Consider the following 96,128-nt stretch of genomic DNA (forward strand, 5'->3'; position numbering starts at 1 on the left):
CCGCGTCCATCCGCATGTCGAGGTCAAGGCCATCGACGCCGAAGGCGCCACCGTCGCGGTCGGCGCGCCGGGCGAGCTCTGCACGCGCGGCTATTCGGTGATGAAGGGCTATTGGGACGACGAACAGAAGACCCGCGAGGCCATCGACGCAGAGGGCTGGATGCACACCGGCGACCTCGCCACCATCGACGCAGACGGCTATTGCAACATCGTCGGCCGGGTCAAGGACATGGTCATCCGCGGCGGCGAGAACGTCTATCCGCGCGAGGTCGAGGAATTCCTCTATCGCCACCCCAAGATCAAGGAGGTGCAGGTGTTCGGCATTCCCGACCCGAAATACGGCGAGGAGCTGTGCGCCTGGATCGTGCTGAAGCCCGGCCAGATCACCACGGAGCAGGAGATCAAGGCGTTCTGCGCCGGCCAGATCGCCCATTTCAAGATCCCGCGCTATATCCGCTTCCGCACCGAATTGCCGATGACGGTGACCGGCAAGCCGCAGAAATTCCTGATGCGCCAGGCGATGATCGATGAACTGGGATTGGTGACGCAGAAGACGGCTTGAGAAGGCTTGCGTCTACGCGTGACGGAGGCGTTGTTTGGGCAACATATTGAGGGGGTGTTCCATGCGGATTGGGTTCGTGCTTTTCCTGGCAACGCAGCTGGCAGCCACCGCGGCGCTGGCGCAAACGGCGGCCGAGCGTGAGGCCTGCCAGGCAGATTACCAGAGATTGTGCAAGGGCGTGCTGCCGGGCGGTGGCCGCGTCGTCAAATGCCTGGCCGGTCACATGAACGAGCTGACGCCCGAATGCAGGAAGGTCGTCAAGGCCAACACGCCCGGCTAGCGCGCGAGCTTCCCTGCGGGTGACATGATGTTTCGGACCAGGGGACAGGCGAGGTGTGCGGGGGCAGGAGGATTCTTGCGAAGAGGACCCCCACCCCTGACCCTCCCCACAAGGGGGAGGGGGACTTTCGGTGGCGCCGACCTTTGCAAAATTGCCTGCATTTCGTCGCCAAAAGGAAAGCAAGGGCGCGCGGCAGCGTTCCCTCCCCCTTGTGGGGAGGGTTAGGGTGGGGGTCCATTTTCGCAAGACTCCAAATGCGATTGCCTTTCCCCTTGAAGGGGTGGGGTACGCTGCGATGGGGCTCGTCATGACCTGTCATATGCGATTCCTCTGGATGGTCGCGGTGCGCAACAGTGGTTGCAAATCGCCCTTCCACGGGATTCGCGGGAAGGCAAAACGGTGACAATGAGTGGTTTCGCAAGATCGGCGATTTCCTACGGTATGCCGTTGGCCGCGCTGGCGATGGCTGTCGCGGTCAGGGCCAGCGGGGTGTCGGTGGACGAAGGGTCGCTGGGCACCAGGATATTTATCGGCGCGCTGTCGAGCGCGATCATGTTCATCACCATTTTCGTGGTGCTCGACCACGCCGAGGCGGTGGCCCGGCGGGTGGGCGAGCCGTACGGCACGTTGGTGCTGACCATCGCCGTGACGGCAATCGAAGTGTCGATCATCGTTTCCATCATGCTGCATGGAGCCAACAACCCGACGCTTGCACGCGAATCCGTGTTCTCGACAGTGATGATCACCTCCACCGGCGTCGTCGGCATGTGCCTGACGTTTGGCGGCTGGCGTCATCGCAAGCAGGCAATCGTGCGCCAAGGCACAAGCGCCTATCTGGCGGTTCTGGTCGCGCTGAGCGTCATGACGCTCATTCTGCCGACCTACACGCGAACCACCGATCCCGGCACGTTCTCGGCGGCTCAGCTTGGCTTCGTCAGCGTGCTTTCGGTGCTGCTGTATGCCGGTTTTCTGTTCGCGCAGACTGTCCGCCACCGGGACGATTTCATCGACGCACAAGCGCACGGCGTTTCGACGCGAACCGACACTCACGAAAGCCTCGCCGCCGGCGCTATTCTCCTGCTGATCGGGCTGATCGGCATTGTCATGCTGGCCGAGCAAGTCGCGGCAAGCGTCGAAGATGCGCTCATTGCCTATGAGGTGCCCCAGGCCGACGCCATTGTCGGCGCGATGATCGCCGGGCTCGTCTTGATGCCGGAGGCGATTTCAGCGGTCCGTGCCGCACTCAACAACGAGCTGCAGCGCGGCCTGAACGTCGCCATGGGTTCGGCCTGCGCGACGATCGGCCTGACAATACCGGGCATAGCCGCCGCCAGCCTGCTCACCGGAAGAGGGCTGACCCTGGGGCTGCCGGCGACCGACACGGTGCTTTTGGTCCTGGCGCTTTTCATCTGCAATGTGAGCTTTAGCACGGAGAGAACGACGTTCCTGACCGGCTTGGTGCACCTTGTGGTGTTTTGCACGTATGTGTTTTTGATATTTGTGCCGTGAGGGGTGTGAGTGGTGCGGCAGATGCAGACCAAGCCAGGAAACCACCATCGATCGGGTCTTGAACGGCGGTCACCCGTTCCGCACCGCGGTGCGAGGTCGGCAGCCGCAGAAGATTCCGAGGAGGCGATGGTCGAGAGTTGGGGGCGGAGACGGCAAAGACTGCTTGGGTGATGAGCGCTCCAGTTTGTCTCGTTTGCGCCATTGGCGGACGGTCAGTCTAGCATCAAATCCTTGAACGTCTCGATAGGGTTGACCGCGGACCGACAGCTTGTCGGGAGATTCTTGCGCTAATGCCGACGCTGTCTTTCTGAAGGCTGTGACTTACAGAGGTGGACTTCTTCAAACTAGCGGAAGGCTAGCGTTGGAAGGCTGACGGCACCGACGTTCATGGTCTGCTCTTAGGTGGGGTTTTGGCGGGCCGAAACGAACGATAAACCGCACCCCCAATAATTCCGACCGCAATGCCAACTAGAATGATTAGGCCCGCGCCACCGGTCGTATTCGGCGCGATGATTGTCATAGCGACAAGGCCGAGCACCAATCCCACCACTGCGGAAACACCGAACCCGGCGATGAAATCCAAGGGCATTATTTCACACCGACGATGGAGAAGATCAGCGAGCCATAGTGGTCCGCCCATTCACGAGCGGTAGCGATCAGGCTTCTGTCGAACGTGCCCGATTTCCAAAGCTCGGGCCTGTTCTCGATTTCAATCACCCACCTGTGCATGATGTCGCTGGCCATCTTGTATTCGGTGACTGTCGACAAGTCGGCTTTGAGCACTACAGCCCCAGGCCTACCCATTTGGGTCGGCGGTGCCCACGCTATCAAAAACGGGCCATCGCCATCGATCGCCACACCGCTGGCAATCGCATCGCGGATCGCTTTTTGCGAAATGGCGAGGCCATAATCATGAAGGGCTTCGTCGCATGTTTTCGTGATGTCAGCTTTGGTTGCGGCCTTCGCATGCTCAGCACTGTCCATAGGCCAGACAGTCACCATTTGGGTCGCTGTGGGAACGACTAGTGATGAGGAAGGCAGGACAGCATTCACGAAAGCCTCGCACAGCATCTTCTGCCGCTCTTGGTCGTAGGGTGTGGCCTTTGATCGGAACGCCAGAATCCCGTACGCCGCAAAATTTGTCGGCGGATATTCGTTTGGACCGGCAAATATTCTCGAAGCATGAATTTCGCGAGAGGAATCCGGTGTGCCCGGGGACAGCACCTTGTCGACTGCATAGACCAAGCCATTAGTCTGTTTGATATCGCTCATAACGAGGCTGGCAATATCGCCGAATTGATCAATAACAGAGATATCGTTTCCTGCAGCCCGAAATGTGAGAGGGCATCCACCGATGGTGTCGACGGAGTACGAACCTTCGTTGGCCGCTATTCTAGCTAGGATCGCTTCAGTGCTGAGGTCTCCGGGTATCACATGGCATTTCAGCAGTTTGGAGAGTCTGGTCTTAGCTGCCGGCGCCAGGAGCGTCTGAAAGGCACCTTGTGGCAATTTCGCAAATGCAGCGTCCGTCGGGGCAAGGACTGTGAATGGGCCTCTACCCTCAAGCGCTTTCTCCAATCCAGCTGCTTTCACCGCCGCAACAACGGCGGTGAAATCCTTGTGATTGAAGGCATTCTCGATAATGTTTCTATCGGAAGAGATCTGGGCGTCGCCCATAGTCTCCGTCGTCTGGGCGTTTCCGCTCCCGACGAGAACCATCAAGCTGCACGCTGCAACAACTAGTCGACGTTTCATGCCAATCTCCGCCCAGGGCGAATTTATCATAACAACTGGTTTTGATAAGTGACCTGCCTGAGTTTGGCCTTTTGGGAACAGCAAATGTGATCTCGACGACCGTTGTAAGCCGCAAGCTCGCCCGTTGCCTCGCGATGTCAGCTACGGAACCACCAGAATGACTGACATGGCGCATTGCTGCTCCGGCAGCTAATGGGGGCGAAAGCGGTCCGGCAGCTTTCGAGCCGAGACACCCGGGAAAGCCGGCGTTGCTTCTGCCTCACACCTTGGCCTCCTATTGCGTTCACTTTTGCAATATGAATTCCAGAGCCGCTGCTTTATTAGGCAGGCGAAGAAAAACTGAGGCCGTGGGCAAGATGCGCATCGAATACTTACAGATTTCAAATGTCCTCAGCTTCAAATATGTCCCTGACGTGAGCGAGGCAGAGAGGATCGCCTTTGATAGCGGCCTGAATATCATTATCGGCGAAAATGGCTCTGGCAAGTCAACTGCGCTGGAGGTAATCAACTTCCTATTCCGGCGCGTGCTCTATCGCCAATTCAGCTTCAATCGAGACCTTTTTGAGCGTCGGCGCACAATCGGCGCAGACGTAGCAAAGCAGGTGCTGCAGCCCGTGAATCAGGGCGATTTCGGCGGATTTCGGTTGGAACCAAATTGGGATGCGGAGGGCCAAGAACAGCGCATCCGTATCGCGTTGCGGCTCGATGAGATTGATCAGGATAATATACAAAACATCAGAACCCACTTCGCGGAGCTTACCAAGACAATTGCCGCCTTCTCGAATCATGCAGTAACGGATGACGGAAATAGCCGGGGAACATACGTCATCGACGTGATCCTAAATCGATCGTCGGGCGCTTTCTCTGTGCAGCAGTCAGCCGGAAATGACTTCGGTTTTTTATACCTCACGGACTACCACTTTTTCAAGGAAGCGATATTGCTGCACAACGCTCTGAATGCGGGCAGTACGATCCCTCCGCTGTTTGAATCCTTCACTCTCATTAGTAGTTACCGCAACTACCACGCATTCCAGCCGTCAATTTCGCTGAGCAGTGCACCCGCGTCGCAGCAGATCCAACAAATCCGGAGTCAGGATTACGATCGCAGTCTGAATGCGAGTGACAATAGCGAGCCGCCCATCTTTGCATTGGTTCGGCTCCAGGTCGCTGAGCGACACTTCGGGATGATGCCCGAGGCGAAGTCTCAGGACGAGTGCGAGCAAGAGGCAAACGACCTTCCTTTCATCAGTCGATCAACGAACGCCTTCGTGTTGTAAATCTGCATTGCCAGATCCGTCTGCTCGACATGCGAACCTGGCAATACAGCTTCCAGTTCTACGACACCCGCCGAAATCGACCCGTTGGCGACATCAACAGCTTAAGCGCAGGACAAAAAGCGATTATCCATCTCGTCCTGGAGGCATACGGGCGTGGCGAGCTAAAAGGTGGCGTGGTCATTATCGATGAGCCAGAAATCCACCTTCACTACCAATTTCAGCATGAGTACCTTCAGGTCCTTCGCGAACTGAACAAGACGCAGAATTGTCAGTACATCCTCGTTACGCACTCGGAGTCCTTAATCAATTCGAGTACGATAAACTCGGTTCGCCGGTTCGCGCTGGATACCAGTGGGCATACGGCGATATTCTCACCTACCCTTACCGCCGACCAAAAGAGCCTGATCAAGATCCTCGATAACTCTAGGTCGACCTATGCTTTCTTCGCGAAGAAAGTTATTTTGGTTGAGGGTGATACAGATCGATATTTTGTGCGAGCGATCATTCAGGATCGCTATCGACTTCTTGATCAGGAGATCGCCGTTCTCCACATCGGTGGAAAGGGTGAATTCGTCAAATGGCGCAATCTTTTCACGACCTTTGGGCTGAGCATGTTCGCAATTGCTGACTTCGATTACCTCGTTAACTTGCACTACCCTGCTGAGAAAGGCGTGTCGCTCAAAACCCCTCAAGCCATCGCGGATTTTAAGCAGCGAAACCCAGATTGGGAAACGCATATCAATGCCGAAGCCACGCAGGGCATTTTCATTTTGAAAGAAGGTGACCTGGAAGCGTACCTCGGCATCCGTAAGGATCTTAGCCAAGTTATTGCCTTCTGCAGTAGCGGCCTGAGGACCTTCTTGGCAGATGATAGTTCTTCCAAGAGCCTAGAGGTAAGGTCGATCTTAGAGCGAATCACCAATTAAATCGGCTACATAAGCTCATAAAGGCTGCGCCGCCCGCCAAGCGCAGGTGACCCCGTTACAACGCGCACCGGGTGGCAAATTCTCGATCGAGATTGGGCCCATAGGACTCTGGCTCTGAGCCGAAAATTGGCGATAGTCGGCGTGCAGCGCTGTCAATCAGGCTTGGTGCTATATTATTGCAGTGACCCTGCCCGACGCATCGAGGCGACAACTGACTTGCGCCTGCCGGACTTCGATGCCGCCTTCTCTTGCGTAGTCTATTCGCACCTCGATCGGCGCCGTGATTGCACCCCGACGCTGACGCAAGGCGCCTGCGCTTGCCGCGTGGACACGGACGGCGCCCAGCGGCGTTGCAGCGGCCATGATCGCCGCGCGGCAGGCTCGCACGACCGCAATCGGCGTACCGGGTTTCGCTGTCAGTGGCCCCAGAGATCCAAACGGATACCCCTTGGTGAAGTCACCCTCACCGGCTTTGGAAGGCCTGAGGACGGGTGGCAGCACGATGGATTGCCTGGCGGTCTTGGCAGAGGCAGGGGCCGTCGCTGCAGTCGAACTGTCGGGTGCGGTAGCCGCCTCGTTTTCGGCGGACGGATCGTCGCCCACACTGGCACTTGTGCTTGTGTCACCAACGTTGCTGCTGGCACCAACGCCTGCGTCGACTGACCCGTCATCTGCACCGACCGAAGCTCCAACATTTGCTCCGCCGACGCCGTCAACGCTCGTGCCCGCCCCGACAGATACGCCTTGCGAACCGGCGCTCACTCCAGCACCGACTCCGACACCGCCGGCGCTACCGCCCACGCCTGCTTCAAGTGCCGAGGCAGGCCCAATTGTAGTCTCGATCACCAATGCAGCTGCGACATACTTGTTCATAGTCGTCTCCCCTGCGGCTTTCGCTCACTAGTCTTCACTCGCGCGGCTCGAGCTTTTTGATGGCCGTGTTGGAAGCAATGCTGCGGGAAGAGGTATGGTTGCCAGCAGAGCAGTTTGCGGCGACTTTTGGACCTTCACTCTCTGTTTTTCCGGCAAGCCCGGTTTACGGGCTGGTTTGGCGCCCGAACGCGATAACCTACTTGCAAGTGCACTCGCGGGGGTACGTGTTTTCGGCGCGCGCTCCACAGCCGCAGTCCGACGCTTACCCTTGACAGTATCAATTGCCTCACGCGCCGCACTGAGGCTGCGGGCTAGGCCGATAGCCCTTTCACGCTCTTGGTCGAGCGCCGCACTCAATGCTACCGAATTCTGCTTTAAAGCATCGCGTTCCTGGCGAACAATATCGAGGTCACGTACAGCTGAATCTGCTCGTTCGCGTCCCAGTTCGAGCGTTTCTCGAACCTGCTTTAGAGCGGCCTCGGCCACCTGTCGGTCCCTTATGGCGTTGGCCTGCTCGACGGCTGCCAGATTTGCGCCTGTCTTCAGAGCATCGATAGTTTGGCGAGCCGTGGCAAGTTCTTGTTCCAGGAGCTCAACCTTGTGCCGCTCGTCATCAAGCGCTCGCTTCGCAGCAAGCTGGGAGGCTTCCATAGAGGGGTGCGCGCCAAGCGCGGCAGCCTTCTCGCTGTTCCAGAGACTGGCTTCAGCCCTGTAGCTTTCGATAACGCGCTGCGCCGTCTCCAGATCGAGCGCGAGCGCTTCGTCTGTTCGCTGCTGCTCTTTTAGGGCTTGTGCTTGCTGAGCCACCGTGTCTGCCAGCACGTGTGCCTGGGCGCTTAGCTCACGTATGCTGCGCTGCATGACGTCTAGCTCCGCTCGTGCTGCGGCCAATTCGCGGCGTAAAGCCTCCTCATGCTCGCCGAGCGGCGGTTGTGCGCCCTCCTTGAGTGCCTGTGTTTCGCTGAGCACCAGCTCTCTGGATATATGGGATCCGAGCGCGCCCGGTTGTGGCTTGCCCGGTTCTTTGTCGACCTTGGTATGTTCGGAAACCACGACCGACGAGCTGGCGTTAGCTATAGCAACCGCTGGCGCTTCGGGGGCCAACTGACCATTTGCCGGAGATGCCAACAGTAGAACGAGGCATAACGGAATGAGGGACGGCGCGCCGTTACACCTCCTGCCGCTTATCTGGTGAGGTAAAATCAAGGGCCGTCGTTTAATAAAGGTGAAGTCAGAGCGGAGACATTTTGACCTGGTACTCTGCACATGATTCATCACTGAACCTCACCGATCGCAGCCCTCACCGCTATTGTATTCTCCACTTACTGCACGTCGCGGCGCCGTGGATGCCGCACCAAAAAGATCAATGCCAGTGAAGCACCCTCGGCAACGCCAAAGCACGGAATTGCGCGCAAAGGCTGTTTCGTATTTCCTTAGTTGTCATCATTCGAACAAACGGAACTTTCGGCTTTCGGGATGACCATCTTCTCTCCCCAACGGCTGTGATGCGGCGCAAAGCAGCCATTCAGGCTGCGAAGGCCGACTTCGGGTCAACACCAAACCTTTCGCTGGATGGTACGGCGCGCCCGCCAGCACCGCCGCCTCCAACCCGCGGATGATCTTCGCCGGCTTGATACATTCGTCGTGCGGGACCTTGTCGCGGCACGACGCCCGCCATGACCGCCGCACCGTTCGCAGATCTCTGCCGCCAGCGGAACCGACCGGCATCCAACCGGTTAATCGGCATGAAGCTTCCACCAACCCCAAGGGCGCACCATGAGCATTCTGCAAACCACGAAGAAAGCCGTCGAGCAGGTCACTGGTATCGCCAGACCGGACAGGCGAGAGGTTGCCGACCTCCTGAGGCCGCGCAAACCAAACGCGTTTCGGTTCAGCGATGATGGCCTAGTGCCCAACCATCCGTTCTGGCCGCTTGTCGTCTATCGCGGCGCTGTGAAGCTGCTCGAAGACTTCGATCCGGCGGCCGTCATGGAGGCGCTTTTCGAAGCAAATGGCTGGGGCGATAGCTGGCGCAATGGCATCTACGGTCACGTCCACTACCATTCGCGGATACACGAGGTGCTGGGCGTTGCGCGCGGCACGGCCAAGGTCCGCTTTGGCGGCAGCAAGGGGCGAACGCTGTCGCTGAAGGCCGGCGACGTCGCGGTGCTTCCGGCCGGCACCGGGCACCAGCGTCTTTCCGCATCCGACGATTTTCTGGTCGTCGGCGCCTATCCTCCATCCGGCACCTACGACCTGTGCACGACCGCCGCCGACCATGCCAAGGCGGTCGTCACGATCCTCAGGGTCGGCCGGCCGCGCAAGGATCCTGTCTACGGAAGCAAAGGCCCGTTGCTCGCAGCCTGGCAAAAGGATTGAAGTCGTTTCACCCGAAGGGGCTGCGGGTTGGCTTCGGGCTAACCGGACCCAACATGCGCCGCTCTACACCGCCAGCACCGCCGCATCCAGCCCGCGGATGATCTTGGCCAGTTCGACGCATTCGTCGTGGCGCACCTTGTTGCGCCGCCAAGCGAGGCAGATCGTGCGCTGCGGCATCGGCTCCTGGAACGGCACGATCTTCAGGTCGCGCATGGCGCTCGCCGGCCCTGCCGCCATTTCCGGGATGAGCGTGACGCCGAGCCCGTGCGCCACCATCTGCAAGAGCGTCGTCAGGCTGGTCGCGCCGTAGCTTGCCATCGCCACCGGCCGCACGCTGCCGCAGACGGCGAGCGCCTGTTCGCGCAGGCAATGGCCTTCCTCCAGCAGCATCAGCCTTTCCAGCGCGGGGCTTTCCGGCGGCACCGGCGGTGAGGCAAAGGCGGGATCGCCGGCCGGCACGGCAAGGAAGAACCGGTCCGAGAAAAGTTCTTCGGTGACCAGGCCCGGGTAATCGAGGGGCAGTGCCGCGACGAAGGCGTCGAGCTTTCCGGAGCTGGTGTCGTCGACCAGCGACGCGGTAACCGCCTCGCGCAGTTCCAGCTGTAAGGCCGGGAAATGCCGTTTCAGCTCCGGCAGCACATGCGGCAGCAGATAGGGCGCCACCGTCGGGATGATGCCGAGCCGGAAGCGGCCTTCCAGCGCCGGGCGGCCGCGCCGGGCCGTCGCCTCGACGTCGCGGACGTCGGCAAGGATGCGCTCGATGCGCGGCAGCAAGCCCTGCGCCTCGTCCGTCATGCGCACCGCCTTGCCGCCGCGCTCGAACAGACGGCAATTGAGCCGCAGCTCCATCTCGGCGATCTGCGCGGACAGCGCCGGCTGGCTGACGCCGGCGAGCTTGGCGGCGCGGCCGAAATGCAGAGTCTGCGCCAGCGCCTCGAAATAATGCATCTGCCGGACGGTCAAACCGATCATAAGAAAAACCTATCAGAATAAACAGCAAAGGCAATTTGTCTTTATCGGCCGAGCAGGCTAGTCTGGAACCATTCCAGGATGGCGCGGCTCGCTGGCCCTGCCCGGAAAATCAACAAAATCCCGGACAATCAACAAATCGGAGGCAAAGATGGACGCGAAAACCGACGACAAAAGCGCCGGCAAATGCCCGGTCCCACATGGATCGGCCAGGAGGAGCAACCGCGACTGGTGGCCAAACCAGCTCGACCTTGGCGTCCTCCACCAGCAGTCCAGCCTCTCGGATCCGATGGACGAGGACTTCGACTACGCCAAGGAATTCAAGAGCCTCGATCTCGATGCGGTGATCAGGGACCTGCACCAGGTGATGACCGATTCGCAGGATTGGTGGCCGGCCGATTTCGGCCACTACGGCCCGCTCTTCATCCGCATGGCCTGGCACAGCGCCGGCACCTATCGCATCGGCGACGGCCGTGGCGGTGCCGGCGCCGGCCAGCAGCGTTTCGCGCCGCTCAACAGCTGGCCGGACAACGCCAATCTCGACAAGGCGCGCCGGCTGCTGTGGCCGGTCAAGCAGAAATACGGCAGGAAAATCTCCTGGGCCGACCTGTTGATCCTCACCGGCAACGTCGCGCTGGAATCGATGGGCTTCAAGACGTTCGGCTTTGCCGGCGGCCGCGCCGATGTCTGGGAGCCCGAGCAGGACGTGGACTGGGGATCGGAAACCAAGTGGCTCGCCGACGAGCGCTATTCCGGCGACCGCGAACTTCAGGGCCATCTCGGCGCCGTGCAGATGGGGCTGATCTACGTCAACCCGGAAGGGCCGAACGGCACGCCCGATCCATTGGCCGCGGCGCGCGACATCCGCGAAACCTTCGCTCGCATGGCCATGAACGATGAGGAAACCGTGGCGCTCATCGCCGGCGGTCACACCTTCGGCAAGACCCACGGCGCCGGTGATGCATCGCTGGTCGGCCCGGAGCCGGAAGGCGCCGGCATCGAGGCGCAGGGCCTCGGCTGGTCGAGCAAGCACGCCACCGGCATTGCCGGCGACGCCATCACCTCGGGCCTCGAGGTGACCTGGACCACGACGCCGACCAAATGGAGCAACAACTTCTTCGACAATCTGTTCAACTACGAATGGGAGCTGACCAAGAGCCCGGCCGGCGCCCATCAGTGGACGCCCAAGGGCGGCGCCGGTGCAGGCACCGTGCCGGACGCGCACGATCCGTCGAAGCGTCGCGCCCCGGCGATGCTGACCACCGACCTCGCTTTGCGCGTCGACCCGGCCTATGAGAAGATCTCGCGGCGCTTCCATCAGAATCCTGATCAGTTCGCCGATGCCTTCGCCCGCGCCTGGTTCAAGCTGACCCATCGCGACATGGGTCCGGCCGTCCGCTATCTCGGCCCGCTCGTGCCGAAGGAAGAGCTGATCTGGCAGGATCCGATACCGGCAGTCGACCACGAACTGGTCAGCGAGCAGGATATCGCCTCGCTGAAGGCGAAGATCCTGGCCTCCGGCCTGTCCGTCTCAGAACTGGTCTCGACCGCCTGGGCCTCGGCCTCGACTTTCCGCGGCTCCGACAAGCGTGGCGGCGCCAACGGCGCCCGCATCCGCCTGGCGCCGCAGAAGGATTGGGAGGTCAACCAGCCGGCGCAACTGGCCAAGGTGCTCGAAAAGCTCGAAGGCATCCAGAGCGAGTTCAACGCAGCGCAGTTCGGCGGCAAGAAGATCTCGCTTGCCGACCTCATCGTTCTCGGCGGCGTAGCCGCGGTCGAGAAGGCGGCGAAAGACGGCGGCCATGACGTGGGGGTGCCGTTCACGCCAGGCCGCATGGACGCCTCGCAGGAACAGACGGATGTCCAGTCCTTCGCCGCGCTCGAGCCGAAAGTCGATGGCTTCCGCAATTATGTCAGGGGCAAGCCGCCGATGTCGGTCGAAGCGATGCTGGTCGATCGGGCGCAGCTGCTGACCTTGACGGCGCCGGAGATGACGGTGCTCGTTGGCGGGTTGCGGGTGCTCGGCGCCAACACCGGTCAGTCGAAGCACGGGGTGTTCACCGACAGGCCGGGCACGTTGACCAACGATTTCTTCGTCAGCCTGCTCTCCATGAACACTGTCTGGGATCCGGCGGCCGGCTCCGATGAAGTCTACGAAGCGCGCGACCGCAAGACCAGGGCGGTCAAGTGGACCGGCACCCGCGCGGACCTGATCTTCGGCTCGCATGCGCAGCTGCGGGCGCTGGCCGAGGTCTACGGGTCGGCGGACGCCGGGCAGAAGTTCGTCAGGGATTTCGTTGCGGCGTGGACCAAGGTGATGAACGCCGACCGTTTTGACCTGGCGGCCTGATCCGGGCATACGAATTTCTCGACGCAAAAAAAAAAGGGGCGGGCCTCGACCCGCGCCTTTTTTCGTTGGGCTTCCGAAAAGTCAGTCCTTCTCGAAGATACCGGCCTTGGCAACCACGCCGGCAATGGCGCCGCCGATCAGCGGCGCGACGATGAACAGCCACAGCTGGCCGATCGCCGCAGTTCCCGAAAACAGCGCCGGTCCGATCGAACGGGCCGGGTTGAGCGATGTGCCGGTCACCGGGATGATAGCGAAGTGCAGGCCGGCCAGCGTTAGGCCGATTACGAGGCCGGCGAAGGCCGTGGTGTGCTTGGCGTTGGTGACGCCGAGGATCACCGTGACGAAGGTGAAAGTGCCGATCAGCTCCCACAGCAAGGCCGAGCTGACGCCCCATTTCGTCACATCCCAGCCATTGGCGCCGAAGCCGCCGGTGTGGCCGCCCACCTGTCCGGAGACGATGATCCACAGTGCCAGCGACGCGATGATGGCGCCGATGACCTGCGCGATCCAATAGGGAATGACATCCCTGGCCGGCATCCGCCCGGCGAGGAATACACCGAGCGTCACCGCCGGATTGAGGTGCGCGCCCGAAATCGGGCCGATCGCATAGGCCGCCGCGATCAGGCCGATGCCGAACGCCAGACCGATACCTTCCTGGCCAAGCGGCAGCGCGCCGCCGAAGCCGCCCGTCACCACCGAAGCCGTGCCGATGAACACCAATAGAAACGTGCCTAGAACTTCCGCCAGATAAGTCTTCATTGCCCTCTCCTCGTATCGACCCGCGGCTCCGCCTTTTCTGCGACGCGAATCACCGCGCAAAGAGTATTCGCAACCGGAAAACTTGGAAAGCAGAGCAGTTTCGCAAGCCGCTATGCTTGTGAGCGCCAGACATGCACATTAGAGACTTGTAATGTATTGATGAATTGTTTGGTTACGCATGCCGGCGCCCGCTTGGTGGCGGCGGCTCGCGATGCACCAACCCACACTCGTCACCCCTTGCATGGATTGTCTCGCCGTCGGGGAAACAGAACTGTTTCAATCAGGACACGAAAAGCTCTAAGAGCAGGGCCGGATTTTGTTTTGCTGAGTAATGGAAGACGACAATGAGACTGGGCGGGCGGCTGGCGGCAGCCATTGAAGTGCTTGACGACATTGGCCGGCGCCACCGGCCGGTGGCTGATGCGCTGAAGGACTGGGGCCTGTCGCACCGCTTCGCCGGTGGCGGCGACCGCGCCGCGATCGGCAACATCGTCTATGACGCGCTGCGCCGCAAGCGCTCGGCCGGCTGGCTGCTCGGCGAGGACACGCCGCGCGCCATCGGCTTCGGCGCGCTGCTGCTCGAATGGGGCCAGACGGCGCAGTCGCTGAACGAGGCGCTCGAGGGCGACAAGTTCGCGCCGCCGCTGCTTACCGCCGACGAACTGGCAACGCTTGGCGGTCGCCGGCTCGCCGATGCGCCGCCGGCTGTCAGGGCAGATATCCCCGACTGGTGCATGCCGCTGTTCGAGCGCGCGTTCGGCACGGCCTGGGTGGAAGAGGGTGCCGCGCTGGCGACACGCCCGCCGCTCGACCTCAGGGTCAATACCCTCAAGGCCGATCGCGGCAAGGTGCTGGCCGAGTTGGCGGAGACCGGCGCCAAGCCTGCGCGGATCGCGCCGCACGGCATCCGCATCCCGCCGATCGAAGGCGACGGCAGGCACCCGAACGTGCAGGCCGAGCCGGCCTTCCAGAAAGGCTGGTTCGAGGTTCAGGACGAGGGTTCGCAGATTGCGGCCGAACTGGCCGGCGCCGAACCTGGAATGCAGGTGCTCGATTTTTGCGCCGGCGCCGGCGGCAAGACGCTGGCGTTGTCCGCGGCGATGGACAATCGCGGCCAGATCTTCGCCCACGACGCCGAGAAGGCCAGGCTGGCGCCGATCTTCGACCGCATCCGCCGCTCGGAAAACCGCAATGTGCAGATCGTCACCAGGCCGGCCGAACTCGCGCCGCTCGGCAGGCATATGGACATCGTCCTGATCGATGCGCCCTGCACCGGCAGCGGCACGTGGCGGCGCCGGCCGGATGCCAAATGGCGGCTGACACAGAGGCAGCTCGACGCGCGCAAGGGCGAGCAGGAGACGATACTCGATGCCGCCAGCGACTTCGTCAAACCCGGCGGCCTGCTGGTCTACATCACCTGTTCGGTGTTCGACGAGGAAAATGGCGACCAGGTTTCGGCGTTCCGGGACCGCCATCCCGGTTTTGTCCCAGTCGATCCCCGCCAGCTTTGGGACAGCCGTTTTGCGGGCCACGAAGCGGCCATGCGGATAGGCGCTGCGGGCGGCATTTCGCTGTCACCGTTGCTGAGCGGCACCGACGGTTTCTATTTCTGCGCGCTGCGCCGCGCCGGCTGAACCTTTGCCATGGACACACAGCCGGGGCCGAATGCTGCAGTGCAGCATTTGCGATTGCCTGCCGCCCACCCCTCTGCGATAAATGCCTTTGCAATAGGATTTGCCGAGAAACGAAGGGCGACGGCCATGGCAGCAAAGATCGTTCCTGCTCCCGACTATGAGGACCGCGTCAGGACGTCCTTTGCGCGCCAGAACGCGATGATGACGATTGGCGCCGAGCTGACGCTGGTGACGCCCGGCATCATCGAGATCGAAATGCCCTATTCGGCGGCTCTGACGCAGCAGCATGGCTTTCTCCATGCTGGCGTCATTTCGACGGCTCTCGACTCGGCCTGCGGCTATGCGGCATTCTCGCTGATGCCGGAAAATTCCGGCGTGCTGACCATCGAGTTCAAGGTCAACCTGCTGGCGCCGGGCAGGGGCGAGCGCTTTCTGTTCCGCGGCTCGGTAACCAAGCCTGGCCGCACCATCATCGTCGCCGACGGACAAGCCTATGCGTTCGCCGTCGATGGCGAGGCCAAGCTGATCGCCACGATGACCGGAACGATGATGACAGTGCTCGGCCGCGACGGTATCGAAGGCTGAGGAGCGGGCAGGGGAGGATCGACGATCATGGCCGGCAAGGCACCTGGTGAGCTCACCCCGATCTCCGGCAAGTCCGTTCTCTTCGTCATGGCGGTCGAAGCCGAATACGGTCCACACCTGCAGCGGCTGTTCACGCCGCTGATGACCGGCGTCGGACCGGTCGAGGCCGGCGTCGGACTCAGCGCCGAACTGTCCCGGCTGCATGCCGGGATGGCGCTGCCCGATCTCGTCGTGTCGCTCGGGTCGGCGGGCAGCCGGACGCTGGAGCAGACGGAAATCTACCAGGCCGTTTCAGTCGCCTACCGCGACATGGACGCCTCGCCCCTGGGGTTCGAGAAGGGCGCTACGCCGTTCCTCGATCTGCCTGTCAGCGTGCCGCTGCCGTTCAGAATTCCTGGCATCAGGCAAGCGACGCTGTCGACCGGTGCGGCAATCGTCACCGGCGCCGCCTACGACGCGATCGCCGCCGACATGGTCGATATGGAGACCTTCGCCTGCCTGCGCGCCTGCCAACTGTTCGACGTGCCGCTTATCGGCCTGCGAGGCATTTCCGACGGGGCAGCCGATCTGAGGCATGTCGGCGACTGGACCGAATATCTGCACGTCATCGACGAGAAGCTGGCCGCGGCGGTGCAACTGCTGGAACAGGCGATCGCCTTCGGCGCGATCGAGTTTGATCTGTCGCGTGAAGATGCGGAATCGGAATGAGAGAGAGGCCTCGCAACCCATTGCGCCGACTCGTTTCTTTCTCTAAACGCTCGCCATGAAAACAGCCAATCATCCCGACACCGTCCTGATTGTCGATTTCGGCAGCCAGTTTACCCAGCTGATCGCCCGCCGCATCCGCGAGGCCGGTGTCTTTTCCGAGATCGTGCCCTTCCAGTCGGCCGAGGCGGCGTTCAAGCGCATCGATCCGAGGGCGGTGATCCTGTCCGGCGGCCCGGCCTCGACCGGCGACATCGGCAGTCCGCGCGCGCCGCAGATGGTCTTCGACGCCGGCGTGCCGGTGCTCGGCATCTGCTATGGCCAGATGGCGATGTGCGTGCAGATGGGCGGCGTCGCCGAAAGCTCCGATCATCGCGAATTCGGCCGCGCCTTCGTCGAGATCGCCAAGGACAGCCCGTTGTTCGAGGGCCTGTGGGCGCCCGGCCAGCGCCACCAGGTGTGGATGAGCCATGGCGACCGCGTCATCTCCCTGCCCAAAGGGTTCGAGGTGCTCGGAAAATCGGAGGGCTCGCCCTTCGCCATCTTCGGCAATGTCGAGCGCAAGATGTACGGCCTCATGTTCCACCCCGAAGTGGTGCATACGCCGGACGGCGCCAGACTGCTCCAAAACTTCGTCCACAACATCGCCGGTATTGAGGGCGATTGGACGATGCGCGCTTACCGCGAGCACGCGGTCGAGACGATCCGTAAGCAGGTCGGCAAGGGCAAGGTGATCTGCGCGCTTTCAGGCGGCGTCGATTCCTCTGTGGCAGCACTCCTGATCCACGAGGCGGTCGGCGACCAGCTTACCTGCATCCTCGTCGACCATGGGCTGATGCGCAAGGACGAGGCATCAGGCGTGGTGGAGATGTTTCGCCAGCACTACAATCTGCCGCTGATCCTGGTCGACGCTGCGGACCGTTTCATCGGCGCGCTCGAGGGCGAGTCGGACCCCGAGAAGAAGCGCAAGACCATCGGGCGGCTGTTCATCGAGGTGTTCGAGGAGGAGGCCGAGAAGCTCGGCGGCGCCGATTTTCTGGCGCAAGGCACCCTCTATCCCGACGTCATCGAAAGCGTCTCCTTCACCGGCGGCCCGTCGGTGACGATCAAGTCGCACCATAATGTCGGCGGCTTGCCCGAGCGCATGAACATGCAGCTGGTCGAGCCGCTGCGCGAATTGTTCAAGGACGAGGTGAGGGCGCTCGGCAAGGAACTCGGCCTGCCCGACAGCTTCATCGGCCGGCATCCGTTCCCCGGTCCCGGTCTCGCCATCCGCTGCCCGGGCGGCATCACCCGCGAAAAGCTGGAGATCCTGCGCGAGGCCGACGCCATCTATCTCGACGAGATCCGCAAGGCCGGCCTCTACGACGCCATCTGGCAGGCTTTCGCCGTGCTGCTGCCGGTGCAGACCGTCGGCGTGATGGGCGACGGCCGCACCTACGAGTTCGTCTGCGCGCTGCGCGCCGTCACCTCGGTCGACGGCATGACGGCGGATTTCTACCACTACGATATGGCCTTCCTCGGTGCCGCCGCTACGCGCATCATCAACGAAGTGCGCGGCATCAACCGCGTCGTCTACGACGTGACGAGCAAGCCCCCAGGTACAATCGAGTGGGAGTGAAGGAACGGCGATGATAGGCGGCTCTAGCGTAGAATTTCGCAGAAAATACAATGATTTGCGGGGAGGGCAGACTGCTAGCCAAGGCACATTATCAATGGAATTGACACACCTATCAAGTCATTGAAATCGTTAAGTTTATCGGAGGGGCCCTAGCGCGGCTCGCAGCTTGTAGCAGATCACTCTGACGGTACTTTTGACGGCGATTTTCGTATCCGACAGAGCATTCTAAAAAGTACCGTCATTCGTTTTTGGGATTCGACGGTACTTTTCTGTTGTCCCGACTGCTGCCGGATCTGCGATGGAGAGAAGCGTCGACCCCATCCAGGCGGGAGCTTGGACCGCGGTAGATGCGAGCGTCTTTTTATCGTTGGGAGAAAGATGAGGCGCCGCGATCTGTGCAAGCTCGGCCGCGCGCGCCGGCCCAATATGACGAAGCGCCTGGACGACGGTCCCGGCCAAGCTGCCCGGAGCAATTAAATGCTTATCCGCCCGCGTGGTCGTTGCCACCGTGCGCGGCGATGAACATGGCGACTGCCGACCGGCAATAGGATTCGATTTCGTTGTCGTCCTCTGCTCTCGCCTGATCGAAGCGTGCGATAATCAGGAGATCGGATCCTTTGAAAAGCGCGGCAAACAAGCGGGCGGACCGGAGAGGATCGGGCACGTTCAGAACCGCCTTCGCGTGCAACTGACGCAACAGGGCCTCGATTTGGGCGATGACATAGGCGGGGCCGGCTTCGTAATGGAGCCTGCTTAACGACTTTTGATTCGTCTTGTCGGCCATGATCATGGCTTCGACATTGCGGACGTCCGGGCTCAACAGCGTGCGAAGCAGGGATGTTCCCACCGCCATGAGCTGATGTTCTGCCGAACCGTCGAGACCTTCAATAAGAGCCTGTGGTGCAAACTGATGACAGTGGGCCGCGATGGCCGCGCTGAACAGCGCCTCCTTGTTCTCGAAGTGCCGATAGATGCTGAGCTTGGATATCCTCGCTCGCTGGGCGACCTTGTCCAATGTCGTCGCTTGAAAACCCAATTCCACAAAGAGTTCGCACGCGGCATCGACTATCGTTTGGCCAAGCGCCTCGTTGACGGGCCGGCCGCGCCGGCCCTGGCTGTTTACGGTCACGACAATTCCTGTACTTGACAGTATCCTAATTCTTGCATTACGATACCATGTAGTATCTGAAATGTGCAAGCCAATGGGTAAGTTTCAACCTGTCCTCCAAATCCAAGTTTCCCTGGGCCGCCCGGCGATATCGAATGCGGCATTGTCCGGCCGGTCAACACAGTGATGGACGACTTTCTCGTCGATGCCGAAGCCCTGCTCGCTGCCCGTCTCGAGCGCGTATCGCTGGACGATATTTCGCGCCAGGCCCAGGCCAACCCCCTCCATCCACAACACGGAGTTTATCACCATGGATGACGTGATCATCATCGGCGGCAGCTTTGCCGGTCTCGCCGGCGCCCTGCAGCTCGGCCGTGCCCGCCGCAAGGTCACCGTTCTCGATACCGGCCTGCCGCGCAATCGCTTCGCCGGCCACTCGCATGGCCTGCTCGGTCACGATCACAAGCCACCGCTGGACATCCTGGCCGAGGCGCGGCAGCAGCTGGCGCGTTATCCCACGATCAGGCTGGTCAGTGCCCGGGCCGACAGCGTCTCCGGCGCCATCGACGATTTCTCCGTCCTCACTGGCGATGGCGAAAGCCTTGGGGCGCGCCGCCTGATCCTGAGCTATGGCGTCGCCGACCAGATGCCTGATGTTCCGGGCTTTGCCGAAAGCTGGGGCACGTCCATCGTGCCCTGTCCCTATTGCGACGGCTTTGAAGTCGCCGGCCAGCATTGGGGCCTTGTCTGGTCCGGCCCGCAGTCGCACAATTATGTCAGGCTGTACCACGATTGGACCGACACGTTAACGCTCTTCGCCGATGGTCACGACATTCCACCCGATATCCGGGCCGATCTGGCGCGCCGCAACATACCTGTCGTCGATGGCCGGATCACCGAGATCGCCCATCGCGGGGGCCATATCGCCACCGTCAATCTCGATACCGGCCGCAATGTCGCGGTCGACATCCTGTTCGCCCATCCGCGCAACAAGCCGTCCGCAAGCCTGCATGAATCACTGGGCCTCGCCACGGTCGATACGCCCCTCGGCATCGCCCTCAAGGTCGACGAGCGCCGCGAAACCAGCATTCCCGGCATCTACGCTGCCGGCGACCTCGCCAACCCCCTCATGGCCTCGGTCACCACGGCATCATCGCACGGCGCGATGGCGGGTATCTTCGCCCAGCAGTCGATGCTGGTTTGAGAGCACAGATACCCTTCTCCGGTTGCCGCGGGCCTTCATATTATGAAGGTTGCGGGCCGGTGCCACGGAACACGGCCCCCCTCTCCCCTGAGGGGCGTCTTCGGCCGGTCAGCTGCGTCAGATCATCACGAAAGAGAATGCCGCTAACCTTCGACGCCTCATGGCTCTTCGAAATCCACTTTCGCACTATCGGAACATCAATGATCCGGTAAATCTATCGCGACGCGTCTTGGACTCGCAGCGCCCAGCAGAGCACCATCTGCTGAGCGATGCCAGCTTTGCAATCAGCATGGCGGTCAGGCTTCTGGCGCTACCACCGTTCCGACTGAGCGGCCGAACTATCCTCGACGAGGACATTTGATTGCGGCCCACCGCGCACGTCGGCCTCAGAATGCGTTTCCGAATGCGGTAGTGCTCCAGCGTAGAATGGCGCGCAAAAAGGTGGTTGAGGCGGACGCGCACGACGAGACCACCTCGGTTGGTCGTGTTGCCAATGAGGTTGATGATGGTCTCGTAGGTCCGCAGAGGGCGGCGACGACCTCGTCGGGGTTCTCTTCCGCGTAGTGAAGAGCCAAGCGGCCGACCGCGAGATCGACGACTTCATGACCGTCCCACGCGCGCGCCCAGGGTGATAAGAAGCTCGTCCAGTTGCTCGAACGTCTCGACCATTGCATCCGCCGCCCCGGTGCCGGCAGCCTCGAGAACTTCCTTCGAGGGATAGAGCTCGTGCAGGACCAGCAGCGTCTTGCCACCTTTTTCCTCGAAGGTCACCGTGGTCACGGGCCCACCCTCACCATCTTCCTCATTGGTCCAGACGAGGCGCGAGTGCGCTGTCACTTCGAGGTACGTGCCGAAGAACGCCATAGCATCGGGTTCGAACTCGAGACGGTACTTGCCCCCGACACGAACATCCATTTGGCAGGAACGCAGGAGCATGCCCATCGACTTCGGCACCCACCACTGCTGGAACAGCTCGGGCTTGGTCCACGCCTCGAACACGATGCGCGCCGGGGCGTCAAAGGTTCGCGTAACGACTAGCTCACGCTCGGACTTCCGTTCCACCGTCGTGCGGTTCTTCATGGGGGTAGGCTCACTCTCACTTCCTGCGTCCATCGACCTTCTCCTTCTGTTTCAGTTCCTCGATAACCTTATCCAACTCGTCGAAGCGTGCGTCCCAGAGCTGGTTGTACCTCTCGATCCATGCCGCCTCTTCCTCTAGTCGGCGCAGGCCGAGCTTGCAGGTCCGCACGCGTCCGACCTTCTCCGTGGTCACGAGCCCCGCCTGCTCCAAGACGCCGACATGCTTTTTCATGCCCGTGAGGGTCATGTGGAACTTTTCGGCAAGGTCCGTGATCGAAGCGTCTGCACGTCCGAGATGCTCCAGAACGCCGCGTCGGGTGGCGTCCGAGAGCGCGGCGAACGAGGCATCGAAGCGGATCCGAGCATACTGAACCATGTGGTTCAGTATGTAACACACGGATTAGCGGCATTCAAGGGGAGACCGAGCGCGCTCTGCGTTGGTTCTCCATTGAGTGTAGAAAAAATTGCGCCGTTAGAGCAGGGCGTTGCCATACTCAAGAACAATCGAGTGGGAGTGAGGGGCGTGCTGTGGAGTAAAGTAGGATAGGATATCGCGCTGTAGGCGATACCAGCACAGCAAAGTAGCCGACAGTTCTCAATTCGCGATGACTGGGATCAGCCGGCATTAGCGTCGGCTCCGATGATACAAACCCTCGACTGCAGAGGTCACGTTCCGAGGGTTTGTATCAAATCCGGCTGTGCCTGGTGTGGGGCGGTCGCGACCAGCATTCCTTGTCGAGCGCCTTCGACTATGGCTAGTTCCCTTCTTTGGTTCACGACCAAGTCCGGGACGCTTCGTGAGAGAGATCGCCGGCGAGCACAGCGCACCCGCGTCCGGCCAGAGTTTTTTGGAGCTGCCCTTGTCGCCGTGGGCGGGACTCCCGCCACGATCAATCAGAAGGCATATGCAATGACAGCAACATCTCACGATAGTCGTTATTCACGCGGTCTTGAAATCTTACGGCAGATTGGCGGAGAGAATTTCGACGCGCCGATTAATAGTCTTGCCGAGACATCCGTCGACCTTTCTCGTTTCACCGTAGAATACCCATACGGAGACATTCTATCGCGGCCAGGTCTCGACCTCCCATTGCGTCAGCTGTGCACTATTTCAATGCTGCTTGCCGACGGAAGCGCCCAGCCGCAGTTGGAGTTTCATATGGCGGGCTTCCTCAACGCTGGCGGCGAGCCGAAGGCGCTCATCGAACTCATGTTTATATCTGTAGCGCTCCTCGGCTTCGCGCCAACGGTAAATGCGATCGGGCTTATTCGTGCGGTGTTCGCTGAGCGCAAGCTCGCTTTTGAACCCATCGAGCCCTCCGCAGGCGATGGATCGACACGCCGACAGGCCGGGTTGGAGGCGCTCGACCGGCTCTCTGGAGGCGATGTGCAGGCATATTTCGATGGCTTTGCTGCCGGTTCGCCTGACCTCGCGCAACTCTCCATCGAGTTCGCCTTTGGTGAAATGCTGGCGCGCGACGGCCTCGAACAAAAAGCCAAACTGTTAGCAATCATCTCGATGCTTGCTGCCAGCGGCAATCGTGTGGCGGCGCTCCGTCTTCATCTCGCCGGCGCGCTTGCCCATGGCGTGACGCGAGAGGAAATCATCGAGGTGCTGATCCAGCTCAGCGTCTATCGGGGGTTTCCGGCAGCGCTCAACGCCTTCGCCGTCGCCAAGGATATCTTCGCTGCCGGGTCGCCAACGATTGCGGCAAACGTGCCCCCACCCGCCGTGGTCGAGAGCCGCGCAGACCGGTTGGAACGCGGGCGTGCTACGCTTGCAAAAACGTCCGGTTCATCGGGCGATGCCGTGGTCCGCAGTTTCGATGATGTCGCACCTGATCTCGGTCGAATGATCGTCGAGCATTCTTATGGTGAGGTGTTTTCGCGGAGCGGAATCGACATGAAGTCTCGGGAACTCAGCGCATGCGCTGCTCTGGCAGCCGTTGGTTCTGCCACGACAGAGATTCCGCTTCGCGTGCACATCAACGCCGCGTTGAACGTTGGCGCGACGCGGGAAGAAATCCTGGAAACGCTCATAAACCTCACTCCTTACAGCGGCTATCCCGCGACACAGCAGGCGGTTCGTATCGCAGCCGAGGAATTCTCTAAGCGCGGTTAGTCCCAAAAAGGGCAGATCACCTCAGGGGTTTTCAAAACGGCGGACGACGGCCGATAACCGCGGAGCGGACGTAGGAGAGGCCGTCGCGAAACGGTCTCTCTCGCCCATGCGCTTTACTGCTGACGGTCTTTTATCAGGCGCTATGCCGAATGTGCGTGTGCCTGCGAAGCGGAAAATCGACCAATTGATGTCGATAGTCACTCCTTCTTGAACAAATCCTGGAAGATGAGCTGGCCCCAAGTACGGCCGCGTGCGTGCACCAGCGCGCCACCCTCGTTGAGCTTTCCCAGCTTGACGGGTGCGAACCCGAGTTGTTTGGCCAAGGCCGCCACGGGAGCGGTCGCGTCCTCGTCGTCGCTCGACAGAAAGACGACCCGGTGGCCGCCGTCGACGACCGGATCCGCAGCCAGGGTGGCCGCAACCAGGTGATTGAAAGCTTTGACGAGCTTGGCGCCGATGAACGCCTTCGCGATGACGACGGAGGACGGGAGACCGTCCAGCTCTTCAGGGACTGGAAACACGTTCGTCGCGTCGATGACTGTCTTGCCTTCCCAGCTCGGCAGGGTCTTCGCAATCTCGCGGTGCTCCCAGAACGGGATTGCCAAGATGATCGTGTCGGCCTCGAGTGCTTCCCGCAGCGACTTGGCGACGACCGTGGGGCCGATCGCCCGAGCCTGCGGCGCCAACGCCTCGGGCGGCCGGCGGCTCGCGACGGTCACGTCGATGTTTTTACGGGCGAAGGCGTGGGCGAGGGCCTGGCCTATCTTACCGAATCCTACAATCGCGTAGCTCATAATACTTCTCCAATCCGTGTTGGTATTGATTCCCCCGGCCTTCAGATGGCCGAGAAGCCGCCATCAACAGACAACTCCACCCCATTCACGAAGCTCGAATCGTCGGAAGCAAGAAACAGCGCGGCCGTCGCAATTTCCTCAGGACGCCCCATCTTTCCCCGCGGGATCAGGGATTCGAACATCTGCTTCGCCTCCTCGGTGAGAACTTGGTCCTGCATCGGTGTGGCGATCGGCCCCGGGTGCAGCACGTTCACCCGGATATTCCTGCCCTTGAGTTCGTTGAGCCACCCGCGCGCGAATGCGTGCAGCGCCGCCTTGCTCCCCGCATACACACTGTAACCAGGAAAACCCTTTACCGAAGCAACTGACCCGGTCATGAAGATCGATCCGCCATCGTTGAACAGCGGCAACGCCTTCTGCACCGTAAACAGCGTGCCGCGCGTATTCAGGCCGAAGGCCGCATCGAAGTGCTGCTCGGTAATCTCGCCCAGTGGGACAGCTTCGCCCGTGCCGGCGCTCGCATACAGGACGTCGATCCTGCCCTTTTCCCGCTTGACTGTATCGAACAGGCGGTCGAGGTCGTCGAGATTGGCCGCGTCGCCGCGCACGCCGGTCACGTTTCGGCCGATCAGCTTGACGGCCTCGTCCAGCGCCTCCTGTCTCCGGCCCGTGATGAAAACATAGGCGCCTTCTTCAACGAACCGCTTGGCGCTCGCCAGCGCCATGCCGCTCGATCCGCCCGTGATGACTGCAACCTTACCCTCAAGCTTTCCCATGACTTCTCCTTTCGTGGTGTCGGGACAGCATCTGCCTCCGAGAACCTCGAAATGGGTCCGCCGGCGTCAGTTATTGAGTGCGGAAGCGCGCACATCGGTGGTGCGAAATCGATCCGGCTGGACGACTGGCGCTATGACCGGTGTCCGCCGTTCGGAATTGGGCCGCGCTCGCCGACATAGGCTATGATGACCGCGCGTATTGCTGTTCGGTGTGTTAGATACGGGCTTTGGAAGGCGCACCCCGCGGTGCGGGATTGCACCATGATCGACTGGGACGACGTTCGCTACTTTCTTGCCGTCGCGCGCGGAGGCTCGGTGCGGGCTGCCGCCGAGCGCCTCGGGGTCAACCACACCACAGTGCTGCGGCGCCTTGCCCAACTGGAGGAGCGGCTGGGGGCGCAGATGTTCGAGAAGCTGCCCTCGGGCTACCGCCTGACGGCTGCGGGCGAGGAGGTCCTCGAGTTCGCGGAGCAGATGGAGGCGTCGTCGAACCGGCTGGAGACGCGAATCTTCGGGCGCGACCAGGGCGTACGCGGACTCTTGCGGGTGACGCTGGCACCGCCCCTCGCGACACACCTGCTCATGCCGGACTTCGCCGATTTCGCGCGCCTGCATCCGGACATCGAGATGGAAATCTTGTCGTCCGGCGAGCTGGCAAATCTGACCAACCGAGAGGCCGATGTCGCGATCCGCGTCGTTTACGACCGCAAAACCCTGCCGCTCAATCTTCACGGCCTGAAGGGACCGGAGCTGTTCGGCGGCGTCTACATGTCTCGCGATCGACTAACCGCATGGCGTGCGGGTTCGTCTGATCCCATCCGGTGGATCGTCATAAGCATTCATGGCATCCCGGACTGGGCCCGCGAGGGTGAGGTTCGCACCACGGGGGTTCCATTCAGGACCACGGACGGCGAGGCGCAGATCGTTGCAGTACGGCAAGGGCTGGGGATGACGACACTGCCGTGCTTCGTCGGGGATGCCGACCCCCTCCTGGTGAGGGTGCCGGGCGCCGACCTGCACATGCATGGAACGCTCTGGCTTCTCACGCAGGGGGAGACACGCAAGACGAAGCGCGTGCGGCTCTTCACGGAGTTCGTATCCCGCAGGCTCGCCGCGTACGCGCCGCTTCTCGCGGGGCTGTCCATATCGCGCGACTGACGTCCGGCAGGTAGTCGATGGCGCGGTCTCAAGCGTACCGCAGCCCGATGTAAATCTCGCGACGGTCTTTTTGGGAACTGCCGGTACGGCTCGGCCGGCGGTCGTCAGAAAGAAATCGATTGATTGATACCGATAGTCGCTGAAACCGAGCAATCGCGGACCGTCGAAATGGTGTTTGAAATCAAGAGCGCAAATTTCTGACGGATCGGCAAGACGTTCTTCGTCGTGAAAGCGGCGCTGTGACCGGCAGGTGTCACAGCTTCCCTATTCCGTTGTGCTAGCTTTTTTTCTGCGCCGATTGGTATGCGACTGCGCGACGGCCATTTTCAACTCGGGTGTGAGCTCCAACGGCGCATTCTCCGCTCCATGTGGGTTCTGTAGCCCCTGGACCTGGACGGTCGGAAATGGGAGTTCGATGCCCTGCTCCTTGAAGACCTGGCGCAGGCGTACATAGAACTTGCGTTTCATACCGAACGCGCCTCCCGGTCTGGTTGTGGCCTTGACCCTCAACACGATGCCGTATTCGCCGAACTCCTGTACGCCCTGCATCTTGATCGGGTCGAGCACCCAGTGTTTGAACTCTGGATCTTCCGCCAGTTCGAGGCCGATCCGCTTGATCAGCTTGCGAGCGAAGTCGATATCGGTGTCATAACCAACGGTGATGTTGAATTTGTCGATAACCCAGTCACGGCTCTGGTTCTGGACTGCCCCGAGTTCACCGAAAGGTATCGTGAACAGCGGACCACGATGGTGGCGCAGCTTCACCGAGCGCAGCGAAAAGCTTTCCACAGTACCCTTGTAATTGCCCGATGAAATGTATTCGCCAACACGAAACGCATCATCGAGCAGAAAAAACACGCCTGAAATAACGTCCTTGACGATGGTTTGTGCGCCAAAGCCCACGGCGACGCCGACGACGCCGGCGCCGGCAATCAATGGGCCGATCTGGATTCCCAGCGAGGCGAGCATCATAAGCACCGCCATCACGATGATCGATGCGAGCAGAATGTTCTGGAGGATCGGCAAGAGCGTGTGCAGCCGCGCCTGTTGCGGATCGAGGACCGGAACGTCCTCGTCGCTGATCACAGGGTGCGGTGTTTCGATGCCGAGCTTTCGTTCAATCAAAGCTTTGATGATCGACCAGCCGAAGTCGGCGGCGAGGGCAATCACCACGACATTGATCAAGCCGCGCAATATGAACGTTGTCGTCGTATCGCTGTCCCGCATGGATTGCATGTCCAGACCCCAGACACGTGCGAGAAGGTAAGCCGCCGCCAGGATGAAAATCATTCGGATTCCGCGATCGATGACAGCGATCGTCACCGCCGGGATCGTGGGCCGGCCGACATCTTCCGAACCTGGCCGCAGAACGAAATTAACCCCGCGCTGCGTCACCACGATCGCCAAAGGCAGGAAGAATGCGGCGAAGGTGAACCAGAAGTATGTATTAAGGCCGGCGATACGTTGCAGGAACAGGACGACGAAATAAGCAGTCAATAGCCATGTCGCTTCCGTGTGACCGATGTGGCTCGCACCGTCTCGCTGCGTTCTTGGCCGACGCCAAATGGCAAGCAGCAGGAGCAACAGCAGCACGAAATCGGCGCCCAGTGACAGGACCATCATTCCGTCCTGATCGATGCCGAGACCTGGCAAGAGGATAAACGCGGCGCCGAAGAAGGCGAAGACGCCGACGATCCGGGGTAGCCAAAAGGACCAATGGTCAGCCGCTTCGTTGGTGATCGGCAAAGCACGAACCTCGACGGCGTTCTCGACGTTCATGAAGGAAGGAACGAGCATGGCCATGACGTACATGCGCACACCCCATGTAACGACTGCCGCCATCAGAAATGTCAGTACAATCTCGCGGATAAGCATCGGCCAGTCGAACAACATGAATGCGCCGGCGCTGCCCAGTGCGAATGAGACTATCAGCATGCTGGAATAAAGCAGGCGGCCACCAATCTTCTTGGCTCGCCCAACGGGCGTATCCTTGGGTTGCGCGATAATCCAGAGACGAAATGGGCGGGTGAGCTTGTACGTTGCCCAAGTGAGCGCCAGGCCGGCAGCGATGAACATTGCAATCAGCACAAATACGCCGGCAGGCCCCTTGCTGGACATATCCTCCATTGTCTCTGCCCGAACGCGCGCGAACTGGCTTGGCAGCAAGGGCAAAGTTCGCACGATTCTTTCGATATGATGCCTGATCCCATCGAGCGTCGAGGATGCCATCGTATTCATCGGGCCTGGTGCGGCCACGGCGCTGGACGATGCGTCGGTCGGCGAAGCCCCTGGCTCGGCAGGCGCTCCCGTTGACCCGGCGTCCTGATTTCGCTGTTCGGCCACCCAGGCCTTCACTGACGGATCGTCGAGAAGCTCGAACAGCTGTTTGACCCTTTCAGGCGGGACCGTCGCCGGCGCCTGCGCCTGTGCCTGACCAGCCAACAAAAGGGCGATCCCAAAGACGAGCGGCCTGGCAATCAAGGCAAACATCGCAGTCAGGTCTCCGAGACGCCGTGCTGGACGCGCCAGATCCCTGGCCCCCAATCGTCGAGTGATGCGTGGCATCGTGCTGTAACCTTCCGGTCAAATCGGCAAGCAACGACATCTATGTCGGTTGTTGCCCTACCTTGAAGAAACCGATGTTGCGGTGCAAGACGTCATCGTTCCGAGCCGGACCTTGCGCCGGGTACTTGGCGGTGTTTATTTGGCCGCGGGGACAGGGCATTCCTCGGCCCAGGCCTCCGGCCGTTCGATGAACCGGGCATCGACGTTAAACCTCAGGAACTGATTTCCTGAGCTGACCAGGACAGACCTTTGGCGGTCGCTCGGTGGTCAACTGCTTCGCGCACCGCTGCGGACATTGGAAACCATGTGTGGCTAGAGATGCAATGCGCTTCCGGGTCGGCGCTGCCATGCGGCAAATCAGGCCGGGAGCCGCCACATTCGCACACGACCTGTACCACGCAATTCCGTTTCCTCGAGTGGGTCGCAAGCAAAATTTGGTCCAAGCAGTTGATGAGTTGCATCCGAAATACGGATTTCATCGGGCTCCGCGGACGTTTGGATACGTGCGGCGAGATTAACGGTGTCGCCCCATAGGTCATAGGCAAACCGCCTTTTGCCTATGACGCCCGCCACGATTGGTCCCGAGTGAATTCCAATTCTGAGTCTTATCGGTTCTCCTGCGAAGCGTTCGCGCTTGACCTCGTTGCGCAGTTCAAGTGCATAGTGCGCAAGGGCTTCCGCATGATCGGATCGCGCGGCGGGCAGGCCAGCGACCACCATCACACAATCGCCGATTGTCTTGATCTTTTCGCAGCCGTATTGCTCCGAGAGCAGATCCGCCGCCTTGAAGAAGTAATTTAAAATAGCGAGCGTCGTTACGGCTCCGACGCTCCGCGCTCTTTCCGTAAAACCGACGATGTCGGCAAAAAGCACACTCACGTCAGCATGGTTGTCTGCAATTTGTTCGTCCGCTTTTAAGCGCTCCGCGATCGACGCCGGAAGAATGTTGAGGAGTAGGGCTTCGGCGCGTTGGTATTCACGCGACAATCCCTCTTGGCTCGCCCTCAACGCCTCGTTCATCGATTGTAATTTCTCGTTGAGTTGACGCTCCCTCTCTTGCAGAAGCGTCATTTCATAAGCCTTCTGTTGAAGCCGCTGCCTATTGTCGCGTTCGGCAGCGGCGTCAAGAAAGAGCAGCCACACGCAGGCATTGTCAGCAAAAAGATGGAGGTCCGCGACACGCCCGCCGGGCAGTTCGACCATGGCCATATCAAATGGAAGCTCCGGGCAGGGCAACAAACCTTCCATGAATTCAAGCTGCTCGGCAACAGGCTTACCTATGCGAACTGACGAGAGTCCGTAATGTCTAACGTTACCGCCCTTCGCAGCTACGCAAAGCTGGGCGTCGATTTTTAGATATGCGACCGAGCGCTCGTTGTAGAAGAAATCGTAAATCCAGCTTCTAACTTCTCTTGGCAAGACATGCATGGTTTATTTGCTGACCATCGAAGCAAGTTGACGAAACGCGTCATCAACATGTTCACCCGAAAGCGCACTTGTTAGATAGATTTGCCATCCAAGTTCCCTCAGTTCGTCAATTTCACTATCCGATATTGCCCACCGATCGGCCAGATCGGATTTGTTGAACAGCAATACAAACGGCATAGCGCCGAATTCAGCCTCGGCCCGCTCGCGCAACGTGAGCGCCACGGCAAGAGTAGCAGCGCGTGTTCCATCGACGACAAGCACGAGCCCACTCGCACCTCGCACATAGCTGACGCGGAATGAGCCGATATCGTCTTCGCCGGCCAAGTCCCACAAAATCAGATCCACGGTTTTGTCCGGGAATGCGACACTCTTCTTGTCGATTTTCACTCCCACCGTGGTCAAGTAGGTTTCTGAAAAGATGCTTTGCACAAACCTGCGAACCAGACTCGTCTTTCCGACAGCGAACCCGCCCAACATGCAGATCTTCTTTTGCAATATCCTGGGCTCCGCCTAGTGGAAGTTTACCGTAACCGAAACTCTGCGGTTCGCGGAGCTCCCGGTTCGGCTATTTTCAGTCTCCGCTGGCTCAAAGGTGCCCGCGCCGCGAACCAAGAGCAATTCCGGATCGACGCCGCGTTTCTTGAGAAGCGCACGAACTGTTTCCGCGCGCGCCGCGCTGATCGACAACTTGGCCGTTTCACGGCCCGTCTCGTCCGAATGGCCGGTCAACATGAATTGTGCTGTTACCCCTGCCTTGCGGGCGTCCGTGGCCAATTCCTTCAACTGACTCGCCAATTTGTCGAGAACCGGCAGTTGCTCTGGTCCCGGTACAGCCTTGCCAGAATCGAAGAAAATGCTGACCGTTTGAATAGCCTCCCTCAAATGAGTCAGTTCCGGAGGGGTCAACTCACGCAGCTCGGAGAGTTCTAGAGAGAGTCCGTCCGCGGACAGCTGTTGGGCGGCGACCCGCGCCCGATCTATCCAGGCGGCAGGAGCCTCACCCTGGGCAACGATGCGATCCTTGATGATCGAAAGCCGTACTGAATCCGGCGGAGTCAGCGACGCCATCAGCCGCTTCACCACGAACTTCGGATGAAGGCTTTGATAGAATTGCCATTGCGAATGAACGCGGGCAGGATCGACCCCTGTTCCGGACAGCAGAACCTGCGGGTCGGCGGCCTGCGGGTCTCTCAGGCCGGAAATATAGAAATGTCCGCCCCTCGCCGTTTGCTGGGCGACGATGATTCCCGCTTGGGCCTCCAGTCGTGACACATAGGCCTGCCAGTGCTCCGCCGCGCGTGCTTCGGGGCTCACATCACGAACTTTGGAGATGTCGAATTCCGGTCCGCCTGCCGAAAGCTGTCGGGCCGCTGCGCGCGCCCGATCTATCCAGGTGTCGGGAGCCTCACCCTCGGCAACGATGCGATCCTCGACGATCGAAAGCCGAACCGATTTCGGCGGGTTAAGCGACGCTGTCAGCCGCTTCAGCACGAACTCCGGCTCAAGGCTTTGATAGAATTGCCACTGCGAATGAACGCGGGCGGGATCGACCTGCGTACCGGCCAACAGCGACTGCGGGTCGGCGGCAAGAGGGTCTCTCAGGCCGGCAATATAGAATTGGCCATCGCGCACCTTTTGTTCGGCAACGATAATACCCGGCTGGGCCTCCAGTCGCGACACATAAGTCTGCCAGCGCTCCGCCGCGCGTGCTTCGGGGCTCACATCACGAACCCTGGAGATATCGAATTCCGGTCCACCTGCCGAAAGTTGCTGGGCTGCTGCGCGCGCCCGATCTATCCAGGTGTCGGGAGCCTCCCCCTCGGCAACGATGCGATCATTGACGATCGAAAGTCGTACTGAATCCGGCGGAACCAGCGACGCCGTCAGCCGCTTCAACACGAACTCCGGCTCAAGACTCTGATAGAATTGCCAGTGTGAATGAACGCGGGCGGGATCGACCTGCGTTCCGGCCAACAGCGACTGCGGGTCGGCGGCAAGAGGGTCTCTCAGGCCGGTAATATAGAATTGGCCATCGCGCACCTTTTGGTCGGCAACGATGATGCCCGGCTGGATCCCCAGTCGCGACACATACGCCTGCCAGCGCTGCACGGATTGCCAGGAAAGAAAGAACCAACCGCCTGCGGGAATCAAAACCAGCAGGACTGCAGCCAGGACCAGCCACGGAAATCCCTGGTTTGATTCCTCCTGCTTCAGATCAACGCAGGTCTGCAACTGCGTCTCGACGCCGGCCAACTGCGAACTGTCGCCGTCAAACTGCTCCAGGGCCTGTGAGCATTCATCATGGATGCGAAGCAATACATCGCGAATTATCTCATGTAATTCCTCCGGCGGATTTCCCCGGATCACCGCAACCAAGGTCGCAAACGGCCCAACTTCCGACCAGAGACGAAGCTCCCCGAAACGGATAGTGTCCAGGCCACTCTGCTCTTTCTCGTTAAATGAGTCTTTTACAAAATCCTGAATTGCACTAAGCATCGAGGAAATCAGTTGAGGATCTTCGCTGGTTGCGTTTTCGGCAGTTACATGCTTGATCAAAAGCCCGGAATTGCGGTGAATGAGAAAGACATGTTCTACACGATAGACAAGAGAATGCCTAAGAACAACTTCTGAGAAGCTTGCCCCCGTTCTCCAAGCTTCAAATCTCCACTTGAGCCCATGCCAAGTAAATATGTGTCTTAAGGTTTCATTCAGCGACTGAAAGGTTTGGTCGATCTTTTCGCCGATCGACTTGCGAATAGCCGGCAGAAACACCGGGTATAATATATCCGTCAGCGTGCGCGGGCTTTTCTGGATGGACCGTTGCACAGCCCTCTCGACAACTGGCGCAAGGGCCTCGCCGAGTTGCGCATGAGACGCGCGTGCGGCTGCACCGGGGAGGACGCCCCCCACTGCCGCCGCAAGCTGCTCAGGTTCGTCGAGCAGGTGGGTAACTCGTGAAAGCTCCGAAATTTCGCGGCCGACCAGCAACTGGCGAAGCGTTTCCATGCGAGGATCGGCGGTTGGGATTCCGTCGAGACGCGCACGATAGTCCGGATCAACGTTCCGGGCAATTTCGATCAAAAGGCGAGCCAGAGCCTCGCGATCAATCTCTGTATCGTTCGAAGCCGCTCTTTTAGGGAGGCTGATTGGGTCGACAGTCGACGTCAAGTTCCCATCAACTCACTTTCCAGGTACGCTCCGAGTTGTTCTTGCTGCCGACGGGATCCTGATTTAGACATTTTGCAACCTCGACAAACAGGCCAGCCAAAAGATTTCGGTCAGTCTTGACATTGCCAAGATCGGAAAACATTTTCTCCATCAGCATCTGAATGCTTTCATTCTTTTGCTTGATTTCCTCACGCAGCAAATGATCGTTTCGATTTATCCGGTCCGCAACTTCCCGCTCAAGCTCGCTCAACTGATCCGACAACGCGCGCACCTGCTTTTCGAGCGCCTGATTTTGCTCGCGAAGATTCCGATCAATCTCCTTATCGGCGTCGGCTCGCGCGTCTTTTTCGTTCCGCAATTGCGCCGCAAGCGAGTCGACCTGCTTCTTTGCATTTGACTCGTACATTTCAAGATTGCGCTTGGCCTCGGATTCGACATCCTTGAAGCGCTGCAAGACCCGTTCTTCAAGCTTGGAAAAGCGGCGGTCATAGTCCTGCATCTGGTTGCCGAACAGCAGATCACGTATCTTGTCGACACCTACAGCGTCGCCGGGAGGCCCGCTCTCGCGAGCCTGGCCCGCCATGAAGTTCAGCCCGCTTCCGTCTGCATTACTTGTCAGATTTGCGTCCGCTTTATTTGCCGAAGAAGCGGTACTCGAAGATTCCTTGGCCATCCCATGCCCCTTCTTTTGACATTGCCACAGCGCTAATTTAGAAACTGATAAACATGTCAGCAAAATAGCCGACCCGCAAGCCGGAATTTTCTCGGCTCAAGTCGGTTCGTGCGTCCCCTTTCGGATAGATTTCGACATGCGGCTCGATCCGGATCAGCTTGCGCTCGTGTCTTCGCCCGCGATCATCTTTTTGCAGATGAAATGCGAGAGCGGAGATGCCCTGGCGCATCGACCTCAGCTCCAAGCCGTCGGGCATGCGCGCTGCCATTCAGCCTGTGTTCAAGTCTTTTTTGCCCGCCTCTAATTCGCCCTTATCTTGACAGCGCAGTGCTGCCAGCCGATGCCATTATCTGGTTTTGACATTCGCCGACTCTTGCCGAAGAAAACGAAAGCTCGATGATCCAGGACAATGCTACCGCAAGGCGGTATGGTACCGATTTTCAATGCCGAGCAAACCGTCGGCACAACGCTTGCCGGCAGGCAGACCTACCAGATACTGAATATAGGGTGATGGACGATGGGTCGACGGACTGATCGGCGTGGATTGTGACGACCTACGCCAAGAAAGATCAACGCGTCTTGTTGTGCCTTCGAACCGGGCGCGGGTAAGACGGCGTGGCGCGTGATCCCTTGGTTTCAATCGTGGTTCCTGCGCACAACGCGGAGGTAACGCTCGCGCGCGCACTCGATTGCCTTCTCGATCAGGAAATAGTGGATTGGGAGGCGATCATCGTCGACGACGCCTCCATGGACCGCACCCCCTCGATCATCGCCGGTTATGTAGAGCACGATGCCCGATTTCGGACGTTGAGGTCTTGCGCGTATAGCGCCGCCGGCGCGCGCAATAGCGGGATTTCGACAGCGCGCGGCCGCTGGCTCATGTTTCTGGATGCCGACGATTGGGTGGATGCCAGCTTCCTCGCAAAAATGCTGGCCGCACTGAAATCCGTTCCCGATGCAGTGGCCGCCTATTGCGGTTCCCGGCGCGAGATGCCCGATGGCGAACTCACCCCGTCGAGCATCGCAACGGAGGTTGCGATTCAGCCCTTCGAGACATTCGCCCGCAGACGTGCCATCGCCATTCACGCGCTGCTGGTCGACCGGGAGACAATTGTCGAGTTGGGCGGTTTCGATGTGTCGCTGCGCACCTGCGAGGACTGGGACCTGTGGCAGCGCCTCGCACGTCTGGGCAAAAATTGGGTGATGGTCGATGAGCCGCTCGCTTTCTATCGGACCAGCCCCAACGCGCTCAGCCGCAGTTCGACGCAGATGCTGGCAGATGCTGAAATCGTGATCGCCCGCGGCTTTTCCGCCGATCCCAGGGTCAAACACCCGGCGTCGGCTCACGCCAATGGAGCGATCGAGGCGAACGGCGGCACCGCCTCCGAGGCACTCGCGTGGTTCGCGTTGTGGAACGCCGCGTCGGATTGCGGCAGCGGCTCGCGCTCGATCAACCCGCAGTCCCTGCGCGCCCTCCCGCCAGGACGCAAATGGGCGCGAGAGATCGCCAAGGTGATCTTCGATGGCCTAGCGGTCGGAAGCCTGTCGGTGCCAGCGCAATTGGCTGCCAGGTGGGACAGGTTCGGCGGCTCCCTCACCGAGTTGATCATCGAACTCGGCAAGGTCTGGAACAATCCCGACGCGGCTCGCCGCGTCCAGTACCATCTTGAGCAAATGCTGCTCGACGTCGACGATCTCGCCGCGCCGCGCAGGCTGGCGCGGACACTTGGAATTCGTGTCGACGCGCGAAATCCGACCACGGTCGAACTTCCGCAAGGAATCGATCAAATCTATGCCTACCTGATGATGGATGGCCAGATCGAGGCTGTCGTGCAATTCGGCGTACTTGGGACAGTGACAAGGGATTATTGGATCGAATTGATCCTGAATGTCGTGCCCCCTGAGCGGCTTGAAGGCCGGTCCGATCCGGACAGTCACTTCGGCAAACTCGCCCAATTCGCCGAGGAAGCGCGGGAGCTGGTTCGGTCGAGCGCCGAACCTGCGGAGCCTCCCCCGGCGCTGCGCCGCGCACGGGCCAGGCACGACAAGGATCGCACGTCGTTCTGGAATGGCTATTTCGCGACCGAGGATCCCTGGAATTACGGTTCGTCCTATGAGCAGGAGAAATATGAGCGGCAGCTCGAAATTCTGCCTGCCGGTCCCATTGGACGGGCGCTTGAGCTGGCCTGTGCGGAAGGCCACTTCACGCGGCAACTGGCGCCGCGCGTGAGCCATTTGACCGCAACTGACATCTCCGCCATAGCCATCGAGCGGGCGCGCGCGCGATGCGGCGATCAGCCGAATGTTGAGTTCGGCGTACTGGATTTCACGGCGGATACGCTGCCGGGTGAGATGGATCTGATCTTCTGTTCGGAAGTGCTCTACTACCTGGATGATCTCGCCGAGTTGCAACGCTTCGCCAAGAAAGTCGTTGAGGCATTGGCGCCTGGCGGCAGCTTCATCAGCGCACACGCATTCGTGCTACGTGACAATCCTGAGAGGACGGGCTTCGACTGGAACACATTCGGTGCACAAGCGATCTCGGAGACGCTGGCAGGGACCGCAGGTCTTGTCCTCGAGCAATCGATCCAGACCGAGCTCTATCGCATAGACCGCTTCCGCCGCCTGTCACCAGGTGACGTGGCGACGGAACCAGTCATTGATCATGTGCCAATCCGCGCGCGCATCGATATGGGGGTCGCGCGAAAAATCGTCTGGGGCGGGGCGCGGGCCTTGCGCCGCGACGTCGCACGTAGCGAGCGGCGGCAGCGTATCCCTGTCCTCATGTATCACAGCGTCTCCGATGAAGGTCCGGCCGCGCTCGCCCGTTTTCGGCTCACGCCCGCCGCATTCGCCAGCCAAATGACATGGCTGCGCGCCAATGGCTTTCACGCGATTAGCTCCGAGCAGCTGGAATGGTTCATTGCCAACCGTCAGCCTTTCGTTGGCCGCCCAGTGCTCATCACCTTCGATGACGGCTTCCAGAACTTTGCCGACCATGCCTGGCCGACCCTGCGCGCGAACGACCTGACCGCGGAAGTGTTCCTGGTGACGGACTTGGTGGGTAAAAGTGCACAGTGGGACGCCTACAGCGGCCCGCCGACGCCACTTATGGACGCCGGGACGGTGCGACGCCTCGCCGGCGAAGGCGCCTTCTTCGGAAGCCATCTGGCGACGCATCGCGCGATCGATGGTCTGTCGAGCTCTGACTTGGCCGCCGAGCTTCTGCGCTCTCGTATGTTCATCGAACGGTGGACCGGTCGGCCAACCGCGGCGTTCGCGGCACCCTTCTCAGTCACCGACCGACGGCTTGGCAGGCTGGCCAAGGAGTGCGGCTATCGAATCGGCTTCGGCGGCAGACACGGGCCGGCGGACCTCGATTGCGATCCCATCGACCTTCCGCGCATCGAGATTCGTGGGGATCGTTCGCTCGATGACTTTGTTGCGGTTGTCGAGGCCGTGCTCGCATGAACCGTGAACTTGTCAGTGTCTAGATTTGTAACAAGTTGGTTCCGCCTTTTGTTCAGCGTCCCGTTCCGCTTACCTCGTTCGCAAGTCTATTGGGCGACTTGGGACACGGCTGACATCAGCTCCTGCGGGCTTGGCGCCCCAAACATGTATCGCCCGCCCTCTGGAACCTCCGTGAAGCTCCAGCGGACGATCCCTTGCCGGTCCAGCAGGAACTGACCGATCAATTGTCCGTGTCCCGTTGCTATCATCTGCTCGTCGGCTTCGGTCAGTTCGTAATGGTCCTTCTTGTTGAGGATTTCGCTGGCCTCAAGAGGATCCATAGGACCGGGCAACTCGCCTGGTATGTCGACCCGCATATCCTTTGCCGCTGCCATCGAGACCTTGTACGGCCAGTTCGTCTCGTTTTGGGTGAATTCGAGATTGGGCAGTCCAAAAGCACGATGTGAAGCGCGTTCAGGGTCGGAGGCCGCAAGCAGATTCGGCATCGGATGGTAACGGAAATAGAGACGCGCCCGTTCGATCGGCGTGTTGACCACCGTCAGGCTCTCCACGCCCTTTTCGCGCAGCTCCGGATCAAGCCGCGCCTGGGCGGCGATATGGCGCCGGCAAAACGCACAATGCAGACCTCGAAACAGGCCGACCAGCACCGGTTTTTGTCCGCGAAAGTCGTCAAGCGCGATCTTGCCTTCCTGGGTAATGGCGTCGAGTACCACGTTCGGCGCACGGTCGCCCGGTTGAAGCGGCACCAAGTCACTACGCGCGGACATTTCCAACCTCCAACCCCGGCTAGTCGAGAAAAGGCAGCACCACGAGCGCTTCCGGGTCGAGCCCGTGCTGGGCGCAAATACCCTGCGCCAGGGAAAAGTAGCGTTCGGCCTCGGCCAGATTGTCGAGGTCGAGATTAAGCGTTGCAAGACCATCATAGCACGGAAACAGCAGTTGGGGTTCGCCCGTTTCGCGGGCTACGTCCAGTGCTTCGTGGAACAAACCAACGGCCAGGTCCGGACGGCCGTTGCACTGATGGATCTGCCCAAGCACGATCAACGGCACCGGCAGGTGCTCGCGCTGGTCGAGCGCCCGGTCGATCTCGATGGCCTTCTCGGCAGCAGGCACGCCCTCCGTTGGACAGCGATCCGTGAAAGTACAACAAGCGACCGCCAGATTGGCGAGGAGGCGCGCCTGGAAACCCAAATCACCAATACGGCGCGCCACTTCAAGACCGCGCCGACAGACCTCCATCGCCTGTGCCGGATCGATGGTCGTGTATAGCACGCCGAGATTGGTGTAGCCGCGGCAAGCCGCGCCCAGCAGACCGGCGGCTTCGGCCAATTCAATGCTACGCTCAATCTGACGCACGGCCTCACGGTTTCGCCCGAGGCGAGCCAGCGCGACAGCCTTGGTATTGAGTGCCTCGGCGGTCACAAGAGTGGCATCACACCCAACCTCGGAGACATGCTCCGTTGTCAGATTGCGTACGCAATCCAGCGCCGCGTCTGCCCATTTTGCCGCGAGAGCGTGATCTCCGCTACGGAACGCCTGTCGGCCACGTTCTTGCCACAGATGCGCCTGCTCGATCGGGGCATCCGCCCCATCGAGGAGCGCTGCCGCCTCAGCATAGCAGGGTTCTGCCTTGTCCCGCTTGCCGACGTCCCAGAGCAGCCGACCGATCTTACGCAAAACTCGCGCCGAGGCGACGCGATTGGCCGATTCGCGGTATGCCTGCAACACTGTCTCGTAGTGGTGGTGCGCGACCTCGCGGCGGCCTGCCGGGCCGCTCAAATCGGCAATGCGCTCTGCAATTGCCAGTTTGAGCGGTGTTTGCCCGATCGCTTCCAATGCTGTCAGTGCTCGCTCGTAGAAACGAAGGGCGTCGTCGTTGGCGTATATCATGCGAGCGCGATCGCCTGCCGCCTGCAGGTAATGCGCGCCCTTCTCCCGCTCGGCGCTCTGTGCGAAATGATGACCGAGCACGGTCAAATCCTCGAGCCGTTCCGGCTTGTCGCCGCACAGTTGCTCCAAGGCAGCACCGACCCGCCCGTGGATGTCGGTCCGGCGTTGCAGGAGCAGATTCTGGTAGATCACGTCCTGCAGCAATGTTTGCGTAAAGCGGTAGCTTTGCGACGAGACCGAGCCTGATCCGGCAACTTCCTCGATAATTTCCGCATCGCAAAGCAGTTCGCAGCCGGCTTCAAGCCGGCCGGGGTCGGCCGTCACGGATTTCAGAAGTGTGGCGTCGAAGCGCGGGCCGATTACCGCAGCCTCCTGGGCCAACCGGCGCACCTCTGGGGGCAGCCGGTCGACGCGGGCAAGCAACATCGCCTGGATAGTGGCGGGGATGCCGGTTGCGACTTCGCCGGCCACAGTCCGCCATCGCTGGCCCTCTCGCATCAGTACACCGCGATCGATAAGGCCGCGAACGATCTCCTCTACAAAAAGGGGGTTGCCGCCCGCGCGCTCGAGGATCTGATCGAGAAGCCCTCCTGCGGAGTTTACCCAGCTCTCGCCGAAAAGCGCCGCGAGCAGCCTGCGTCCGTCATCACTATTGAGCGGCGGAAGCCTGAGCGCTGTGTGACTGACCCGACTTGAGTCGAGCTGGTCGTTGTCCGGCGCCGGACGATGCGTTACCAGCAACATCAACCGCGTGCGTTCTAACCTGTCCATTACGAAACGTAGTGCCTCTAGCGACACGGCGTCGGCCCAGTGCAGGTCTTCGACGACAATCAACAGCGGCGACAACGCAAGCCGCCGTTCGATGATTGTGCGGACCGCGTAGAGAATTTGCCGCCGCAACTGCTCAGGCTCGACATGCTGCAAGGTGGCATCGGGGTCGCCAAGGCCGAGCACATGATAGAGCAAAGGCATCAGCCGCTTCGCCTCCTCGCCCTGCAGGCCGAGATCGGCAAGCAAGCCTGCGAGCTTCCCCCGCATTTCGTCCCCATTGTCGTTTTGCATCATCCCGGCAGCGCTGCGCACCACGGCGCCCAAGGCGCCAAAAGATTGTTCGCCCAGCGGTGAGCACGTGGCCTGCCGCACGACGACGTTGCGAAAACGCTCCTCGTCGCCGACGCGGGCGACGAACTCCTTCACCAGCCGCGATTTCCCGATGCCGGCTTCTCCGACGAGGCGGACAAGTTGGGCCGAGCCGCCGCACGCCTGGTCAAGGCTCGCCATCATTCTATTGAGCTCCGCACCACGACCTATTAGTGGCGCACTGAGGCCGAGCGCCTCTAGCCCGCGCGCTGCACGCGGCACCGCTAGCGGTGCGTCCAGTCGATGGACGAGCACGCTGCCAGCTTTGCCGCGAAACACGACATCACCGAGCGACTCGTAAGAGAAGGCATGCCGGGTCAGCCTGTGAGTGAGCTCGCCTACCAGCACCTCACCCGGTGCGGCCAGCGATTGCAGGCGTTGCGCCGTATTCACTGTGTCGCCGGTCACCGAATAGGATCTGGCGGTGCCGATGCCCAATCCGCCAGTAACGACCGGACCAGTGTTTATGCCGATGTGGAGTAACAGAGGCGAGCCGGAGTGGGGGGTGCTTTCGCCGAGCCGCGCCGTCCGGGCGATCATGTCGAGAGCGGCGCGAAGCGCACGTTCCGGATCGTCCTCATGCGCGACCGGCGCACCGAACAAAGCGAGCAGTGCATCGCCGATGAATTTGTCGACGAAACCACCAAAGTTTCGCACGGCCGCCGTCAATTCCTTGAACAGTTTATTCTGCAGCGCTTGCATGACCTCGGGGTCGAGCTGCTCGCTGAGTGTCGTGAAGCCGCAAAGGTCGGCGAACAGGACCGTTACCGTCCGGCGATCGGCGTCGGAGACGGGATGCAGCCCTTCTTCGCTTTCGATGTTCGGAAGCAGCGACGGAGTTCGAGAAGGCGGCACAATGGTCCGGCTTGGTGCCGGAGCAGGCCGTTCGACGGCTTTTGCGGGCGCACCGACGCTTGCCCCACATTTCGGACAGAACTCGAAATCAGGTGCGCAGGTGTAGCCGCAACTGGCGCATGGCACGGGCTGGCGCCTGCCACACCTCGGACAGAAGGCGTAACCGCCCTCAATCTCGAAACCGCAGCCCGAGCAGTCCATCGAACAAGACCTCACTAGTGGCCGTGACGGCGTGATCTCGCCCGCACTGCACGGCCAGGCTATTCACAAGGATGCACCGATAGCCGTCGACGAGCAAGCGGCAGCGCAAAATGGGCATCGAGCCATCCGTGTGGGTCCGGTGGCAGAGCGCTACGTATGACCTCTTGATGCAACGGTTGGCTCGCTGTCAGCTTGCGGTTGTGACTTAGGCTCAGGTCGGCTTGATCTCTGCCTGGCCGATCTTGCGCCATCTGGCGTTTTCGCGAACCAGTTTTAGATCGCCGGTCGTCTCGGCAAATGTCCGCAATCGGTATTGCCGGAGCAGGTCCGGGAAGAGCGCTCCTTCCGGCAGGCCGGCAAGCTGCTCGCGGACTGAGATCTTTTCATCGATGACCCGCATGCCCCAGGCATTTTCCCGAACCTGCAGCTCCGCAGCCAGATCGCGCTCTTCCGGCGCGTTTTCGTCTAGCGCGGCCAGAAGGATCGAGTGGAAAAGCGCTACATAGCCAATCTGTCTTAGGCCCCCCACGACCCGCGCGCGCGGCAATATGGCAAGGACGAGGAACGTCAGGAACAAGTTCGGCAGCAGCACGCCGTCCAGCAGCGCCTGCCTGAGATACGGCCGCTCGAACGGGATGGAAAGACCTTGCGGCCTGTCGGGCTCGATCAGGTGCCCGTTCTCGAGAACGAGTTTGCGCACGCGCTCCTCGCGAATGCCCCAGAAATAGTCCGTGGCATTGGGCAGGAATCTGCCAAATGGGCTCGATGCGGCCTCTTGCCAGGCACGTTCGAGACGCTGGCGTCTTGCGGGTTCAATGAGCAGTCTGGAAAGAAGGCCGCCGTCATATTCCAGATGCCGCGCCATGGCAGCCGCGGCGGCCCGATCATCGATGAAAACCGGCAGGGCCATGCCGGCACGATCCCAATTGGCGACCAGATCCTGGTTCAGGGCAGTCAGCGCATCGGCGGCGGTTTCAAACACCTTGTCCTGGCTGGCAAGCAGTGTGCCCAGCCAGCGGCTGGCATCCGTTTCATCGCCCACCGCTTCGAGCGCGCGCTTGTTGAGGGAGACGGGACCGGCCACGCAGGCGCTTTTGCGGCACAGTTTGTGGCGCCCCATCCCAAACAGGTTGACCTTGTCGTCGCCGACATCGAGCCATCCCGGCCCCTCCCGGCCAACTGTCTCCATGGTCATCGTCGCTCCCATGAAGCCGACGAAGGCCGCCAGCCCGTTTTCGACCGCGCCGAGCCAGGCAAGCAGGAGGGCATCGAAGGTGATCCGGTCCATCAGAAGCAGGCAGTGCAGGCCGGACTGAATCACCGGTCTGTGCTCGAACTCGTCGAGGGCTTTGCCGATCTCCTCAGGCCGCATAATCCTATCGAGTCGCTGATGCAGGACTTCGCGCAGGATCGAGCGGGCAGCGATCGCCGGGCCCGATGCAGGCCTTGCCACCGGCCGCCACAGATGGCGGGCGTAATCGGAAACCGGTGCATTCCAGTTCTGCTCGATGTCGCGCACGACCTCCGGGCAGAGCAGCGACAGCACAGCCAGAATTTCCGGCGGAGGGGTAGGGGTTGGATCAAAGACGGCGGTCATTGGTCCCGTCTAGCCGCTTGCGGTGTAAACGCCAAGCGAGAGCAGACTTGGTGGATGCAGCCCTGTTCGCTGACTCGGCACGAATTGTCAGATTGGCTAAACAGCTAAGGCAAACGGCGGATCTTAGAACCGCAGCCGGGCCATGCTCAGGAGATCGTGGTACTGCCCGTCGGTAAAGCCGGCCTTCACATGCCGGCCTTCGATCTCAAAGCCGTGGCTCTTGTAGAGACGGAGGGCCGGTTCGTTGTCGGCATAGACGGTCAATTCGACTCGCTTCAGGGCGCGCCAGTTGTCGGCCACGTCAAGCAGCGCGCCAAGTATGGCAGAGCCGATACCTTTGCCGACAAAGGCATCGTCAAGGCCGATATTGATCTCGCCGATGTGCGAACGGCGGGGTGAACCCTGCACGACCAGGCTGCCGTGGCCGACGACCTTGCCGTCCAGCTCGGCAACGATCCAGGTGGTTTCCGGGCCGGACTTGGCGATGCGCCGCGCCACCTGCTCCACCATCTCGAAAGGCATCCTGAGCGTGCCCTGGCGGAAGCCCGGCATGTTGAAAATAGCGCAAAGCGCCTCTGCATCGCTTGGCCGGACGGACCGGAGCAGCGGCTGGCTTTTCTCGGAGGGTGGCGACGTCGTGCTGGTCATGGCGTTCCCGGCGAAGGCAATCGGCCCGGTACGATGCACCGGACGCCACCTGAAAATCCAGCCGTCTCTCAACCTATGATGCCGATTGCGAGCTGAAATACCGGGAGGCGGCGTAGAGTTTGAAGACGCCGCTGATGCCGATCCAGCCGAAAAGCGTGAGCCAGCACAATGTCCCGATCGCCGTCCAGTCGATCCGGTGCACCGCAGCGTCGGTGATGACGACGCCGAGGATGGCAAGCAGGCCAACCAGAAACTGTGCCAACCCGAGCTCCTCGCGCGGCGCGCTTCTCCAGACGAGATATATACCGCCCGCACCGGCGAGGAAGATTGCGCTGTAGACCTGAGCGTGGAAGGCATCGATCGGCCATGGCCAGATGCCACTGAATGTCAGGGGAAACAGCAACAGGCCGATGCCATAGAGCCCAAGGATCGCGGATTCCACCGGCATGTAGCCGCGCCATGCGGGATTTAAGATCACGCCTTTCGCAGAAGGACGGGCTCTGGCCCGCCACAGGAACAGCCCGGATACCGCGACCGAAGCAAGATAGACCAAAAACCACAGCCAGGGCGCTTTGCGCTCGAAGTTGAAATAGCCGAGATTGATGAACGAAGCCACCGACACGATGACGGTGAAGATGAAGGCCATGACGAGCACGAGCCTGCCGGGCGACCAGCGATTCCAGACCAGCAGCGCCGCCATCACGACCATTTCGGCGGTGTAGAAGCCGCCGAGAAAGCGCGCATTGAACGGCGTGACGGCCCAAGGCCAGCCCGGTTTGACCAGAACAGGCACGAAAAACAGGCCGGCGCCTACGATCAGGACGATGATGACGACCGCAGAGAAAAGGCGCAGGGTCGCGGGAAATGGCGGATTGTCGGATGTCGGCATGGGAGAAAATCCCAAAGATGAAGGCTCCATGGACCATATAATGCTGCTTGCGGCCGGTTAAAATCGGCCTAAGTGAACGGTCACCAGGCTTATCCATTCGAATGGCCGCACGGTTCGTTTCGAAGTAAGATGGAGCATTCGGACCAAAGACCGGTCCGGTCAAAACGCCACGGGGTGCATTTTCCGGAGCCTGCACAATGAACGAAGCTCAGGATCTGTTCTCACTTCTGCGACAATCGGCCGATGTCGATCCACAGGCGATCGACGCGATCAAGCGAACCATCGCGGAGGGCGAGGACCGCGAACTTTGCCGCATCAATGCGCCAGCCTTCGCCAGCAAGCATGGCCTCGACGAGGAGCGCGCAATAAGCGCCTTTCTCCATGCCGCGCGGGTGGGCATCTTCGACATTTCCTGGAATGTTCTGTGCCCCGGCTGTGGCGGCGTCCTCGACACCAACGCCACGCTGAAAACCCTGCAAAAGGACGAATACACCTGCGCGCTGTGCTCCGAGGGCTATTCGCCGACCCTCGACGAGATGGTCGAGGTGACATTCACCGTCAGTCCCCGCGTGCGCAGGATTGCCGCCCACAATCCACACGAACTGCCGGTGGCGGAATATTTCCGCCAGATCTACTGGGCGTCCGGCGTCGATCTGCCGGAAGAGCATTTCGCGGAAAAGATGGAAACGTTCTCGCTGGAGGATATCGAGCTTGCGCCCGGTGAAAAGGCGGTTCTGCCCATACAGCTTCCGTCCGAATTCATCATCGTCTTCGAGCCGGTCACCCACTCGGCGCAGTTCATCGACGGGAAGGGCGAACCAACAAAGGAGCGCCGGAGCCTCTCTTTGGTTTTCGACCGCGACCATGTCCAGAACCAGACGCTGGAGATGCAACCCGGCCCGTTGCGCATTTCGCTGGAAAACCGGACCGACACCCGCGTGCTGCCGACGGTCTTCATCGCCAGCCAGGCATTGCATGATTTCCTGGGAAAACGCCGGCCCTTCCTGACCGCCAAGCGCCTGCTCACCAACCAGACGTTCCGCGATCTCTATCGCACGGATACACTCGACATCAACCAGCGCCTGAAGATCACCAGCCTGACGTTCCTGTTCACCGACCTGCGCGGATCGACCGAGCTTTACGAGCGGGTGGGCGACCTTTCAGCCTTCGATCTCGTACGCGAGCATTTCCAGGTTCTGCACGAGATCGTCACGGCGGAGGCAGGCGCGGTGGTGAAGACGATCGGTGATGCGGTGATGGCGACCTTCGCGACGCCCGATCGTGCGATCGCTGCAGCCCTCAGGATGCGCGATGCCATGCGTACGCTCAACGACAAGAGCGGGCGCGAGGATCTGCTGCTCAAGATCGGAGTCCATGCCGGCCCCTGCATCGCCGTGTCTATGAATGAGCGACAGGACTATTTCGGCCAGACGGTCAACATTGCTTCGCGGGTCCAGAACCTTGCCAACGCACAGGCGATCTTCGCCACTCGAGCGGTGGTCGACGACAATCTCACCGCTGATCTCTTGCACAGGAATGCGCTGACGCCCGTGCCCCACGAGGTCTCGCTGCGCGGCATTGACCGGGAGATAGCAGTATACACGATCCCCTGAAGGTTCGGCCCCTGAAGGCTTGGCCCTGAAGATTTGGCTCGTCCCGGCCCCTCACACACGCCTATAGATAAAATAACGATCGGCGGGAACCGAAGGTGGCGGCGGGAGGCGTTGCAACTGCGGGTGATCGAGCGGCGTGCCGCTGACCGCGATGCCGCCGACGCGAAGTAGGCGCGCGGTCAGATCGGGAAGCCAGGTAGAGATCACTGCATCGCGATCTTCATAGCCGGTGCCGATGTCGGCATGAACAAGGGCGGCGTCGATGCCAATGAACCTGCTCGCCGTCTCGCGTATTTCGCCGAGCACGAGGTTTTCAGCTTCGGGAATTGAGCTGGCGTGTGCGGCAAGTGCGCGGTCGAACGCTATGATCCGGCGTCCGGGCAGGCGCTCGCGCAAATGGTGGAACGTCCGGCCATTACCGAGGCCGAGCTCGAGCACGGGGCCCTCTATCTTCGCCACCTCGGCGCAGACATGATCGAGTATGTCGCGCTGTGCGGTCATCCTCCGGATGAAACTGTCGAGGCGACTCATGCGCGATTGTATCTCCTGAACAAGTCCACGAAATCAACTGCCCCCGACCAGAGCGTTTCGCGGCTGAAACCAGAGGCGACGTGTTAACCCCCGATCGAGTCTTGCCGCGTGTAGAGGCGAACGATGAACACTGCAACAAGCGAACAGGCTGCCGACAAGGATCATACCGGGTGGAGTCGGCGGCGCGGCGCGCGGCGGTATGGTGATGTCACTTGTAGGGGTCCGCGGCGTCCCGCAACCCATCGCCGAGGAAGTTGAACGCCAAGATGACGAGAACGACGGGGAGCATCGGTAAAAGCAGCCATGGATAGAACGCGATCACGCTGACGCTGCGCGCCTCGGTGAGCAGGATGCCCCAGCTGGTTATCGGCGCCCTCAGGCCGAGCCCGAGGAAGCTCAGCGCTGTCTCGCCCAGGATCATGCCGGGTATGGAGATCGTTGCCGTCGCGATCAGATGCGACATGAAGCCGGGGATGAGATGCCGCCGTATAATGCGGCTGCTTCTGGCACCCATCAATTGCGCAGCCAGAACGTAATCCTCCTCGCGCAAGGCTAGAAGCTTCGAACGCACGGCCCGCGCCAGTCCGGTCCAGTCGAGCAGCCCGAGGATGACGGTAATGCCGAAATAGATCAGGATCGGACTCCAGGTTATCGGCATGATCGCCGCCAGAGCCAGCCATAGCGGAATGCTGGGGATCGATTGCAGAACTTCGATTATCCGTTGAACGATCAGATCGAAGATACCGCCGTGATAGCCGGCCAGTCCGCCGATGACAATGCCGAGCAGGAAACTGAAACTGATGCCGACGAGGCCTATTGTCAGTGAAATGCGTGCGCCATAGATGATGCGCGAGAGCACATCGCGCCCCAGCCTGTCAGTGCCGGCCAGAAAGAGCTGGCCGTTTTCGGCGGGGCAGACAAAATGCCTGTCACCTTCGATCAGGCCCCAGAACCGGTACTTGTCGCCCTTGCAGAAGAAACGGATCCGCTGAACATCATCCTGTTGCTCGATGTAGTTCCGCTTGAGCGTGTCCATATCCAGCGTCATCTGGCGGCCATAGACGAACGGCCCGACGAACTGGCCGTTGTGGAACAGGTGCACCCGTTGCGGCGGCGAATAGATGTAGTCCATGTTGCGCGTGTGCAGATCGTAGGGCGCCAGGAACTCGCAGATCAGTATCCCGAAATAAAGCGTTGCCAGGAATATGCCGGATACAAGGGCAAGCCGGTGCCGGCGGAATTTCCACCACATCAGCCGCAGCTGCGACGCCTGAAAGACCTTCTCCTGCTCCGGCGTCATCGCCTCGACCGACTGCAGGTCAAAGGGCTCGATGGAAACGTAGTGTTGCAGTGGGGCACCCGGAGCGGGCAGCGGCGATTGCGTGTTCATTTGGTGCTGCCGCCTTGCAAACGAATTCGCGGATCAAGTAGCGCCAGCGCCAGGTCGGAAATCAGGACGCCGATGACCGTCAGGAAGGCGAGGAACATCAGGAACGACCCTGCGAGATACATGTCCTGGCTTTGCAGCGCCTTGATCAGCATCGGCCCGGTCGTTTCCAAAGACAGCACGATCGCCGTGATTTCGGCACCGGAGATGATGGCCGGCAGGATAGAGCCGATATCCGAAATGAAGAAATTGAGCGCCATGCGCAGCGGATATTTGACCAGCGCCCTGAAGGGATGAAGGCCTTTGGCGCGCGCGGTCACGACATATTGCTTATGCAGCTCATCGAGCAGATTGGCGCGCAGCCGCCGGATCATGCTTGCCGTGCCCCCGGTGCCGATGATCAAGACCGGGATCCAGAGATGGGCGAGGATCGACTTCGCCTTGGCCCAGCTCATCGGCTCGCCGAGATATTGCTGGTCCATGAGGTGGCCGATGGACGTGCCGAACCAGATGTTGGCGAAATACATCAGGATCAGCGCCAGCATGAAGTTCGGAATCGCAAGGCCGAGAAGGCCGAAGAAAGTCAGGCCGTAGTCGCCCCAGCTGTATTGATGCGTGGCGGAGTACATGCCGATCGGAAAGGCAATGAGCCAGGTGAAGATGATCGTGACGAAGGAAACCAGCACCGTCAGCCACATTCGGTCCCCGACGACGTCGCGAACCGGCAGCTCATATTCGAAGGAATAGCCGAAATCGCCGTGCAGCATCCCGCCGACCCAGTAGAAGTAGCGAATGACCGGTGGCTTATCGAAACCATATTCCTTGCGCATCATCTCGATGCGATCGGAATCCACCGCTTCGCCCTGAGCCCGAAGCTCGGCAACATAGCTGTCGAAATAGTCGCCTGGGGGAAGTTCGATGATCGTGAACACCAGTGCCGATATGACCAGCAGCGTTGGAACCATCACGGCGATGCGCCAGACCAAATATCGAAGCACGCTCAGGACTCTCCAAGCCAGAATGTATCCGGCATATAGACACCGAAATAGGCGGTCGGGTCGTAGCCGTAAAGCGCCTTGTCGGGCAGATTGCGCAGCCGCGAGGATGCCAGAACCGGCTGATGCGTTCCGTTCACCGTGCCGATCGAAAACACCTGATCGGTATAGATCGACAGCATTGAATTCCAGATCTCGGCGCGCTCCGTGGCTTCGGTCGATGCGTTCCAGCGCTTGAGTAAATCCATCAACTCGACCACGGGCGGAAGATCGGGCGCTTCGCCGACCTTGCCACGGGACAAGTAGTGAGCACCCCAGAGCGGCCATTGCAGCTGGTCGTCGACGGTGGGGGCCAGTTGGTAGGGGTTCATGTCGGCGGTCGGCACGCCATTGTCGATGCCCGACCACATCGACATCATGATCTGGCCACCAAGCGCGCGGCTGCGGAAGATGTCGCGCTGCGAAGTCCGGATGAACAGAGCGATGCCGATCTTGCGCCAGTGATCAGTGATGAGCTCGAGCGCGTCGGTTTCCAGCGTGCTTTCGCCGGCCGTTTCCACTACGAGCTGCGCCGGGCGTCCGTCGGGAAGTATCCGCAGGCCGTCATCGTCACGCGCCTGAAGCCCGACCTCGTCGAGCAGGGCATTGGCCTGGTCGGGATCATGGGCGACCCAGGCTTTCGCGAATTCCGGCCGGTAGAGCGGGCTCTCCGGCAGGACCGTATCGGCACTTTCCTGCGCCAACCCGTAGAACACGGCCAAATTGATCTCGCGCCTGTCCACAGCGAGCGAAAGTGCGCGGCGCACGCGCACGTCACGAAAAAGGCCGCGCCACACCTGGTCGGCACAATTCAGATTGGGCAGCAGCGCCAGCCGCGAACCTTGTGTGCGTTTCCAGAGATGCATCTTCACCGGGTAGCGCTTCTCCGCATCCTTCAGGAAGGCGTAATCGGTGAAGTCAATTCCCATGCCTTGCAAGTCGCTCTCGCCCGCACCGGTCTTGGCGGAAATGATCGCCGACGAGCTGACGTTCATGACTATCCGGTCGACATAGGGCAGTTGCCGGCCATTCTCGTCTATTCGATGAAAGAACGGGTTCCGCTCGAAGACGAACTGCTCAGCCGGCGGCTTGGTCCGGTTCTGCCAGGGATCGAGCGTCGGCAGTTCCGGGTTCTCCGGGCGATATTGCCGCGACATGCGGATATGCAAGAGCGTCCATTTCTTGGCCCGGTTCTCCTTCATTAAACCGGCGAGCCGGAATGGATCCTGGTATTTCTTGTGGAACTGCTTGAGATAGGCGGCCGGCAGAACAAGCGATAGGGGCGAAGCAGCGGCGAGCTTGGGCAGGAAGTCGGGATTGGGCGCATCCCAACTGTAGCGGACCGTCAACGGATCGACGATTTCGAAGCGTGGCGGCTTGCCGTCCGCCAGCAGGGCCGGGGCGAGCCCGCCTTGCGAAAGCTCATCGTTCAGCCAGACATCTTCCCAGCAATAGCGAAAATCCTCCGACGTCAGCAGGCTACCGTCAGACCATTTATGTCCTTCTCGTATCTTGAAAGTGAAGACACGATCATCCGCTACATCGAAACTTTCGAGAATGTCGGCTTGCAGGTTAAGCTTTTCGTCATAGCCGACCAGGCGAGCGTACCCGTAGATCGTCATCATCCGGATATCTTTCTGGCTGCCGATGATCGTGCGCAGCGTGCCGCCATATTGGCCGGGCTGCCGGCCCATCGCAGCGAGATTCAACGCGCGCGGGCGCTTGGGCAGGCGTTCGGCGAGTGCCGGCAGCGCCCTGGCCTTCAGCTGCGGCTGAAGAAATTCCGGCTCCAGATCGCCGGCGCGCAACGTGCCCGGCAGAAATGCCGAAGCCATGAGTCCAAGGACGGTGCGCCGGCTGATCAATGGCGTAGCTCGCTGACATCGGCCGAACGTCGCGCCAGCACGAGGTGGCCGCCGCCAAGATCGAGCGGCGACAGCATGTCCTCGTCGCCCTGGTCGCGGAATTGCGGTCCCCATGCGCTGGTATCGGAAGCGCCGCTGAGCTTCAGAGTCTTGAAATCCATCGGCCTGTCGAGATCGGGGAAAGGGACTGCGGCGACCAGTGAGCGCGTGTAGGGGTGGACCGGTTTCCTAAGCAGAATTTCGCGCGGCGCTAGCTCGACGATACGCCCGCCGCACATCACCGCGATGCGGTCTGCCATGTAGTCCACCACCGCCAGGTTGTGGGATATGAACAGGTAGGTCAGGCCCAGTTCCTTCTGCAGGTCCTTCAGAAGATTCAGGATCTGCGCCTGGACAGAGACATCGAGTGCCGAAACTGGCTCGTCGCAGATCAGGAGTTCAGGCCCCAGCGCCAACGCGCGCGCGATGCCGATACGCTGACGCTGTCCGCCGGAGAAACTGTGCGGATAACGCTTTATGAAGCGCGGGTCGAGTCCGATTGCCTGCATCAGGTTCTTGACCGTGGCGAGTCGGGACGCGGCATTGCCACGTTGATGGATTTCCAGCGGCTCGCTCAAAATGTTCTCCACCGTCATGCGAGGTGAAAGCGACGAAACCGGATCCTGGAAGACCATCTGGATTTTCGCGCGCAGCATGCGCAGAGCGTCTCCCTCGGCTTTCAAGACGTCGATCGGACCATCGCGGCCGTTGAAGATCACAGAGCCGCCGCTAGGGGTGACAGCCCGCATGAGGACCTTGCTGACGGTGGTTTTGCCGGAGCCGCTTTCGCCGACAAGACCCAGGCACTCGCCCCGCCTGATATCAAAGCTCACGCCGTCCACGGCGCGAACAGAGGTTTGATGACCTCCGCCGAACCATCCGGACTTGCGGATCGTGAAAGTCTTTGTCATATCCCTGACCGACAGCAGGAGATCGTCCGGCCCCTTCGATGCCGGCGCCGTCTGCTTGCCGAGCAGGTTCCCGACATTCACCGGCACCTCGCGGAGCGCCTTTAGCCTTTCGCCGGGCTTCAAGTCGAAATGCGGAACGGCGGCCATCAGGCCCTTCAGGTAAGGGTGGCCCGGCCGGCGGAATATCGCCTCCACAGGTCCCGCTTCCATGATCTCGCCATGGTACATGACCACCACCTCGTCGGCGACATTGGCGACGACGCCAAGGTCGTGCGTGATCAGCAGCATCGCCATGTTCAGCTTCGTCTGAAGCTCGCGCAGCAATTGCAGGATTTGCGCCTGGATGGTGACGTCCAACGCCGTTGTCGGCTCGTCGGCGATCAACAGGGCGGGCCGGCAGATAAGCGCCATGGCGATCATGGCGCGTTGACGCAATCCTCCCGAAAGTTCAAAGGGATACATGTCATAGGCGCGCTTGGGGTTGGGAAAGCCGACAAGTCCGAGCATTTCCTCGGTCCGCGCCTTGCGCTCCACCCGAGCCGTGGGCGTATGAATCTGCAGGGATTCGCTGACCTGATTGCCGATCGTATGCAGCGGCGACAGTGATGTCATCGGCTCCTGAAATATTTTGCCGATGCGGCTGCCTCTCAACGCCCGGATTTCGGGTCCGTCACGCGGCATCTGCAGGATATCCTGCGTCGTGCCGGGCTTTTCAGGATCGGAAAACAGGATACGGCCGCGAACATGGGCTGTGTTCGGCAAAATGCCCATCACAGCCTGGCTGAGAACCGATTTTCCGGAACCGGACTCGCCCACAAGCGCGGTAACCTTGCCGGGCAAGACGCGAAGATTCGCACGCCTGACGGCATGCAACGGTCCCCCTATAATGGCAAAAGAGATGCCAACATCCTCGATCCGAAGCAGATCAACGCCCAAATTCATTCTCACACCAGCCCCCACTCTGGCCGCTCCAGAAGGCGAGACTAGCGCATTGCCAGCCTAGAGCAACTTGGATTCGAACAGTCGCCAGTTCCCTGGCGGAACCGGCGATCGGACTGCATACCAAACGCGTTCGGATCAGATCGTGGCGGTTTACTGGAGCTTCCTCGGGTCGCCCGCGGACGGCCGCGCGGCATTGCGATGAAGCAGCATGACCTGCTCGGCGTCCGATATTCGGTCGTAAATCGGCTCCACCGCACCGTCTTCGTCGAGCGAGAGAGCACCCGTCAAATCGGGTGAAAGCACCGTTAGCTTCTGCCTGATGCCCGCCAGTTCCTCCATGCCGAGCGCCAGCCAGTTGTTGGCGCCGCAATAGCTGGCGAAGTCTTTGCTGGCGAGAACGCTGTGCGGATATTTCTTGGTCAGGGTCTGGAGGCGCTGGACCTCGTTTACAGCCGAGCCGAAGACGGAGAATGTGAGCCGGTCGGTAAGCCCGACATTGCCGAACATCACATTGCCGACATGCAGGCCGATACCATAGTTTATGTCGCTCAATCCCTGCTGCTTTCTGCGCAGATTGAGATCCATCATCCGCGCGGTGGCCTTGTGCGCTGCTGCAAGAGCGGCCTGGCAGGCGATCTCAGACTGTGAACGGTGCCTTGCGCAAGGGTAAACGGCAATGAAGCCATCCCCTATGAAACTCATGATCTGCCCGCCCTTGCGATTGAAAGGTGCAGCAGCGGCATCGAAAAACTGGTTCAGCGTATCGATATAGACTTCGCGGCCGGAGGTTTCGGCAAGTCTTGACGACCCGCGCATGTCGCCCATGACCAGTGCCGCCCGGATTGTATCACCCTCGCCGCGCTTGATCTGGCCGTCGAGCACGCGCCTGCCGGCGTCGCCGCCGAGATAAGTGGTCATCATGTTGTCGGCAAGCTTGGTGAGCACGGCCATCTTGGTTGCGATAGCGAGATGGTTCTGGATGCGCAGCAGCGCCGCAATCATGCTGTCGCTGAAGCCTGCGGCACTGTCGGTGGACCAAGACCCGATCATGCCCTGACTGGTGTTGCCGCTGAAGGGATGGACGAAAGCCATGTAATCGGTGACGCCCATCAGCTTGAGGTCATCGAAAACAGGAAATTCCGACGGCACCGACGGGTCGAGCCGGCGCCGCAGATGGTCGAGCTTGTGGCTGAGCAGATGGTAGTATGGGCTGGTCAGGAATCTGTCGGAATGAACGCCGTTCTCCTTGCGGAAGCCTTCCACTTCCAGGCCCTGGCCGCGGAGCCAGGTGAAGCCGAGCGCGTCATAAAGCGGATGAAGCATCGAAAAGCTCAAATGCACCCGCTTCAACGGCAGGCCGGCAGCAGCCAGCCGTTCACAAAAGCCCCTTACCAATGTTTCCAGGTCGTCGCCCGCCAACGCCGATTGCGTCAGCCAATCGGCAACCTTATCCATGAGAATGGCAGAAATTTCTGCTTGCGCTGTGCTCATGCTATCTCGAAATCTCCTTGATCCGCCACAAATTCGCCGGCTCGGACGCCGTCAGGCCTTCACCACCGTCTCTCGGGCTAGCCCGAGGCGGCCAAAAATATTGCGTGTGTCGACGATCAGTAGGGCGTGATCCGCGAGCGCCTGATAGTCGATCGCGTCGTGGTCGGTTGCAACGACGACAGCGTCGAAATCCTTCAGGGCCACCTCGGTCAATTCGACCGAGCGACGCCCCTTGATCGCCATATGCTCCCGTGTGGTCGGGATTTCGGTAACATGCGGATCGTGGAATTCCGCCTTGCCGCCCCATTCCTCGATGAGTTCAATGAGCCGCAATGAGGGGCTTTCGCGGATGTCGGGCACATTCTTCTTATAGGCAAGCCCGATGATGAGAATGCGCGAGCGGCTGAGCGCCTTGCCGCAGCGCCGGTCCAGCGCCTTCGCCAGTTCATCGACCACATGACGCGGCATGGCCGTGTTGATCTCTGCCGCCAGCTCGATGAAGCGGGTCGGCAGTTCGTATTCGCGCGCCTTCCACGTCAGGTAGAAAGGATCGATCGGAACGCAGTGCCCGCCAAGTCCAGGGCCAGGATAGAAAGGCATATAGCCGAACGGCTTGGTCTTTGCCGCCTCGATCACCTCCCAGATGTCGATTCCCATCGCACCGAGCACGACCTTCAACTCGTTGACGAGGGCTATGTTGACCGAGCGGAAGATGTTTTCCGTCAGCTTGACCGCCTCGGCGGTTGCCGTGGTGGAAACCGGAACGACGGTCTTGACCACGCCATGGTAGAAAGCCTGCACGAGCATCGCCGCTTCAGTGCCGTCACCTGCCACGACCTTGGGGATCGTCGCGACTTCAAAGCTGCGGTTGCCGGGATCCTCGCGTTCGGGCGAGAAGCCGAGGAAGAAATCTATCCTCGACCGCAAGCCGGTTTTTTCCAGGATGGGCTTGATCACGTCGTCGGTGGTGCCGGGATAGGTGGTCGATTCCAGCACGATCAGCTGGCCGAGACGCAGATGCTTCGCGATGGTGCCTGCCGTATTCCTGACAAAGGAGAGATCCGGCTCGCGGTGTTTCGTCAGTGGTGTCGGAACGCAGATGATGATGACATCGCAGACGGCCAGTTCGGCAAAATCCGCAGTGGCGCGGAACCGTCCGCTCGCCACCTGGCCGGCAAGGGCTGGCGACGTCACCGCCTCGATGTAGGATTGGCCGTTGTTCAGGCTCTCGACCTTTTGGGGTTCGATGTCGAAGCCGGAAACCGGGAAGCCGGCGCGTGCGATCGCAACCGCCAGCGGCAGCCCCACATAGCCCAGTCCGATCACGCCGACGTGCGCGGCACGCGTCGAAATCCGGTTCAGAAGACGGTCATATGTCGATCGTGAGGCGTCCAAAATCTGCTTCCCGTCAATTCGGACAGGCCGTCCGCTTCCATGGTGAGGCTCACCGCTCACAAGAGCCCCGAGGCATATTGCGGAAAATCGATGTCCGCAAGCCGTCAGACCGGCACCTTCGCCTTAAGGCTTGCGGCAGCCATCGCATAGCCGCCGGCGGCGCCATCAATGAAATGAACGTGATCGCGCTGCAGCGGCGATGCGACGAGGCATGTCATCAAGGCCGATTTCTGGCGGTGCAGGCCATAGTTGCAGATGCCCGCCTCTTCCGCCTGTTTCAGCCGGTTCTCGATCCGTTGCAACACATCCGCGTCAACGTCGATGGTCATCTTCAAGCCATCGTCGAACTTCCGGAAATCCGAATTGCTGGCCACTTCGCGTTTGTAGATCTTCGGATCGAATCTGCCGATCGTCCAGCCATATCTATCCGTAACAGCCGTAAGCGTCATCAGGAACACTATCCACAGCTTCGACAGCCACCGCCGTCCTGCCGGCGCCATGGCCCGCGCCTCGATATCGAGGCCGGCGGGCAGCACACTGTAGTCCGGCCCGTTCACTGGCACCGGGTGGCCATCGCGTTCCTGCCTGCCGGCAAGGGCGATGATGTCGGAAACCAGAAACTGAAAACCGCGCAAGTCGCGCGACGCCCCCGGTATGGCTATGATCGAGACAATTTCGCCATGCCGGGCTTCGATTGGGTTCCAGCGGCAGGATAGGCCGGTCAGATCCGGCCGCGCGCCGGCCGGCGCAGGATCGATGCGGTAGCGCCCCGCTTTCATCTCGGCTTCCGCCCAACTGCCGCCACCTCCGGCGAACATAGCATAGAAGACTGCATCGGAGGCCTGGAACCTCGCCACGCGAACGTCGAGGCCTTGCGCTCTTATATCCTTTATCGGCACGATTGCGGCACGCAAGGTCAGATCCAGTTCGTCCGCCACCCATCTCTGGACAGCCGCCAGCGCGTTGCGGGTGATCTCCAGCGCCGAGCCGGGAAACGCCACGAGCGCGCCGTCGCCGCCGAAGACAAAGGGAAGATCTTGCTTACCCAGCGCATTGAGCAGCGCCGAAATGACGCTGGCACCGGCCATATTGACGGTTTTATAGCGCCCCGCCTCGATCGCCTTGGTCGAGCCGACGATATCTGCGGTGGCCAGCGCCCAGCCATCGGGGAGAGGCCGATAGTTATCGATATCGGCAACGCTTTCGAACCTGGCGAAGACCGGTAGGGAAGCGACAAACGGGTCGGACGCGGCAGCTGTTTCCATGAGCATCAGATAGCACATTCCAGTGCTTGAGGGTGAAGTCGATCATGCTTCGAAATTGACTTGCGCAGGCTTTCCGATGATAGGGTCCGGCGATGCGAATTGCCTTCTACGCGCCGCTGAAGTCACCCAATCATCCCGTTGCCTCCGGCGACCGTCAGATGGCACGGATGCTGGTCAAGGCGCTGGAGCATGGAGGGCACAGCGTCGAACTGGCATCCGAATTGCGCTTCTATCTACGCGAACCGGATTCGAAAAGTTTCGATGCGCTCAACATCGAGGCCCGGGAGGAAGCCGCGCGGCTGGCAGGGCTTTGGGATCGTGACGGCAAGCCCGATCTGTGGTTCACCTATCATCCCTATTACAAGGCGCCCGACCTGATCGGGCCCGAACTGGCGTTGGCCTTTGGTGTTCCCTATGTGACAGCGGAAGCCTCCTATTCGAGGCGGCGCAACACCGGTTTGTGGACCGATACGCAAGCGTTGGTGGCGCGAGCCGTCGAACAGGCGGCACTGAACATCTGCTTCACGCAAAGGGATCGTCAGGGACTGGCAGATGCGATACCCGAAGCCTCTTTCGGCATGCTTTCGCCCTTCATCGACACATCGCTATTCCGGGAAACACCGGCACGGGGTTGTCCAACGCGCCTCGTTACCGTCGCCATGATGCGCCCGGGCGACAAAGTCGAAAGCTATCGCATGCTGGCGCAGGCGCTCGGTTCGATCGGTCATCTGCCCTGGACCATATCGGTCGTCGGGGACGGACCTGCCCGCGAGGAGATCAAAGCGCAATTCGCCGGCATGCCCGCCGAGCGTATCGAATGGCTTGGCGCGCTTGAGCCAGCCGCCGTGCCGGATGTCCTCTACAGTGGGGGAATTTACGTCTGGCCGGGTTTCGGCGAGGCCTATGGCGTTGCCTATCTTGAAGCACAGGCCGCCGGCCTTCCGGTTGTGGCTCAGGACGTCGCCGGCGTGCCGGAGGTCGTGCGGGATGGCCAGGCCGGGTTTCTCACCCCGCCGGGCGATGTGGCGGCGTTCGCTTCTGCCATTGAAAGGCTTCTGGCCCATAACGACGAAAGATCCATCATGGCCGCAGAAGCCAGACGTTTCATCCTCGAAGAACGTTCTCTCGGCGCTGCGGCGGCGCGTCTGGCCGAACTTCTTGCGAAGATCCCGGTCTCATGACATCCGATCAAATCTGGCAACCCTTGATGGAGGAACTGGCGAGCCGGCAACGGGCGGACCGTAAGGCGGAGTTCTGGCTGCGCGACGATGACGCCGTGGATCCGACGCCTGCGCTTGATCGGTTGCTCGACCTCACCGGTGAATTCGCGGTTCCGGTGACTCTGGCCGTCATTCCCGCCCTGACTGACGAGAAGCTTGTCGTTCGGCTTGACGAGACGCCGCATGCCACGGTCGCCATCCACGGCTGGGCGCACCGAAATCATGCTCCCGAGGGCCAGAAGAAGCAGGAGCTCGGCGCGCATCGGCCACGCGAGGCGGTGCTCGATGATCTGGCTCGCGGGCTGTCGCACATAACCGGCCTGCACGGCGCACGTGCCGTTCCGATGCTGGTGCCACCCTGGAACAGGATCGACGCCGGCTTGGTATCCGACCTTGGATCGATAGGATTTTCGGCATTGTCGGTCTATGGCCCGCCAAGACCGGCTTCACTTGCGGTCATCAACAGCAATGTCGACATCATGGATTGGCATGGCACGCGCGGCTGCCGCGATCATGGCCTATTGGTTCAGGCCATCATCGCGCAGTTGCAGCATGCATTCGATAGAGGCGAACCGGTCGGCCTGCTCACCCATCATCTCGTACATGATGAATCGGCCTGGCTCTTCCTCGAACGGCTGTTCACAGTCACCGCACAGACTGAAGCCTGCGTATGGCTTCCGGTCAGGACATTGATCGGGCGCAGCGCCGGTAGAGCAATTCCGGGAAAGGTGTGAACGGTTTCCGTCCGGAATTGCGTCAAAACAAAGAGATAGAGGAAAACAGCTCAGCGCTTTTTGCGCAATGAGACTGGAAATTTGAGCGTCTGGCCATCCCGCGCGGCAAAAGCGCCGGTAAACCTGTCTTTGGCCAGTTTCTCGATCTCGTCCAGTTCCTCGTCGGTCCGTGTCGGATCGTGGTGAAACAGCGCAAGCCTGCGCGCACCGGCCGCCTCACAGAGCTTGACACCCTGTTGCCATGTCGAGTGCCCGTAACCGCGGCGGCGTTCCATTTCCTCCTCGGTGTATGTGCAATCGTAAATAACGAGGTCGGCATCTTCGATCAGGCCGAGCACCGCCTGATCGAGTTTGTCCGGCTCGTGCTCAGTGTCTGTGATCATCGCCACGACGCGGCCGCCCCATTCGACCCGGTAACCTATGCAGCCGCCCGGATGGATAAGACTGCCGGTTCGGACCACCACCCCTTCGCGCGGGCGAAGCACGTCTCCGGATACGAAATCGCGATAGTCGAGGCTTGCCTTGCAGGCTTCCAGTTTCACCGGAAACCACGGCGGCTGCATGAACTCATCGACCATCTGCCGGGTCGTCATGTGTCCTGCAAGATGCCCGGACCAAAGCGTAACCTTGGCGCCCCGATCATAGATCGGCGCAAAAGACGGCAACCCGATGATGTGATCGTAATGGCAATGGGTGAAAAGCAGGTCGAAATCGGTCACGCCCAACGCCTGAAGTGCGGCGCCGGCAGGCCGTAGGCCAGAGCCTGCGTCGAACAGAAGCGTATGCTTACCGCATCGCATTTCGACGCAGATTGAGTTGCCGCCATAGCGAGAGAATTCTGGCCCTGATACCGAAATGCTGCCGCGGACACCCCAAAACCTGACCAGGAAAACGTTGTCGTCCATGCTACCCCTTCGCCCATCATATCCAAACAACCGCTGCTAGGCGAGACAGGCTTTCTCCGGGTGATCTTCTCAGCGAGAGGACAGTGCCGTCACGACGGCGAGGATCGGGCGCACGTCCTTCGTTATTTGGCGCTTCGTGCGTCGATCAGATCCGCGGTCGTATGGCTTAGGCGATCGGCAAGAACCCGCAATATCTCGATGGTCATTTCCGGGAACTCCCTCATAAGCCTCAGGAAATGATCCTTGCGGATTCTCAAGGCTTCCAGCGGACTTGCCGCTCTGACGGTGGCAGTGCGGGAGCTGTTGCACAATATGGCGATCTCGCCAACGATCGAATTTGGCTCCAGTTCGGCAACTTTTATCGGTCCGCTATCGGAATCGACAAGAATATCCGCTCTGCCTGAAAGGATGACATAGGCGGCGTCTCCCTCGTCGCCCTGCCTGAAAAGGATCTGGCCGGCGCTGTAGCTCACACGATCGGATGTGAACGCAAGCAGCTTGAGCTTTGTCGGCTCGATGGCAGAGAACAAGGGAACGCGTTGCAGCATTCCAACTTCATCCTTGAGCAGCATTGTCGCAAACCTTCCAAAATTCGCGTTTGCCAGACTAGAGCAAGGGACGCCAAGATGGAATCAATTCTCTTTCCGGGATGGCGAGGCAAACCACGCGAAAGGTGGCGAGCCCGATGTCGTGCACCGGCAGAATGATCCATCTGAATGTCCGTTGCTCTATGACAACAGTTCCTTGAAGATACCGTTCCCCGCCAAGAGTGTCTCGTGTGTTCCGTCTTCCGCCAATTGACCCGAGTCGAAGACGACAACGCGATCGAACATCATCGCCATTGCCGGATTCGTCACGACCCACACAATTGCCGGTGAATGGCCGTCGCGCCTGGCTTCCTCGAGCACATTTCGCAGCACCTTATCCTGCATGCGCTGGTCGAGCGCCGACAGCGGCCGGTTGAGAATGAGAAAATCGGGACGCTTGAGCAAGGCCCGGGCAACATCGAGCTTCTGTCGCTGTCCCCCGGTCAGCCGCCTCCCGCCGGAGCCGACGTTGAAGTCCAGGCCGACATCCAGAAGTTCGCCATAAAGCCCGAGTTCGTCAAGAATGTCATAGACGATGGAGCGTATGCGGTCGGGCGCGTCGGGATGATTGTTGCCCACACGCCCGAACAGGACATTATCCATGACCGTGGCCGCGGCAATGTATTTGGCGGGATCATACCGTTCGATCGCATTGTGCAACTCGGGCGGCAGGTTTTCATAGAACCGGTTGCGTGCAGCGACGATCTTGCTCATCAGCTCGTCGCTCAGCAGGCCGAAGCGGTGCCGGGGCTCGATGTAGGCAAAGCTCAAGGTGACGATCATGGCGCGATCGTTCTCCGAAACCGCCTCGTAGGGACGGTTCTTGAGCCGTTGCAGCAAGGTTTCGTAGGCGGGTATCTCCTCCGCGCTCATGAAGGCGAGCTGCTGGAAGAACTGGTGATCGGGCGGCAGGTCGGCAAACAACTCGATCGCCTGTTTGGCGATCTCCAAGCCCATTTCGTAGAGCGTGCGGTCGAGGCCGGCTTGCCTCAGCACGGAAGCAAAATAGGGATTGGCCGCCAGCGCCCTGTCGGCCAGTTCGGGGCCGGCGGCAGCGCCGAAGAGCAGGTTTTGGCCGATCGTTGCTTCCTTGTTGTAGGCGCCCGGTTCGAAAGGAACCACCAGTCCGCTCAGCCCCTCTTGTTCCAGCCGGGTCCGCAGCGCCGCACGCAGTTCGACGATCCGCCTGGCAAGCTCCGTGTGACGCGTGAGGTCAGCTGAAGAGCGCAAGCCAAGATCCAGAATGTCACGCGACAGAACAACCGCGTCGAGCACCCGGCGCACGGCTTCAAAGAGGTCGTGCGGGCCGGTAGCGCCAGCGGAAGCATAGTTGATCCAGTCGCCGTGGATATCAAGATCCGGATTGCCCGACCGGCGCGCCTCGTGAATGTTCCAGCGGTGCTGATCTGCCGCAGCACCGTCATAAGGCGCCGATCTCAGCGGCGCATGCTTCAACCCGTAGAGCAGGTTGTCGCGGAGGCTTGCCTGGAACAGGAAAACATCCGACGAGGCGTACGATATGCGCCGGCCGGTTACTGCTTCCGGGAGTTCAAGCAGGTCGTCGGTGCCCGAAGCGACCTTTCCGCTGTCCGGCCAGATCAGCCGCGCGAAGGCTTCTGCAAGCGCCTCCGCTCCACCTGTTGCGGTACTGACCAGTGCCACCGTCTCACCCGGCTTGACCTGGAGGGAGATACGGTTGAGGAGCATCGCACCGCCATCGTCTGCTATGGACAGATTGATCGCCGACAGCGGTTTGGTCATCGGATCGGGATCGTCGATCGTCAATGCCATGATACTCGGCGCGATGAGACCTTCGACGGTGAACTGTTCAACGACCTGTTGATATTTGACCTGGACATCCTGCCGATCCTGATCCCAGTCGATCAGTTCCTTCATCGGTCCGGGCAGGTCCTTGTAGGCGCCGATCACGGCCACGAGCTGGCCGACGTCCAGCCGCCCCTGGAGGACCAGATACCCGCCGATCATGTAGAACAGAAAGGGCGTGAGCTGCGCGAGAAAATTGTTGAGGAACTTTACCATGAATTTCCATTGGTAAAGATCGAAGCGGATCTTGAAGATGAGCCCGAGCCGGGCAGCTATGTCGGCGCGCTCGTAGTTTGATGTATCGTGGACGTGAACCGCGCCGATGCCGTCGACGATTTCGCCAACCCGGCCCGAAAGCGCGCGCGCCGTCAACTGCCGTTGGCGCCCGAGCACGATCAGCCGCCGCCGCATTCGCGGGATGAGCACGATCTGGATCGCCACGATCACGACCGCTATCATTCCGAGCCAGACGTTCTGGATCATGATGAACAGCATGGCCGTCAGCGCTTGGCCGCCGAGCAGTACCGGCTGCAGGAAGGCGTCGCCGATGAAGCCGCCCAGCGGCTCCACCTCGTCCTTCACCATGGTCGCCACTTCGGCGGATTTCACCCGCTTGAAGTAAACCGGCGGAAACCGCAGCACACGGTCGACCAGATCGAAGCGGATACGCCGCAGCATGCGTTCGCCGAGGCGGCCCTTGTAGGTGTTGATGTAGAATTTGAACAGGCCGTTGATGACGACTAGCAAGAGGAACACAAGGCTCAGGGCAAACAGGGTCTCCTCGCGGTCGAGCTGAAAACCGGAGAAGAACTGGACCTCTCCAATGAACGGCAGGTTATAGTGTAGCCTCATGAATGGCTGGGTCGCGCCCGGTTGCTCGAAGCCGCGACCTTGGATCGGTCCGTTGACGATCAGCTTCGGCAGGTCGAAAGACATGAAATATGGGATCATCGAAAGCACGACGATCATCAATATCCAGAGCTGCTGCTTCTTGGTGTGCGTCCAGATATAGCGGGCTAGGCTGGCTTCCATATGCGACTGTGGACCCTTCAGTTGGAAGCGTGCAGGATGTAAAAGCACCTGCTGGCGAATGGCGTATCGGCAATTTCTTCATCGCCAACGAGCTGGCCAAACGGTCCGCGGCTTTCGTAGGGCTTTGGCGAACAGCTGAGCAGCACGAGGCCGCAGCTGCGCGGCTGGTGCTGGCGGATGGACGCCGATGATCCGGACAGATGCAATAGGCTCTCTCCGGCACCGGGCAATAGCCAAGCGGCTTGCAGCATGATCACGTCCGCGGAATCAAACAGTCTTGCGGGAGGCAAGATTGCGTTGTGTCGCCCAGAATCCCAACATACAAGACGAATTATGATGGATGTCACGCAACCACGCAATGCCATGGACTGGCATGAGCAAGCCTTGGACCTCACACGGGGAATTGCTGCTTATGTCAACTGCCCTCTCGTGGCAGGGCTGGCGCGCGTCGTCGCCAAGCATCCGAAGGCCGATATTGCCAACGCCTTCAACCACAAGCAGGTCGCCTGCAAGATGTGGGCGCTCGACAGGCTGTTCGAAAGCGGCGGCGGCCGCTTCGGGCGCATATGGGTTCTGGGTGGATGGTACGGCGTATTGCCGGCAATGCTTTTCAACGATGCCCGCTTCGACATCGCGGCGATCGATAGCATCGACATCGATCCTGAAGTCGCGCCGGTCGCCCGGACCCTCAACCGGGAAGCCGGCGACCGGTTCCGGGCGCTGACGGCAGATATGTACGCACTCGACTATGCGGCCGGGCGGCCCGACCTGATGGTCAATACGAGCTGCGAACACATAGCCGATCTGCGCGCCTGGCTTGCTCTGCTTCCGCCGGGCACGAATGTACTGCTGCAATCGAACGATTATTTCAGCGAGCCGACGCACATCAACTGCGTGGCTTCGCTTGCAGCCTTCGAGGCAATGGCGGCGCTACGGGAGGTGCGGTTCTCCGGCGAACTGCCGACAAAAAATTATACGCGCTTCATGCTGATTGGAACTGTTTAATGCATTTCGCCCAAAAGTGCGTAGCGGTTTTGGGACAACGATACGCATAAAAACAGGACTTGAAGCGCGTCGTACGAATCTCACGGACGCTACGCGCGTTAGGATCTATCGTCTGTTTGATCATGAACTTTTCCGAAACCGGGCCCCACATTTAGGGACCATGTTCGATACCGCTCGCGCAGGATTTGCGCGGAGCGGCGCGCGCCTTCCAGATCGAGACGATGCGCGGATGGCGTCCGTCCCACAAGCGCCTGTTCGATAGCTTGCGCCAAACCTTCAGGCGTCAGGTCCTTTTCCGTCAGCACCGTTGCAAGACCGAGTTCTTCGAGCATCAGGGCGCGAACCGTCTGTTCGGTTTCCCCGCCGGCTGCAAATGGGACGAGCAGGGAGCGACAACCCGCGCGCAGTACATCGCAGACCGTGTTGTAACCCGCCTGCGAGACTGACAGGCGGGCGCCGGTCAGCAGGCTGGCGAAATCCTCGCGGAACCGGAAGATGGACAGGCCCGGCGTGGCATCGCCTGCGATCGCGTCAAACTCGTCTTTCGGCAGGTTCGGGCCGGTGATCAAACACCATTTCCAAGCGTTGTTCGCATCCCGCGCCGCTGCGATGGCGGAGCTGACAAGGCTCTTTCCGGCAGCCCCGCCGCCAACCGACACCAGAACGTCGAAGCGCTCGGAGGCCGCGGGCGATGGCGGCGCGGCAACGAGCCCTGTGTAGGTGACCTCGGCCCTGATCGACCCAGCCAATGGAAATGTCTTGTCGATGGTTGCGAAAGCCGGATCGCCGTGGACCATAACAAGGTCGAAATGCCTGTTGATGAGATCGACCGTTTCCTCGTTTCGGCCCGGCTTGACGCGCTCCTGGAGGATATCGCGGACGGACGTCACCAGCAGCGGTCTGGGCGACGTCGCGTCGATGGCCTCGATCAGCGGCAAGAGTTCGAAACGCATCTGCCGGCGTCCAAATGGAAACGCTTCGACAATGACGATATCAGGCCTGCAATCCCGGAATGCCTGCAGCAGCATCTCTGAACGCCATTTCTTGAAATCATCGTCGATCGGGTTGCCTTGCAGGTCGACAAGTCCCGAAAATCCTTCATCACCGGAGGTGACAGGTGGCAGGGTTACAGATTTTACCCCCAGTCCCGGAAACCCGGCGATCGGCGCTCCACCGGTCACGACGGTTACGTCAAACCCGTCATCGACCAGAGCCGCCGCAATGCGGCTGGCGCGCGCGAGATGGCCGATGCCGAGCAGGTGCTGGACATAGAAGAAAGCGCGCAGCCGCTTCATTCGGCGGCCCGCCACTCCCGCTCGAACAGTTCCTTGAGCTGTCCAATGCTTGCCATATGATCGAAATTGCCGCGCACGCGCCGCTCTGCGGCGTCGCCGAGGCGGACGCGCAGCACGGGATCGCGGATCAGGCGCTCCAGCGCCTGTGCCAGGGCAATCGGGTTTTCCGTCGGAACCAGCAACCCGGTTTCATCCGGCGATAAAAGCTCCGGCACGCCGGAAATATCGGTCGACACGCAGGCAAGCCGCTGGCTAGCCGCCTCCACCAGAACATTCGGCAGACCGTCGCGGTCGCCATTTGCGGTGATCCTGCAGGCCAGGGCGAAGATGTCGGCGCGGCGGTAGTGCTCAAGCACCTCCTCCTGCGCAAGCGCGCCTTTCCAAGAGACGCGATCATCCACACCGAGCTTTTGCGCCAGCGCCTTGAACCGTTCCAGTTCTTCGCCGCCGCCGATATGCTCGAAACGCCACGCCAAATCGCCGGGCAACAGGGCAAGGGCCTCCAGCAACGTGTCGTAACCTTTCTTTTCAACGGCGCGCCCGACACTCAGAACGACAACCGGTTCGTCCGGCGCCGAGCCGTCATGCTGCTTTCGCGCCTCGCCGAAACTGCCGAAGCGATCAAGGTCGAGCCCATGATAGCTCAGATGCACAGACGAGTTGCCGTTAGCGAGTTTTTTCAGACGGTCGAACCCGGTTTTCGTGCAAGTGACCGTCCAGCGCGCCGAGGAAAGCTTGCCGGCCAGATCCCAGTCCGCCGAAGTCCAGATGTCCTTGGCATGGGCCGAGCAGGTCCAGGGCAGGCCACGAAGCTGGCTGGCATAGCGCGTCACCGATGCAGGCGTGTGCGCGAAATGGGCATGCAGCCAGCCCGCGTTTTCCGGCCATTCGGCCGCCAGCACGAGCGCTTGCCCGAAGCGGCGCGCGCGATTGCGCGTAAAGTCGCGGGGCATATCGGCAGCCAGCGATCCGAGCGCGCGCCAGAAGCCCGGACGCAGCAGATAGGCAAACAGCGAGCGAAGCACGCGCAGCGGCTCTTCATGCAGATATTCCGGCAGATAATGGACGGGCGCTTTGATCTCGTCATGCACGGGGTGGCGTTTTTCGTCGGTCGGCCGCCTGAGCGCGACAAGTATCAGGTCGAACCCCGCACGCTCAAGACCGAGCAATTCCTGCGCGATGAAGGTTTCGGACAGCCGCGGATAACCCTTCAGAACCACGACGATCTTGCGATGTTGCAACTCAGGTCATTCCTTCAATGACTGAAAGGTGATGGCCGGCCCGCCGGTCGAGCAGTTCCGCGACGATTTCGGAAATATGAGGCAGCCCTTCCAGCGTCAGATGCGGATTGCTCTGCGATGGGCGGGGCCGGTCCGGCAGCACCTTCAGTGCATCGGCAAACCGCCGGGAATCCTCGGCTTCTTCCGGCAAAAACATCTCGATGAGGCCGAGTTCGGCCGCGCGCCGTGCGCGGATCAGTTGTTCCTTGCGGGGCTCGACGCGCGGCACGATCAGCGCCGGCTTGTCGAAAGACAGTATCTCGCAATAGGTGTTGTAGCCGCCCATCGCCACTACCGCCTTGGCGCCGGCAATCAGGTCTTCCATGCGGTTGTCGAACTCGATGATCCTGATATAGGGGATCTTGGACCCCTTCTTGAGCAGCTTGTTGCGCTTGCGCGCCGGCATGTAAGGCCCAAGCACGATCAGGGCCCTATGCTGCAATTGCGGATCCTGCTGATAGGCATCGATGACGTCGTGAATCAGATCGGCGCCGTCACCGCCGCCACCGGTGGTAACGAGGATATAGTCGCCCTCGGGCCGATGGCCGGGCAACTCGTTCCGCTGCAGGCTCCGTTGCAGGAAACCGACGAACCTCATCTTTGCCCTGACAGCCGGCGGCACATCCAAGCCGGTCAACGGATCGTAGAAATCCGGCGGGCCATAGGCCCAGACCTTGTCGTAGAACAGGCCTATCTTGCGCATCACGTCCCGGCGTGCCCACTCTGCTTCGAGCAGATGCGGCGCATCCATCACCTCGCGCAGGCCAAGCACCAGCGTGGTGCCCCGCGTCTTGAGGTAGGACAGCGTGTCCTCAATCTCACCGCGCAGGCCGAGCGGTTCCTTGTCGACGATGAAGATATCCGGCCGGAAGGTCTCGGCCGTGTGGCGGATGATCGACTGGCGCATCCTTAGCGTCTCATGCAGATCGATGTCCTTTTCCAGCGAGGTGTATTCGCCGTTGCGCAGCTTGATGACGCTGGGGATCTTCACGAAGTCGACACGGGCACGGTAGTCGAAGGCGCCAGCGATAGTCGCACCCGAAATGATAAGCACCTGAAGTCCGCGGAAATCCTCGACCAGCGAATGCGCGATAGTTCGGCAGCGCTGCAAGTGGCCGAGCCCGAACGTGTCGTGGCTGTACATGAGAATTCGAGCGTTTTCTGCGTGCTGGGTCATTGTTGAACGTCTCTTAGAATTCTCGCTTTGAGGACCGTGAGCGACCCGCCGGCTTCGAAACCATCCTGGTTTTGAAACATGAGGCCGCGATTTTGAATTTGCATTACTTCTGTGGAATGCCTGTCAGATAGGGCTTTCTGATTGCCTGAGCCCGAAACTGGATGGAGTGGCGAATATCGCCTCGGCGGGAGCGGGCCGAGACTCCCCGTTGTTGTTTTGGGATGAATCGAAGGGGAAAGCGGTGTCCAAAAGATCGGCAGAAGTCATCCCTCTTGATTCCAATAAGCTCCGGTCTCTCCGAACTCGATGGTTTCGGAGCGGTGAAAGCGATTCCGCGATCCTGCCCATATAGTCAATTGCTTGATCGGTATACGAAAGGACAGGGTCGCCGGGCGTCGCACGGCACATGTTGTTGCAGAACTCGTTTCGCGCGCCATCGCTCTCGGTCTTGGGAGACCAAAGGTGCTGCCCATCAATCTCTTGACGAGCGGTCTGATTATGATTCACCGACCAGAACTGAGCCATCTATCGCCCAAGCTAGCCTGAATTTCGCCAGGAATCGAGTGGATGCCAGCGCTCACAACGCACCGCCCGCAGCGGGGTGTGTGCAACACCGGTTGCTTGTCAATCGCTATGGCCTCTGGCTAATGCCTTAGCTGGGGCGGTGACAATACTTTTTGAGACGACCTGAGCGGGCCATCGAACGTCGCGAGGTGCAAAAACCGCTCGATTGGTCCCGACAGTTGGCGAAACCTCAAAATTTTTTGCGGCGATTTCAGGATTTAAAATCAAGAGCATAGTTTTTTGACGGCGTTGACGTCGCCGCGATCGGGGAAAAAATGCGGCATTTCTCTCCTCCCAGTCCGCCCATTGCTGCAAGCCGACGGCATCAATCGCATCCTGCTCGGCTTAGGCAGGCTGCGAAAGCGAGCGAGGTCTTCGGGCTTCATGGTGTAGACGGCAAGAAAGCGGGGTATGCAGCGGTTTTTCCTTCGTGCTGTCAGAAGCATGCTGGCTGCTTAGACTCTTGGAGGGCCCAAGTCACTGCGCAGTACCACTCTCTAAATGCCCGCCCGCTATCGGGGACGCCGCGCTCCTCGAGGTCCCGCAGTCCGCTGGTCAGTACCTTCGCCGAAGGTTATTGATTTTCTCGGCCGGGTTCTTCTTTCGTGGTGCCGAGGCGGTTAAGCAGATTGAGCGTGATCCTGCCGACATCGTTCATGGCGCCTGCGGCTGGCAGCGCGCCGCACCAGGCAACCGAGCTTGCCGAAAAGATCAAGCCGCCTGCTGCGAGCTTTCGCAGGGTCATTTCGGCGCAGCGGCGGGCGGTGCGTTGCGTATCGCCGCCCTCATACCAGCGCGTCGGATCCTGGAAGAAGCTGTCCGGAAATCCCGTCGCCCGCGCGACCACGACGGTGTCAGCGGAAGTGCCGAGGGCTGGATCTGTCGCATCCACTTCGTAGCCCGCGGCACCGCCCAGCACGATGCCGTCCGTGCCGAAGGTCGCATTTTCAACGCCTTCGAACAGCCATGCGCATCCTGCTTCACGGCTTTCCTCAGTGCGCGTGAAGGGGCGCGCGCCTTCGAATCCCATCAGTGAGATCGCGCCACCGATCAGCGAGAATTCGCCTCGGCCGCGGGAGCGGAGATAGCCGCCTGGTTCGTTGGTGATCGACAGCGCCTGTTCGGCGACCGGGCCATCCCAGGTGCGGCCTGCCTCCAGCGGCGAGCGCCGCAGCTCCATCAGGTCGTCCTTGAAGGCCACAGTGGCAGCGAAGCCGTTTCCGCCGAGATAGGCGATGCTGCCGCCTTCGGCCACAAACTGCCGCAGCGCCTGCTCCATCTCGATCGACATATATTCGGGGTGACTGCCGGTGACGACGGCTTGATGTCGACGCAGACCGTCTATGCCGCATTCGTGCAAGTCGTGATCGGTCAGGACGTCAAACATGATTCCATTTCCGTGGCAGAATCGGAGGAAGTGCAGATCGACCGGCAAATTGTGTGGGCAGCCGCAGAGCGGATAATCGTAGTCGTCCCTAAGCGTCACTTTCGGCTTTTTGTAGGAACAGATGGAAACACCGCTGAGGTCGGAATGGTAGTCGTAAAGAGATTTCAGATTGTTGGCGATCGCGAAGCGATGTCCCCGGTCGTCGCCTTTCCATTCATAAAGATGATCCGGGAGATATTCGTCGGCATAAGCGAGATAGGTGGCCGTCGGCACGAGATACAACAGCGGCGACGAGACCTGTGACGAGGTGACGAAGAACACCACGCGTTCGTAGCCACCCTCCCATTCGACCTGGAACGCGTAGACGCCTGGGTGTGCGTTTTCAGGGATCGTCACGCGGTGCGATGCCGGCCACTCAAGCGGGCCGATGTCGTCGTCGTGGCAATGGATAGCGTCGTAGTGCGACGGCACCAAGCGAGGCTCGAAGCTCGATCCGTCCCAGCGTGCCGAAGTCACGCAGAAGGCTGGCTGATTGATCACATCCAGGAGCAGCGGATCTGCTCCGCCAGACGACAGGATCGGTTGCGTTGGTAACAGCGTCGGGAAATCCCAGGCAACAGTCCCCTGTGGCGTGTCGAACCGGATCGCAGCAAATTTCGCGTTGAGGGTAGGTTCGTGGTTGGTAGCACTTGCGCCGAAATGGATGCCGTGCCCTTGGAGATTCCGCGCAGGGCTGCCAAAACCTTCACAGAGTTCGTAAGGCGCGAGAAGATCATGGGATTTGATGCGCAGACGCGATTGTTCCTGCCGCAGATCCAACTCGACAGTGAGCCACACACCGGTTGGCGCCTTCTTCTCGACAAGGGTTTCGTCACCGATTTCCACGACGAATGCGCCGTCGCGGAGGCGCAGCCCGAGGGCGCCTGCCTCCAGGATCGTGCGCGCACCTTCGTTGCGCGTGAGGAACAGCTCAAAACGTATGCCGTGGAGGGCTTGTACTTTGGCCAGTTCGCCGGGCCGCACGAACAGGAACGACCCCTGGTCGAAATGCCGACGCCGTGCTTCACCTATTGTTTCGATGGCCCAGGTGAGAAATTCCGGAGCCGGCTTGTCGAGCCGGCAAATTCGTGTGGCCTTTATCGGCCGATCGCATGACAGGCTGAGCTTGATCCGCTGGCCTGCTTTGGCACTCCAGGGGGTGGTATAGCCAACCACGCTCATCGCGTCGTGGTCTACTGCGCGCTTCATATATCCCTCCCGATGAACTCCAGATGGGCTGGGGCGAACCGCGTAGACCGGTCCGATGTCGGCCAATGCGCTGCCGCTCTGACAAGCAGAGTTTCGCATGGCGCACTACAGCCATGATGTACATGCTTGTATAGATAAGCTGCATTCGGATAGTCTCGACGCGATCGGTCCAAGCGCGACATTACCAAGGAGGATGACATGCGCAACGCATCTCTCTTCGATCTGTCAGGCAGGAAGGCGCTTGTAACCGGCGCAAGCCGTGGCATCGGGCGCAGCATCGCCGAGGCGCTCAGCGCGGCCGGCGCCGACGTCGCCGTCACGGCGCGCAGTGTGGCCTCGCTCGAGAAGACGATAGCCGCCATCCGCACCGCCGGCGGGGTCGCGCACGCCGTCGCCCTGGACGTCACTGACGTCGACCGGTGCCGGACGGCGACAGCCGAGGCCGGCAGCCTGCTCGGAGGTCTCGATATTCTCGTCAACAATGCAGGTACGGAAGAGATCCGGCCTTCACTCGATGTCGACGAGGCCTTGTGGGACAGGATTGTCAATACGAATCTCAAAGGCGCCTTCTTCTGCGCCCAGGCCGCTGCGCGGCAGATGAGAGACGCCGGACGGCCCGGCGTCATTATCAATCTCTGTTCGTTGACCTCCGAGGTTGGGGTTCCCACGGCGGTGCCGTACGGCTCGTCGAAATCAGGCCTCCTCGGCATGACGCGGGCGCTTGCGGCGGAGTGGGCCGATCTTGGGATCCGGGTCAACGCCATTGCGCCTGGCTATTTCAGGACAGCGATGACAGACGTGTTCTACAGCAACCAGGCATGGCAGCAATCGATGCTCGCCAAGATTCCGCAGCGCCGTTTTGGTGATCTCTCGGACCTGCACGGAATCGCGGTGTTCCTCGCTTCGGATGCGGCAGCCTACATAACCGGCCAGTCCATTCCCGTAGATGGAGGCTTTCTCGCATCGATTTGAAGGCTTCAGGGGCTGGAGATGTGTCCCAGAAGTGATCGACAAGCGCTAACCGTAATTGCGTCCTAAGAAAAGGAGCCGCCATGTCTGACGTCAGCTTCCACCGCCTGTCCTCCCTCAGTGTCGATCAGCGGTCCAGTTTACTGGAACGCGCAGAAGGAGATCTGTCTTCCTTCATCGAAAAGGTCGGTCCAATCATCAAGGCCGTCAAGGATGAAGGTGACACGGCCTTGCTCCGGTTTGCGCGCGAACTCGACAAAGCCGATGTTGCCGACGGTGGGCTGAAAGTTTCGGAAGCGGAGTTCGACGCGTCATTCGACAAGGTCGACAAGGATGTCGTGGAGAGTATCCGGTTCGGCATTGAGAACATAAGGCATTTCCACGAGGAGCAGCGCCCGGAAACGATGTGGCTCAAGGAAGTTCGGCCGGGCGCCTATGCGGGTGACCGATACACACCTATTGCTTCCGTTGCGCTTTATGTTCCGCGCGGCAAAGGCGCCTTCCCCTCGGTGACGATGATGACCTCGGTTCCGGCGGTGATTGCCGGGGTCCCCCAGATCGCGATCGTGACGCCTGCGACTTCGGATGGTTCCGTCGACGCCGCGACGCTGGTTGCTGCCCGCATTGCCGGCGTGGAGACCGTGTACAAGTGCGGCGGCGCCCATGCGGTCGCCGCCGTCGCCTATGGAACCGAGACCGTGAAGCCTGCCGTGAAGATCGTCGGGCCGGGGAGCCCGTGGGTGGTGGCGGCAAAGAGCGTGTTGTCCCCGATCATCAACACAGGCCTGCCTGCCGGCCCGTCCGAAGCGATCATCTTTGCCGATGACAGCGTCGACGGCGGCCTGGCCGCTCTTGACCTGTTGATAGAGGCCGAGCACGGCCCGGATTCGTCGGCCTATCTGGTGACGCATAGCCGCAAGGTCGCCGAAGCCGCGTTGATTGCGATACCGGAACACTGGTCCCGAATGAGCGAACAGCGTGTGGAGTTCTCGCGCGCGGTGCTGACTGGAAAGCGCGGCGGCATCGTGCTGACCGAGTCGCTGGAGGACAGCTACCGTTTCATCAACGATTATGCCCCGGAGCACCTCGAGATTCTGTCAACGGACCCATTTGCGCATCTTGGACGTATCACAGAAGCCGCCGAGATCCTCATGGGACCGCACACGCCGGTGACCCTCGCTAACTTCGTCCTGGGACCCAATGCGGTGCTGCCGACCAGCCGGTGGGCGCGAACCTTTGGACCGCTTTCGGTGGCGGATTTCGTCAAGAGATCGTCGGTCGGCTATGTGACCTCGGCGGCCTATCCGGAACTCGCGTTGCATGCCCGCAGGCTCGCCCGCTACGAAGGGTTCAGCTCGCATGAGAACGCGGTTTCGGAGATCCGCGATCGCTATCTCGCCGGCTGAGCGGAAACGATGACGATGAGGGCGGCGCGACTCCATGGACCCGGCGACCTGCGCGTCGAGGATATCGCCGCGCCAGGCGCTCCCGAGCCAGGCTGGGTGAAGCTGAGGGTCGATGCCGCAGGCATTTGCGGTTCCGATCTTCACAACTTTCGCACGGGCCAATGGATAAGCCGGGCGCCCTCGACGGCTGGCCATGAGCTGACAGGCACGGTGATCGCTATCGGCGAGGGCGTGGACATCGTCGCTGTTGGCGACCGCGTGGTCGCCGATTCCCGTTTCTGGTGTGGAGAATGCGCGCAATGCCATGCAGGCAGGCGGCATCTTTGCACGTCGCTGGGCTTTGTCGGCGAGATATGCGACGGCGGATTTGCCGAACAGGCGGTCCTGCCCGCACGCCTGCTGCACGTCGTCGATGCCGCGCTTGACGAACGGGTCGCTGCGATGGCCGAGCCGCTGGCTGTAGCGTTGCACGCAGTGCGGCGTCTGCCGAAAACGGCCGGCTCCGTTCTTGTGGTCGGCTGCGGGACTATTGGCGGGCTTGCCGCACTGCTGCTTTCCCGGACATTCGCAGGTACCGTGCTCGTCGCCGATCGCAACCCTGGCCGATGCGCCCGGGTGGCGCGGGTGACCGGTGCCAGCATCGTCGACTTGAACCGGGACGCCGTTGCCGCCGCCACCGCGGATGCCCCCCTGCTTGCTGCCGTCGAAGCGACCGGCAGCATCGCAGCACTCAGCCAGTTGCTCGGCGCTCTCGATGCCGGTGGCACCGTTGCGATGGTCGGCATATTCCATGGGCGCCTCGACATCGATCCCAACATCCTGGTTGAACGCGAAATCGCATTGCTGGGATGCCACGCCTTTGCCGATGAGCTTCCCGACGCCATTCGGATGCTCGGCGAATTGACCGAGCCTATGGTCGAACTGATCGACCGCGAGATCGGCCTGGATGATGTTCCCGCAGCCTATGAGCAGCTGTTGGCGGGGCAGGGCGATGGTTTGAAAACAATCATCCGGATGCGGTCTTCCGGGCGCGTGTGATTTCCGAACGTGGCCGGAAAGGATTTTGAAATGATCACTTTGCCCGACACCGCCAGCCCTCTTTACGAGAAGGTCAAGGACTACATCCTGACGAACATCGGAATGGGCCAATGGAGCAAGGACCGGAAGCTGCCGTCCGAAAATGAATTCGTGGCGACACTCGGCGTGTCTCGTATGACGGTCCATCGTGCCTTGCGGGAGTTGACCTCTGCGGGTTTTCTGATCCGGCTCCAGGGCGTCGGCACATTCATCGCGCCACCTCGACCGCAATCAGCACTGATCGAGATCAACAACATCGCGGCGGAAATTGTCGCGCGGGGAAACAAGCATCGCTCCGAGGTTATCGTGCTCGAAAAGATCACGCCGACAAAGGAGCTCGCGCTTTCCTTCGAGTTCGCAAAACGCGCGCCGGTCTATCATTCCATCGTCGTCAACTTCGAGAACGACCTGCCTGTGCAACTGGAAGAGCGTTTCGTGAACCCGGGCCTGATACCCGACTATGACAAGCAGGACTTTTCCAAGACAGCAACCTACGACTACCTCATGCAGAAAACCCCGGTGACGGAGGTCGAGCACATCATCTCGGCGACCCCTGCCGATGCCGAGACGGCGCGGCATCTGGGCATCGATGTCGGCAGCTGCTGCCTGTTTCTGCATCGCCGGACATGGACGGGCGCCATCGTTGCCACGATCAGCAAGCTGACTTACGTTGGCAGCCGCTACTCGCTTGGCAGCCGGTATTCTCCGTCTAAAAAAACTTGATCGCAGTGAAGCGAATCAGACTCGGAAGGAGGGGTCTAACTTGTATATGCATGTATGTATTTAGCCTTGACATCCGCTATTGCTAACGTTGAAGTGTCGTCGCACTTTCGTTGGACGGGCAGCTAAGATGCCGAGGCACGGTGCCGCAAGAGCAGACGCCGGCATTCTCACCAGGCCGGAGTTTGGTTCAAAAAAGCGGCGTGATCATCAAGGGGAACAAGATGATGCGTAATCTAGCAGGACAATTTCGGGCGCTCGTTATGGCTGCTGCTGTCGGGTTTGCCCCGGCGGTCTACGCGGCCGACACGACAATTCCGGCGACGCCTGAGGCAGGAACGTTCAAGATCGGCATCGAGCCATGGCTGGGCTACGGCCAGTGGCACGTCGCCGAGGCCAAGGGCCTGTTCAAGGCAAGCGGGCTGTCCGACGTGCAGATCGTGAACTTCGCGGAGGACAAGGATATCAACGCCGCCCTGGCGAGCGGCCAGCTCGATGCCGCCAACATCGCGACGCACACGGCTATGGGAATGGTTGCGGCCGGCCTGCCGGTGAAGATCGTGCTTCTGCTCGACGTCAGCATGACGGCAGACGCCATGATCGCCGGCAAGGACATCGCCACCGTCGCCGACCTCAAGGGCAAACAGGTTGCTTTTGAGGAAGGCACGACGAGCGACATCCTGCTCAAATACGCGCTCGCCAAGAACGGCATGTCGATCGCCGATGTCCAGCCGGTTCCAATGCCGGCGGCGGATGCCGGCAGCGCCTTGATCGCCGGCCAGGTTCCAGTCGCAGTCACCTATGAGCCTTATCTGACCGCGGCAAGAGCGCAGAACAAAGACCTCAAGCTGCTCTTCACCGCGGGCGAAGATCCCGGCCTGATCAGTGACGTATTCGTGGTGCGCGACGAGGTGATCAAGTCGCGTCCCGGCCAAGTGCTTGCCATGATCAAGACCTGGGATGCGGCCCTGAAGGCCTACAACGCCGACACGCCCGACGGCCGGGCGATCATCTCCAAGGCGGTCGGGTCGAGCGTCGAAGACCTCAACACCGCCTTTGATGGCGTGCGTTACTATACTCTCGCCGAAAACAAGGATGCGCTGACCGGGGAGTTCTCCACCAAGACATTTGCGGATGTAGAGGCGGCCGCCAAGAACGCCGGGCTGCTGCAGGCGGACGTGACGCCGGAACAGATGATCGACCCGTCATTCGTCAAGGCCGCGAAATGACGAGGGCCGGCTCGCGGTGGTGACGCAAATGTCCGAGCAGCGTGCGACCGAGCCAAGCCCGTCTCACGCAGCGCCGGGGCCGGCGATCAAACAGCCGATGCGCCGTCGCCTACCCCCCGGGAGCGGCGCGCCCATCGCACGCTCGCGCTTCCTGATGATAGCAGTGGCCGTCTTTGCCGGCCTCGGCCTCGCCTGGTGGGCGGCAACGGGGCTGGGACTGGTAAAGCCAATTTTCCTGCCGTCGCCGGGAAGCGTGGTGACCCAGCTCGGCAAGCTCTCGGGTGACGGCACGCTGTGGCTGGATCTCAGGACCTCGATATACCGTATTTCTGTTGGCTTTCTCATCGCCTCCGCATTGGCGATTCCGATCGGCGTGCTGATCGGCAGCTTCAGAACCTGGGAAGCGGCGATCGAGCCACTTGTGGATTTCATCCGCTACATGCCGGTGGTCGCTTTCGTGCCTCTCTCCATCCTGTGGTCGGGGACGGGCGATGCCCAGAAATTCCTGATCATCTTCATAGGCACCTTCTTCCAGCAGGTGCTGATGATCATGGACAATGTGAAGCGGGTTCCCGCTGATTTCATCGGCCTTGGCAGGACGCTCGGCCTGCCGGATCGCAAGATCCTGACGCGCATCGTCGTTCCCAGCGCCTTGCCAGGCATCTGGGATACGTTGCGCATAAGTCTCGGCTGGGCATGGACCTGGCTGGTGTTGGCGGAACTTGTCGCGGCGACATCAGGCCTCGGCTACCGCATCACCGTGTCCCAGCGCTATTTCCAGACAAACACCATCATCGGCTACATCCTGCTGCTGGGCGTGCTTGGCCTCATTACCGACCAAGTCATGAAGGCACTTGGAAAAGTGCTGTTCCGGCAGGAGGGCCACGTGCAATGAGGCCGGGCCGATGAGTTTGCCCAAACTGCGGATCGAAGGCCTCCACAAAAGCTTCGGCACGGGCGCGCGGCGCACGGAAGTGCTGCGCGATATCAATCTCGATCTTGCCGACAACGAGTTCGTCTCGCTGGTGGGCACGTCGGGTTGCGGCAAGAGCACGCTGCTGTCGATCGTTGCCGGACTGCAGGATTTCGACGCGGGAGATCTTGCTATCGATGGTGCGCCGATCCTGCAGCCGGGCCTCGACCGCGGCGTCGTCTTTCAGTCCTACACCCTGCTTCCCTGGCTGACGGCGCAGCAGAACATCGAGTTCGCGCTCAAGGCCGCGGGTCATGACCGCGCGACCTGCCGCAGGATAGCGCGCGAGCATCTCGATCTGGTCAAGCTCCCTCATAGCGCCAATCGCTATCCGTCTGAGCTTTCGGGCGGCATGAAGCAACGCGTGGCCATAGCGCGTGCCCTTTCCTATCGACCCAAAATGCTTCTGATGGACGAGCCCTTTGGCGCGCTCGATGCCTTGACCAGGCATCAGATGCAGGAACTCCTGACGCAGATCTGGGAGGAGCACAGGCTCACCGTGCTCTTCGTCACCCATGATGTGGAAGAAGCTGTCTACCTGTCGGACCGCATCGTCGTGATGGGGATCGGGCCGGGACGCATCATGCAGACCTTCAATGTCGATATCGAGCGCCCGCGCCAGGAAGAGGTCATGGAAACTCCGGCCTTCATGGATTTGCAGCGCCGCGTGCACAAGGCGATCCGCGAGGCTTCTAAACGTCCCGAAATGGTTTAGGCAGGCCACTCATGCGTGTCGGGTCCAAGAGCGGAACCAACGCGGCTGGACGCGGAGGACTTTAGCGTAGAATTACTTACAATCCGCGACCAGCGTAGCGCCCAATCTCGATATCGCGCCATCGCGACCCCTGACCAGTGGAGCAGCCATCGGCATCTTTCTCTTCAAGCTCGAAAAAAAATCTGCAGGACAATGTCGATTTCCTAAACTCCGTTCGTCGTTTCGCTGCCGGTCGGTGAGGCCGGCTCAAACAAGGAGACAGACGATGCGTGTGATGGTGCTCGTGAAGGCTACCGAGGACAGCGAAAAGGGCTTTCTCCCGACGCCCGAGGCGAAAGAGGCGATGGAGGCGATGGGCAGATTTAACGACGAGCTGCGCAATGCCGGCATCTTGCTCGACGCCGACGGCCTCAAGCCCTCCTCGCAGGGCAAGCGCGTTGCGTTCGATGGTCCCCGCCGGACGGTCATCGACGGGCCTTTCGCCGAGACCCGCGAACTGGTCGCCGGTTTTTGGCTCTGGGAAGTCAAGGACATGGACGAGGCGGTCGCCTGGGTGAAGCGCTGCCCCAATCCCATGCCAGGACCGAGCGAGATCGAAATCCGGCCGCTGTACGAGATGGCTGATTGGCAATGGGAATCTGACGCCGGAGGTCACGGAAATCCGTGACCGGACGCGCGAGAAGCGCAGCGGCAACTGAACCTGTCGGCCGCAACCTGCTTGCCTCCATTGTGGCTTTGGCCGACAAGGCGGCATGACCGCAGGCGAGACGCACCAGGCGATCGAGGCGATTTTTCGCATTGAACGGGCCCGGCTCATTGCGGGCCTGGCCCGCCTCGTGCGCAATGTCGACCTTGCAGAGGAACTGGTGCAGGACGCCCTGGTCATAGCCCTCTCCGAATGGTCCAGGACCGGCGTTCCGGCCAATCCCGGCGCTTGGCTGATGACGGTCGCCAAACGCCGCGCCATCGACGCGATCCGTCGCGACAAGATGCGCGAGCGCAAGCATGAGGAGATCGCCCGGGAGCTGGACGGCGAGTGCGACCGTACGGCCGAGGGAAACGAAATGGCCATGAACGACGATCTTGGCGACGAGCTGCTGGGCCTCATCTTCACAGCCTGCCACCCGATACTTTCGGCCGACGCTCGCGCAGCGCTCACGCTGCGTGTCATCGGCGGCCTGACGACGGACGAGATCGCCCGTGCTTTCCTGTCGAGCGAGGTGACGATCGCCCAGCGCATCGTCCGCGCGAAGAGGACGATCGGAAAGGCGGGGCTTAGCTTCGAGGTGCCGCGCGGTGCCGAGCGTGCAGTGCGTCTTTCCTCGGTGCTGGAGGTCATCTACCTCATCTTCAATGAAGGCTATGCTGCCACGGCCGGCGACGACCTTGTCCGGCCGGGCCTGTGCCTGGAGGCACAACGGCTGGGCCGCATGCTGGCGGGTCTGATGGCCGAGGATGCCGAGGTGTTCGGTCTGCTGGCTCTGATGGAAATCCAGGCATCGCGCCTGCCCGCACGCATCGGGCCGGACGGCGCCCTCTTGACCCTGACCGAGCAAAACCGCGCACGCTGGGACCAACTGCTGATCCGCCGGGGCCTTGACGCGCTGGCCCGTGCCGAAGCTCTCGGGGGCGATGGCCCCTATGTGTTGCAGGCCGCGCTTGCAGCCTGTCACGCGCGGGCGCGCAGTCCGGCCGATACCGACTGGCCCCGCATCGCAGCGCTCTACGACCGGCTGCGAGCAGTGATGCCCTCGCCGGTGGTCGATCTCAATCGAGCGGTCGCCCACAGCATGGCCTTCGGGCCTGAAGCGGGCCTGCGGCTGGTGGACGAGATTGCCGACGCCGCCGCCTTGCGCAATTATGCGCCATTGCCGGCGGCGAGGGGCGATTTTCTGTTTCGGGCCGGCCGGCTGGCCGAGGCCCGCGCCGAATTCGAGGCTGCGGCCAAGCTCACCCGCAACGCGCGCGAAGCGGCCTTTCTCCTCGCCCGTGCAGACGCTTGTGGTTGACAGCATCGCTCTGCGTGCCCGACGCGCCGCCAGGGCAACATCGAAAGCCGCCAGTTCGCTCCCGGCCGGCTCCCTTCAATGAGCCTGATCAACTCGCACCGCAGCTTGGGTATATTCATTTGGAGGAGAGCCCTTGATCATGCCAGCAACTGCGTCGGTATGCCGAGAATCGGTCCTGCCTCGGCGAGCCGCTGGTCGAGGGTCCACACTGTGGCGCCATGCTCCGATGCCGTCGCGAGGTGCAGGGCGTCGCCAGCACGAAGCCCGAGCATATGCTGATCGGCGAATTTCGCGGCGACCTGAAAATGCCCGCCCGCCACCGGCAGCACGGTGAAGCTCTCAGCGACCAGCTTATTGAACATCGCGAGCGCAGCCGCGCGCTGCTCCAAGTCGATCTGTCCGGTCCGAAGCTTGATCGCCATGGCGGAGGACATCTCGGTGATGGTCCAGTCGCTGATCACAAGTTGCGCTGGGTCCTGCTCCGCCAGCCAGCCCTGAACGCGCGCGGTCATGGCTTCGTTGGATAGCGCCGCGACGATCAGCGAAGTATCGAGATAGGACATCAATAGCGATCGCCATCTCGCATCGATCGCACCAGATCGGCGGCAGCCTGAGCCTGCAGAGGCATGGTTGCGGTCAGGGATTGGAGCAGGACGGCGTCGATCCGTTTGCGAGGACGGGCCACGGCCGTGAGCCTGGCGACCGGCTTGCCACGCCGGGTTATGTCGATCGAGTCTCCAGCCTCGACCCGGTCGATGAGCTCACTCAGATGTGCCTTGGCGTCCGCCAGATTGACCGCGTCCATCTCAGCTCCTGACCATGTAGATGGTCATATAGCGCATCACGTGTGACAATTCCAGTGCACGGCGAATAAGCAACTGGCTGCGTGAGCGAAGCAGGTGACCGCTCCTGCAACGAGAATTATGCCGCTTCCCGCTTGACTCACACATATCCCGGTGGTTATGCATCGATCAATAGCCGAAGGGTTATCTATCCCAATGCCAAACGCTCACGATGTGCTTTTTAGAACGCTTGCCGATCCGACTCGGCGCGCTATTTTTGAGCGACTGTGTCGCGAGGGAGAGCAGACAGTCGGCGCTCTGACGGCTCAGGCCGGGATCTCGCAACCGGCCGTGTCGAAACATCTCGGGATTTTGCGGCAGGCGGGGCTGGTGCGCGACCGCCATGCGGGACGGCAGACCCATTATAGCGCGCAGCTCGCCGCGCTTGCTCCCCTGATCGACTGGACAAGCCAGATGACCGGATTCTGGCAGAGCCGGTTCGACGACCTCGAGGACCTGCTCAAAAGGATGGACCAGTGAACGAAATAGCGACCGAAACGCTCTCCGTCATTGTCGAACGGGAAATCGCTTATCCGCCCGAGAAGATCTGGCGCGCGCTCACGCAACCACACTTGATCGAGGAGTGGCTTATGAAAAACGACTTCAAACCTGTCGCGGACCACCGTTTCAACCTTCACGCGGCCTGGGGCTCTGTCGAATGTCAGGTCCAGACGGTCGAGCCTAACAGAACGCTGACTTACACGTGGGATACCAAGGATCTCAAGAGTGTCGTCTCCTGGACGATTACCCCCACGAGCATCGGCGCCCGCTTGCGTATGGAACAGTCGGGCTTCCGGCCGGATCAGCAGCCTTACTTCCGGGGTGCCAAAGTCGGCTGGCCGAGGTTCTTTGACGATCTGGAGCAGGTTCTTGCGCGAACGGACTGAGATCCGCCTGCGCTATTCAAGCAAGGGCTCTGTTACAGGGCGGCAGATGGCGGAACGATAATGGAGGCAAGCCAATGAAGATCAAGTTGACCAAAGTATACGTGGATGACCAGGAAAAGGCTCTGGGTTTCTACACCGAAACGCTCGGCTTTACCAAGAAGGCCGATTTCAGCAATGGGCCGTTTCGCTGGCTGACCGTCGCATCACCCGACGAGCCGGACGGTGCCGAGCTGCAACTCGCGCTCAATGACAACCCCGCTGCAAAGACCTACCAGCAAGCTATTTTCCAGCAGGGCCAGCCCGCGGTCATGTTCTTCACCGATAACGTCAAGGGGGACTACGAGCGCATCAAAGCGCGCGGCGCCAAGTTCACCATGCTGCCGACCGAAGTAACCGGCTCGATCATAGCCCAGCTGAACGACAACTGCGGCAATCTCATTCAAATAACACAGCTGGCGCGCTGGTAAGGCACGCATTCAGTGGCGTGGCTGCCCGGCGGGAGCCGCCAAACGGGCCGCCCGATCCGCTCGGTTCGTCTTCAGAGGAGGTCTCAATGGATTGGAACAAATGGGTTCGGCAGATCCACCGCTGGCTGTCGATCATCTTTGCGGCGGTCGTCGCCGCCATCTTCATCAGCCTGGGAGTAGGCAAGGAACCCTCCTACTGGGTATACCTGTTGCCGCTGTTTCCACTCGGCTTGCTCCTGCTTACCGGACTGTACATGTTCGTGCTGCCTTACGCGCCCAAGCGGCGCAGCGCGGGGGGCACCGGCGCATTGGAGTGAATGCATGGCCAACAAGACGTCCATCAAGTCATCGGCGGTCGCGAAGAAGTCCGCCGCCAAGCCTGCAGCCGCCAAGCCGGTCCTCCTCGCAGGCGGCAACCCGCAGATCACGAAGGGTGATGGTGACGCTCCTGTGCAGGCCTACATCGCGGCCATGCCGGGCTGGAAACGCGACGTCGGGCGTCGCCTCGACGCGCTCATCGTGCGCAACGTCCCTGACGTGCGCAAGGCCGTCAAATGGAACTCGCCCTTCTATGGCGTAGAGGGTCAGGGGTGGTTCCTCAACTTCCATTGCTTCACAAAGTACATCAAGCTGGCTTTCTTCCGCGGCGCGTCGCTGCGTCCCGTCCCACCCGGTGAGTCCAAGCACAAGGACGTGCGCTACCTCGATATCTACGAGGACGACCTGCTCGACGAAGCTCAACTCGCCGACTGGATAAAGCAAGCCAGCCAATTGCCAGGCGAGCGAATGTGAGTGGAATGCCAGTCATCCCGGCAAATCCGGTGCCGACTAGCGGTATTCATGTGACGGGCGAGCGGCAACAACCAAGGGAAAGCGACAATGATGATGAAGAGTGACTCGATGGAAAGAAATGCAGGCAACTCTCCCGCTCAGCTGATCGATGCGAGGATCAGCGAGCTGGGCGATTGGCGAGGCAAGACGCTTTCCCATGTCCGCGCCCTCATCAAGCAGGCCGACCCGGAAGTGGTCGAGGAGTGGAAGTGGCGAGGCGTTCCGGTGTGGTCGCACGCCGGAATAATCTGCACTGGCGAGACCTACAAGAACGTCGTGAAAGTGACCTTCGCAAAGGGCGCCTCGCTGCAGGATCCTTCCGGCCTGTTCAACTCCAGCCTCGACGGCAACACCAGGCGCGCCATCGATATCCGTGAGGGCGAAGACATAGATGAGAATGCGTTCAAGGCGCTGATACGCGCTGCTGCCGCCCTGAACACGGCCCGATAGTCAGCTCCGGCCGATATGGTCGGCTAGCGGGCCGAGAGCGGCGAGCAAGGCTTCGCCGGTGGCTTGCGTCGCGTTCTCATGCGGTGCGCGCAGGTTCAGCCAGCGTCTGTCGCCGGACCGTACCGCCAGCACTGCCTTCATCGCAGTGATGAGGCCAGCGTCCTGGATGATTTTGCGGAACGCCCTGATGGCGGCATCCGCGTCGGTAGTGTCCTCTCCCGCCAGCACTGCGTCGTAGAGGGCCCGGATCGCTGCGGCATTCAGATTGACTGTCGCCGAGATGCAGCCGGCAGCACCGTTGGCGAGGCCTTTCGTCAGCTGTGCTTCCGAACTCGGGAACACCGCGACCCTTGGGGCTGCCGCAATGACCGCCGCGGTGTTGTTCCAGTCGCCGGCGCTGTCCTTGTAAGCCACCACGACATCGGGAAACGCTTCGCTTAATCGGGCGGTCAGCGCCGGGCTCACCGCTACGCCGGAATTTTGCGGGATGTGGTAGAGGATCATCCTCATCGCCGGGTTCGCCACCCGTTCGATCAGCTCGCCATAGTAGCGGGCCTGTCCGTTGTCACCGGCGGCCGTATAGAAGAACGACGGCAGCACCATCACCCCGGCACAGCCGAGCCCGACGGCATGCGCGGTCAGCTCGACAGTCTCGGCAAGTGCTGTGACACCGGTGCCGGGCATAAGCCGGCTTGGCGAAATGCCGGCCTCGACCAGCCACTCCAGCGCCTGCATGCGCTCGCGCAACGAGACGGACAACGCCTCGCCCGTGGTGCCGAACGGCGACAGGAAATGCGCTCCCTGATCCAGCACCCACTTGGCGTGTGATATCCAGAGGTCGCGGGCAATGCAGCCGTCGTTTTCGAACGGCGTCAGGATCGGTGCGATGGTTCCTTGTGGGCGGATCATGTGCGTCCTTCTACGGGTGAAAATCTGTGCTGTGCTCAAAGCCGGCATCAAAATGTCGAGCAAGCTACAGAAAGCAGTGTTGCTGAGTACCGGCCGTTCGACCTCGAAAGCAAGCGGCTCGCGCATAAGCGCGCGATTGTGATCGGGCGGCGGTTCTGAGGCTCTCGAGGTAAGCACTTGTCACGGGACAACCGCGTCCGGCCGAAAGGGGGGTGACAAACGAGTTCTGCTGTTTCATCAATGCCGCCTTTTGAGGAGAAGCCCATGCGGAGGATCGGTGTCGGCATTATCGGCTGCGGCAACATTTCGGATGCCTATCTGAAGGCATCGCCGCAATTCCCGGTGCTCGACATTATCGGCGTCGCCGACATCAACCGGGCGGCAGCCGAGGCCAAGGCAGCGGCCTACGGCCTGGCTGCGATGCCGGTCGACGCGCTGTTGGCCGATCCGCGCGTCGAGATCGTGCTCAATCTGACGACGCCGCAGCATCATGTGCCGGTCGGCCTGCAGGCTGTCGGGCAAGGCAAGCACGTCTATTCCGAGAAGCCGCTGGCAACGACGCTCAGCGACGCCGAGCGGCTCGTCGCGGCCGCGCGCGAAAAGGGCGTGCGTGTCGGCTGCGCACCCGACACCTTTCTTGGCGGCTCCCACCAGACGGCGCGGCGGCTGGTCGATGAGGATACGGTTGGGACCATTGTCTCCGGCTCTGCCTTCATGCAGGTGCCCGGCCACGAGCTCTGGCATCCCAATCCGGATTTCTACTATCAGCCCGGCGGTGGGCCAATGCTCGACATGGGACCGTACTATCTGACCTGCCTGGTCAATCTCCTGGGTCCGGTAAAATCCGTGACCGGACAGGCGAAGTCATCCTATCCCACCCGCACCATCGGTTCCGGACCGCGCCAGGGCGAAACCATCCGGGTCGAGGTGCCGACCCATATTTCCGGCCTGCTCGCATTCGAGAACGGCGCGGCGGTTTCGATCACCACCAGCTTCGACGTCTGGAAGCATGAACACAATCACATCGAACTTTACGGAACCACCGGCTCGATGATCGTCTCCGACCCCAATCAGTTCCAGGGCGACATCAGGACCAGCCAGCGCAAGGGCGACTGGACGGTGGCCGATCAGATCCATTCCTATGGCGACGGCAATTACCGGGGCCTCGGCCTCGCCGACATGGCGCAGGCGATCGTCTCGGGCAGGCAACACCGCGCCAGCCTCGATCTTTCCCTCCATGTCCTGGAAATCGTGGAATCGATCATCTCTTCAGCAGAGACAGGGCGGCGTATCGACCTGAGGTATGGCTGCGCGCGGCCGGCGCCAATGCACGCCGATCTGCCTTTCGGAATTCTGGAATAGGGGATGACACGATGAGCAAGACGGCACTGATTTTCTGGGGCGGCTGGGAAGGCCACACGCCGGCCCGTAGCGCCCACATCGTCAAGGAGATGCTGGCCGGCAACGGCTTCGACGTGCAGCTGGAGCAAGGGACTTCGGCGCTTGCCGATCCGCAACTGGGCAAGCTCGATCTCATTGTCCCGGTGATCACCATGTCGACGATCGAAAAGCCGGAACTGCAAAACCTGACCAACGCCGTCGGGGCCGGCACCGGCCTTGCGGGCTTTCACGGCACGATGTGCGACAGCTTCCGCAACGAGCCGGAATACCAGTTCATGACCGGCGGCCAGTGGGTCGCCCATCCCGGCAACATCATCGACTATCACGTCGATATCACCATGCCAGACGATCCGGTCATGCAGGGCATCGACGGCTTCGCGTACCGTTCAGAGCAGTATTACATGCATGTCGATCCGACCAACGAGGTGCTGGCGACGACTACTTTCACCGGCGAGCATCTCGATTTCATCGCCGGCGTCGTCATGCCGGTTGTCTGGAAGCGCCGCTACGGCAAGGGCCGTGTCTTCTACAGCGCACTCGGCCACACCGCCGACGAGTTCGCGGTGCCGCAAATGCGTACGATGTTCGAGCGCGGCATGCTTTGGGCCAGCCGAAACCCGGATCTTGCGTAGCCGTTCAATCTGACGCCACGTATCGTTGTAATCTCTCGTAGGGCGGCCGCCTGAACGCGGACACAGCACTGGGCTGCGGCAAGCAATTGACTGCCATGGTAGCATCCAATAGACAGCAGTCTCGTCGGGGAATTCCGTAGCTGGAGGTCGAATGGAGCAGACGTGGCGATGGTTTGGCCCGAGCGATGCGGCAACGCTTGCCCATGCCAGGCAGGCCGGCGCGACCGGCATCGTGACGGCATTACACGACATTCCTTACGGCGAAGTCTGGCCGATCCACGCCATCAGGCAGCGCCAGGCGCTTATCGAGGCGGATCAGGCGATGGGCCTCAAATGGAGCGTCGTCGAGAGCGTGCCCGTGCACGAGGACATCAAGCTCGGCCGCGGCGATCTCGACCGGCTCTACGACAATTTCAGGCAGACCTTACGCAATCTCGGCGCCTGCGGTGTGCGCACGGTCTGCTACAACTTCATGCTGATCCTCGACTGGACCCGGACCGACCTGGCTGCGCCGCTGCCGGGCGGCGGGCGGGCGCTCCGCATGAACATGCACGAGCTTGCCGCGTTCGATTGTTACATGCTGCAGCGCAAGGGATCTGAGCGCGACTATGCGTCCGATGTTCTCCAGCGGGCAAGCGAATGGTTCGACGCGACGCCGGATGCGTCAAAAGAGCGTCTGCTTGCCAACATCATGGCCGGCCTGCCGGGCGCCTTCAAGCGCTATGACATAGCGGAATTGCGCGAAGTGGTGGCCGAGCAGTCGAGCTTGTCTCACGACCGGCTGCGCGAGAATCTCGTCCGTTTTCTTGAACACGTGCTGCCGGCGGCCGAAGAGGCGGGCGTCACGTTGGCGATCCACCCGGACGATCCGCCGCGCGATCTCGTCGGCCTGTGCCGGATCGTCAAGAACGCCGACGACATCGCGTTTATCCTGGACGCGGTGCCATCGGCCCATAGCGGCCTTACCTTGTGCACGGGGTCGCTGGGCGCCAATCCGGCCAATGACGTGCCCGCCATCGCCAGGCGCTTTGCGCATAAGATCAACTTCGTGCACCTGCGCAACGTCAGCAAGGATCCGGACGGGTCATTCATGGAGTCCGAGCATCTGAACGGGGATGTCGACATGATTTCGGTGGTCTCGATCTTGCTCGACGAGCAGCAACGCCGCCGCGACGCCGGGGAACCGGCGCTGCTGCCGTTTCGCCCGGATCACGGCCACGAGCTGATCGATGACGCCACGCGGCACACCCATCCTGGCTACCCCGTGATCGGCCGTCTTCGCGGCCTTGCCGAACTGAGAGGCGTAATGACGGCGATTGCCCATCAGCGCGGTTATAGGCTGCAATGAGGGCGCCCCGCCTGCTCTGCGTCGGCGCGCTCACCTACGACACGATCTTGCGCCTCGATGTCCTGCCGTCCGGCGCCGGCAAGTTCCTGCCGAGCGAGGCCGTGCAGATCGCCGCCGGCATGGCGGCAAGTGCCGCCGCGTCGGCAAGCCGCCAGGGCGGGCAGGTCTGGCTATGGGCAAGCGTCGGCAACGATGCCGTCGGCCGCGATGTCATCGCCCAGATGGAGGCGGAGCGGGTCGACTGTTCGTTGGTGCGCAGGGTTGAAGGTGGCCGCTCGGCCATTGCCACGATCCTGGTCGATGCCGCCGGCGAGCGCATGATCGTGCCCTTCTACGATGCCGTCACGCAAGCCGATCCGGACCGTCTTCCGCCCGTGGATTTTTCCCGCTTCGACGCCGTCCTGGTCGACGTTCGTTGGCCCGGAGCCGCCGCGATGGCGCTGGCGAAGGCCCGCGAATGCGGCATTCCGGCGATCCTCGACGCCGATATTGCGTCGCGACCGGTGCTCGACCGACTGGTGCCGCTCGCCTCGCATGTCGTTGCTTCGCTGCCCGCGGCGCGTATCCTTTGCGGTCCAGAGGTTTCTGCCGGTTCCGCCGTCGCTATTCTGGGCGAACGGACCGGCGCCTTCGTCGCGATCACCGATGGGGCGAACGGCACCGCGTTCCAGCACCCGAGCAGCAATGATGTCCGTCATCTGCCGTCGCCGCGAGTCGAAGCCGTCGACACGCTGGCGGCGGGCGACGTGTTTCACGGCACCTTCGCTGTCGGCCTGGCCGAAGGTTGGGACGAAGAGCGGGCGATAGCAGTGGCCAGCGCCGCTGCCGCGCTGAAGTGCCTGCGTTTTGGCGGACGGCTCGGCGCGCCGACGCGCGCGGAAACACTGGCCTTCATGCAAGGATCGACATGACGCCGAATACGCTCGGGCCCGCTCGGCGAAAAGGGTACGCCATGCGTCGCTGACCGACTACCATGGCAGCCGCTGCAACTGTTCGTGGGAGGAGAAATGGCTGAGTTCAAAAAACGCGCACTGGTCACGGGGGCGGCCATGGGCATCGGCCGTGCTGTCGCCGAAAGGCTGGCCCAGCAAGGTGTCGACCTGATCCTCTTCGACCGTGTGGGCGATCAGCTGGACGAGGTCGCGGCGCAGCTTGCGGCGCGCGGCGTGACCGTGCACACCGTGCTCGGCTCGACCGCCGACACTGAAGCCTGCGGCCGCGCCGTCGAGCTTGCCCGGTCCGCGTTCGGCGGGCTCGACATGCTTTCCCACAATGCCGGCATCCAGCGTTACGGAACGGTGGAGACCACGGACGAGGCGCTTTGGGACGAGGTGATGAACGTCAACCTCAAGGCTGCCTATCTGCTCTCCCGCGCGGCGATGCCGCTGCTGCGGCAAAGCCGCGGCGCCATCGTCCATATGAGCTCGGTGCAAGGCCTGGCCAGCCAGGAAGGGGTTCTGGCCTACAGCACGGCCAAGCACGGCTTGATCGGGCTGGTCAAATCCATGGCCGTCGACTATGCGCCGCTCGGTGTGCGCGTCAATGCCGTGGCTCCGGGCGCGGTCGACACGCCGATGCTGCGGGATGCGGTCAAGCTGAACGATAAGCCCGACGAGATCATGCGCATCCTTGACAACATGCATCCGCTCGGCCGCACCGCCCAGCCGCAAGAGATTGCGGCCGTCGTTGCCTTCCTGCTGTCCGACGATGCCTCCTTCGTCACCGGCGAAGTCGTGCGCGTCGATGGCGGCCTGCTGGCGCGCATCGGCGGTTCTCCGCGTAAGGAATAACATCGGCGCTGCTGCTTGCGCAGCCATTTCATGAACGGCTTGAAGCTGCCGAGCCTTTAAGGGAATTGCCGATGGCAGGGCTTTTGGGAATGCGGACCATCACCGAGGGGCGGCTTGGCGAAACCGGCCCCGGCGCTTCAGTCGCGGCGAGGACGTTCGAGGTCCTGCTCGACCAGATCCTGACCTTCCGCCTGAAGCCGCACGAGCTGATTTCCGAAAAGGCGATGTCGGAAGCCCTCGGCGTGAGCCGCACGCCGGTCAGGGAGGCGCTCGCCCGGCTGGCCCGACTTGGCCTGATCGACATCTATCCGCAGCGCGGCAGCATGGTGGCGCCGCTGCGGATCGCCCATCTCGAGAAATCGCAGTTCCTGCGCGAATCGCTCGAAGTCGGCCTGGTCAAACGTGCGGTCGAGAGCCCGCGCCGCGCCGAACTGCTCGCCATGCTCAAAGGCGAACTGGCGGTCCAGGAGACGTTCGCCTCCATTTCGGACGACAGGCGCTTCTTCAAGTCGGACGAGCTGTTCCACCAGCACATCGCCAGCCATGCCGGCTTCCCCGGAATCTGGGCCGACATCAGCGCGGCGAAGCTGCACATGGACCGCTTCCGCTTCTTGTCTTTCCCGCGCCTCGACAGCATGTCGGTGGTTCTCGGCCAACATCGGCGGATCGTCGATGCGCTCGAGCAGGCCGACGCATTTGCGGCGGAAGAGGCGATGCGAACGCATCTTCGCCGCATCTTCGAGGTGCTCGCAATCGTCCGGGAACGCTATCCCCATTATTTCAAGGCACCGGGCTCGACTGGAAAGAGGACAGAAGCGGCTGCCGGCGATCTGCCCGAATGACAACCACTCGCGCGACGGAGCGAGGAGGAATGACGACGTGGATACGTGAAACCAGCCGCTCAGGCCAGGCCTGAGCCTTTCTTCGGCGCTTCCGGAGGCAACTTCGCCTTGCTGCCGGATTTGTCGGAAGTTGGCTTGGCTTCACGATTTTGCGCCTCGCCGCCTTGCTCCTTGCGGAGCTGCTTTTCTATCGTCGATCGCGATCCTTCCGCAGGGTCCTGTTCGGGATGGCTTTCCCTAGCCGTCATGTCAGCTCCTATCCATTCTGGTCTATTGCATGTGGCGAGGGCTGAGTTTCGCCACCAGTGCTGGTCCTGTCGCGCCCAAGCATCAGCCATGCGGCGAAGAGCACGACCAGTACGACCACGATCCAGGCGACGAGACGAGGCATTGGGGCTCACTTCCCCCGCCGCTTGCTGCCGCGCACCTCGGGATCGGAGCCGGTCTCAACCGTTGGATCGGGCACGACCGGACCGCGTTCGGCTTCGGAGCCCTCAGCTTCGATCTCCTGCACGGCCTGGTCCCAATGCTCGCGCTCGCGTCCTTGCGGACGGCCTTCGCGCTCCCATATCTCATGGGCCCGCTGCCTGATACGCTCTTCCTTGTCCATGACCTTTGCCTCCTGATATCCCTAATCCGGCGATCGAAGGTTTGTTCCGCGTTGCCAGGCAGTTCCCGACGGTTCAGTTGACGTGACCACCGGGCGCCCTAGATGAAATTGCACGCCGAAGTCGCCTGGTGCCGGGGAGAACAATCGTGTGGCAGCAACGCTACAAGCACGTATTGTAGATGCCATTGCAGCTATCGGTCTTCGACCAGACCGGCTGTGCCTGCTGCTGACAACGTTTGTGCTGACGGCATGCTCGCCTTCCGACCAGATCGAGCAGCAGTCGAAAACCGCGGCTTCGGCCGCACAGACAGCATCGCTGGTCCTGGGTGCCTGGGCCGCCGGGGCAGCCCCTTCGACATATACGTCGCGCACGTTGCAATCGGTCGGCAAGGCGCTCGTCGATGCCGGTGCGCAAATCCAGTCCGCCAAGTCGCCTGAGCCCAGCGAGCAAGCCGGTCTGACGGCGGTAATCGGACAGCTGTCGGCGGCGGTGACACGCGCCGCGACGGCGGTGCAGGACGGCAACCGATCGGAGGCGGAACAGGCGCAGCAGGATATCCAGGCTGCCACCGCCGCTCTGAATGCATCCTACGCCAAATATTTCGCGCCGAAACCATGAAGAAGCTGCTCGAAATATCGCTGGGCATCGTCACCAGCGTTGGTGGCTTTCTCGAGGTCGGATCGATGGCAACCGCCGCACAGGCGGGTGCAGCGTTCAGGTTCCAGCTGATCTGGGCCGTCCTCCTGGGCACGATCTGCATCATCTTCCTGGTCGAGATGGCCGGCCGCTTCGCCGCCGTCAGCCATCACACCATCGCCGACGGGATCCGGGAACGGTTTGGCTTCACCGCCTTTCTGTGGCCGTTGCTTGCGACTTTGCTGGTCAACTTCCTGGTCATGGCAGCCGAGATCGGCGGTGTCGCCATTGCGCTCGAGCTCGCCACCGGCATCGGCTTTCAGTGGTGGGCCCTGCCGGTCGCTTTTCTGGCATGGCTGTTCCTCTGGAAAGGCACGTTCGGCTTCATTGAAAAGGGCGTCTCGATTCTCGGCCTGGTCACGTTGTGCTTCGTGGTTGGGGCCGTCATGCTGAAGCCCGATTGGGGGCAGGTCGCGGCCGGTGCCGTGCCCACTCTGCCCGAGCACGACGCGGCCAATTACTGGTTCATGGCGGTCAGTATTCTTGGTGCGTCGGTCTCGCCCTACCTGTTCATGTTCTATTCGTCGGGAGCCATCGAGGACCAGTGGGACAAGAGCTATCTCGGGACCAATCGGGCCATTGCCGGATTGGGAATGAGTTTTGGCGGCACAATCTCGATCGGCGTGCTGATCGTGGCGGCGCTCGTGCTGGCGGCGCACGGCATAGAGCAGGTCGACGACTACCATCAATTGCCGCTGATGCTGATCCAGATCTTCGGTTTCTGGGGGTTCGTCCTGTTCGTTGCTTCACTAGGCATAGCCTGCTTCGGCGCCGCGCTCGAAATCGGGCTGCAGCAAGCGTACTTGGTGGCGCAGGGTTTCGGCTGGACCTGGGGCGAGGACCTGAAACCGCGCGACGATCCCGGCTTCAGCACCGTCTACACGGTCTCGCTGTTTCTCGCCGCCATTCCGATCGCCCTGGGTCTCGATCCGCTGAAGCTAACCATCTTTTCCATGGCGCTGACGGCCGCCAGCCTGCCGCTGACCGTGGTGCCGTTCCTTTTCCTGCTGAATGACGAGCGTTATGTCGGCGAGCACCGCAATGGCATGATCGCGAATGCCGCGGTCATCTTCATCATTGCGCTCGGTTTCGTGCTCGCGATCGTGACCATTCCTTTGCAGATATTCGGAGGCACGTGATGGATTTGCTGCGCGACATCCTGGACAAGCAAGTGGTTGACCGTGAGCAGGTCAAGATCGGCAAGGTGGACGGGCTGGTAGCCGAGGTCAGGCCGGGCAAGCCACCCAAAATCGTTGCGGTTGAGCTCGGCTCGATCACGCTGGCGCGTCGGCTTGGCGAGCGATCCGGGCGCTGGATGGCGCGCCTTGCGGCAAGGCTCGGCGGCAAGCGCCATGCCGAACCGCACCGCATCGCCTGGAACAAGGTGCGCGACATCGGCGTCGACATCGAATTCGACATCGACGTGCGTGAAACGGCGATTTTCGACTGGCAGGATTGGCTGCGCGACCATGTCATAAGGCGTATCCCGGGAGCCGGATGATGGCCACCGTCAACCTTGAGCAATTGGCAGGCAGAAATGTGCTTTCGCAGCGCGGCAAAAGCATCGGCCATATCGAGGAGATACGCGCCGAACCGGATGGCGACGACCTCGTGGTTACCGAGTACCATGTCGGCATCTACGCGGCGTTCGAGCGTCTTTCGGCTTCGGCCATCGGCACGGCGGTCCTCGAAGTCTTTCGACTGCGCAGTCGCGACAGCATGTACCGCATTCCCTGGGACAAGCTCGACATCTCCGACCCGACGCAGCCGCGACTGTTGTGCACGATGAAAGAACTTTCCGCTATGAAGGGCAGTATCGAGGGCGATAAACCGGAATGAACGACACTTTCCCGCCGTCGGAGAATGGGGTTCAGTGAAAGTCCTGGTTACCGGCGCCACCGGCCTGATCGGTGCCTCCGTCGTGGCACGCCTTCTTTCCGAAGGGCATGAAGTAATCGGATTGGTCCGCAGCCCCGGTGCAAACCGGGCCGGCAATTGCCAATTGCTGGTGCTGGACATGGCGGTGGCGCTGCAGCCCGAAGACTGGCTACCGCATCTCAGGGGTGTCGACGCCGTCGTGAATTGTGCCGGCGTTCTGCAGGACAGCCCCCGTGAAAAGACGCGCGAAGTCCATCGCGATGCGGCGGTCGCACTCTTTCGCGCCTGTGCGCGGGCAGGGGTTGCCCGGGTGATCCACTTCTCGGCGATCGGCGTCGATCGGGCGCAGCCTTCGGCGTTCTCGGCGACGAAACTGGCCGGGGATCAGGCGCTTATGACGCTTGATCTGGATTGGGTTGTCCTGCGCCCGTCCGTGGTGCTCGGCCGGCCGGTGTTTGGGGCCAGCGCATTGTTTCGGGGTCTCGCTTCGCTGCCAGTGCTGCCGTCCATGCCCGGCACCGGCCGGCTCCAGGTGGTACTACTCGACGATGTGGTCTCAACGGTCGTTTTTCTTCTCGATCCCGCCAGTCCGTCTCGCGTCGTGCTGGAACTTGTCGGTCCCGAACAACTGAGCATGGACGAGGTCGTCGGCAGTTATCGCCGATGGCTCGGTTGGGCTCCGGCAGCCAGGTTTGTCTTGCCGGCGCCTGTTGCAAGGCTTCTCTACGGCCTAGGCGACCTTGCCGCGATGTTCGGCTGGCGTCCACCGATGCGCACCAACGCGGCCAGGGAGATCGCCCGAGGAGCGGTTGGAGATCCCTCGGACTGGACCGCCGCGACCGGCATACGCCCGCAAACCCTGGCGGGCTTCCTCGCGCTCAATCCGGCAACGGTGCAGGAGAAATGGTTTGCCCGGCTGTATTTCATCAAGCCGGCGATCTTCGTCGTCCTGCCCGTCTTCTGGATCATGACGGGAATTGTGTCGCTGACAACCGGCTACGGCAGCGGCGTCGATCTGATGCAAGGCACGGGGGCCGGCATCTTATCGGCACCGATCGTGATCGCCGGCGCTCTTGCCGACATCGCCATCGGCGTGCTCATAGCCTGGCGGCCGGCGGCGCGAAAAGGCCTCTATGGCGGCATCGCGCTCTCGCTTTTCTATCTGGTCGTCGGAAGCTTCCTGAGCCCCGATCTGTGGAACGACCCGCTTGGGCCGTTCCTCAAAGTGCTGCCGATCCTGGTGCTGCACTTTGTGGCCTTGGCAGTGCTGGAGGAGCGCTGATGCTCTATTTCCTGCTGAAATTTCTGCATGTCATCGGCGCATCTGCGCTGCTTGGCACCGGCGCCGGCATCGCTTTCTTCATGCTGCTCGCCCACAGGACCGGCAATGCCGCGACGGTTGCGGCGGTGGCCCGTATCGTCGTCGTCGCCGACTTCGTTTTCACAGCGACGGCCGTGGTCGCGCAACCTTTGACTGGAGCCGCGCTCGCCTGGCAGGCAGGCTACTCGCTGTCGGAGGGCTGGATCGTACTTTCGGTCGCGCTCTATATCTTCACCGGAATGTTCTGGCTCCCGGTCGTCTGGATGCAAATGGAGATGCGCAAGCTGGCATCGCAAGCCGCCGCTGCAGGCGCGCCGTTGCCGCCGCGCTACCATCGGCTCTTCTGGTTGTGGGTCGCCTTCGGCTTCCCAGCCTTCGCCGCCGTACTCGGGATTCTGTGGCTGATAATCGCGCGGCCTCAGATCAGGTGGTAGGTCGCAGGC

At 61.0% G+C, this 96,128-nt stretch carries 88 protein-coding genes (1 of these 88 only partly in view); 47 read left to right on the plus strand and 41 right to left on the minus strand.

The features are described 5' to 3' along the window. From NKH98_RS01600 to NKH98_RS01610, 3 genes are all read left to right on the plus strand, one after another. On the plus strand, window positions 1–562 hold the 3' portion of the coding sequence (locus NKH98_RS01600; RefSeq protein ID WP_352896151.1) for an AMP-binding protein. It extends 1,205 nt beyond the left edge of the window; the window shows 562 of its 1,767 coding nt (coding positions 1,206–1,767); its start codon lies off the left edge, out of view; it ends in the stop codon at window positions 560–562. Between the two features lie 61 nt (window positions 563–623). Further along, window positions 624–842, plus strand: a complete 219-nt coding sequence (locus NKH98_RS01605) for a cysteine rich repeat-containing protein (RefSeq protein ID WP_352896154.1) — start codon at window positions 624–626, stop codon at window positions 840–842. 405 nt (window positions 843–1,247) lie between these two features. Continuing rightward, window positions 1,248–2,351 carry a calcium:cation antiporter gene (locus NKH98_RS01610; RefSeq protein ID WP_352896158.1) on the plus strand — a complete coding sequence of 368 codons (1,104 nt, stop codon included), beginning with the start codon at window positions 1,248–1,250 and terminating at the stop codon, window positions 2,349–2,351. Window positions 2,352–2,939: 588 nt separating this feature from the next. Here NKH98_RS01610 and NKH98_RS01615 read toward each other — a convergent pair. Next, complete coding sequence (locus tag NKH98_RS01615; protein ID WP_352896161.1) at window positions 2,940–4,106, minus strand: fasciclin domain-containing protein; 1,167 nt, start codon at window positions 4,104–4,106, stop codon at window positions 2,940–2,942. Window positions 4,107–4,462: 356 nt separating this feature from the next. Between NKH98_RS01615 and NKH98_RS01620 the strand changes: the two genes are divergently transcribed. Further along, window positions 4,463–5,383 (plus strand): ATP-binding cassette domain-containing protein, encoded by a 921-nt coding sequence (locus NKH98_RS01620; protein WP_352896329.1) that lies wholly within the window; start codon window positions 4,463–4,465, stop codon window positions 5,381–5,383. Next, window positions 5,320–6,309: an ATP-dependent nuclease gene (locus NKH98_RS01625; RefSeq protein WP_352896164.1), complete on the plus strand. Its 990-nt coding sequence runs from the start codon at window positions 5,320–5,322 to the stop codon at window positions 6,307–6,309. The genes NKH98_RS01620 and NKH98_RS01625 overlap by 64 nt, the downstream gene beginning before the upstream one ends. Before the next feature lie 900 nt (window positions 6,310–7,209). Here the strand turns inward: NKH98_RS01625 and NKH98_RS01635 are convergent. Then, window positions 7,210–8,286 carry a coiled-coil domain-containing protein gene (locus NKH98_RS01635; protein ID WP_352896170.1) on the minus strand — a complete coding sequence of 359 codons (1,077 nt, stop codon included), beginning with the start codon at window positions 8,284–8,286 and terminating at the stop codon, window positions 7,210–7,212. A gap of 672 nt (window positions 8,287–8,958) precedes the next feature. Here NKH98_RS01635 and NKH98_RS01640 point away from each other — a divergent pair. Further along, on the plus strand, window positions 8,959–9,561 hold the full coding sequence (locus tag NKH98_RS01640) for a cupin domain-containing protein (protein ID WP_352896173.1): 603 nt from the start codon (window positions 8,959–8,961) through the stop codon (window positions 9,559–9,561). A 63-nt stretch (window positions 9,562–9,624) separates the two neighbouring features. On the opposite strand, the gene NKH98_RS01645 is transcribed toward NKH98_RS01640, so the two are convergent. After that, complete coding sequence (locus NKH98_RS01645; RefSeq protein ID WP_352896176.1) at window positions 9,625–10,533, minus strand: hydrogen peroxide-inducible genes activator; 909 nt, start codon at window positions 10,531–10,533, stop codon at window positions 9,625–9,627. 148 nt (window positions 10,534–10,681) lie between these two features. Here NKH98_RS01645 and katG point away from each other — a divergent pair, with 148 nt between their 5' ends. Continuing rightward, window positions 10,682–12,880, plus strand: coding sequence for a catalase/peroxidase HPI (gene katG / locus NKH98_RS01650; protein WP_352896179.1), 2,199 nt, complete (start codon window positions 10,682–10,684; stop codon window positions 12,878–12,880). 81 nt (window positions 12,881–12,961) lie between these two features. Here the strand turns inward: katG and NKH98_RS01655 are convergent, their stop codons facing one another. Beyond that, window positions 12,962–13,639: an MIP/aquaporin family protein gene (locus NKH98_RS01655; protein WP_254819333.1), complete on the minus strand. Its 678-nt coding sequence runs from the start codon at window positions 13,637–13,639 to the stop codon at window positions 12,962–12,964. Between the two features lie 344 nt (window positions 13,640–13,983). On the opposite strand from NKH98_RS01655, the gene NKH98_RS01660 reads away from it, so the two are divergent. The 4 genes from NKH98_RS01660 (at window position 13,984) to guaA (ending at window position 18,184) form a co-directional block, all read left to right on the plus strand. Beyond that, window positions 13,984–15,273, plus strand: a complete 1,290-nt coding sequence (locus tag NKH98_RS01660; RefSeq protein WP_352896182.1) for an RsmB/NOP family class I SAM-dependent RNA methyltransferase — start codon at window positions 13,984–13,986, stop codon at window positions 15,271–15,273. Window positions 15,274–15,399: 126 nt separating this feature from the next. Further along, complete coding sequence (locus NKH98_RS01665) at window positions 15,400–15,858, plus strand: PaaI family thioesterase (protein ID WP_023677140.1); 459 nt, start codon at window positions 15,400–15,402, stop codon at window positions 15,856–15,858. 27 nt (window positions 15,859–15,885) lie between these two features. Beyond that, complete coding sequence (locus NKH98_RS01670) at window positions 15,886–16,566, plus strand: 5'-methylthioadenosine/S-adenosylhomocysteine nucleosidase (RefSeq protein WP_352896185.1); 681 nt, start codon at window positions 15,886–15,888, stop codon at window positions 16,564–16,566. Between the two features lie 55 nt (window positions 16,567–16,621). After that, window positions 16,622–18,184: a glutamine-hydrolyzing GMP synthase gene (guaA, locus tag NKH98_RS01675; protein ID WP_352896188.1), complete on the plus strand. Its 1,563-nt coding sequence runs from the start codon at window positions 16,622–16,624 to the stop codon at window positions 18,182–18,184. Between the two features lie 481 nt (window positions 18,185–18,665). On the opposite strand, the gene NKH98_RS01685 is transcribed toward guaA, so the two are convergent. Beyond that, entirely contained in the window at window positions 18,666–19,313 is a 648-nt protein-coding gene (locus tag NKH98_RS01685) for a TetR/AcrR family transcriptional regulator (RefSeq protein ID WP_352896191.1), read from the minus strand. A 165-nt stretch (window positions 19,314–19,478) separates the two neighbouring features. On the opposite strand from NKH98_RS01685, the gene NKH98_RS01690 reads away from it, so the two are divergent. Then, the gene (locus NKH98_RS01690) at window positions 19,479–19,610 is read left to right on the plus strand and encodes a hypothetical protein (RefSeq protein WP_352896193.1); all 132 of its coding nucleotides are present in this window, start codon (window positions 19,479–19,481) and stop codon (window positions 19,608–19,610) included. Further along, window positions 19,603–20,496 carry an NAD(P)/FAD-dependent oxidoreductase gene (locus NKH98_RS01695; protein ID WP_352896196.1) on the plus strand — a complete coding sequence of 298 codons (894 nt, stop codon included), beginning with the start codon at window positions 19,603–19,605 and terminating at the stop codon, window positions 20,494–20,496. The genes NKH98_RS01690 and NKH98_RS01695 overlap by 8 nt, the downstream gene beginning before the upstream one ends. 600 nt (window positions 20,497–21,096) lie before the next feature. Here NKH98_RS01695 and NKH98_RS01700 read toward each other — a convergent pair. Both NKH98_RS01700 and NKH98_RS01705 read right to left on the minus strand, forming a co-directional pair. Continuing rightward, entirely contained in the window at window positions 21,097–21,576 is a 480-nt protein-coding gene (locus NKH98_RS01700; RefSeq protein ID WP_352896199.1) for an SRPBCC family protein, read from the minus strand. A gap of 16 nt (window positions 21,577–21,592) precedes the next feature. Further along, window positions 21,593–21,952, minus strand: a complete 360-nt coding sequence (locus NKH98_RS01705; RefSeq protein ID WP_352645093.1) for an ArsR/SmtB family transcription factor — start codon at window positions 21,950–21,952, stop codon at window positions 21,593–21,595. A 534-nt stretch (window positions 21,953–22,486) separates the two neighbouring features. Here NKH98_RS01705 and NKH98_RS01710 point away from each other — a divergent pair. Continuing rightward, the gene (locus NKH98_RS01710) at window positions 22,487–23,698 is read left to right on the plus strand and encodes a carboxymuconolactone decarboxylase family protein (RefSeq protein ID WP_352896202.1); all 1,212 of its coding nucleotides are present in this window, start codon (window positions 22,487–22,489) and stop codon (window positions 23,696–23,698) included. Between the two features lie 197 nt (window positions 23,699–23,895). On the opposite strand, the gene NKH98_RS01715 is transcribed toward NKH98_RS01710, so the two are convergent. Further along, window positions 23,896–24,492: an NADPH-dependent F420 reductase gene (locus NKH98_RS01715; protein ID WP_352475799.1), complete on the minus strand. Its 597-nt coding sequence runs from the start codon at window positions 24,490–24,492 to the stop codon at window positions 23,896–23,898. A 41-nt stretch (window positions 24,493–24,533) separates the two neighbouring features. Then, window positions 24,534–25,268, minus strand: a complete 735-nt coding sequence (locus NKH98_RS01720) for an SDR family NAD(P)-dependent oxidoreductase (RefSeq protein WP_254818893.1) — start codon at window positions 25,266–25,268, stop codon at window positions 24,534–24,536. A gap of 261 nt (window positions 25,269–25,529) precedes the next feature. On the opposite strand from NKH98_RS01720, the gene NKH98_RS01725 reads away from it, so the two are divergent. Beyond that, complete coding sequence (locus NKH98_RS01725; RefSeq protein WP_254818892.1) at window positions 25,530–26,426, plus strand: LysR family transcriptional regulator; 897 nt, start codon at window positions 25,530–25,532, stop codon at window positions 26,424–26,426. A 264-nt stretch (window positions 26,427–26,690) separates the two neighbouring features. Here the strand turns inward: NKH98_RS01725 and NKH98_RS01730 are convergent, their stop codons facing one another. From NKH98_RS01730 to NKH98_RS01755, 6 genes are all read right to left on the minus strand, one after another. Then, a complete protein-coding gene (locus NKH98_RS01730; protein WP_352896206.1) occupies window positions 26,691–28,916 on the minus strand; it encodes a mechanosensitive ion channel family protein in 2,226 nt (741 codons plus the stop codon). A 432-nt stretch (window positions 28,917–29,348) separates the two neighbouring features. Then, window positions 29,349–30,419 carry an adenylate/guanylate cyclase domain-containing protein gene (locus NKH98_RS01735; RefSeq protein WP_352475797.1) on the minus strand — a complete coding sequence of 357 codons (1,071 nt, stop codon included), beginning with the start codon at window positions 30,417–30,419 and terminating at the stop codon, window positions 29,349–29,351. Between the two features lie 3 nt (window positions 30,420–30,422). Beyond that, complete coding sequence (locus NKH98_RS01740) at window positions 30,423–30,914, minus strand: Rab family GTPase (protein WP_352475796.1); 492 nt, start codon at window positions 30,912–30,914, stop codon at window positions 30,423–30,425. Between the two features lie 15 nt (window positions 30,915–30,929). After that, window positions 30,930–33,500: an OmpA family protein gene (locus NKH98_RS01745; protein ID WP_352896209.1), complete on the minus strand. Its 2,571-nt coding sequence runs from the start codon at window positions 33,498–33,500 to the stop codon at window positions 30,930–30,932. Between the two features lie 94 nt (window positions 33,501–33,594). Then, a complete protein-coding gene (locus NKH98_RS01750) occupies window positions 33,595–34,260 on the minus strand; it encodes a DUF3450 domain-containing protein (RefSeq protein ID WP_352506856.1) in 666 nt (221 codons plus the stop codon). Window positions 34,261–34,297: 37 nt separating this feature from the next. Next, window positions 34,298–34,489, minus strand: coding sequence for a hypothetical protein (locus tag NKH98_RS01755; protein ID WP_352896212.1), 192 nt, complete (start codon window positions 34,487–34,489; stop codon window positions 34,298–34,300). A 386-nt stretch (window positions 34,490–34,875) separates the two neighbouring features. On the opposite strand from NKH98_RS01755, the gene NKH98_RS01760 reads away from it, so the two are divergent. Then, window positions 34,876–37,731, plus strand: coding sequence for a trifunctional glycosyltransferase/class I SAM-dependent methyltransferase/polysaccharide deacetylase (locus tag NKH98_RS01760; protein ID WP_352896215.1), 2,856 nt, complete (start codon window positions 34,876–34,878; stop codon window positions 37,729–37,731). An 86-nt stretch (window positions 37,732–37,817) separates the two neighbouring features. Here the strand turns inward: NKH98_RS01760 and NKH98_RS01765 are convergent, their stop codons facing one another. The 5 genes from NKH98_RS01765 to NKH98_RS01785 all read right to left on the minus strand — a co-directional run bounded on the left by NKH98_RS01765 (window position 37,818) and on the right by NKH98_RS01785 (window position 44,951). Next, complete coding sequence (locus NKH98_RS01765) at window positions 37,818–38,498, minus strand: redoxin domain-containing protein (protein WP_254818884.1); 681 nt, start codon at window positions 38,496–38,498, stop codon at window positions 37,818–37,820. A 19-nt stretch (window positions 38,499–38,517) separates the two neighbouring features. Continuing rightward, entirely contained in the window at window positions 38,518–41,817 is a 3,300-nt protein-coding gene (locus NKH98_RS01770; RefSeq protein WP_352896218.1) for an ATP-binding protein, read from the minus strand. A 211-nt stretch (window positions 41,818–42,028) separates the two neighbouring features. Next, window positions 42,029–43,414, minus strand: a complete 1,386-nt coding sequence (locus tag NKH98_RS01775; protein WP_352896221.1) for a hypothetical protein — start codon at window positions 43,412–43,414, stop codon at window positions 42,029–42,031. 123 nt (window positions 43,415–43,537) lie between these two features. Next, entirely contained in the window at window positions 43,538–44,062 is a 525-nt protein-coding gene (locus NKH98_RS01780; protein ID WP_302895874.1) for a GNAT family N-acetyltransferase, read from the minus strand. 73 nt (window positions 44,063–44,135) lie between these two features. Next, on the minus strand, window positions 44,136–44,951 hold the full coding sequence (locus NKH98_RS01785) for a hypothetical protein (protein ID WP_352896223.1): 816 nt from the start codon (window positions 44,949–44,951) through the stop codon (window positions 44,136–44,138). A gap of 197 nt (window positions 44,952–45,148) precedes the next feature. Between NKH98_RS01785 and NKH98_RS01790 the strand changes: the two genes are divergently transcribed. Continuing rightward, a complete protein-coding gene (locus NKH98_RS01790) occupies window positions 45,149–46,564 on the plus strand; it encodes an adenylate/guanylate cyclase domain-containing protein (RefSeq protein ID WP_352896226.1) in 1,416 nt (471 codons plus the stop codon). A 51-nt stretch (window positions 46,565–46,615) separates the two neighbouring features. On the opposite strand, the gene NKH98_RS01795 is transcribed toward NKH98_RS01790, so the two are convergent. The 8 genes from NKH98_RS01795 to NKH98_RS01830 form a co-directional block, all read right to left on the minus strand. Beyond that, entirely contained in the window at window positions 46,616–47,095 is a 480-nt protein-coding gene (locus NKH98_RS01795) for a class I SAM-dependent methyltransferase (RefSeq protein WP_352801162.1), read from the minus strand. A gap of 208 nt (window positions 47,096–47,303) precedes the next feature. After that, window positions 47,304–48,485, minus strand: a complete 1,182-nt coding sequence (locus NKH98_RS01800) for an ABC transporter permease (RefSeq protein ID WP_254818876.1) — start codon at window positions 48,483–48,485, stop codon at window positions 47,304–47,306. Further along, complete coding sequence (locus tag NKH98_RS01805; protein ID WP_254818875.1) at window positions 48,482–49,480, minus strand: ABC transporter permease; 999 nt, start codon at window positions 49,478–49,480, stop codon at window positions 48,482–48,484. Before NKH98_RS01805 ends, NKH98_RS01800 begins: the two co-directional genes overlap by 4 nt. 2 nt (window positions 49,481–49,482) lie before the next feature. Continuing rightward, window positions 49,483–51,381, minus strand: a complete 1,899-nt coding sequence (locus tag NKH98_RS01810) for an ABC transporter substrate-binding protein (protein WP_352801166.1) — start codon at window positions 51,379–51,381, stop codon at window positions 49,483–49,485. Beyond that, a complete protein-coding gene (locus NKH98_RS01815; protein ID WP_254818873.1) occupies window positions 51,378–53,273 on the minus strand; it encodes an ABC transporter ATP-binding protein in 1,896 nt (631 codons plus the stop codon). Before NKH98_RS01815 ends, NKH98_RS01810 begins: the two co-directional genes overlap by 4 nt. Before the next feature lie 150 nt (window positions 53,274–53,423). Beyond that, the gene (locus NKH98_RS01820; protein ID WP_352475782.1) at window positions 53,424–54,764 is read right to left on the minus strand and encodes an adenylate/guanylate cyclase domain-containing protein; all 1,341 of its coding nucleotides are present in this window, start codon (window positions 54,762–54,764) and stop codon (window positions 53,424–53,426) included. A gap of 51 nt (window positions 54,765–54,815) precedes the next feature. Next, window positions 54,816–56,159 (minus strand): nucleotide sugar dehydrogenase, encoded by a 1,344-nt coding sequence (locus NKH98_RS01825; protein ID WP_352896232.1) that lies wholly within the window; start codon window positions 56,157–56,159, stop codon window positions 54,816–54,818. A gap of 104 nt (window positions 56,160–56,263) precedes the next feature. Further along, window positions 56,264–57,442: a DUF3095 domain-containing protein gene (locus tag NKH98_RS01830; protein ID WP_352896235.1), complete on the minus strand. Its 1,179-nt coding sequence runs from the start codon at window positions 57,440–57,442 to the stop codon at window positions 56,264–56,266. A 74-nt stretch (window positions 57,443–57,516) separates the two neighbouring features. Between NKH98_RS01830 and NKH98_RS01835 the strand changes: the two genes are divergently transcribed. After that, on the plus strand, window positions 57,517–58,605 hold the full coding sequence (locus tag NKH98_RS01835; RefSeq protein WP_352896237.1) for a glycosyltransferase family 4 protein: 1,089 nt from the start codon (window positions 57,517–57,519) through the stop codon (window positions 58,603–58,605). Further along, window positions 58,602–59,378 carry a polysaccharide deacetylase family protein gene (locus NKH98_RS01840; RefSeq protein ID WP_352896240.1) on the plus strand — a complete coding sequence of 259 codons (777 nt, stop codon included), beginning with the start codon at window positions 58,602–58,604 and terminating at the stop codon, window positions 59,376–59,378. Before NKH98_RS01835 ends, NKH98_RS01840 begins: the two co-directional genes overlap by 4 nt. A gap of 50 nt (window positions 59,379–59,428) precedes the next feature. Here NKH98_RS01840 and NKH98_RS01845 read toward each other — a convergent pair whose 3' ends face one another. The 3 genes from NKH98_RS01845 to NKH98_RS01855 form a co-directional block, all read right to left on the minus strand. Continuing rightward, a complete protein-coding gene (locus tag NKH98_RS01845; RefSeq protein WP_352475777.1) occupies window positions 59,429–60,283 on the minus strand; it encodes an MBL fold metallo-hydrolase in 855 nt (284 codons plus the stop codon). Window positions 60,284–60,405: 122 nt separating this feature from the next. Beyond that, the gene (locus NKH98_RS01850) at window positions 60,406–60,855 is read right to left on the minus strand and encodes a cyclic nucleotide-binding domain-containing protein (RefSeq protein WP_023675957.1); all 450 of its coding nucleotides are present in this window, start codon (window positions 60,853–60,855) and stop codon (window positions 60,406–60,408) included. Between the two features lie 156 nt (window positions 60,856–61,011). Next, window positions 61,012–63,726, minus strand: a complete 2,715-nt coding sequence (locus NKH98_RS01855) for an ABC transporter transmembrane domain-containing protein (protein WP_352896243.1) — start codon at window positions 63,724–63,726, stop codon at window positions 61,012–61,014. A gap of 336 nt (window positions 63,727–64,062) precedes the next feature. On the opposite strand from NKH98_RS01855, the gene NKH98_RS01860 reads away from it, so the two are divergent. Next, window positions 64,063–64,731, plus strand: coding sequence for a class I SAM-dependent methyltransferase (locus tag NKH98_RS01860; protein ID WP_352476068.1), 669 nt, complete (start codon window positions 64,063–64,065; stop codon window positions 64,729–64,731). A gap of 98 nt (window positions 64,732–64,829) precedes the next feature. Here NKH98_RS01860 and NKH98_RS01865 read toward each other — a convergent pair whose 3' ends face one another. From NKH98_RS01865 to NKH98_RS01880, 4 genes are all read right to left on the minus strand, one after another. Further along, window positions 64,830–66,026, minus strand: coding sequence for a glycosyltransferase family protein (locus tag NKH98_RS01865; RefSeq protein WP_352896246.1), 1,197 nt, complete (start codon window positions 66,024–66,026; stop codon window positions 64,830–64,832). Continuing rightward, window positions 66,023–67,267 (minus strand): glycosyltransferase, encoded by a 1,245-nt coding sequence (locus NKH98_RS01870; protein WP_352896249.1) that lies wholly within the window; start codon window positions 67,265–67,267, stop codon window positions 66,023–66,025. The genes NKH98_RS01865 and NKH98_RS01870 overlap by 4 nt, the downstream gene beginning before the upstream one ends. 1 nt (window position 67,268) lies before the next feature. Further along, a complete protein-coding gene (locus NKH98_RS01875) occupies window positions 67,269–68,483 on the minus strand; it encodes a glycosyltransferase family protein (RefSeq protein WP_352475773.1) in 1,215 nt (404 codons plus the stop codon). A gap of 1,138 nt (window positions 68,484–69,621) precedes the next feature. Next, window positions 69,622–71,682, minus strand: coding sequence for a N,N-dimethylformamidase beta subunit family domain-containing protein (locus NKH98_RS01880; protein WP_352896252.1), 2,061 nt, complete (start codon window positions 71,680–71,682; stop codon window positions 69,622–69,624). Between the two features lie 198 nt (window positions 71,683–71,880). On the opposite strand from NKH98_RS01880, the gene NKH98_RS01885 reads away from it, so the two are divergent. The 9 genes from NKH98_RS01885 (at window position 71,881) to NKH98_RS01925 (ending at window position 80,780) form a co-directional block, all read left to right on the plus strand. Beyond that, on the plus strand, window positions 71,881–72,654 hold the full coding sequence (locus tag NKH98_RS01885; protein WP_352896255.1) for an SDR family NAD(P)-dependent oxidoreductase: 774 nt from the start codon (window positions 71,881–71,883) through the stop codon (window positions 72,652–72,654). 80 nt (window positions 72,655–72,734) lie between these two features. Continuing rightward, window positions 72,735–74,057 (plus strand): histidinol dehydrogenase, encoded by a 1,323-nt coding sequence (gene hisD, locus NKH98_RS01890; RefSeq protein ID WP_352896258.1) that lies wholly within the window; start codon window positions 72,735–72,737, stop codon window positions 74,055–74,057. Window positions 74,058–74,072: 15 nt separating this feature from the next. Then, a complete protein-coding gene (locus tag NKH98_RS01895) occupies window positions 74,073–75,095 on the plus strand; it encodes a zinc-dependent alcohol dehydrogenase (RefSeq protein ID WP_352896260.1) in 1,023 nt (340 codons plus the stop codon). A gap of 30 nt (window positions 75,096–75,125) precedes the next feature. Then, entirely contained in the window at window positions 75,126–75,857 is a 732-nt protein-coding gene (hutC, locus tag NKH98_RS01900; protein ID WP_352896263.1) for a histidine utilization transcriptional repressor HutC, read from the plus strand. 224 nt (window positions 75,858–76,081) lie between these two features. After that, entirely contained in the window at window positions 76,082–77,083 is a 1,002-nt protein-coding gene (locus NKH98_RS01905) for an ABC transporter substrate-binding protein (protein ID WP_502894184.1), read from the plus strand. Window positions 77,084–77,180: 97 nt separating this feature from the next. Continuing rightward, the gene (locus tag NKH98_RS01910) at window positions 77,181–77,978 is read left to right on the plus strand and encodes an ABC transporter permease (protein ID WP_352896332.1); all 798 of its coding nucleotides are present in this window, start codon (window positions 77,181–77,183) and stop codon (window positions 77,976–77,978) included. A 10-nt stretch (window positions 77,979–77,988) separates the two neighbouring features. Continuing rightward, window positions 77,989–78,771: an ABC transporter ATP-binding protein gene (locus tag NKH98_RS01915; protein WP_352896268.1), complete on the plus strand. Its 783-nt coding sequence runs from the start codon at window positions 77,989–77,991 to the stop codon at window positions 78,769–78,771. Between the two features lie 265 nt (window positions 78,772–79,036). After that, window positions 79,037–79,438 carry a YciI family protein gene (locus NKH98_RS01920; protein WP_352475767.1) on the plus strand — a complete coding sequence of 134 codons (402 nt, stop codon included), beginning with the start codon at window positions 79,037–79,039 and terminating at the stop codon, window positions 79,436–79,438. 85 nt (window positions 79,439–79,523) lie between these two features. Next, the gene (locus NKH98_RS01925; protein ID WP_352645160.1) at window positions 79,524–80,780 is read left to right on the plus strand and encodes an RNA polymerase sigma factor; all 1,257 of its coding nucleotides are present in this window, start codon (window positions 79,524–79,526) and stop codon (window positions 80,778–80,780) included. A gap of 137 nt (window positions 80,781–80,917) precedes the next feature. On the opposite strand, the gene NKH98_RS01930 is transcribed toward NKH98_RS01925, so the two are convergent. Together NKH98_RS01930 and NKH98_RS01935 are read right to left on the minus strand one after the other, a co-directional pair. Further along, window positions 80,918–81,343 carry a type II toxin-antitoxin system VapC family toxin gene (locus NKH98_RS01930; RefSeq protein ID WP_352645162.1) on the minus strand — a complete coding sequence of 142 codons (426 nt, stop codon included), beginning with the start codon at window positions 81,341–81,343 and terminating at the stop codon, window positions 80,918–80,920. Continuing rightward, complete coding sequence (locus tag NKH98_RS01935) at window positions 81,343–81,585, minus strand: type II toxin-antitoxin system Phd/YefM family antitoxin (RefSeq protein WP_352645164.1); 243 nt, start codon at window positions 81,583–81,585, stop codon at window positions 81,343–81,345. The genes NKH98_RS01930 and NKH98_RS01935 overlap by 1 nt, the downstream gene beginning before the upstream one ends. Before the next feature lie 193 nt (window positions 81,586–81,778). On the opposite strand from NKH98_RS01935, the gene NKH98_RS01940 reads away from it, so the two are divergent. The 6 genes from NKH98_RS01940 to NKH98_RS01965 all read left to right on the plus strand — a co-directional run bounded on the left by NKH98_RS01940 (window position 81,779) and on the right by NKH98_RS01965 (window position 84,257). Beyond that, on the plus strand, window positions 81,779–82,102 hold the full coding sequence (locus NKH98_RS01940; RefSeq protein WP_254818851.1) for an ArsR/SmtB family transcription factor: 324 nt from the start codon (window positions 81,779–81,781) through the stop codon (window positions 82,100–82,102). Beyond that, window positions 82,099–82,509 (plus strand): SRPBCC family protein, encoded by a 411-nt coding sequence (locus NKH98_RS01945; RefSeq protein ID WP_352506828.1) that lies wholly within the window; start codon window positions 82,099–82,101, stop codon window positions 82,507–82,509. The genes NKH98_RS01940 and NKH98_RS01945 overlap by 4 nt, the downstream gene beginning before the upstream one ends. A 74-nt stretch (window positions 82,510–82,583) precedes the next feature. Next, window positions 82,584–82,976 (plus strand): VOC family protein, encoded by a 393-nt coding sequence (locus NKH98_RS01950; RefSeq protein ID WP_352645166.1) that lies wholly within the window; start codon window positions 82,584–82,586, stop codon window positions 82,974–82,976. An 86-nt stretch (window positions 82,977–83,062) separates the two neighbouring features. Further along, window positions 83,063–83,293 carry a hypothetical protein gene (locus tag NKH98_RS01955; protein WP_352645168.1) on the plus strand — a complete coding sequence of 77 codons (231 nt, stop codon included), beginning with the start codon at window positions 83,063–83,065 and terminating at the stop codon, window positions 83,291–83,293. A 4-nt stretch (window positions 83,294–83,297) separates the two neighbouring features. Next, window positions 83,298–83,768 carry a DUF1801 domain-containing protein gene (locus NKH98_RS01960; protein WP_352645170.1) on the plus strand — a complete coding sequence of 157 codons (471 nt, stop codon included), beginning with the start codon at window positions 83,298–83,300 and terminating at the stop codon, window positions 83,766–83,768. Window positions 83,769–83,876: 108 nt separating this feature from the next. Continuing rightward, window positions 83,877–84,257 (plus strand): DUF1801 domain-containing protein, encoded by a 381-nt coding sequence (locus NKH98_RS01965; protein WP_352645172.1) that lies wholly within the window; start codon window positions 83,877–83,879, stop codon window positions 84,255–84,257. Here the strand turns inward: NKH98_RS01965 and NKH98_RS01970 are convergent, their stop codons facing one another. After that, entirely contained in the window at window positions 84,258–85,166 is a 909-nt protein-coding gene (locus tag NKH98_RS01970) for a dihydrodipicolinate synthase family protein (protein ID WP_352645174.1), read from the minus strand. Between the two features lie 264 nt (window positions 85,167–85,430). On the opposite strand from NKH98_RS01970, the gene NKH98_RS01975 reads away from it, so the two are divergent. From NKH98_RS01975 to NKH98_RS02000, 6 genes are all read left to right on the plus strand, one after another. Further along, entirely contained in the window at window positions 85,431–86,528 is a 1,098-nt protein-coding gene (locus NKH98_RS01975) for a Gfo/Idh/MocA family protein (protein ID WP_352896277.1), read from the plus strand. Window positions 86,529–86,539: 11 nt separating this feature from the next. After that, the gene (locus tag NKH98_RS01980; RefSeq protein WP_352475758.1) at window positions 86,540–87,199 is read left to right on the plus strand and encodes a ThuA domain-containing protein; all 660 of its coding nucleotides are present in this window, start codon (window positions 86,540–86,542) and stop codon (window positions 87,197–87,199) included. A gap of 151 nt (window positions 87,200–87,350) precedes the next feature. After that, window positions 87,351–88,547: a mannonate dehydratase gene (gene uxuA, locus NKH98_RS01985; RefSeq protein ID WP_352896279.1), complete on the plus strand. Its 1,197-nt coding sequence runs from the start codon at window positions 87,351–87,353 to the stop codon at window positions 88,545–88,547. Continuing rightward, window positions 88,544–89,458: a PfkB family carbohydrate kinase gene (locus tag NKH98_RS01990; RefSeq protein ID WP_352896282.1), complete on the plus strand. Its 915-nt coding sequence runs from the start codon at window positions 88,544–88,546 to the stop codon at window positions 89,456–89,458. The genes uxuA and NKH98_RS01990 overlap by 4 nt, the downstream gene beginning before the upstream one ends. A gap of 96 nt (window positions 89,459–89,554) precedes the next feature. Beyond that, window positions 89,555–90,337 (plus strand): SDR family NAD(P)-dependent oxidoreductase, encoded by a 783-nt coding sequence (locus tag NKH98_RS01995; protein ID WP_352506819.1) that lies wholly within the window; start codon window positions 89,555–89,557, stop codon window positions 90,335–90,337. Between the two features lie 71 nt (window positions 90,338–90,408). Continuing rightward, complete coding sequence (locus NKH98_RS02000) at window positions 90,409–91,179, plus strand: GntR family transcriptional regulator (RefSeq protein ID WP_352896285.1); 771 nt, start codon at window positions 90,409–90,411, stop codon at window positions 91,177–91,179. Between the two features lie 59 nt (window positions 91,180–91,238). Here the strand turns inward: NKH98_RS02000 and NKH98_RS02005 are convergent, their stop codons facing one another. Genes NKH98_RS02005 through NKH98_RS02015 form a run of 3 tightly spaced genes read right to left on the minus strand, consistent with a single transcriptional unit; the run spans window position 91,239 to window position 91,789 of the window. Beyond that, the gene (locus tag NKH98_RS02005; RefSeq protein WP_352645186.1) at window positions 91,239–91,427 is read right to left on the minus strand and encodes a hypothetical protein; all 189 of its coding nucleotides are present in this window, start codon (window positions 91,425–91,427) and stop codon (window positions 91,239–91,241) included. A gap of 8 nt (window positions 91,428–91,435) precedes the next feature. Next, window positions 91,436–91,570, minus strand: a complete 135-nt coding sequence (locus NKH98_RS02010; RefSeq protein ID WP_352688544.1) for a hypothetical protein — start codon at window positions 91,568–91,570, stop codon at window positions 91,436–91,438. Between the two features lie 6 nt (window positions 91,571–91,576). After that, on the minus strand, window positions 91,577–91,789 hold the full coding sequence (locus tag NKH98_RS02015) for a DUF2934 domain-containing protein (protein ID WP_254818839.1): 213 nt from the start codon (window positions 91,787–91,789) through the stop codon (window positions 91,577–91,579). A gap of 148 nt (window positions 91,790–91,937) precedes the next feature. Between NKH98_RS02015 and NKH98_RS02020 the strand changes: the two genes are divergently transcribed. From NKH98_RS02020 to NKH98_RS02045, 6 genes are read left to right on the plus strand one after another with little or no spacing between them, the layout of a single operon-like run. Further along, window positions 91,938–92,408: a hypothetical protein gene (locus NKH98_RS02020; protein ID WP_352896288.1), complete on the plus strand. Its 471-nt coding sequence runs from the start codon at window positions 91,938–91,940 to the stop codon at window positions 92,406–92,408. Continuing rightward, on the plus strand, window positions 92,405–93,625 hold the full coding sequence (locus NKH98_RS02025) for an NRAMP family divalent metal transporter (protein WP_352896291.1): 1,221 nt from the start codon (window positions 92,405–92,407) through the stop codon (window positions 93,623–93,625). The genes NKH98_RS02020 and NKH98_RS02025 overlap by 4 nt, the downstream gene beginning before the upstream one ends. Beyond that, window positions 93,625–93,987, plus strand: a complete 363-nt coding sequence (locus NKH98_RS02030) for a hypothetical protein (RefSeq protein WP_352475750.1) — start codon at window positions 93,625–93,627, stop codon at window positions 93,985–93,987. The genes NKH98_RS02025 and NKH98_RS02030 overlap by 1 nt, the downstream gene beginning before the upstream one ends. Further along, window positions 93,984–94,325 carry a hypothetical protein gene (locus NKH98_RS02035; RefSeq protein WP_352896294.1) on the plus strand — a complete coding sequence of 114 codons (342 nt, stop codon included), beginning with the start codon at window positions 93,984–93,986 and terminating at the stop codon, window positions 94,323–94,325. The genes NKH98_RS02030 and NKH98_RS02035 overlap by 4 nt, the downstream gene beginning before the upstream one ends. Window positions 94,326–94,359: 34 nt before the next feature. Next, window positions 94,360–95,646, plus strand: a complete 1,287-nt coding sequence (locus NKH98_RS02040) for an SDR family oxidoreductase (protein WP_352896297.1) — start codon at window positions 94,360–94,362, stop codon at window positions 95,644–95,646. Further along, window positions 95,646–96,119, plus strand: coding sequence for a DUF2269 family protein (locus NKH98_RS02045; protein WP_352896300.1), 474 nt, complete (start codon window positions 95,646–95,648; stop codon window positions 96,117–96,119). Before NKH98_RS02040 ends, NKH98_RS02045 begins: the two co-directional genes overlap by 1 nt. Window positions 96,120–96,128: the final 9 nt, after the last annotated feature.

Origin of the sequence: Mesorhizobium sp. M0833, assembly GCF_040319905.1 — a bacterium.
Classification (GTDB): domain Bacteria; phylum Pseudomonadota; class Alphaproteobacteria; order Rhizobiales; family Rhizobiaceae; genus Mesorhizobium.

What these genes read in the sequence shown, in the direction of transcription:
- NKH98_RS01605 (WP_352896154.1), top strand. Translation starts at nt 624, where the DNA reads ATGCGGATTGGGTTCGTGCTTTTCCTGGCAACGCAGCTGGCAGCCACC.
- NKH98_RS01610 (WP_352896158.1), top strand. Translation starts at nt 1,248, where the DNA reads ATGAGTGGTTTCGCAAGATCGGCGATTTCCTACGGTATGCCGTTGGCC.
- NKH98_RS01615 (WP_352896161.1), bottom strand. Translation starts at nt 4,106, where the DNA reads ATGAAACGTCGACTAGTTGTTGCAGCGTGCAGCTTGATGGTTCTCGTC.
- NKH98_RS01620 (WP_352896329.1), top strand. Translation starts at nt 4,463, where the DNA reads ATGCGCATCGAATACTTACAGATTTCAAATGTCCTCAGCTTCAAATAT.
- NKH98_RS01640 (WP_352896173.1), top strand. Translation starts at nt 8,959, where the DNA reads ATGAGCATTCTGCAAACCACGAAGAAAGCCGTCGAGCAGGTCACTGGT.
- NKH98_RS01645 (WP_352896176.1), bottom strand. Translation starts at nt 10,533, where the DNA reads ATGATCGGTTTGACCGTCCGGCAGATGCATTATTTCGAGGCGCTGGCG.
- katG (WP_352896179.1), top strand. Translation starts at nt 10,682, where the DNA reads ATGGACGCGAAAACCGACGACAAAAGCGCCGGCAAATGCCCGGTCCCA.
- NKH98_RS01655 (WP_254819333.1), bottom strand. Translation starts at nt 13,639, where the DNA reads ATGAAGACTTATCTGGCGGAAGTTCTAGGCACGTTTCTATTGGTGTTC.
- NKH98_RS01660 (WP_352896182.1), top strand. Translation starts at nt 13,984, where the DNA reads ATGAGACTGGGCGGGCGGCTGGCGGCAGCCATTGAAGTGCTTGACGAC.
- NKH98_RS01665 (WP_023677140.1), top strand. Translation starts at nt 15,400, where the DNA reads ATGGCAGCAAAGATCGTTCCTGCTCCCGACTATGAGGACCGCGTCAGG.
- NKH98_RS01670 (WP_352896185.1), top strand. Translation starts at nt 15,886, where the DNA reads ATGGCCGGCAAGGCACCTGGTGAGCTCACCCCGATCTCCGGCAAGTCC.
- guaA (WP_352896188.1), top strand. Translation starts at nt 16,622, where the DNA reads ATGAAAACAGCCAATCATCCCGACACCGTCCTGATTGTCGATTTCGGC.
- NKH98_RS01690 (WP_352896193.1), top strand. Translation starts at nt 19,479, where the DNA reads ATGGACGACTTTCTCGTCGATGCCGAAGCCCTGCTCGCTGCCCGTCTC.
- NKH98_RS01695 (WP_352896196.1), top strand. Translation starts at nt 19,603, where the DNA reads ATGGATGACGTGATCATCATCGGCGGCAGCTTTGCCGGTCTCGCCGGC.
- NKH98_RS01700 (WP_352896199.1), bottom strand. Translation starts at nt 21,576, where the DNA reads ATGAAGAACCGCACGACGGTGGAACGGAAGTCCGAGCGTGAGCTAGTC.
- NKH98_RS01705 (WP_352645093.1), bottom strand. Translation starts at nt 21,952, where the DNA reads ATGGTTCAGTATGCTCGGATCCGCTTCGATGCCTCGTTCGCCGCGCTC.
- NKH98_RS01710 (WP_352896202.1), top strand. Translation starts at nt 22,487, where the DNA reads ATGACAGCAACATCTCACGATAGTCGTTATTCACGCGGTCTTGAAATC.
- NKH98_RS01715 (WP_352475799.1), bottom strand. Translation starts at nt 24,492, where the DNA reads ATGAGCTACGCGATTGTAGGATTCGGTAAGATAGGCCAGGCCCTCGCC.
- NKH98_RS01720 (WP_254818893.1), bottom strand. Translation starts at nt 25,268, where the DNA reads ATGGGAAAGCTTGAGGGTAAGGTTGCAGTCATCACGGGCGGATCGAGC.
- NKH98_RS01725 (WP_254818892.1), top strand. Translation starts at nt 25,530, where the DNA reads ATGATCGACTGGGACGACGTTCGCTACTTTCTTGCCGTCGCGCGCGGA.
- NKH98_RS01730 (WP_352896206.1), bottom strand. Translation starts at nt 28,916, where the DNA reads ATGTTTGCCTTGATTGCCAGGCCGCTCGTCTTTGGGATCGCCCTTTTG.
- NKH98_RS01735 (WP_352475797.1), bottom strand. Translation starts at nt 30,419, where the DNA reads ATGCATGTCTTGCCAAGAGAAGTTAGAAGCTGGATTTACGATTTCTTC.
- NKH98_RS01750 (WP_352506856.1), bottom strand. Translation starts at nt 34,260, where the DNA reads ATGGCCAAGGAATCTTCGAGTACCGCTTCTTCGGCAAATAAAGCGGAC.
- NKH98_RS01755 (WP_352896212.1), bottom strand. Translation starts at nt 34,489, where the DNA reads ATGCGCCAGGGCATCTCCGCTCTCGCATTTCATCTGCAAAAAGATGAT.
- NKH98_RS01765 (WP_254818884.1), bottom strand. Translation starts at nt 38,498, where the DNA reads ATGTCCGCGCGTAGTGACTTGGTGCCGCTTCAACCGGGCGACCGTGCG.
- NKH98_RS01770 (WP_352896218.1), bottom strand. Translation starts at nt 41,817, where the DNA reads ATGGACTGCTCGGGCTGCGGTTTCGAGATTGAGGGCGGTTACGCCTTC.
- NKH98_RS01775 (WP_352896221.1), bottom strand. Translation starts at nt 43,414, where the DNA reads ATGACCGCCGTCTTTGATCCAACCCCTACCCCTCCGCCGGAAATTCTG.
- NKH98_RS01780 (WP_302895874.1), bottom strand. Translation starts at nt 44,062, where the DNA reads ATGACCAGCACGACGTCGCCACCCTCCGAGAAAAGCCAGCCGCTGCTC.
- NKH98_RS01785 (WP_352896223.1), bottom strand. Translation starts at nt 44,951, where the DNA reads ATGCCGACATCCGACAATCCGCCATTTCCCGCGACCCTGCGCCTTTTC.
- NKH98_RS01790 (WP_352896226.1), top strand. Translation starts at nt 45,149, where the DNA reads ATGAACGAAGCTCAGGATCTGTTCTCACTTCTGCGACAATCGGCCGAT.
- NKH98_RS01795 (WP_352801162.1), bottom strand. Translation starts at nt 47,095, where the DNA reads ATGAGTCGCCTCGACAGTTTCATCCGGAGGATGACCGCACAGCGCGAC.
- NKH98_RS01800 (WP_254818876.1), bottom strand. Translation starts at nt 48,485, where the DNA reads ATGAACACGCAATCGCCGCTGCCCGCTCCGGGTGCCCCACTGCAACAC.
- NKH98_RS01815 (WP_254818873.1), bottom strand. Translation starts at nt 53,273, where the DNA reads ATGAATTTGGGCGTTGATCTGCTTCGGATCGAGGATGTTGGCATCTCT.
- NKH98_RS01820 (WP_352475782.1), bottom strand. Translation starts at nt 54,764, where the DNA reads ATGAGCACAGCGCAAGCAGAAATTTCTGCCATTCTCATGGATAAGGTT.
- NKH98_RS01830 (WP_352896235.1), bottom strand. Translation starts at nt 57,442, where the DNA reads ATGTGCTATCTGATGCTCATGGAAACAGCTGCCGCGTCCGACCCGTTT.
- NKH98_RS01835 (WP_352896237.1), top strand. Translation starts at nt 57,517, where the DNA reads ATGCGAATTGCCTTCTACGCGCCGCTGAAGTCACCCAATCATCCCGTT.
- NKH98_RS01840 (WP_352896240.1), top strand. Translation starts at nt 58,602, where the DNA reads ATGACATCCGATCAAATCTGGCAACCCTTGATGGAGGAACTGGCGAGC.
- NKH98_RS01845 (WP_352475777.1), bottom strand. Translation starts at nt 60,283, where the DNA reads ATGGACGACAACGTTTTCCTGGTCAGGTTTTGGGGTGTCCGCGGCAGC.
- NKH98_RS01850 (WP_023675957.1), bottom strand. Translation starts at nt 60,855, where the DNA reads ATGCTGCTCAAGGATGAAGTTGGAATGCTGCAACGCGTTCCCTTGTTC.
- NKH98_RS01855 (WP_352896243.1), bottom strand. Translation starts at nt 63,726, where the DNA reads ATGGAAGCCAGCCTAGCCCGCTATATCTGGACGCACACCAAGAAGCAG.
- NKH98_RS01860 (WP_352476068.1), top strand. Translation starts at nt 64,063, where the DNA reads ATGGATGTCACGCAACCACGCAATGCCATGGACTGGCATGAGCAAGCC.
- NKH98_RS01865 (WP_352896246.1), bottom strand. Translation starts at nt 66,026, where the DNA reads ATGAAGCGGCTGCGCGCTTTCTTCTATGTCCAGCACCTGCTCGGCATC.
- NKH98_RS01875 (WP_352475773.1), bottom strand. Translation starts at nt 68,483, where the DNA reads ATGACCCAGCACGCAGAAAACGCTCGAATTCTCATGTACAGCCACGAC.
- NKH98_RS01880 (WP_352896252.1), bottom strand. Translation starts at nt 71,682, where the DNA reads ATGAAGCGCGCAGTAGACCACGACGCGATGAGCGTGGTTGGCTATACC.
- NKH98_RS01885 (WP_352896255.1), top strand. Translation starts at nt 71,881, where the DNA reads ATGCGCAACGCATCTCTCTTCGATCTGTCAGGCAGGAAGGCGCTTGTA.
- hisD (WP_352896258.1), top strand. Translation starts at nt 72,735, where the DNA reads ATGTCTGACGTCAGCTTCCACCGCCTGTCCTCCCTCAGTGTCGATCAG.
- NKH98_RS01895 (WP_352896260.1), top strand. Translation starts at nt 74,073, where the DNA reads ATGAGGGCGGCGCGACTCCATGGACCCGGCGACCTGCGCGTCGAGGAT.
- hutC (WP_352896263.1), top strand. Translation starts at nt 75,126, where the DNA reads ATGATCACTTTGCCCGACACCGCCAGCCCTCTTTACGAGAAGGTCAAG.
- NKH98_RS01905 (WP_502894184.1), top strand. Translation starts at nt 76,082, where the DNA reads ATGCGTAATCTAGCAGGACAATTTCGGGCGCTCGTTATGGCTGCTGCT.
- NKH98_RS01910 (WP_352896332.1), top strand. Translation starts at nt 77,181, where the DNA reads ATGCGCCGTCGCCTACCCCCCGGGAGCGGCGCGCCCATCGCACGCTCG.
- NKH98_RS01915 (WP_352896268.1), top strand. Translation starts at nt 77,989, where the DNA reads ATGAGTTTGCCCAAACTGCGGATCGAAGGCCTCCACAAAAGCTTCGGC.
- NKH98_RS01920 (WP_352475767.1), top strand. Translation starts at nt 79,037, where the DNA reads ATGCGTGTGATGGTGCTCGTGAAGGCTACCGAGGACAGCGAAAAGGGC.
- NKH98_RS01925 (WP_352645160.1), top strand. Translation starts at nt 79,524, where the DNA reads ATGACCGCAGGCGAGACGCACCAGGCGATCGAGGCGATTTTTCGCATT.
- NKH98_RS01930 (WP_352645162.1), bottom strand. Translation starts at nt 81,343, where the DNA reads ATGTCCTATCTCGATACTTCGCTGATCGTCGCGGCGCTATCCAACGAA.
- NKH98_RS01935 (WP_352645164.1), bottom strand. Translation starts at nt 81,585, where the DNA reads ATGGACGCGGTCAATCTGGCGGACGCCAAGGCACATCTGAGTGAGCTC.
- NKH98_RS01940 (WP_254818851.1), top strand. Translation starts at nt 81,779, where the DNA reads ATGCCAAACGCTCACGATGTGCTTTTTAGAACGCTTGCCGATCCGACT.
- NKH98_RS01950 (WP_352645166.1), top strand. Translation starts at nt 82,584, where the DNA reads ATGAAGATCAAGTTGACCAAAGTATACGTGGATGACCAGGAAAAGGCT.
- NKH98_RS01955 (WP_352645168.1), top strand. Translation starts at nt 83,063, where the DNA reads ATGGATTGGAACAAATGGGTTCGGCAGATCCACCGCTGGCTGTCGATC.
- NKH98_RS01960 (WP_352645170.1), top strand. Translation starts at nt 83,298, where the DNA reads ATGGCCAACAAGACGTCCATCAAGTCATCGGCGGTCGCGAAGAAGTCC.
- NKH98_RS01965 (WP_352645172.1), top strand. Translation starts at nt 83,877, where the DNA reads ATGGAAAGAAATGCAGGCAACTCTCCCGCTCAGCTGATCGATGCGAGG.
- NKH98_RS01970 (WP_352645174.1), bottom strand. Translation starts at nt 85,166, where the DNA reads ATGATCCGCCCACAAGGAACCATCGCACCGATCCTGACGCCGTTCGAA.
- NKH98_RS01975 (WP_352896277.1), top strand. Translation starts at nt 85,431, where the DNA reads ATGCGGAGGATCGGTGTCGGCATTATCGGCTGCGGCAACATTTCGGAT.
- NKH98_RS01980 (WP_352475758.1), top strand. Translation starts at nt 86,540, where the DNA reads ATGAGCAAGACGGCACTGATTTTCTGGGGCGGCTGGGAAGGCCACACG.
- uxuA (WP_352896279.1), top strand. Translation starts at nt 87,351, where the DNA reads ATGGAGCAGACGTGGCGATGGTTTGGCCCGAGCGATGCGGCAACGCTT.
- NKH98_RS01990 (WP_352896282.1), top strand. Translation starts at nt 88,544, where the DNA reads ATGAGGGCGCCCCGCCTGCTCTGCGTCGGCGCGCTCACCTACGACACG.
- NKH98_RS01995 (WP_352506819.1), top strand. Translation starts at nt 89,555, where the DNA reads ATGGCTGAGTTCAAAAAACGCGCACTGGTCACGGGGGCGGCCATGGGC.
- NKH98_RS02000 (WP_352896285.1), top strand. Translation starts at nt 90,409, where the DNA reads ATGGCAGGGCTTTTGGGAATGCGGACCATCACCGAGGGGCGGCTTGGC.
- NKH98_RS02005 (WP_352645186.1), bottom strand. Translation starts at nt 91,427, where the DNA reads ATGACGGCTAGGGAAAGCCATCCCGAACAGGACCCTGCGGAAGGATCG.
- NKH98_RS02010 (WP_352688544.1), bottom strand. Translation starts at nt 91,570, where the DNA reads ATGCCTCGTCTCGTCGCCTGGATCGTGGTCGTACTGGTCGTGCTCTTC.
- NKH98_RS02015 (WP_254818839.1), bottom strand. Translation starts at nt 91,789, where the DNA reads ATGGACAAGGAAGAGCGTATCAGGCAGCGGGCCCATGAGATATGGGAG.
- NKH98_RS02025 (WP_352896291.1), top strand. Translation starts at nt 92,405, where the DNA reads ATGAAGAAGCTGCTCGAAATATCGCTGGGCATCGTCACCAGCGTTGGT.
- NKH98_RS02030 (WP_352475750.1), top strand. Translation starts at nt 93,625, where the DNA reads ATGGATTTGCTGCGCGACATCCTGGACAAGCAAGTGGTTGACCGTGAG.
- NKH98_RS02035 (WP_352896294.1), top strand. Translation starts at nt 93,984, where the DNA reads ATGATGGCCACCGTCAACCTTGAGCAATTGGCAGGCAGAAATGTGCTT.
- NKH98_RS02045 (WP_352896300.1), top strand. Translation starts at nt 95,646, where the DNA reads ATGCTCTATTTCCTGCTGAAATTTCTGCATGTCATCGGCGCATCTGCG.